This window comes from Streptomyces sp. NPDC101160 (assembly GCF_044768205.1).
In the GTDB taxonomy this organism is placed as follows: Bacteria; Actinomycetota; Actinomycetes; order Streptomycetales; family Streptomycetaceae; genus Streptomyces.
Genome location: NZ_JBIWPJ010000008.1, coordinates 200,594 through 313,213 on the forward strand (window position 1 = coordinate 200,594; position 112,620 = coordinate 313,213).

Here is a 112,620-nt window from a genome sequence, read left to right on the forward strand (position 1 = left end):
CGGCCGATCCCGGCGGCCCGGGCGACCTCGTCCATGGTGGCGGTCGCCTTGCGGGAGAGCAGGGCTGCGGCGGCGCGGAGCACCTGGGTGCGGTCGACGGGTGGCATGAGACAACCATACACCGCGTGAGACATGAATGTCTCACGAGATAACCGACGCCTCACCGAGCGGTCTGGGCGACGACGACCTGAAAGGGCAAGTACGTCGACCGGCCCCGGATGCACGAGAAGGCCCCTCGCGGGACCTTCCGGAAGACGCGGTACATCCTGGAGGACGAGTTCGTGGCGCAGAACCACCTCGCCGCCGCCCTGTTGCGGCATGTCGATCCCCGGCTCGGGCTGCTCCGGACGGACTTCGACAGGCTCGCGGACTGGGCGGCGGCGCTGTGACGGGAGGGGCGGTCAGTTCTTGGCGGTGGCCCAGGCGTGCTGGATGACCAGGTCCGCCTTGACCTCGACCAGCTGGGCGGCGACCGCAGACGGGGCCGTGCCGCCGCGGCCGTTGCGGGAGGCGAGGGCGCCGGGGACGTTGAGGACGGTGCGGACCTCGGGGGTGAGGTGCTCGGAGATCTTGGCGAACTGCTCGTCCGTCAGCTCGTCCAGCTCCTTGCCCTCCGCCTCGGCGACCTTCACGCACTCGCCGGCCACCTCGTGCGCCACCCGGAACGGGACGCCCTGCTTGACCAGCCACTCGGCGATGTCGGTGGCGAGGGAGAAGCCGGCCGGGGCGAGCTCCTCCATCCGCTCCCGGTTGACGGTGAGCGTGGCCATCATGCCGGTGAAGGCCGGCAGCAGGACCTCCAGCTGGTCGCAGGAGTCGAAGACCGGCTCCTTGTCCTCCTGGAGGTCCCGGTTGTAGGCCAGCGGCAGCGCCTTCAGCGTCGCCATCAGGCCGGACAGGTTGCCGATGAGCCGGCCGGACTTGCCCCGGGCGAGCTCGGCGATGTCCGGGTTCTTCTTCTGCGGCATGATCGACGAGCCGGTGGAGAAGGCGTCGTGCAGGGTCACGAAGGAGAACTCCTTCGTGTTCCAGATGATGATCTCCTCGGCGATCCGGGAGAGGTTCACGCCGATCATCGCGGTGATGAAGGCGAACTCGGCGACGAAGTCACGGGAGGCCGTGCCGTCGATCGAGTTCCCGGCCGATCCCCGCTCGAAGCCGAGGTCCTTGGCCACGGCCTCCGGGTCGAGCCCCAGCGAGGAGCCGGCGAGCGCGCCGGAGCCGTACGGGGAGACCGCGGTCCGGGTGTCCCACTGCCGCAGCCGCTCGGCGTCCCGGGAGAGCGACTGGACGTGCGCGAGGACGTGGTGGGCGAAGAGCACCGGCTGGGCGTGCTGGAGGTGCGTCCGGCCGGGCATGGCGACGTCCGGGTGCGCCTCGGCGAGGCCGACGAGCGCGTCCTGGAGCTCGGCGATCAGGCCGCCGATGATCCGGGCGTGGTCCCGCAGGTACATCCGGAAGAGCGTGGCGACCTGGTCGTTGCGGGACCGGCCGGCCCGCAGCTTGCCGCCGAGCTCGGCGCCGAGCCGCTCCAGGAGGCCGCGCTCCAGGGCGGTGTGGACGTCCTCGTCGGCGATGGTGCCGGTGAAGGAGCCGTCGGCGACGTCCGCCTCCAGCTGGTCGAGGCCGGCCAGCATGCGGGTCAGCTCGTCCTCGGTGAGGAGCCCGGCCTTGTGCAGCACGCGGGCGTGCGCACGGGAACCGGCGATGTCGTACGGCGCGAGCCGCCAGTCGAAGTGGACGGACGCGGACAGCTTCGCCAGGGCCTCGGCGGGCCCGTCGGCGAACCGGCCGCCCCAGAGCCGGACGTCACCGTTGTTGCTGCTCACAGCTGATGCTCCTCAGGACAGGGTCTGGATGTGCCACCGCCCCCCTGCCGTACCGAACGGCGTACGAGACAGGGAGGCGGCTTGTTCAACGTGCGGGGGTCAGCCCAGGTCGCGCTTCGCGGCGATCTTCGCCGAGAGGGCGAAGATGTCGATGAAGCCCTGCGCCTTCGACTGGTCGAACGTGTCGCCGGTGTCGTACGTGGCCAGGTTGAAGTCGTAGAGCGACTCCTCGGACTTCCGGCCGGTGACGACCGCGCGGCCGCCGTGCAGGGTCATCCGGATGTCGCCGGTGACGTGCTGGTTGGCCTCGTTGATGAAGCCGTCCAGGGCACGCTTGAGCGGCGAGAACCACATGCCGTCGTAGACGAGCTCGCCCCAGCGCTGCTCGACCTGCCGCTTGTAGCGGGCCAGCTCGCGCTCGACGGTGACGCTCTCCAGCTCCTGGTGGGCGGTGATCAGGGCGATCGCGCCGGGAGCCTCGTACACCTCGCGGGACTTGATGCCGACGAGACGGTCCTCGACCATGTCGATCCGGCCGATGCCCTGGGCGCCGGCGCGCTCGTTGAGCTGCTGGATGGCCTGGAGGACGGTGACGGGCTTGCCGTCGACGGCGACCGGGACGCCCTCCTTGAAGGAGATGACGACCTCGTCGGGCTCGCGGGCGAGCGCCGGGTTCTGGGTGTACTCGTAGATGTCCTCGATCGGGGCGTTCCAGATGTCCTCGAGGAAGCCGGTCTCGATGGCGCGGCCGAAGACGTTCTGGTCGATGGAGTACGGGGACTTCTTGGTCGTCGCGATCGGCAGGTTCGCCTTCTCGGCGAAGGCGATGGCCTTGTCGCGGGTCATCGCGTAGTCACGGACCGGGGCGATGCACTTCAGGTCGGGGCCGAGGGCCTGGATGCCGGCCTCGAAGCGGACCTGGTCGTTGCCCTTGCCGGTGCAGCCGTGGGCGACGATCGAGGCGTCGTGCTTCTTGGCGGCGGCGACGAGGTGCTTGACGATGGCCGGCCGCGAGAGGGCGGAGACCAGCGGGTACCGGTCCATGTAGAGGGCGTTGGCCTTGATCGCCGGGAGGCAGTACTCGTCGGCGAACTCGTCCTTGGCGTCCGCGACCTCGGCCTCGACCGCGCCACAGGCGAGCGCGCGCTTGCGGATGACGTCCAGGTCCTCGCCGCCCTGGCCGACGTCCACGGCGACGGCGATGACCTCGGCACCCGTCTCCTCGGCGATCCAGCCGATGGCGACGGAGGTGTCCAGGCCGCCCGAGTAGGCGAGTACGACGCGCTCGGTCACGGGGTTCTCCTTACCTTGCAACCACTGATGGGTATAACTATGCAGTCCTCCGTATGGTTTGTCAAAGCACTCTCACCACAGAGGGAAAGTCGCAGGCCAGAGAGGGTGCGCGACCTCTAGGCTCCGTGCATGAGCAGCGAGGAGCAGCCGCTGGGCGCGGCGATACGGGGGCTGGCGCGCGGGCGCAAGCTCGCTCGGGTCATCGACACCACGCACCCCGGCGCGTGGACCGCCCTCGACGAGGGCATCCGCGTCGCGATCGGCTACGGCGAGATCGAGCGGCCCGCCCACCCCTGGATGAGCACGAGCCGCCTCCCCGCGGCCCTGCGGGCGGCCCTGCGCGCCCCGGCACCCACGGAGTCGCAGCTCGCCCTCGCCCTCTGCGACCCCAGCGGCCTCGTCCGCGAGGCCGCCCTCCCCCACGCGGCCCGCCACCCCGCCGTTCTGCCCCTGGTCGCCGTACGCGCCACCGACTGGGCCGCTCCGGTACGGGACCGGGCCCGCGAGCTCCTGGCCGCGGCCCTGCCCGGCGCGGACGCCGCCACCCTCGGCACGACCGCCCCGGTGATCATCCGCCTGAAGAGCCGACTGCGCGGCGGCGAGGGCGTGGCCCTCCTCCAGGACGTCCTGCGCACCGTCCCGGGCGAAACCGTCTCGGCGCTCTTCCTCAACCGGGACCGCCCCACCCGGCGGCTCGCCTTCACCGCGGCCGTCGAGCGCGGCCTGCTCGACGCCCGCGAGCTGGCCCGGATCGCCGCGTACGACGACGACGCGGCCGTACGGAACCGGGCCGCCGACGCCGCGCTCGCCGTCGGCGTGCCCGACGAGACGCTGCCGCTGCTGCTCGGCGCGCGTTCCGGCGCGGTGCGCTCGGCCGGGGTGATCGCGCTGCGGAAGGCCGGCCGGACGGCCGAGGCGGCGCCGTTCCTGTACGACCGGTCGGGTCTTGTACGGGCCTGCGCCCGCTGGGTGCTCCGCCAGGACGGCCGTGATCCTCTGCCGCTCTACCGGGCGGCCTGCGCCGATGCGGCGACCGTGCCCGACCGGGCGCCGCTCGGGCTCGCCGAGTGCGGCGACCGGAAGGAGGACACGGCAGTGCTGTGGGAGCTGGCCGGGCACGAGCGGGAGCACGTGCGCGCCTCCGCCGTCGCGGGCCTGCGTCTCTTCGAGGCGGACTTCACCCGGCTGCTGCCGCTGCTCGACGACCCGGCGCCCGGTGTCGTACGGGAGGCGGCCCGGGCCCTGCTGCCGTGGGCGGACCGGCTGCCGGAGGCGGAGTTGCTGCGCCGCACGGGGCCGGGCCGGCCGGTGCACGTCCGCGTCCGGGCGTTGCGGCTGTTGCGCGAGCACGGCTCCGTCGCGTACCAGGAGACGGCCCGGCGGCTGGTCGAGGACCCGGATCCGGTGGTGCGGATGCGGGCACGGCGGGCACTCGGCGTCATGGCGTGTGCCGTGCCCAACAGGTGAAACGGGCCGCCGCACACGGCGACGGAAACCGATAATCCGTCACATGGGAAAAACGTATGAACGCATCGACGGACGTCTCCGCGCCTTCATCGAGGCCCAGCCGGTCTTCTTCACCGCCACCGCGCCGCTCGCGGGCGACGGTCATGTGAACCTCTCCCCCAAGGGCCGCCAGGGCACGCTCGTCGTGCTCGACGAACTGACCCTGGCCTATGTGGACTTCGGCGGCAGCGGCGCCGAGACGCTGGCGCATCTGCGGGAGCCGGGCAACGGCCGGATCACGCTCATGTGGACGGCGTTCTCCGGGCCGCCCACCGTGGTGCGGGTGCACGGCACGGGCGAGGCCGTGCTCCGTGACGACCCGCGCTTCGCCGGGCTGTTCGCCCGCTTCCCGGCCGAGGCGGTCGAGGGGCAGGGCGGCGTGCGGGCGATCGTCGTGGTGCGTGCCCGGCGGGTCAGCGACGCCTGCGGCTACGCCGTACCGTTGATGGAGTACCAGGAGGACCGGCAGCTGCACGCGGACTACTTCAACCGCAAGACGGAGGACGAGTTCGACGCGTACTGCGCCCGCAAGGACCATGTGGCGACCAGCCTGGACGGGCTGCCCGCGCTGCCGCTCCCGCTGCCGCCGCTCCCCCGCCCGGCTCAGTAGCGTGGCGGAGCGCAGGCCGGGCGCCTAGCGTCGCCGCCATGCGTACCCTTCTGGCGCTCGGCGTGCTGCTGTTCCCCCTCGTCCAGCCGCCCGCTCCCCTCCCCGCGCGGATGGCGGACACCGGCGGCGGCTCGCAGCTGATCACGGCCGAGGCCGCGGACGCCGGCGCCACGACCGGGACGGTCACCTGGTGGGACCGGCGCGGCGGCCGGTGGGTCAGGGCCGGATCCGCGCCCGCGCGCTTCGGGGCGAACGGGCTCGCCGAGGGGACGGCCCGGCGGCAGGGCACGAACACCACGCCGACCGGGGTCTACGGACTTCCGTACGCCTTCGGGACGGCGCCCGCGCCCACCGGGACGACGTACGGGTACGCGCGGGTCACCGAGCGGTCCTGGTGGTGCCAGGACAACGCGTCGGCCTCGTACAACCGCTGGGTGGAGGGGCTGCCCCGGGACTGCCGGGCCACCGAGGCGGAGCACCTGTCGGCGTACCGCCCGCAGTACGCGCACGCGCTGGTCATCGGCTTCAACTACGCCCGTCCGGTGCGCGGGCGCGGCGCCGGGATCTTCCTGCATGTGAACGGGCGCGGGGCGACGGCCGGTTGTGTGTCCGTGCCGGCGGAGGCGATGCGCCGGATCCTCGCCTGGGCCGATCCGGCCCGCCATCCGCACATCGCCGTCGGCACGCGGGGCGGGCCGACGGCGATCACGCGGTACTGAACGGCCGAGCGGCCGGGCGGCGTCAGCGCTCCTTCTGCGCGAGGCGCAGCAGGTGGTCGGCGAGCGCCTGCCCGCCGGTCGGGTCGCGGGAGATGAGCAGCAGCGTGTCGTCGCCCGCGATCGTGCCGAGGATCGCGTTCAGCTCGGCCTGGTCGATGGCCGACGCGAGGAACTGGGCGGCGCCCGGCGGGGTGCGCAGCACCACCAGGTTGGCGGACGCCTCGGCGGAGATCAGCAGTTCGCCGGAGAGGCGGCGCATCCGCTCCTCCTTGGCGGACTCGCCGAGCGGGGCCTGAGGGGTGCGGAAGCCGCCCTCGCTGGGCACCGCGTAGATCAGTTCGCCGCCCGTGTTGCGGATCTTCACCGCGCCCAGCTCGTCGAGGTCGCGGGAGAGCGTCGCCTGGGTGACGCTCAGTCCGTCGTCCGCGAGGAGCTTGGCCAGCTGGCTCTGCGAGCGCACCGGCTGCCGGTTGAGGATGTCGACGATCCTGCGGTGGCGGGCGGTGCGGGTCTGCGGAACGGACGGCCCGGCGTGTTCGTGTTCCTGCGCGTCGGTCATCGTCGTCTCATTCTCCGGTTCGTCCTTCCCCGTTCACCACGTCGAGGACGCCGGGCAGGGCCCGCAGGAAGGCGTCCACCACCTCGTCTCCGACGGTCAGCGGCGGCATGAGCCGCACGACATCGGGGGCGGGCGCGTTCACCAGGAGACCGGCGTCCTGAGCCGCCTGCTGCACCTGCGGCGCGAGGGACTCGGTGAGCACGATACCCAGGAGCAGGCCCGAGCCACGGACATGGGAGACCAACGGGTGGCCGAGACCCTCGATTCCGTCGCGCAGTTTCTCGCCGAGCCGCTTCACCTCGTCGAGGACGGCGTCGCCGCCGAGGGTGTCCAGGACGGCGAGTCCGGCGGCGCAGGCGACCGGGTTGCCGCCGAAGGTGGTGCCGTGGTGGCCGGGCGTGAAGAGCTCCGCGGCCGGGCCGAAGGCGACGGTCGCGCCGAGCGGGAGGCCGCCGCCGAGGCCCTTGGCGAGGGTGACGATGTCGGGGTCGACGCCCTCGTGGGCCTGGTGCTCGAACCATGTGCCGCAGCGGCCGATGCCGGTCTGCACCTCGTCGAGGACGAGCAGGGTGCCGGTGGCGCGGGTGATCTCGCGGGCGGCCTTGAGGTAGCCGGCGGGCGGGACGACGACGCCGTTCTCGCCCTGCACGGGCTCGATGATGACGAAGGCGGTCTCCTCGGTGACGGCGGCGCGCAGGGCGTCGACGTCCCCGTACGGCACGTGCGTGACGTCGCCGGGCAGCGGCAGGAACGGACCCTGCTTGCCGGGCTGGCCGGTGAGCGCGAGGGAGCCCATGGTCCGGCCGTGGAAGCCGCCGGTGGTGGCGACCATGTGCCCGCGGCCGGTGAGCCGGCCGAGCTTGAAGGCGGCCTCGTTGGCCTCGGCTCCGGAGTTGCAGAAGAACACCTTGCCGGGCCGGCCGAAGAGCTGGAGCAGTTTCTCGGCGAGGGCGACCGGGGGTTCGGCGACGAAGAGGTTGGAGACGTGGCCGAGGGAGGCGATCTGCCGCGACACGGCGTCGACGACGGCCGGGTGGGCGTGGCCGAGGGCGTTGACGGCGATGCCGCCGACGAAGTCGAGGTACTCGTTGCCGTCGGCGTCCCAGACCCTGGCGCCCTCGCCGCGGACGAGCGGCAGCCGGGGCGTGCCGTAGTTGTCCATCAGCGAGCCCTGCCACCGCTGGGTCAGGTCCTGGTTGCTCATTTCGCGTCCCCCTTGGTCCCGTCCGTGGTTCCGTCCGGCACGACCATCGTGCCGATGCCCTCGTCGGTGAAGATCTCCAGCAGGATCGAGTGCTGCACCCGGCCGTCGATGACGCGGGCGGTGGTGACGCCGTTGCGGACGGCGTGCAGGCAGCCCTCCATCTTGGGGACCATGCCGCTGGAGAGCTCGGGCAGCAGCTTCTCCAGCTGGCTCGCGGTGAGCCGGCTGATGACCTCGTCGCTGTTGGGCCAGTCCTCGTAGAGGCCCTCGACGTCGGTCAGCACCATCAGTGTCTCGGCGCCCAGCGCAGCAGCGAGTGCCGCAGCCGCCGTATCAGCATTGACGTTGTAGACATGGTCGTCGTCCTGGGAGCGGGCGATCGAGGAGACGACGGGGATGCGCCCGTCGGCGAGCAGGGCCTCGATCGCGCCGGTGTCGATGTGGGTGATCTCGCCGACCCGGCCGATGTCGACGGTCTCGCCGTCGATCTCCGGCAGGTGCTTGACGGCGGTGATGGTGTGGGCGTCCTCGCCGGTGAGGCCGACGGCGAGCGGACCGTGCTGGTTCAGCAGGTTGACCAGCTCGCGCTGGACCTGCCCGGCGAGCACCATCCGTACGACGTCCATGGCCTCCTCGGTGGTGACGCGCAGGCCGGCCTTGAACTCGCTGACGATGCCGTGCCGGTCGAGCGCGGCGCTGATCTGCGGGCCGCCGCCGTGCACGACGACCGGCTTGAGGCCGGCGTGGCGCAGGAAGACGACGTCCTGGGCGAAGGCGGCCTTGAGGTCCTCGTCGATCATGGCGTTGCCGCCGAACTTGATGACGACGGTCTTGCCGTGGTGGCGGGTGAGCCAGGGCAGCGCCTCGATGAGGGTCTGCGCCTTGGGGAGGGCGGTGTGCTTGCGCGCGGGCGGGTTCGCGCCCGGGTTCTTGGGATCGCTCATGACGAGTACGCGCTGTTCTCGTGGACGTAGTCGGCGGTGAGGTCGTTGGCCCAGATGACGGCGGTCTCGGAGCCGGCGGCGAGGTCGGCGGTGATGACGACCTCCCGGAAGCGCATGTCGACGAGCTCGCGGTCCTCGCCGACGGAGCCGTTCCGGCAGACCCAGACGCCGTTGATGGCGACGTTGAGGCTGTCGGGCTCGAAGGCGGCGGAGGTGGTGCCGATGGCGGAGAGCACCCGGCCCCAGTTGGGGTCCTCGCCGTGGATGGCGCACTTGAGCAGGTTGTTGCGGGCGATGGACCGGCCGACCTCGACGGCGTCGTCCTCGGTGGCCGCGTTGATCACCTCGATCCGGATGTCCTTGCTGGCGCCCTCGGCGTCGCCGATGAGCTGGCGGGCGAGGTCGGCGCAGACCTCCTGGACGGCCTGGGCGAACTCGTCCTGCGCCGGGGTGACGCCGGCGGCACCGGAGGCGAGGAGCAGCACGGTGTCGTTGGTGGACATGCAGCCGTCGGAGTCGACCCGGTCGAAGGTGAGGCGGGTGGCGTGGCGCAGGGCCGCGTCGAGGCCGGGGGCGTCGACGTCGGCGTCGGTGGTGAGGACGACGAGCATGGTGGCGAGGCCGGGGGCGAGCATGCCCGCGCCCTTGGCCATGCCGCCGACGGTCCAGCCGTCCTTGGCGACCACCGACGTCTTGTGGACGGTGTCGGTGGTCTTGATGGCGATGGCGGCCTTCTCGCCGCCGTGCTCGGAGAGCTCGGCCGCGGCCTGCTCGACGCCCGGCAGCAGCTTGTCCATGGGGAGCAGGACGCCGATGAGTCCGGTGGAGGCGACGGCGACCTCACCGGCGCCGGTGTCGTGGCCGGCCTTGGTGAGGACCTCGGCGACCTTCTCGGCGGTGGCGTGGGTGTCCTGGAAGCCCTGCGGGCCGGTGCAGGCGTTGGCGCCGCCGGAGTTGAGGACGACGGCGGTCAGCTCGCCGTCGGCGAGGACCTGCTGGGACCAGAGGACCGGGGCGGCCTTGACGCGGTTGGAGGTGAAGACTCCCGCGGCGGCGCGGCGCGGCCCGGTGTTGACCACGAGGGCCAGGTCCGGGTTGCCGTTCTGCTTGATCCCGGCCGCGATGCCCGCGGCCGTGAATCCCTTCGCTGCGGTGACGCTCATGGAGCGACTCCAATCGTGGAGAGTCCCGTGTCCTCGGGGAGTCCGAGGGCGATGTTCATGCTCTGCACCGCGCCGCCGGCGGTGCCCTTGGTGAGGTTGTCGATGGCGCTGATCACGATGATCCGGTTGGCCACCTCGTCGTACGCGACCTGCACGTGAACGGCGTTGGAACCGTAGACGGAGGCCGTGGCCGGCCACTGGTCCTCGGGGAGGAGGTGGACGAACGGCTCGTCGGCGTACGCCTTCTGGTAGGCGGCGCGCAGGCTCTCGGCGGTGACGCCGGGCCTGGCGGTGGCCGAGCAGGTGGCGAGGATGCCGCGGGGCATGGGCGCGAGGGTGGGCGTGAAGGAGACGGTGACCCGCTCGCCCGCCGCCGCGCTGAGGTTCTGGATCATCTCGGGGGTGTGCCGGTGGCCGCCGCCGACGCCGTACGGGGACATGTTGCCCATGACCTCGCTGCCAAGCAGATGGGGCTTGGCGGCCTTGCCGGCGCCGGAGGTGCCGGAGGCGGCGACGATGACGGCCTCGGGCTCGGCGAGCCCGCCCGCGTACGCCGGGAAGAGCGCGAGCGACACGGCGGTGGGGTAGCAACCGGGCACCGCGATGCGCTTGGACCCCTCCAGCGCGGCGCGGGCACCCGGCAGTTCGGGGAGGCCGTAGGGCCAGGTGCCGGCGTGCGGGGAGCCGTAGAAGGCCTCCCAGTCGGCAGCGTCCTTGAGCCGGAAGTCGGCGCCCATGTCGACGACGAGGACGTCCGGGCCGAGCTGCTCGGCGACGGCGGCGGACTGTCCGTGCGGCAGGGCGAGGAAGACGACGTCGTGGCCGGCGAGGGCCTCGGGGGTGGTCTCGGTGAGCACCCGGTCGGCGAGCGGCAGCAGGTGCGGCTGGAGGCCGCCGAGCCGCTGACCGGCGTTGGAGTGGCCGGTCAGGGTGCCGATCTCGACCTCGGGGTGGGCGAGGAGGAGGCGCAGGAGCTCTCCGCCCGCGTATCCGCTCGCGCCCGCGACTGCTGCTCGTACCGTCATCGAAACCCTCCTCATAGATGGCATGACTATACGAGCTCTCGCAGTTTTATGCAAAGCCCCGTTGTCACATCCCGGCGGGCGGCGGCGTCAACGGATCGACGACCCACCGAAGAGGAGTGATGCCCCATGGGCGAGGACGCGTTCCTGACCGCCCTCACCGCACGGTTCGACGCCGAGGAGGAGCGGCTGCGGGCCGTGGCCCGGCGGATGCTCGGAGGGTACGGGGACGTCGCGGGCGTCCTCGCGGAGGCGCGCGCGGGGGTGGGCGACGGGGTGCGGGAATGGCTGGCCGCGGTGGTGGGGCGGGCGTGCGTACGGCGGCTCCAGGGCCGGCGGGACTCCGAGCCGCCGAGCCCGCCCCGGGCGACGACCGACGAGGCCGACGCCCTGCGCCCGACGGACTCCCAGCCGACGGGCGCGCCCCGGGCGATCGAAGGAGTCGAACCCGTGTGGCCGGCGGACTCCCAGCCGCCAGGCCGGCCCCGGACAACGACCGACGGAGCCGAGGCCCTGCGCCCGACGGACTCCCAGCCGCCCGGCCCGCCCCGGACAACCACCGGCAGGGCCGACGCCCCGCGCCCGACGGACTCCCAGCCACCAGACCCGCCCCGGACAACCACCGGCAGGGCCGACGCCCCGCGCCCGACGGACTCCCAGCCGCCCGACCCGCCCCGGACAACCACCGGCAGGGCCGACGCCCCGCGCCCGACGGACTCCCAGCCGCCCGACCCGCCCCGGACAACCACCGGCAGGGCCGACGCCCCGCGCCCGACGGACTCCCAGCCGCCCGACCCGCCCCGGTCGTCCGAAGGGGTCGACGCCGTGTGGCTGGCGCTGCTCGTGGTCCTCGACGCCCTCGGGCCGGACGAGCGACTCGCGTACGTCCTGCACGAGCTGTTCGGCCTGCCCCTCGACGCCACCGCGCGGATCACCGGCGGCACCCCCGAGGAGGCCGGCCGGCTCGCCCGCGCGGCCCGGCGACGGGTGCGGGGCGGCGGCCCGGACGGCCGGCGCGGACCGGACCCGGAGGGTCAGCGAGGGCGGGGCGGCGGGCCCGGCCGGGACCCGGCGCGGCAGCGCGCAGTCGTCGAGTCGGGGTCCGGCTGGGACCCGGCGCGGCAGCGCATGGCCGTCGGGTCGGGGTCCGGCCGGGAGCCCGCTCAGCAGCGCGCGGTCGTCGAGTCCTTCCTGGCCGCCGCCCGCGCCCGCGACCCCCGCGCCCTCGCCGCCCTCCTCCACCCGGACGTCGTCGCCCACTCGGCCCACGGCACCGCCCACGGCCCCGCCGCCGTCGCCGAGGGCGCGGCGGCGGCCTTCGCCCGTACCGCGGCCGACGCGACCCGGCGCGCGCTGATCGACGGCGCGATCGGCGTGGTGGCCTTCGCCTCGGGCCGGCCGGTGAGGGCGGTGGCGTTCACCCTGCACGAGGGCCGGATCGTGGCGCTGGACATCACGACGGGTGAGGAGCGGGTGCGGGGGCTGACGCTGGCGTTCCCGGACGCGTGAGGCGGGACGACCCCGCCCTGCGGGCCAGGGGCGCCGCGGGGGGGGCTGGCGTTCCCGGACGCGCGAGGGGCGGCGGCCCGCAGTGCGGGCCCGGGGCGCCGCGGGGGCTGGGGTTCCCGGACGCGCGAGGGGGCGGCGCGGCCCACCGGGCAGGCCGGCGCCCGCGGGAGCTGGGGAGACCCGCCGTGCGGGCCAGACTGCCGCGGGGGGGCGGGGCGGAAACCCGCCGTGCAGGGAGGGCGCCGCAGGGGCGGGGCGGAAACCCGCCGTGCAGGCCAGACCGCCGCGGGGGGAAACCCGCCGTGCAGGCCAGACCGCCGCGGGGGGCGGGGCGGAAACCCGCCGTGCAGGCCAGGCGCCGCGGGGCGGGGCGCCCCGGGCCGGCCTTGGCGGAGGCTCAGGCCGGGGGCGCCGCCGGGGGCGGGGCGCCGCGGGGCGGGCCTCCGCCCCGCCCGGGCCTGGTGGCACCCGGGCCGGGCGTCGACGGAAAACCGCATGCGCGCGCCCGCCACTCCCCCGTACGCTCGGTGCCATGTCTACGCCCCGAATCTCCTAGCTACAGGACCCGCTTCCACGCCACCCGTGTGTCCTCAAGCTTGTTCGGAGCGTCATCCCATGATCACCATCCGTGGTGTCGACGTGCGCGTCGGCGCCCGTCTCCTGCTGTCCGAGATCTCCTTCACCGTCGCGCCCGGCGACCGGATCGGCCTCGTCGGCCGCAACGGAGCCGGCAAGACCACCCTGCTGCACACCCTGGCCGGGCTGCGCGCGCCGGCCGCCGGGCGCGTGACGCGCACCGGTCCCGTCGCGCATCTGGCGCAGGACTCGCGCGCCGCCGATCCCGCCCTCTCCGTCACCGACCGGATCCTGTCCGCGCGGGGGATGGACGTGGCCGTGCGGCGGCTGCACGAGGCGGCCGACCGGCTCGCGGCGGCAGCCGACGACAGGGCCATGGAGGCGTACGCGCGGGCCGAGGCCGCGTTCGAGGCGTGCGGCGGGTACGCGGCGGAGGCCGAGGCGGCGCGGGTGGCCGCGGGCCTCGGGCTGCCGGCCGACGTGATGGGCCGGCCCGTCGGCACACTGTCCGGCGGGCAGAAGCGCCGGGTCGAGCTGGCCCGGATCCTGTTCGCGGGCCACGGCCGGGAGGGCACGCTGCTGCTCGACGAGCCGACGAACCACCTGGACGCGGACTCGGTGGCCTGGCTGCGCGGTCATCTCGCCTCCCACCAGGGCGGTCTGGTGCTCATCAGCCATGACCTGGACCTGATCGGGGACACCGTCAACCGGGTCTTCCATCTCGATCCGCAGCGCGCGACGGTCGACGTCCACAACACCGGCTGGGCCGCGTACCTCACCCAGCGGGACGCGGACGAGCGGCGCCGTACCCGCGAGCGCGCCAACGCCGAACGCAAGGCGGCGGCGCTGCACGCGCAGGCGGACAAGATGAAGGCCCGTGCGGGGGCCGCGGTCACCGCGCGCAGCATGGCGCGCCGCGCCGACCGGCTGCTGGACGGCGTGGAGGCGGTCCGGCGCACCGAGCAGGTGGCCCGCATCCGCCTCCCGGAGCCGGCGCCGTGCGGCCGGACGCCGCTGGGCGCGGTGTCGCTGACCAAGGGGTACGGGGGCGGGCGGCCGGTCCTGGACGGGGTGGACCTGGCGGTGGACCGGGGCAGCCGGCTCGTCGTGCTCGGGCTCAACGGCGCGGGCAAGACGACGCTGCTCCGCCTGCTGGCCGGGCAGGAGACGCCGGACGCGGGCCGCGTGGTCCACGGGCACGGGCTGCGGCTCGGCTACTTCGCGCAGGAGCACGAGACCATCGACCCGTCCCGCACGGTCCGGGAGAACCTGGCTGTCGCCGCCCCGCACCTGACCGACGGCGAGGTCCGCCGCGTCCTCGGCGCGTTCCTGTTCCGGGGCGACGACGCCGACAAGCCGGCCGGGGTCCTGTCGGGCGGCGAGAAGACCCGGCTCGCGCTCGCGGGCCTGGTCCACTCGGGCGCGAACGTCCTGCTCCTCGACGAGCCGACGAACAACCTGGACCCGGCCTCGCGTGACGAGGTCCTGGCGGCCGTCGGCACGTACCCCGGCGCGATCGTCATGGTCACGCACGACGAGGGCGCGATCGACGCGCTGCGTCCGGAGCGGGTGCTGGTGCTGCCGGAGGCGGAGGAGGACCTGTGGAACGAGGGCTACCGGGACCTGGTCACCCTCGCCTGACGGCCCGCCGCCGTACCGCCCTCTCCCTCGCGCCCGGCCGCCTGGCCGTCCCTCTTCACGGCCTTCAGGATCACGAACTTCGGGTCGCTCGCGACGAGTTCGCTGTTCCCGAAGATCCGCCGCAGGGTGACGTGGTAGCCGAGGTGCCGGTTGCCGACCACCCACAGCTCCCCGCCGGGCCGCAGGGCCCGGCGGGCGTCGGCGAACATCCGGCGGGCGGTGCGGTCGGTGGTGGCCTGGTGGCTGTGGAACGGCGGGTTGTTGAGCACCAGGTCCACGGAGCCGGGCGCCGCGTCGGCGAGCCCGTCGCCCACCTGGAACTCGGCCTTGCGCCCCTCCCCCGCGTGGTGGCGGAAGTTCTCCTCGGCCGAGGCGACGGCCTGGTACGACTCGTCGGTGAAGAGCAGCTCCGCCTCGGGCTCGGCGAGCGCGACGGCGAGGCCGACGACGCCGTTGCCGCAGCCGAGGTCGACGACCCGGGCGGCGCCGAGACCGGCCGGCAGGTGCTGCAGGAAGAACCGCGTGCCGATGTCGAGGCGGTCGGCGCAGAAGACGCCGGCCTGGTTGACGACGGTCCGCCCGGCGAGCCGGCCCGGGGCGTCGGCGGGCAGCTCGTACGTGTGGGGCCACGGATTGGCGTCCCGTACGCGAGCCGGGTCCGGCGTCGTGTGGATCAGCCGGGCCTTCTTCACGGCAAGGGAGGTCCGGGTCGGGCCGAGGATCGTCTCGAACAGGCTCAGGGTGGAGGTGTGGATCTCCTTCACCATCCCGGTGCCGACGATCACGGTTCCCTCGTGCACGGCCGGGGCGAGCCGGTGCAGCTGGTCCTCCAGGAGCGCGAGGCTCTTCGGGACGCGGACGAGTAGCACGTCGACGCGCTCGGGCGGCGGGTCCTGCGTCGTCAGCAGGCGCACGGCGTCGGGGGCGGCCCCGGAGCGGGCCAGGTTCTCGGCGGTGGCGGTGCGGCCGAGGTACGAGTCGGAGATCTGCACCGGCTCACCGGCGCCGGCCGCCGCGAGCGCGGTGACGAGCGCGCCCCAGCGGTCGCCGACGACCACGACGGTGCCGGAGAGGTCGGTACCGGTCTCGGCGAGGTGGCCGAGGAGGTACTCGTCGGCCGCGTCCCAGGCGCGCAGCGGGTCGCGCGGGTCGGCCGGGTGGCGGGTGAGCGGGAAGGTGCCCCATGACGTGGTCAGACGGTTCATCGTGCGCACCAGGCTAGCCGGTGCGGTGGGGACGGCGGGTGCGGCGCCTTCGTGGTGCGGGCGGGCAGCAGGGCGGAGGCGCCCGCCTCACCCCACCGCCGCCGCGAGCTGCAGGTGCCACACGCCCGGGCGCCCCGTCAGCGTGACCGTCGACAGGGGGCGGACGTCCACGTTCCAGTACGTCGCGGGCGGGGCCTTGAGGGCGTAGACGAGGGCGGCGCGGACCACCGCCGGCTCGGCGACGGCCACGATGGCGACGCCGTCGTCGGCGGGACGGGTGTCGAGCCAGCCGCCGACGCGCGTGATGAAGGAGAGCAGCGTCTCGCCGCCGTGCGGGGCCGTGCGCGGGTCGCTGAGCCAGGTGTCGACGGCGGCCGGTTCGAGGGCGGCGACGTCGGCGAGGGTGAGGCCGCGCCAGCGGCCCATGTCGCAGTCGCGGAGGGCCGGCTGGGCGAGCGGCGCGTAGCCGAGGGCGGTGCCGGTGGCGCGGCTGCGGGGCGTCGGGGAGCAGTAGCGGAGCTCGGCCGCGCCGAGCGGGATCAGCCGTGGCGCGGCGAGCTGCACCTCGTACCAGCCGGCCTCGTCGAGCGGCCGGTCGTCGTCGAAGCGTTCGGCGAGCAGGGAGGAGCTGCGTGCCGCCGCGACCAGCGTGAGCCGAAGACCCATGGCGGGATCGTGAGGCCGGTGGCGCCGCTGGTCAAGGGGTGTCGGCGGGGACGTCCGGGTCGGGCGCCCACGGCCGCCCGAGTGCCGTCGACTTGTCCGGATTCCGCAGTGGCGTGAATCCGGCCTTTTGGCGGCCGCAGTGGACGTCGGTGTCTCTCACCCCACCAGCTCGTCGATGGCGGTCCGCAGCCTCCGTACGCCCTCGATGATCTCCGCCGGGCCCGCGACACCCGCGAAACTCAGCCGGATGTGGCCGGCGGGCGGCTCGGCGGCGAAGTAGGGGCGGCCGGGTGCGACGGCGACGCCGGTGTGCAGGGCGGTGGGGAGGAGGGCGGCTTCGGGGAGGGTGTCGGGGAGGCGGAGCCAGAGGTGGTAGCCGCCGGAGGGCACGTGGGGCAGGGCGAGTTCGGGGAGGTGGCGGGCGACGGCGGCGGTCATGGTGTCGCGGCGGCTCTTCAGCTCCTGGGAGACGGCTCGCAGATGGCGGTTCCAGGCCGGCGACCCGACGAGTTCGAGGGCGGTCTCCTGGAGCGGCCGTGGCACGAAGAAGCTGTCGACGACCTGGATGGCGCGGAGCCGTTCGAGGACGGGGCCGCGGGCGGCGAGCGCGCCGACGCGGAGGCTCGCAGAGGTGATCTTGGTGAGCGAGCAGACGTGGACGACGACGCCGTCGGGGTCGTCGGCGGCGAGGGTCGGCGGCAGCGGGCCGGAGTCCTCGTGGACGAGGCGGCGGGCGAAGTCGTCCTCGATGACGAAGGCGCCCGCGGCGCGGGCGATGCGGACGACGGCGGCCCGGCGTTCGACGGAGAGCGCGGCGCCGGTGGGGTTCTGGAAGAGCGGCTGGCAGACGACGACGCGCGCACCGGTGGCGCGGAAGGCGGCTTCGAGGAGGTCGGGCCGGATGCCGTCGGCGTCGGTGGGGACGGGCACGGGCCGCAGGCCGGCGGCGCGGGCGACGGCCAGCATGCCGGGGTAGGTGGGCGATTCGACGAGGACGGGGGTGCCGGGCGCGCCGAGCGCGCGCAGGGCGGTGGTGAGGGCGGACTGGCCGCCGGCGGTGATGAGGACCTCGGCGGCGGTCACCCCGCCGCCGATCTCGCGGGCGAACCAGGCGCGCAGTTCGGGCAGTCCGTCGGCGGGCGGGCGGCTCCAGGCGCCGGGGCGGCGGCCGGCCCGGGCGAGGGCGGCGGCGAGGGCGCGTTCGGGCTGGAGGATGGGGTGGAGGTAGCCGCCGTTGAACTCGATGACGCCGGTCGGGGGCGTGGCGAGGGTGACGAGGAGGCCGGAGGCGTCGACGGCGCGCGGGACGGCGTCGCCGCCCGCCCCGGTGTCGGCGCTGAGGGCGAGTTGCTGCCAGGAGGTGTCGCCGGTGGGGGGCGTGGCGGTGCGGGTCTCGGCGCGGTAGGCGCCGGCGCCGGGGCGGGTGACGACGAGGCCCTCGGCGGCGAGCTGGGCGAGGGCGCGGGTGACGGTGACCGGGGAGACGTGGTGGCGCTCGACGAGGGTGCGACTTGACGGCAGCTTCTCACCAGGTGAGTAGCGGTTGAGTTCCGCTTTCAGCAATTCCGTCAGTTCATCGACACTGCTACGCTGTTGCATGACAGCACAGAATAGCGCTACCAGCCCGAGCACGATAGCGGTCACCGCTACCGGCACCCGCCCCGCCGTGAACTCGGGCACCCTGCTCGCCGCGCTCGGCGTGATCTGCTTCTCCCTCACCTTCCCGTCGACGGTGTGGGGCCTGGAGAGCTTCGGCCCCTGGTCCCTGGTCGCCGTCCGCTCGGTGCTCGCCGCGCTCATCGCGGGCGCCTTCCTGCTGGCGGGCCGGGTGCCGCTGCCGGAGCGCCGCCACTGGGCCGGGCTGGCCGTCGTCGGCGGCGGGGTCGTGGTGGGCTTCCCGCTGCTCACGACGCTGGCACTGCAGACCTCGACGACCTCGCACGCCGCCGTGGTCGTCGGCCTGCTGCCGCTCACCACGGCGACGTTCGCCGCGATCCGTACCGGCCGGCGCCCGTCCCGTACGTTCTGGATCGCGGCCGTCTCGGGCGCGGTCGTCGTGCTCGCGTTCACCCTCCAGCAGAGCGGCGGTGCGCTGTCGACCGGCGATCTGTACCTCTTCGGCGCGCTGCTGGTGTGCGCCGCCGGGTACACCGAGGGCGGGCGGCTCGCGAAGCTGATGCCGGGCTGGCACGTGATCGGCTGGGCGCTGGTGCTGTGCCTGCCGCTGATGGCGGCGGCCGCGGTCGTGGCCCTCGCGCACGAGCCGGTGCACTTCACCGCGCACGGCGTCATCGGGCTGGTGTGGGTGGCGGCCGGCTCGACCTTCTTCGGCCTGTACGTCTGGTACCGGGGCATGGCCGCGATCGGCATCCCGCGCGCCAGCCAGCTGCAGCTCGCCCAGCCGCTGATGACCCTCGTCTGGTCGGTGACCGTGCTCGGCGAGGACCTCGCGCCCGCCGCCCCGCTCGCGGCTGTCGGCGTCCTGGTCTGCATCGCGGTGACCCAGCGGGCGAAGAGCTGAGACGGAGGTCACAATGGCAGACGTAGACTCCGAGTAGGGCAGGCCCAGGCGCGAGGAGGTCACCCATGCGTGCGTCCAAGGGCGACAGGCTGGTGGTGCACGGCCGTACGGTCGGCCAGCACGAACGTACCGCCGAGGTCGTTCAGGTCATGGGCGAGAACGGCAACCCCCCGTTCCGCGTGAAGTTCGACGACGACGGCCACGAGGCCGTGGTGCTGCCGGGCCCCGACACCACCGTCCGCCACCGTCCGCAGGCCGGAGGCCAGTGAGCCCCCGGCTCTCCCGCCGCCGAGGCGGCGCCAGGGCACGGCCGCATCCGCCGGGCAGGCTCTAGGCGTCCACGGCGGACGTCAGCGCGCCCAGCGGGTCCTTCGCCACCTCGCGGGCCGCGAAGTAGCAGTGTCCGCCGACGGTGGCGTACGTCCGGGCGAGCCGCACGTGCCGGGCCAGCTCCGCCGGGTCCTGCCAGGCGGCCGGCTGCGCCGGGTCGCCCACCTTGTAGAGCGCCTCGCCGAGATAGAGCCGTACGCCGGTGCCCCGGACCGCCGCGTCCCACCAGGGCACGAGCTTGGCGTAGTCACAGGCGTCGTAGCCGATGTTCCAGTAGAGCTGCGGCATCACGTAGTCGAGCCAGCCCTCGCGGACCCAGTGACGGGTGTCGGCGTAGAGGTCGTCGTAGCTCTGCCCGCCGCGGGTGTCCGAGCCCTCCGGATCGGTGCCGGCGTTGCGCCAGACCCCGAACGGGCTGATCCCGAAGGCGACCGAGGGCTTCACCTCCTTGATCCGGGTCGCTGTCTCCCGCACCAGCAGATCGACGTTGTTCCGCCGCCAGGCCGCCCGGTCCGCGAACCCGGCCCCGTAGCGGGCGTACGCGTCGTCGTCGGCGATGGACTGCCCGGCGACCGGATACGGGTAGAAGTAGTCGTCCCAGTGCAGCGCGTCGATGTCGTAGCGGCGTACGGCGTCGAGCATGGCGTCCTGGACATGGCGCCGGACCTCGGGCAGGCCCGGGTTGTAGAGCAGCCCGCCGGCGTAGACCAGGGCCCACTCGGGGTGGCGCCGCACGGGGTGGCCCGGGGCCAGCCGTGACGGGTCGGAGTGGGAGGCCACGCGGTACGGGTTGCACCAGGCGTGCAGTTCCAGGCCGCGCGCGTGCGCCTCGGTGACGGCGGTGCCGAGCGGGTCCCAGCCCGGGTCGGTGCCCTGAGTGCCGGTGAGGCACTCGGCCCAGGGCTCGTACGGGGAGGGCCACAGGGCGTCGGCGGAGGGCCGGATCTGGAGGACGACCGCGGTCATCCGGCGCCGTACCGCGAGGTCGAGCAGGCCGGTCAGCTCGGCGCGCTGCTCGGCGGCCGTGAGGCCCGGCCGGGACGGGAAGTCGCGGTTGGTGATCGTCGCGACCCACATGCCCCGGAACTCCTTCGCCCGGCGGCGGCCGTCCGGTCTCCCGCCCGCGGGTCCGGACGCGGGCCCGAGCACGCCCCCCGCCGCCCCCGCTCCCGCCCGCTCGCCCGCGCGCCCGAGCGCGTCCCCCGCCGCCCCCGCGTCGCCGGCCCCGATCCCCCACGCGGCCAGCGCCGCCCCCGCCACAAACCCTCTTCTCCCGATCCGCGGCATTTGTCACCCTCGCTATCGGATACGTCACAGCCCATCGGACAGCATGCCCACCCCAGAACGATCGATCATCGGGCGTGTCGGGAGTAACGTCGTGGGGTCGAGGCGGACGCACCGGAATCACACGGGCCCGCCGCCAGCACAGAGCGAAAGGCACGAGGTGACGGACTCCATGGCCGACATTGAGCGCGTCGGAGTGGTGGGCTGCGGCCAGATGGGCGCGGGCATCGCGGAGGTGTGTGCCCGCAGCGGGCTCGAGGTGAAGGTCGCCGAGACCACCGGCGAGGCGCTGGAGCTCGGCCGCACGCGGCTGACCAACTCGCTCACCAAGGCCGCCGAACGCGGCAAGATCAGCGAGGAGGAGCGCGACCAGGCGCTCGCCCGGCTCAGCTTCACCACCGACCTGGGCGAGTTCGCCGACCGCGACCTCGTGATCGAGGCCGTCGTGGAGAACGAGCAGGTCAAGACCGAGATCTTCCAGGTGCTCGACCAGGTGGTGACCCGGCCGGACGCCATCCTGGCCTCGAACACCTCCTCCATCCCGCTGGTGAAGCTGGCCGTGGCGACCTCTCGCCCCGACAACGTCATCGGCATCCACTTCTTCAACCCGGCGCCGGTGCAGAAGCTCGTCGAGCTGATCCCCGCCCTCACCACCTCCGAGGGCACGATCAGCCGGGCGCAGCTGTTCGCCGAGAAGGTGCTCGGCAAGCACGCGATCCGCGCCCAGGACCGCTCGGGCTTCGTGGTGAACGCGCTGCTCGTGCCGTACCTGCTCTCCGCGATCCGGATGTTCGAGTCGGGCATCGCGAGCCGCGAGGACATCGACAACGGCATGGAGTTCGGCTGCGCCCACCCGATGGGCCCGCTGAAGCTCTCGGACCTGATCGGTCTGGACACGATCGCGTCGATCGCCGACTCGATGTACGCCGAGTACAAGGAGCCGCTGTACGCCGCTCCTCCGCTGCTCCAGCGCATGGTGGACGCGGGCCGTCTGGGCCGCAAGACCGGCTCGGGCTTCTACCCGTACTCCTGAGCGTCGCACTGATGAGACCGCACTCCTGAGACCCCGGGAGTGCCGATCGGACGGCCCGTACACCGCACAGGTACGGGCCGTCCGGCTTTTCCGCGCGCGGCGCGCCCCGGCTCAGCCGAGCCGCAGGTGGTGCAGCATCAGCAGCCCGGCCGCCGTGCCGGCGGCGGGGACCCGCCCCCGGGCGACCAGGTCGGGGACGGATTTGAGCGGCACCCACTCCAGGCGGGAGGACTCGAAGGCGTCGCGCGGCGGCCCGGTCCAGTGGGCCTCCTCGCTCCAGTAGAGGTGGTGGCGGGCGTCGCTGAGGCCGCCCTCCGGCTCGACGGTGAGCAGCGGGCGCAGCGGGCCTGGGCGCCAGCCGGTCTCCTCCTCCATCTCGCGTGCGGCGGCGGCCTCGATCTCCTCGCCGTCCTCGACGACGCCGGCGGCGAGTTCCCAGCCCCAGCTGTCGGTGATGAAGCGATGACGCCAGAGCAGCAGGACCTCGTCGGAGGCGTTGACGGCGGTCGCGGCGGCGACCGGGCGGAGCCGGATCAGATAGTGGTCGAGGCGGCGGCCGTCGGGGAGTTCGACGTCCGCGAGGTTGACCCGGAACCAGCGGTTCTCATAGACGGATTGTTCGCTTAACTTCGTCCACTGCACGTTCTTGCCACCTTCCGACTGGTCGGTGATTACCTGGTGGCAATATCGCAGCAGTTACCGGGTCGCAAGGACACGCTCACAGAGGCACGCGCAGCGCACCGCCGACGATGTCGGCCGCTTCGCGCGCCTGGGCCTCCCCGCTCGCCAGCAGCTCCTCCCGGACCAGCCGCAGCCGGTCCCGCAGCCGCCGCGACTCCATCCCGCGCGCCCGCTCCGTCATCTCCACGGCCGTGCCCGCCGCCCGGTCCGGCTCGCCCTGCCGCAGCTCGATCCGGCACAGCATGGCGAGCCGGTGCACCCGCCCCCGGTCGTGCGCCGGGGTCCCGACAGCCGCCGCCGCGTGCTCGTGGGCCGCGCCGAGTTCACCCAGACTGAGGAGGGCCTCGGCGACCTGCACATTGACGAGCCCGGGCTGGACGTAGCCGGTCTCGGCCGGTTCACTGCCCGGCCGGATCCGCTCCGCCTCGGCCTCGGCCCGCATGACGCAGCCCAGCGCCGCGGCGCCGTCGCCCAGATGCGCGTACGCCTTCGCCTGCATCGCCGTCAGATCGGCGGCGAGCGCGGGCGTGATCTCCCGCCCCGCCGAACGCAGCGCCGCCTCCGCGAACGCCACCGCCTGCCGGTACTCCCCCATGAACAGCGACTGGTTGACGAGCAGCGCCACCACATACGCGCCGAGGCCCCGGTCGCCACTCGCCTTCGCGAGCCGCAGCGCCTGGTGGAAGTAGCGCTGGGCCAGACCCTGGACGTCGGAGTCGTACGCGCAGATCCCGGCCACCGCCACGAGGCCGCCGGCCGCCCGGTGCAGCCGCCGGCCGAGCGCGTCCCCGTAACCGCCGCGCAGCAGCGGCGCGGTCTCGGCATTGAGGAAGCCGACGATCCGGGCGCCGGTCGCCATGCCGCCGGCCTTGCGGTACATCTGCTCGTAGTGCGCCCGGGCCGCGCTCAGCAGGGACACGTCGGCGGCGGAGACCCGGGTCAGACCCTCCCGCGAGACATCGGTGTCCTCCGGCGGGTTCTCCCACTCCCACACCGGCAGCACGGCCGGGGTGCCGGTCACCGCGGGCGCGCCGCGGACGTGCGGGCGCCGCTGCTCGTCGGAGCGCCACAGGGCGGTGGCCCGCTCGACGAAGCCGGAGAGCGGCGTGCCGGGCGCCGGGAGGCCCGCGCCCCGAGCGCCGCTCGCATCGCCCACTCCGAGGCCGATGTCGTCGAGGGTGACCGTGCGGTGCAGCCGGCCGGCGAGCACCTCGCAGATCAGGTCGGGCACCTGGCCGCGCGGCCGCTGGCCCTTCAACCAGCGGGCGACGGCGGTGTGTTCGTAGCGCAGGGCGAGGCCCCTGGCGCGGCCCGCCTGGTTCACCCGGGCGGCGAGACCGGCGTGGGAGATGCCCGCTTCGACGAGCAGGGCGTCCAGCAGGGCGTTGGGGAGGGAGTTGGGCTGCATGGGACCGCTCCGGTGGCTCCTGGCTGCGGTGATTCGGTGCGCTCAGACTAGTGAATGCCGGTTTCGCACGGGGTGTGAACGAAGTGCTCGTTTCTCCGCTCCGCGCGCGGTGCCGAAGTCGCCCCGTTACCGGTTGACTTGGCTCCCTCGCCGCAAGGGCGAGAACGACCGGGCCGCCGGCTCCCCCTCATACAGTGCGGTCGCCCGGTCCGCGCGCCGTCCGCGCTGTCGATCTGCCCGACACTCCGTGGCAGCGCGGACGGCGCCGGCCACCGCCCGCTCCCGTCAGTGCGGGGAGGGCGTGGGCCGGGTACGGCGCAGCCCGGGTTCGGCGGGCTGCGCCGGTACCCGGACGCGGTCGTTGCGCACGACGAGCAGCGCGACGTCGTCGGCGAGCCGGCCGCCGGTGTGGCGGAGCAGCGCGGCGTGCACCCGGCGGACGACGGCGGCCGGCGGCTCGCACGCCGCACCGGCGAGGACGGCGGCCAGCGGGAAGAACCGGCCCCGGCCGTCCCGGGCCTCCTCGGCGCCGTCGGTGTGCAGGACCAGCGTCTGGCCGGGCAGCAGCCGCGGCGCGCGGTACGGCACGAGCTCGGCGGGGAGCGGGAAGGCGCCGAGCGGCGGCAGCGGGTCGCCGACGGGCACGGGCTCGACCCGGCGGCCGCCGATCCGGTACGGGCCGGGGTGGCCGCAGCAGAGGACGTCGAGGGCCCCGTCGGAGCGGATCTCCAGGAGCATCAGGGTCACGAACTCCTCGGCCGCCGGATGCTCGGGCGCCCGCCCGGCCCGCGCCGGGTGCTCCTCCCGGGCCCGCTCGCACAGGTGCCGGCCGAGCGCCCGGTCGAGCCGGCGCAGCACGCCCGCGAGTTCGGGCTCGTCGTGGACGGCCTCGCGGAAGCTGCCGAGCACGGCCACCACCGCCCCGAGCGCGGCGAGCCCGTGCCCCCGCACGTCCCCGATGACGATCCGCACCCCGTACGGCGTGGCCACCGCCTCGTACAGATCCCCGCCGACCGCCGCCCCGCGCGACGCCGACAGCTGTCCCGCCGCCACCGTGAGACCGTCGAGCCGCGCGGGCGGCGGGCGCAGCAGCACCTGCTGGGTGGCGTCGGCGACGGCCCGCAGCCGCGCCAGTTCCCGCGCGAGCCCCCGCCGCACCCCGTACACGAGCCCGACGCCGACGCCGAAGAACACCGCGCCGGTCGCGCCGCGCACCGCGGGCCCGGGCTCCCGCGCCAGCGGGCACCACACCTGCCACGCGACGGCCACGACTCCCCAGCCGACCGGCAGCGCCCACGGAGCCGACCGCCGCATCCAGGAGCCTTCGGCAACCAATGACCTGTCACGGAACATCCACGGCCCTTCCCGAGGCCCGCCAGCGCCCGAAGACCCTGCGGCGCACAGGCTCGCCCCTGTGGCCGCGTCGATTCTCCCGACGGGGCGGGGGATGCGGGAGCCTCCCCTTCGGATCTCACCCGAAGGAGTGAGTAACCCTCGGAAAAGAGAAGGGGCCCTGCCCCGGGCTTGTTCGCCCGGGGCAGGGCCCCTTCCTGTCACACGTGCCGTCAGGCGCCGCGCAGCACCGCGCCCGTGTGCTCCGCGGCCATGGCGACCGCGGCGTCGCGGGCGGCCGTGGCCTCCTCGACCGTCAGGGTGCGGTCGGCGGCGCGGAAGCGCAGGGCGTAGGCCAGCGACTTCTTGCCGGCGTCGATCTGGTCGCCGGTGTAGACGTCGAACAGGCGGATGGACTCCAGGAGTTCACCCGCGCCGCCGGCCAGGTAGTACTCGACCATGGCGGCCGGGACGGCCTGGTCGACGACCAGGGCGACGTCCTGGGTGGCGACCGGGAAGGCGGAGATGCGCGGGGCCTTGACCGGGCCCTCGCTCGCGCGCTCCAGGACGTCGAGGTCCAGCTCCATGGCGCAGGTGCGGGCCGGGAGGCCGAGCGCCTTCACCACGCGGGGGTGGAGCTCGCCACCGTGGCCGGCCAGGACCTTCTCGCCGTCGATGACGACGTGGAAGGCGGCGCACCGGCCCGGGTGCCAGGGGGCGTGCTGGTCGGCGTCGATCAGCAGCTCGACACCCGACTCGGCGGCCACCAGGCGCGCCGCCTGGATGGCGTCGGCCCAGTCCGTCGGGCGGCCCTTGCCCCACCAGCCGGCCTGCTCGCGGGCGCCGGCGAGGACGACGGCGGCGCGGCGCGGCTGCGCGGGCAGCGCGGCGTTGACGCGGGCGATGTCCTCGTCGCTCGGGCGGCGGTCGACGGGCAGGCGGACGGCGACGCCCGGCCGGCCCTCGGTCGGGCGGAAGACCAGGCCGGTCTCGAAGAGCGCCAGGTCGTGGCTGCCGCGCCCGTCGTTGCGGCGCAGCGCGCCGAGCAGGCCCGGCAGCAGCGTCGTACGGAGCGCGGGCTCCTCGTCGGAGAGCGGGTTGACCAGCTTGACGACCCGGCGGCGGGCGTCGTCCGCGTCCAGGCCGAGCTGGTCGAAGACCTGCTCGCCGATGAAGGGGTAGTTCAGCGCCTCGACGTAGCCGGCGCCGGCCAGCGCGCGGCCCACCCGGCGGTGGGTGCGCTGGCGCTCGGTGAGGCCGCGGCCCGCCGGGGGCTTGGGCAGCGTGGAGGGCAGGTTCTCGTAGCCCTCCAGCCGGATGACCTCTTCGGCGAGGTCGTTCGGCTCGTTCAGGTCGGGGCGCCACGAGGGCACGGTGACGACGAGCTCGTCCTGGCCGTAGACGTCGCAGCCGACCTCCTGGAGGCGGCGGACGACGGTCTCGCGGCCGTAGTCGACACCGGCGACGCGGTCCGGGTGGTTCGCCGGGATGACGATCGTCCGGGGCGCGGACGGGGCGACGATCTCGGTGACACCGGCCTCGGCCGTGCCGCCCGCGAGCAGCACGAGCAGGTCGACGGTGCGCTGCGCGGCGGCGGCCGCGGCCAGCGGGTCGACGCCGCGCTCGAAGCGCTTGGACGCCTCGGAGGACAGCTTGTGGCGGCGCGCGGTGCGGGCGATCGAGATCGCGTCGAAGTGCGCGGCCTCGATGACGACCTCGGTGGTGCCGGTGACGGCGCCGGTCTCGGGGTCGGTGACCGGGTCGGCGATCTCGGTGTTGGCGCCGCCCATGACTCCGGCGAGGCCGATCGGCCCGCTGTTGTCGACGATGAGCAGGTCGGCCGGGTCCAGGACGCGCACGGTGCCGTCGAGCGTGGTGATCTTCTCACCGGGCTCGGCGCGGCGGACGCCGATCGGGCCGTCGACGCGGTTGCGGTCGTAGGCGTGCAGCGGCTGGCCGAGCTCGAGCATCACGTAGTTGGTGATGTCGACGGCGAGCGAGATCGGGCGCATGCCGGCCTTCTGCAGGCGGCGCTTGAGCCAGATCGGGCTGTGGGCCTCGGGGTCGAGACCGGTGACCGTGCGGGCGGTGAAGCGGTCGCAGCCCATCGGGTCGGCGATCTGCACCGGGTAGCCGTACGCGTTGGGCGCGGGCACGTCGAGCAGCGCCGGGTCGCGCAGCGGCAGCCCGTACGCGATGGCGGCCTCACGGGCGATGCCGCGCATCGAGAGGCAGTAGCCGCGGTCCGGGGTGACGGCGATGTCGAGGACCTCGTCGTACAGCTCGAGGAGGACCGTGGCGTCGATGCCGACCTCGTGCTCCGGCGGCAGCACGATGATGCCGTGCGTGCCGTCGTCGCCCATGCCGAGCTCGTCGCCGGAGCAGATCATGCCCTTGGAGACGCGGCCGTAGGTCTTGCGCTCGGCGATGCGGAAGTCGCCGGGCAGCACGGCGCCGGGCAGCGCCACGACGACCTTGTCGCCCTCGGCGAAGTTCCGGGCGCCGCAGATGATCTCCTGCGGCTCGCCGGTGCCGTTGGCCTGACCGACGTCCACGGTGCAGAAGCGGATCGGCTTCTTGAACTCGGTCAGTTCCTCGATCGTGAGGACCTTGCCGACGACGAGCGGGCCGGTGAGGCCCGCGCCGAGCTGCTCGACGGTCTCGACCTCGAGGCCGGCCGACACGAGCTTGGCCTGCACGTCACGGCCGGACTCGGACGCCGGCAGGTCGACGTACTCCCGCAGCCAGGAAAGCGGGACCCGCATCAGATCTCCATCCCGAAAGGCCGGGTGAACCGGACGTCACCCTCGACCATGTCTCGCATGTCTTCGACGTTGTGGCGGAACATCAGCATCCGCTCGATGCCGAACCCGAAGGCGAATCCGCTGTACTTCTCGGGGTCCACACCGCAGGCGACGAGCACCTTGGGGTTGACCATGCCGCAGCCGCCGAGCTCGATCCAGCCCTCGCTGCCGCAGGTGCGGCAGGGCCGGTCCGGGTTGCCGACGGACTCGCCACGGCACACGTAGCAGAGCATGTCCATCTCGGCGGACGGCTCGGTGAACGGGAAGAAGTTCGGGCGGAGCCGGGTCTTCATGTCGGGTCCGAAGAGCGCCTGGACCATGTGGTCCAGGGTGCCCTTGAGGTCGGCCATAGTGAGGCCCTCGTCGACGGCCAGCAGCTCGATCTGGTGGAAGACCGGGGTGTGCGTGGCGTCGAGCTCGTCGGTGCGGTAGACGCGGCCGGGGCACACCACGTAGACCGGGGGCTCCCGGTCGATGAGGGTGCGGGCCTGCACCGGCGAGGTGTGCGTACGGAGCACGACACCGGACTCGTCGCCGGTCGTCCCCTCGGGGCCCTGGACGAAGAAGGTGTCCTGCATCTGCCGGGCCGGGTGGTCCGGCACGAAGTTGAGCGCGTCGAAGTTGAACCACTCGGCCTCGACCTCGGGGCCCTCGGCGACCTCGTAGCCCATGGAGACGAACACGTCGGCGACGCGCTCCATGAGGGTGGTCAGCGGGTGGCGGGCGCCGGCCGGGATCCGGTCGTACGGCAGGGTGACGTCGACGGCCTCCTCGACGAGGACGCGGGCGTCGCGCTCGGCCTCCAGCTCGGCCTGGCGGGCGGCGAGGCCCTTGGAGACGGCGCCGCGGGCCTGGCCCACGAGCTTGCCGGCCGCGGCCTTGGCCTGCGGGGGCAGGGCGCCGATCTCGCGGTTGGCGAGCGCCAGCGGCGAGGTGCCGCCGGTGTGCGCGGTCTTCGCGTGGGTGAGCGCGTCGAGGTCGCCTGCGGCGGCGAAGGCGGCGAGCGCCTCGTCCCGCATGCGCTCGATCTCTTCCGGTTTCAAGGCTTCGACCTCGACCGGGTCGTACGACTTATTGGGTGCCGACATCTCTTCCCGTGCTTCCGTTGGCTGGCTGGGCGGCCCCGCTCGACGTCAAGGGCGCAAACGTGCCAAAGGACGAGTCTAACGGGGCGCAGGGACGCGAATGAGCCCGTGGGCGGCCCCGGGCGGCTCCTGACCTCGCACGGTCTCGTCAGATGAGACGGGAGGCGACGTCGCGGAGGACGTCAGAGGAGGTGGGCCGGGGTGCCGACGGGCAGGATAAATCGGAACTCGGCCCCGCCGCGGGGGCCGCGTCCGACGGTGATGGTGCCGCCGTGGGCCTCGACGACGCCCTTGACGATGTAGAGGCCGAGCCCGGTGCCGCCGCGCTTGCTGCCCCGCCAGAAGCGGGTGAAGACGCGGCCCATCGACTCCTCGGGGATGCCGGGTCCTTCGTCGCTCACGCTGACCTCCGTCCCCTTCTCTCCGTCGGTGGTGGCCGTGGTGGGTGCCACTTCGATGGTGACGGTTCCCTCGCCGTGGCGCACCGCATTTTCGAGCAGGTTGCCGAGGATCTGGTCGATCTTGTCGGGGTCGGCCCAGAGGTCCGGCAGGTCGGGCCGGACCCGCACGAAGAAACGGTCCGGGGACTGGCCGCGGGTGGTGTGGGCGTGGACGTGACGGCCGACGGCGGCGGCGATGTCCACGCGCTGGCGGCGCACCTCCAGACGGCCGGAATCGATCCGCGAGATGTCGAGCAGTTCGGCGATGAGCCGCTTGATGCGGCCCGCGTCGGCGTCGACGGTCTCCAGCATCAGCCGCTTCTGGTCGTCGGTGAACCGCTCCCACTTGCTGAGCAGGGTCGCGGTGAAGCCCTTCACGGACGTCAGCGGCGAGCGCAGCTCGTGCGCGACCGTGGCGATCAGCTCGGCGTGGCTGCGCTCGGTGCGACGGCGCGCCTCGGTGCCGCGCAGACAGACCACGACCCGCTGCACGGGCCCGGTCGGGCGGCTGCGCACGTAACGGGCGGAGACGAGCACCTCGCGCCCGCCGGGCAGCAGCAGGTTGCGCTCGGGCTGGCCGCGGCGGGTGGCGAGCCCGCCGTAGGGGTCGGTCAGCGCCCACCAGCGGTGGCCCTTGAGGTCCTCCAGGGGCAGCGCCTCGTCGAGCGGACGGCCGAGCGCCCGGTCGCCGGGCACGGCGGTGATACGGCTGGCCGCGGCGTTGAAGCAGATGATCCGGCCGGTCTCGTCGGCGACGACGAGACCGTCGGGCAGGTCGTCCGGGTCGATCCCGAGGCCGGGACCGGGGGCGCCGTCGGGTGCGTACGAGAGGGAGGCGCGACGCGGCTCCGGTACGGCTCCGGGCTCGGGTGGCGGCTGCGGCGCGTGCGGCGCGGCGCTCCGTGCCTGTGCGGGACTGCCCGTACCGACCGTCATCCCCGTATCCCACCCCTCCGTGTAGCGCAGTGGGCCCCGAGCTCGTCACCCTACTAGGCGCGGCGGCCCCGTGGTGTGCTCAGGAGGTGGTTCGGGAGCGTTGGGCGCGCGCGGAGGCGTACAGGCACACGGCGGCGGCGGTCGCGAGGTTGAGGCTCTCGGCCTTGCCGTGGATCGGGACGCGGACGACGGCGTCGGCGAGGGCCCGGGTCTCCTCGGGCAGTCCCCATGCCTCGTTGCCGAAGACCCAGGCGGTCGGGCCGCTCATGGTGCCGGCGTCCAGCTCGTCGTCGAGGTCGTCCTCGCCGGCCCCGTCGGCGGCGAGGATCCGCACGCCGGCGGCCTTGAGGCCGGCGACGGCCTGCTCGACCGGGACGCCGACGGCGACCGGGAGGTGGAAGAGGGAGCCGACGGAGGCGCGCACGGACTTCGGGTTGTAGAGGTCCACGGAGGCGTCGGTGAGGATCACGGCGTCGGCGCCGGCCGCGTCGGCGCAGCGCAGCACGGTGCCGGCGTTCCCGGGGTCGCGGACGTGGGCGAGAACGGCGACCAGCTTGGGGCGGGCGGCGAGGATGTCCTCGAACGGCGAGTCGAGGAAGCGGCAGACGCCGGTGAGGCCCTGCGGGGTGACGGTCTGGGAGACCTCGGCGAGGACGGCGTCGGAGGCGAAGTGGACGCGGGCGCCGGCGGCGCGGGCGGCCTCGACGATGGGGGCGTAGCGCTCGGCGGCCTCGACGGTGGTGAAGAGCTCCACGAGGGTGGCCTCACCGCTGCTGCCGCGGTGCTCGACGGCCTCGCGGACGGCCTGCGGGCCCTCGGCGAGGAAGAGACGGTCCTTGCCCCGGAAGTTGCGCTTGGCGAGCCGCCGGGCGGCGACGACGCGCGGCGAACGCGGGGAGATCAGCTCGGGGGTGGACATGTGCCTGGGGCTCTCTGTCTCTGTCTCGGTCTCGTCGGGTACGGCGGCGAACGGCGGCCGGAAAAGGAGCGGTCAACGCGCCGGACCCGCAGGCGCTGGGCCTGCGGGTCCGGGCAGAAGTACTGCGGCCTGGAAGATCAGGCGGCGGCCTTCGGAGCGTTGACGTCGGCCGGGAGGGCCTTCTGCGCGACCTCGACCAGCGCGGCGAACGCGTTGGAGTCGTTGACGGCCAGCTCGGCGAGGATCTTGCGGTCCACCTCGATGTTGGCGGCCTTCAGACCCTGGATGAGGCGGTTGTACGTCATGCCGTTCAGGCGGGCAGCGGCGTTGATGCGCTGGATCCACAGCTGACGGAAGTCGCCCTTGCGCTTCTTGCGGTCGTTGTAGTTGTAGACCAGCGAGTGGGTGACCTGCTCCTTGGCCTTGCGGTAGAGGCGCGAACGCTGACCGCGGTAGCCGGAAGCCTGCTCGAGGATCGCCCGGCGCTTCTTGTGGGCGTTGACTGCCCGCTTGACGCGTGCCACTTCTTACTCCTTGTAGCGGGGCCGTGGTGGTCCTCACACGACCCGAAAAACGGATGGGTCCCGGTCTCGACCGGATGCCCTCCAGGCGGAGGGCGGGAGATCAACTCAGATGCCCAGCATCTTCTTGATCTTGGCGGAGTCACCCGGGGCCATCTCGGCGTTGCCCGTGAGGCGACGCGTCAGCTTGGACGACTTGTGCTCGAGCAGGTGGCGCTTGCCGGCGCGCTCCCGCAGGATCTTGCCGGAGCCGGTGACCTTGAAGCGCTTCTTGGCACCGGAGTGCGTCTTGTTCTTCGGCATGGCGCCGTTATCTCCTCGTCAGTGGCGCTCCCCCCGGTGCGGGCACCGGGCAACCGGGAGCGTCAATTCTTCGTTGGTGGTTCCGGGGCGAAACCCGGGGCCGCCGGTCCGGCGGCCCCTCGGGATCACGCCTCGGAGTTCTCGGCCGACGCGTCGGCCGAAGCCTGCTCCTCGACCGAAGCCTGCTCGTCGACCGGAGCCTGCTCGTCGGCCGGAGCGGCCGCGTGCGCAACGCCCTGACGCTCGGCCTTGCGCGCGGCCTGGGCCTCGCGGGCCTCGGCCATGGCCTCGGTCTTCTTCTTGTGCGGACCCAGAACCATGATCATGTTCCGGCCGTCCTGCTTGGGGTTGGACTCGATGAAGCCCAGCTCCTGAACGTCCTCGGCGAGGCGCTGCAGCAGTCGGTAGCCGAGCTCGGGCCGGGACTGCTCACGACCACGGAACATGATCGTGATCTTGACCTTGTCACCCTGCTTGAGGAACCGGACGACGTGACCCTTCTTGGTGTCATAGTCGTGCGGGTCGATCTTCGGCCGGAGCTTCATCTCCTTGATGACCGTGTGCGCCTGGTTCTTGCGCGCCTCACGGGCCTTCATGGCCGACTCGTACTTGAACTTGCCGTAGTCCATGAGCTTGCACACGGGCGGGCGTGCGGTTGCAGCGACCTCGACCAGATCGAGGTCGTACTCCTGCGCGAGCTCCAGGGCCTTGGCAAGCGGCACAATGCCGACCTGCTCGCCACTGGGGCCGACAAGACGCACCTCGGGAACGCGAATCCGCTCGTTGATGCGGGGCTCGGCGCTGATGGATCCTCCTCGGTAGCACCACGCGACCGCCGGGCGGACGGACACGTCTCGGTAGAACTGTCGGGACCAACCGAGCCGGTGCACGAAAAATGCCCCGGGACGGGACACAGGCGGGGCTCCATGAAACCGGAGCACCGCCGCGGCCAGCCGCGGGGCGCACATTCGGACGGCTCCATCGTCCGTACGGAACGATGGGGACCGCCTGACCGGTGACCCGCCGCCCGTGAGAGCGGCCAGGTGGGAAGTCGGAGCCTCCACTTGTGGGCCGGGCACGGAGGTGCTCGGCCGGTCGTCACACAAGGTTAGCAGGACCCGGGCGCGTACGCGAACGGGGACGGGGCGAGCGGTTCCGGGCGCCGGTCCGCTTATCGTGTGGGCATGAGCGAGACGCCCCAGCACGAGTCCACCGACTCCCCCGACAGCCCTGACTTCGCGGCCATGACCCGCGACATCGCCGAGGTCCCGGCGGTCGAGGTGATCGTCACGGTCGCCGTCAACCTGATGAGCGCCGCCGCGGTGAAGCTCGGGCTCACCGAGGAGGGCGACGACCACAAGGACCTCGACGAGGCCCGCAAGCTGATCCACGCCCTCGCCGGTCTGCTCGACGCCGGCGCGACGGAGATCTCGTCCTTCCACGCGGCCCCGCTGCGCGACGGCCTGAAGTCCCTCCAGCTCGCCTTCCGCGAGGCGTCCTTCGTCCCGGACGAGCCGGGCCAGGGCCCGGGCGAGAAGTACACGGGCCCGGTTTACGGCTAGGAGACCGGCCCCGCTGGGCCCGTCAGGGCCACGGGGGTACGGGGGTCGCCCCCGGAAGACCGCAGCCACGGGCCCGGTTTACGGCTAGGAGACCGGCCCCGCTGGGCCCGTCAGGGCCGCGGGGGTACGGGGGTCGCCCCCGGAAGACCGCAGCCACGGGCCCGGTTTACGGCTGATCCGGGGCGGAAGTTTCGGAGGTCAGTTCTTTACGTAGAAGGGCTCGCCCGGAGGCGTGGCCGAGGCCGGCAGCAGTGCCAGGTCGAGGCCGCGCACCAGGCGGGCCCTCAGTGTTTCGTCGGCGGCGAGCGCGCGGGCCACGCGCTGGGCGGCCTCGGCGGCGGGCGCGTCCTCGGCGAGGACCAGGGCGAGGGTGCCGTCGGCGGTGCCCGGGCCCAGGTGGGCGCGGAGCACGGCGGGCTCGGCGGCGAGAGCGGCGCGGACCGCGTCCCGTACCGCCGGGTCGTCCAGCGGGTCCGTGCTCGTGCGGCCCTCGGCGAGGGCGAGCAGGGCGGAACCGGTCACCTGGTACGGCACCGGACCCGCCAGGTCCAGGAGCAGCGTGTCGGCCTTCTCGTGGACGAGTGCGGCGAGCGCCTGGTGCAGCGGGACGGCGACGGGCCGGGCGGCCGGGTCCCACAGGGCGAGCGAGGCGATCGAGGTGAAGGCCGGCAGCGCCCGCCGGTCACCCGCGGTGAGCGTGGGCACCGCCATGTCGCTGGTCTTCTCCTGCTTGAGCCCCGTCACGGCGTCGACCTCGACCTCGCCGAGCATGGCGACGACGGGCACCAGCAGCCGCGCGTCCTTGAGGGCGGCGAGGACCGGCCCGTGGGCGGTCCGGTCCTCCGCCCAGGCCGCCAGGGCCGCGGCGAGCCGCGGGTCGGCGGTGCCGTCGTCGTCGGAGAAACCGGGGTCGGGGATGTTCTTGAGCGCCACGCCCCGAGCCTAACGGTCCGCGGTCCGGCCCTCGGCCCCGGGCCGATCGGCCCTGGTCAGCGAGGAGTGCGTCCGCCCCGCCACAGCGCGACGGCGGCGGCCAGGAAGAGCACGCCGACGCCGCCCGCGAGCGGCGCGAGCAGGCCGATGGGGCGGGAGTCCTCGGCGTCGGGCTGGGGTCCCGGCCCGAAGTAGCGGCCCTGGTATCCCGCGACGGCCGCCTTGGTGTCGGCGCCCTTCAGCGAGCCGGCCGCCTCGATCGCGGCGGCCGGGTCGACCGTGCCGTACCCCTTCTCGTCGCTCCGGCCGTCCTTGGGGCGGTTCCGCGCGGTGTCGACGAGGAGGTTCTTGACCTGCGCCGGGGTCAGGTCCGGGTGTGCGGAGCGGACCAGGGCGACGGCGCCGGAGACGAACGCGGCGGCGGCGCTGGTGCCCCAGCCCTCGTAGTAGCGGCGGTCGGGGTCGGCGATGACGATGTCGACGCCGGGCGCGGACACCGTGGCGTACCAGCGGCTGGTGGAGAAGGTGGCATGGGTGCCGTAGCGGTCGACGGCGGCGACGGCGATGACGCCGGGGTAGGCGGCCGGGAAGGAGATGTGGTCGCCCTTCTCGCCGCCGTTGCCGGCGGAGGCGACGACGGAGACGCCCTTGGCGAGCGCGTACTGGACGGCCGCGTCCTCGCCCGCGTCCGGGTGCGCGGACTCGGAGTCGTCGCCGAGGGACATGTTGATGACGTCGGCGCCGTGGTCGGCGGCCCAGCGGATGCCCTCGGCGAGGGCGGTGCCGCGGGTCTTGCGGGCCTTGTCGCGCTGCTTGTCGGTGCCTTCGAGGATCACCCGCACGGGAAGGATCCGCACCTTCGGCGCGACGCCGAGCACGCCGTCCTGACCGCCGGGCCCGTGGCCGTGGCCCGCGATGATCCCGGCCATCGCGGTGCCGTGCCGGGCCCAGGCGCGGTCGCCGCGGGAGGCGCCGAAGCCGACGAGGTCGGTGCCGGTCAGGACGGAGCCCGCGAGGTCGGGGTGGGTGCCGTCCACGCCGGTGTCGAGGACGGCGACGGTGATGCCCGCGCCGCGGGTCGTCTGCCAGGCCCGGCTCGTGTGCAGGGCGTCCAGGCCCCACTGGCGGGCGCGGATGGTGTCGGCGAAGGCGGGCGTGGTCGTCGCCGGGAGGACCGCGAAGGCGGCGGCGAGCACGGCCGCGGCGGCAGTGGTGACGGTACGGCGCGGGGTCACCGCTCGTCCTCCTCGACGGTCTTCACGACGGTACGGCGCAGGGCCCGCTCCACGGCGTCGGCGACGCCCTTCGCCTCGTGGCCGAGGCCCGCCTGGGCGACGGCCGTGGTGCGCCTGGGCGTCATCGCCTTGTCGGCCGGCTCGGGTTCGCCGACCGCGCGGCCGTCCGCGAAGCCGGACACCGCGGTCACGACGACCGGCAGGTCCGGCAGGATGTGCCGCCACCAGCTGGCCCGCTGGGCGGCGCCGAACCCGTCGGCGACCGTGCCGGGTCCGGCGAGCGCGGGCGGCAGCTCGTCGTCGGCGCGGGAGCCGAGGGTGCGCATGGTGGCCGGGTCGGCCTGGGTGAAGACGAGGGCGACGGTGGTGACGTGGGAGGCCGTCGCGTCGGTGTAGGTGGCGCGCAGCACGCGGTCGCAGCCGACGGTGGTGAGCGCGGTGTTCAGGGCCTTGGGCAGCGTGGTCGGCGTGCAGGGCGCGTCGGGCGCGACGACGATCCGCGTCCAGGTGCGGGTGGCACCGCCGGGGCCGGCCGAGGGGCCGGGGAGCGTGCGCGGGAAGAGCGTGTCCACGGGTGCGTCGTGCCACAGCGCCCGCGTGGCCCCGTAACCGACCGGCTCGTCGCCCTCGCCGACCCCGCTCCCGGCGAGCAGCGCACCGGCGACGGCCCCGCCGACCAGCCCGAGCGCGAGCACGGCACAGACGGCCGCGGCCACGACCCGCCCGGTGCCGCGCACGGGCCGGGGTGCGGCAGCGGCCTCGTCGTGGGCGCCGAGGGCCCAGGCGTCGTAGACGGGTGCGGGGGTGGGCGCGAGCGCCGGGGCGGCAGCGGACGCGGGGCCGGGTCCACCAGCGGGCGCGGACGCGGAACCGGGTCCACCGGCGGGCGCGGACGCGGAACCGGGTGCGGACGCCGGGGCGGGAGCGGGGCCCGACGCAGGCGCGGGCGCCGGGGCCGATGGCCGGGTCTGCTCAGGGCGTCGTACGGCCCTGAGTTGTGTCGTCGTCTCCGTGGGGTGGGCGTCCGGGACGGGGCGGAGCCGCGTCGTGGTCTCCGTCGGGCGCGCGGCGGGCCGGGGCGGCTGCTCGGGTGGCAGCGGCTGCGCGAGGACGCGCTCGCGGCGGGCGGGCAGCAGGCGCGCGTCGGCGGGCGCCGGCTCCGGCGGAAGCAGGGCCTCCGTGATGCGGGAGGTGGGCGCGGGGCGCTGTGGCTCGGTGCTCATCCCCGTCCCCCTGGTCGTTCCGCGAAAGCAATCGGCGTCACTCTACGGGCTGCTCCCGGCAGGGCGGGAACCGGGCGGTGACGGGGCCGGATGCCAGGGGCTACCCCCGCTCGAACCCGTCTGGCAGGCTCGGGCCATGACTCCTCGTGCCACCGACCGGGCCCGGTACGACCGGGCCACCGCGCATCTCGACGCGCCCGTCGCGATCGTCGACCTGGCGGCGTTCGACGCGAACGCCGAGGATCTGGTGCGCCGGGCGGCCGGGAAGCCGGTCCGGGTCGCGAGCAAGTCGGTGCGGTGCCGGGCGCTCCTGGAGCGGGTGCTGGCGAAGGACGGCTTCGCGGGGGTGATGTCGTTCACGCTGGCGGAGTCGTTGTGGCTGGCGCGGTCCGGGTTCGAGGACGTGCTGCTCGCGTATCCGTCGGCGGACCGGTCCGGGTTCGCGGAGCTCGCGGGCGACCCGAAGCTCGCCGCGGCGGTGACGCTGATGGTCGACGACGTGGCGCAGCTGGATCTGGTCGAGGCGTCGCGCGCCGGGGGCACGGAGGAGATCCGGGTCTGTCTGGAGATGGACACCTCGCTGCGCCTGCTCGGCGGCCGGGTACGGATCGGGGCGCGGCGTTCGCCGCTGCGGGAGCCGGCGGAGCTCGCGGAGCTGGCGCGGTCGGTGGTGCGGCGGCCGGGGTTCCGGCTGGTCGGGCTGATGGCGTACGAGGGGCATGTGGCGGGCGTCGGGGACGCTGTCGCGGGGCGGCCGGTGCGGTCGCGGGCGGTCCGGCTGATGCAGGCGGCGGCCCGCCGGGAGCTGGCGGTGCGCCGGGCGGCCGTGGTGCGCGCGGTCCGGGCGGTGGCGCCCGACCTGGAGTTCGTCAACGGCGGCGGGACGGGCAGCGTGCAGCACACGGCGGCCGAGGACGCGGTGACGGAGATCGCGGCGGGCTCGGGCCTCTTCGCGCCGCGCCTGTTCGACGACTTCAGCTCCTTCTCGGCCCGCCCGGCGGCCCTCTTCGCCCAGCCGGTGGTGCGCCGCCCGGGCGTCGGCGTGGTCACGGTCCTCGGCGGCGGCTACCCCGCCTCGGGCGTCGCGGGCCGGGACCGGCTCCCGGTCCCGTACCTCCCGGAGGGGCTGCGCTACGACCCGCGGGAGGGTCCGGGCGAGGTGCAGACGCCGCTGCTCGGCTCCCCCGCCGACGACCTCCGCATCGGCGACAAGGTGTGGTTCCGCCATGCGAAGGCCGGCGAGCTGTGCGAGCGCTTCGACACGCTGCACCTGGTGGAGGACCACCACGTGACGGCCGCCGTACCGACGTACCGGGGCGAGGGGAAGACCTTCCTCTGAAGTCGGGTCAGTACACCGAGTCCTGCTGGTCGGGTACGACGCTGCCGTCCGCGCGGCGGACCGGCCCGGCCGTTCCGTCGGTCGCCGTGTAGCCCGTCGTGGCGCACGGATACGGGCTCGTCTTCTGCTTCTTCGGCTCGATGAACATCGGGTTGACGAGCCAGCGGCCGTCACCGTTCTCGTACGCCCGGCACATCAGCTCGTTCTTGTTGCGGTTGAGGACGAGGCGGAGACCGGTGGCGTCGCGGAGGAAGGTGACGTCGGTGTCGGAGTCGCCGGCGGCGAAGACCTGGCGGCGGGCGGCGGGCTGTACGCGTTCGGCGGCGGGGCCGTGGACGCCGAGGATCTCCTGGTTGATCCAGCAGCGCTTGCCGTCGATGTAGGTGATCATCGCGTCCTCGCCGTCGCGGACGGTGCCGCAGCCCTTGAGGTGGGAGGTGAGGCGGCCGTCCTCGGTGGTGTTGCGGATGCCGACGGCGTGCGAGGGCCCGACGCCGACGCCTGCGGCCCAGACGTCGACGACGGGTTCGGGCGAGGCGGAGACGATCCAGACGTCGAAGCCGCCGTCCCGCAGGGCGCGGATGAGGTCGCGCTGCTGGTCGTAGTAGCGGACCCAGCCGGTGACCTGCGCGGAGCCGACCTGCTGGGTGGCGCCCTGCGGGGCGGCGAGGTTCTCGGCTCGGGCGGCCGCGGCGAAGGAGCGCACCTGACGGGCGGTCCAGCCGTGCAGGAGCTGGGCGAGCCAGGCGTACGCGGGCTCGATGCGGCGGTGGTCGTAGCCGGCGAACGCGGCCTCGCCGCCGGTGGTGGCGCCCTTGCCGTACACGGAGAGGATCTCGTCGGCGCATCCGGTGTCGGTGGCGGTGGGGAGGGTGCGGACGCCGGTGGGACAGGCGGCGGCGAGGGCGCCGGCGGCCTCGGGGGTGAGCCAGCGGCTGGTGGTGGTCCAGTCGCCGTGGCGCGGGGGCTTGATGCGGTCGTTGCGGAGCAGCCAGTAGAGGGTGGCGTCGCCGACGTCGTTCTTGATGACGGTGTTGTCCCAGTCGAAGACGGCGACGGGCTTGCGCCCCTTGTCACCCTTGTCGCCCCGGTGTCCGCAGTGGTCGGCGATCAGGCGCTCGATGCGGGCCTTGTTGTCGCCGTACCAGCCGGCGGAGATCTTGAGCGTGGGGCAGGCGGCCGTGGGCGCGGTGGTGTGGGCGCTCGCCGTGGTGGTCAGGCCGGTCAGGCCGGTCGTGGCGAGGGCCAGGGCCGCCGTCGCGGCGGACGTGCGCAGCTTGCTGTTCATGATCACGCTCCTGCTTGTACGCAGAACAGCCGGGCGCCTTGCGACGCCCGGCTGTCGGGAGGATGGAAGCGAGGTGAACGCTCGGGACTCCGGGACTAGAGCGGGGTCACGTACGCGCCGGAGATGCCGCCGTCGACGAGGAAGTCGGTGGCGTTGATGAAGGAGGAGTCGTCGCTGGCGAGGAAGGCGACCGCGGCGGCGATCTCCTCGGCCTCGGCGAACCGGCCGACCGGGATGTGCACCAGGCGGCGCGCGGCGCGCTCCGGGTCCTTGGCGAACAGCTCCTGGAGCAGCGGGGTGTTGACCGGTCCCGGGCACAGGGCGTTGACGCGGATGCCCTCGCGGGCGAACTGGACGCCGAGCTCGCGGGACATGGCGAGGACGCCGCCCTTGGAGGCGGTGTAGGAGATCTGGCTGGTGGCCGCGCCCATGATGGCGACGAAGGAGGCGGTGTTGATGATGGAGCCCCTGCCCTGGCGCCGCATGTACGGCAGGGCGGCCTTGCAGCACAGGTAGACCGAGGTGAGGTTGACGTCCTGGACGCGCTTCCAGGCTTCGAGGCCGGTCTCCAGGATGGAGTCGTCGTCGGGCGGCGAGATGCCGGCGTTGTTGAAGGCGATGTCGACGGAGCCGTAGGTGTCGAAGGCGACCTTGAAGAGGTTCTCGACCTCCTCGGGGTCGGTGACGTCGACCTTCACGAAGGTGCCGCCGACCTCCTCGGCGGCGGCCTTGCCGGCCCGCTCGTCGATGTCGCCGCAGACCACGTTCGCGCCCTCGGAGGCGAGTCGGCGGGCGGTGGCGAGGCCGATGCCGCTGCCGGCGCCGGTGATGACGGCGGTGCGGCCGACGAGCCGGCGGCAGACGATGTCGGTGGTCTCGTTGCTCATGGGTGCTCAGGCCTCCGTGCTGATGAAGACGTTCTTGGTTTCGGTGAAGGCGGTCAGGGCGTCCGGGCCGAGTTCGCGGCCGAGTCCGGACTGGCCGAAGCCGCCGAACGGGGTCCAGTAGCGGACGCTGGAGTGGGAGTTGACGGAGAGGTTGCCGGCCCGGACGGCGCGGGAGGTGCGCAGGGCGCGGCCGATGTCGCGGGTCCAGATGGAGCCGGACAGGCCGTACGGGGTGGCGTTGGCGAGCCGTACGGCGTCGGCCTCGTCGTCGAAGGGGAGCACGACGGCCACCGGGCCGAAGACCTCCTCGACGGCGCAGGGCGCGTCCTCGGCGATGTCGGTGAGGAGAGTGGGCGGGAACCAGAAGCCGGGACCCTCGGGCGCCTTGCCGCGGATGGCGGTTGCCTTCTCGGTGGCGTCCGTGACGTAGGAGCGGACGCGGTCGAGCTGGGCGCGGGAGATGAGCGGGCCCATCTGGGTGCGCTCGTCGAGGGGGTCGCCGACGACGATCTCCTCGACGGCCGGGGTGAGCAGCGCCAGGAAGCGGTCGTAGACGGAGCGCTGCACCAGGATGCGGGTGCGGGCGCAGCAGTCCTGGCCGCTGTTGTCGAGGAAGGACATCGGGGCGGCGGCGGCCGCGGCGTCCAGGTCCGCGTCGGCGTAGACGATGTTGGGGCTCTTGCCGCCGAGTTCGAGGGTGACGCGCTTCACCTGTCCGGCGGCCCTGGCCATGATCTCCTTGCCGACCCGGGTGGAGCCGGTGAAGACGACCTTGGCGACGCCGGGGTGTTCGACGAGGGCGGTGCCGGCGACCGGGCCCTCGCCGGGGAGGACCTGGAAGAGGTGCTCGGGCAGTCCGGCCTCCAGGGCGAGCTCGGCGAGCCGGAGGGCGGTGAGCGGGGTGGTCTCGGCGGGCTTGAGGACGACGGCGTTGCCTGCGGCGAGCGCCGGGGCGGTGGCCCAGGCGGCGATCGGCATGGGGAAGTTCCAGGGCGCGATGACGCCGACGACGCCGAGCGGTTCGAGGATGGTGATGTCGAGGCCGCCGGAGACCGGGATCTGCCGCCCGTTGAGGCGTTCGACTCCGCCGGCCGCGTAGTCGAGCAGGTCGCGGACGTTGCCGGCCTCCCAGCGGGCGTTGCCGATGGTGTGGCCGGCCTCGCGGACCTCCAGGAGGGCGAGTTCCTCGATGTGAGCGTCGACGACGGCGGCGAAGCGGCGCAGTGCGCGGGCCCGGTCGGCGGGCGCGACGGCGGCCCAGGAGCGCTGGGCGGCGCCGGCCCGTGCGACGGCGGCGTCGACGTCCGCCGGGGTGGCGGCGGGGACGGTGGCGACGACCTCCTCGGTCGCCGGGTTCAGGACGTGCAGTTCGTGCGGCAAGTCGTTCCTCACATGCGTTCGAAGGAGCGGCGCAGTTCCCAGTCGGTGACGGCGGCGTCGTACGCGTCGAGTTCGACGCGCGCCATGTTGCGGTAGTGGGCGACGACCTCGGGGCCGAAGGCGGCCTTGGCGATCTCGCTGTTCTCCCAGAGCTCGGCGGCCTCGCGGAGCGTGGTGGGGACGTGCTCGTAGTCGGCCGTGTAGGCGTTGCCGGTGCAGGCGGGCGGGAGTTCGAGGCGCTGCTCGATGCCGTACAGGCCGGCGGCGATCAGTCCTGCGACGGCGAGGTACGGGTTGACGTCGCCGCCCGGGACGCGGTTCTCGAAGCGGGTGGAGCGCCCGTGGCCGACGATCCGCAGCGCGCAGGTCCGGTTGTCGGGGCCCCAGGCGACGGCCGTGGGGGCGAAGGAGCCGGGCTGGAACCGCTTGTACGAGTTGATGTTGGGCGCGTAGAGCAGCGAGAAGTCCCTGAGCGCGGCGAGCTGCCCGGCGAGGAAGTGCCGCATGGTCTCGGACATCCCCCCTGGCCCGTCGCCCGCCATCACGTTCACGCCGTCGGCGTTCTGCAGCGAGAGGTGGATGTGACAGGAGTTGCCCTCGCGCTCGTTGTACTTCGCCATGAAGGTGAGCGAGCAGCCCTCCTGGGCGGCGATCTCCTTGGCGCCGGTCTTGTAGACGGCGTGCTGGTCGCAGGTGACGAGGGCCTCGGCGTACTTGAAGGCGATCTCGTGCTGGCCGGGGTTGCACTCGCCCTTGGCGGACTCGACGGTGAGTCCGGCGCCGGCCATCTCGTTGCGGATGCGGCGCAGCAGCGGCTCGATGCGCCCGGTGCCGAGCACCGAGTAGTCGATGTTGTACTGGTTGGCCGGGGTGAGGTCCCGGTAGTGGGCGTCCCAGGCCTGCTCGTAGGTGTCCTTGAAGACGATGAACTCGAGCTCGGTGCCGACGTGGGCGGTGAGGCCGAGGGCGGCGAGCCGGTCGAGCTGGCGGCGCAGGATCTGGCGCGGGGCGGCGACGACGGGGCTGCCGTCGGCCCAGGCGAGGTCGGCCATCAGCATGGCGGTGCCCTCGTTCCAGGGGACGCGGCGCAGGGTGCTGAGGTCGGGGTGCATGGCGAAGTCGCCGTAGCCGCGGTCCCAGGAGGACATCTCGTAGCCGTCGACGGTGTTCATCTCGGTGTCGACGGCCAGAAGATAGTTGCAGCCCTCCGTGCCGTGGTCGAGGACGTCGTCCAGGAAGAACGGGGCGGCGAACCGCTTGCCCTGGAGTCGTCCCTGCATGTCGGGGAAGGCCAGGACGACGGTGTCGATCTCGCCGCTCGCGACGAGCGAGCGGAGCTCGTCAACGGTGAGCGGGGGTGTGCGGTCTGCCACGGGATTACTCCTCCTTCGGCGTGCCGGGAGCCATAAGGTATTGCTCAGGACCATTGCTTGGGAAGGGGAAACGACAAGGTGGCCAGTACGAGTGAATCGGCGGACCGGCTGACGCCCGTGCTGCGGCCGGTGCGGGCGGGCAACGGCTTCGAGGAAGCCCTTGAACAGATCCTCCAGGTCGTGCGGCTCGGACTGGTGCCGGGCGGCGAGCGGCTGCCGGCCGAGCGCGAGCTCGCGGACCGGATGGGGATCAGCCGGGTCACCCTGCGGGAGGTCCTGAAGGTCCTCCAGGAGCAGGGCCTGGTGGAGAGCCGGCGCGGGCGGTACGGCGGCACCTTCGTCCTCCGGCGCCCGCAGACCGCGGACGAGGCGGAGCTGCGGCGCCGGATAGCGGCGGTCGACATGGAGGACACGCTGCGTTTCCGCGAGGTCCTGGAGGTGGGCGCGGCCGGGCTCTGCGCCGCGCACGGTCTGGGCGAGGAGGGCGCCGAGCGGCTGCGGGCGGCGCTCGCGGCGACGCACGACGCGCAGCTCGCGGACTACCGGCGGCAGGACACGCTGCTGCACCTGACCCTCGCCGAGCTGTCCGGGTCGCCGACGCTGACCGCGCAGTACGCGGCCGTCCGGGCGACGGTGAACGACCTGCTCGACTGCATCCCGCTGCTCGTGCGCAATCTGGAGCACTCCCAGCACCAGCACGAGGCGCTGGTGGAGGCGGTCCTGGAGGGCGACGCGGACGCGGCGCGCGAGGTGATGCGGGAGCACTGCGCGGGCACGGCGGCACTGCTGCGCGGCTTCCTCACCTGACCCGGCACGTAACCGGAACGTAACGCGCGGGTCTTGCGCCGCCCACCCCGACGACGCAAAGGTATGGCACCAATCCATTGGGCTCGTTCCGGGGAGCTGACCGCTGCCATGACGCTGGAAGACACCTCAAGCACCGCAGGCACCACCAGCACCACAGGAAACACCAGTGACGACTATCTGGAGCGCCGGACCCTGCGCCGCGGCAGCGCGGGCTGGCTGCTCCTGACCGGACTCGGCGTCGCGTACGTCGTCTCCGGCGACTACTCCGGCTGGAACATCGGCCTCTCCAAGGGCGGTTTCGGCGGCCTCGCCATCGCGACGGTCCTGATGGGCGCCATGTACGCCTGCCTGGTCTTCTCGCTCGCCGAGCTGTCCGCCATCCTGCCCACGGCGGGCGGCGGCTACGGCTTCGCCCGGCGCGCGCTCGGCACCTGGGGCGGCTTCCTCACCGGCACGGCCATCCTCATCGAGTACGTGCTCGCGCCCGCCGCCATCTCCATCTTCATCGGCGACTACGTCGAGTCCCTCGGCCTCTTCGGCCTGGAGTCGGGCTGGCCGGTCTATCTGGTCTGCTTCGCGCTCTTCATCGGCATCCATCTGTGGGGCGTGGGCGAGGCGCTGCGCTTCAGCCTGATCGTCACCGCCGTCGCCGTCGCGGCGCTCCTGGTCTTCGCGCTGGGCGCGCTCAGCGACTTCCACGTCAGTGCCCTGAACGACATCCCGGTCGACAAGGCGGCCACCGGCGCCAACTCCTGGCTGCCGTACGGAGTCCTCGGCATCTGGGCCGCGTTCCCCTTCGGCATGTGGTTCTTCCTGGGCGTCGAGGGCGTGCCGCTGGCCGCCGAGGAGGCCAAGGACCCGGTGCGCTCGATGCCGCGGGCCCTCTCCCTCTCCATGGGCATCCTGGTGCTGCTCGCCGTGGTGACCTTCTTCGCGGCGACCGGGGCGCGCGGCGCGGCGGCCGTGCAGGAGGCGGGCAATCCGCTGGTGGTGGCGCTCCAGGGCGACGGCGCGCCGACGGCGCTCAGCCGCTTCGTCAACTACGCGGGCCTCGCGGGCCTGGTCGCCTCCTTCTTCTCGCTCATCTACGCGGGCTCGCGCCAGCTCTTCGCGCTGTCCCGGGCGGGCTATCTGCCGCGCTTCCTGTCCCTGACCAGCCGCCGCAAGTCGCCGTACCTGGGGCTGCTGATCCCGGGCGCGATCGGCTTCGCGCTCGCCGCGGCCACCGGGAACGGGGCCCGGATGCTGAACATCGCGGTGTTCGGCGCGACCATCTCGTACGCCCTGATGGCGCTCTCCCACATCGTGCTGCGCCGCCGCGAGCCGGGCCTGGCCCGCCCGTACCGCACGCCCGGCGGTGTGGCGACCTCCTCGGTCGCCTTCGTCCTCGCCCTCTCGGCCCTGGTGGCGACCTTCCTGGTGGACAAGGACGCGGCGTTCATCGCACTCGCCGTCTATGTGATCGCCCTGGCCTACTTCGCGTTCTACAGTCGCCACCGCCTGGTGGCGAAGGCGCCCGAGGAGGAGTTCGCGGCGCTCGCCGCGGCCGAGGCCGAACTCGAACGCTGACCTTCCCGCACCGCACTCCGGAGGAATCCGTGTCCAAGCCGCTCATCGGCGTGACGACCTATCTGAACCAGGCCCAGTGGGGGGTGTGGGACCTGCCGGCGGCGCTGCTGCCGGCCGCGTACCCGCGCCTGGTCCAGGCGAGCGGCGGGCTCGCCGTGATGCTGCCGCCGGACGACCCGGCCGCGGCGGCGGAGGCGGTGGCCCGGCTCGACGGCCTGGTGATCGCGGGGGGCGCGGACGTGGAGCCGGTACGGTACGGGGCCGAGCCCGACCCCCGTACCGGCCCGCCGGCCCGGGAGCGGGACGGCTGGGAACTCGCCCTGATCGACGCGGCCCTCGACGCCGGCACGCCGCTGCTCGGCATCTGCCGCGGCCTGCAGCTCCTCAACGTGGCCCTCGGCGGCACCCTCGTGCAGCACGTCGAGGGCCACACGGAGGCGGTCGGAGTGATCGGCCGCCACCCGGTCACCCCGGTCCCCGGCACCCGCTACGCCTCCCTCGTTCCCGAGCGGACCGAGGTCCCGACCTACCACCACCAGAGCGTCGAGATCCTCGGCAAGAACCTCCTCGCCTCGGCCCACGCGGACGACGGCACGATCGAGGCGATCGAACTCCCCTCCCCCGCGTGGGTCGTCGGCGTCCAGTGGCACCCGGAGATGGGTGAGGACACGCGGGTGATGCGGAGCCTGGTGGAGGCGGCGGTCAGCTTCCGGTCCTGACCCGGCCGCGCATCAGCAGCGCGTACAGCACCCCGGCGAGCACCATGCCGACCGGCAGGGACAGATCGATCCCGAGGAGCCCGGCCACCGGGCCGGTGTAGGCGGTGTCGACGCACAGCGCCGCCGCACCGGCCCCCGCCAGGACGGCGACGGCACCCGCCGGATTGACCCCGGCCGCGTACCAGAACGGTCCGGCCGGGGTCTCGTCCATCAGCGCCCGGCCGTCATAACGGTTACGGCGCAGCCGGATGTCGACCGCGTACACGGTGATCGCCGGGCCGAGCAGCACGACGGTGAGTTCGACGATGTTGCTGACGGTGTCCAGGAAGTCGGAGACGAAGAGCGCGTACAGGGTGAGCGCGACGGAGGCCGTGCCGTCGACGAGGACGCTGCGCGAGCGGCGGATCCGCAGGCCGACGGCCTGGAGGGCGAGGCCCGCGCTGTAGGCGGTCATCGCGTTGATCGCGACGGTGCCGAGGACGAGCGCGAGCAGGAAGAACGGCCTGAACCAGCCGGGCAGCAGGGTCCGCAGCCCGGCCTGCGGATCCGACATGTCGACGACGGTCGCGGCCAGCGCCCCGAGCGAGCAGACGAGCACGCTCGACACGAAGCCGCCGGCGGTCGTCCAGCCGAGGACCGCCTTCGGGGAGCTCGTCGCGGGCAGATAGCGGGAGAAGTCGGCGCTGGTGGTGTACGAGAGCGGGCCGGCGGCGATCAGGGTGACGCCCGCGAGGAGCACGGCCCACAGGCCGGTGCCGGTCAGCGGCGCGGCCGGCGCGTGGTGGAAGTCCGCGTGCCGCAGCACCTCGTAGGCGACGATGCCGAAGACCGCGGTCAGGGCGATGGTGATCGGCAGATAGAGGCGGACGATCAGGGCGTGCCCGTACACGCTGATGGCGAGCGTGACCGCGGCGACGACGAGCACGACGACGATCCTCACGCCCGTCGACGCGCGGATGCCCACCTCCTCGACCAGGGTGAACGCGGCTCCGGCGCCGGTCGCCAGATACAGCGCGAAGTAGCAGACGGAGATCATCCAGCCGGTCACCGCGTTGTTCACGCGGTTGCCGCGCACCCCGAACATGGCCCGGGTGATCACCTCGCTGGGCGTGCCGGCCGCCGGGCCGGAGATCGCGAGGACGCCCGCGAGCAGCCAGAAGAGATTGCCGACGACGATCACGGCGAGCGCCTGGCCGAGGCTGAGCCCCATCAGGACCAGGGCGCCGCCCACCACGAGGCTCAGGTAGTTGACATTGGCAGCGGCCCAGACGGCGAACAGCTCGCGCGGGTGGCCGTGGCGCTCGGTGTCGGGGATGTGGTCGATGCCGTGGGACTCGATCCGGGTGGGCACGTCGACGCCCGGGACCTCGTACGGCCGGGATTCCGGCGCGGGATTACTGGACGCCATACGGCCCTCCGACGCGTCTCGTGCACACCCGGTTGCTTATTGGTCGCACACTCAATAGCATCGCCCCCATGTCGTCGAGCGTCCAGCGCAAACGAGTGCGCAAGTCCCCCGAGGCCCGCCGCGCGGAGATCGTCGAGGCGGCCGCGGCCGTGGCCCTCACCGAGGGCCTGGAGTGCGTGACCCTGCGGCGGATCGCCGACGAGCTGGCCGTGCGACCCGGTCTGATCAGCCACTACTTCCCCTCCGTCGAGAACCTGGTGGCCGAGGCCTTCGGCACCGCCGCCACCGGCGAGCTCGACGCCCTGCTGCCGGCGGACCGCCCCGACGGGACGCCCACGCAGTACCTGGCGCGCTACTTCGCGCTCTCCTCGGGCGAGTCGTACGACGACATCAGCCGCCTCTGGATCAACGCCCGCCACCTCAGCCGCTACCGGCCCGTGCTGCGCGACCGGGTCGCCGAGCAGGAACGCACCTCCGACGAACGCCTCGAAGGGCTCATCCGCGACGGCGTGGCGCGCGGCGAGTTCCGCACGCCGGACCCGCATGTCACCGCGATCCAGATCCTGGTCGTCCTCGACGGCCTGGGCGCCCACGCGAACACCGAGCACCACGACCGCGACGAACTGCCGGAGGCGGTACGGCGGATGGCGGTGACGACGGCGGAACGCGAGCTGGGCCTGCCGGCGGGGACCCTGGACCGCGAGGCGACCGCGCTGCCGGAGGCGCTGCGGACGCCGGAGGAGCCAGCGGCGGCCGACGTCCCACCTGCCCCCACCGCCCACTGACCGGCGGCATCCCGCCCCACCCGTCCGTAACGGCCCTGGAGTCCCCGTGCGCACCCGTCTCGTCCTGTCCTCAGCCCGGCTGCTCGACCCCGGCACCGGCGCGTTCCTGCCGGAGACGGCGCTCGCCGTGTCCGAGAGCGGACGGATCACCGCGCTCGGCAACGACCGCGAGATCCGCGCCCTGGCGGGCGCCGGGACCGAGGTGGTCGACCTCAAGGGCGCCGTGGTGACCGCCGGACTCGTCGACGGCCACCTCCACCCGGTCACCGGCGCCGAGCTGACGCACGGCCTCGACCTCTCGACCTGTACGGACCTGGCGGACGTGCGCGAGGCGCTGGCCGACGCCGTACGGGAACTCGGCCGCGGGGACTGGCTCTTCGGCTGGGGCCTCGACCCGAACGTCTTCGCCGACGAACCCGTGGGCGTCGCCCCGTTCGACACGGTCCTCGACGGGATCCCCGCCTTCCTCCTCCTCTTCGACGCCCACTCGGCGCTCGCCAGCCGCCGCGCCCTGGAACTGGCCGGGATCGACGGCCCCCGCACCTTCGACCAGGCGTCCGCGGAGATCGTGTGCGACGAGCGGGGCCGCCCGACGGGCCTGCTCCAGGAGGACGCGGCCTGCGAGCTGGTCGAGCGGGTCGCCCCTCGACCGACCCGCGCGGAGAAGCGTGAGCGGCTGGCCACCGCCCTCCGCTCCATGGCGGCCGCGGGCCTCACCGGCGGGCACGTCATGGACGCCAACGGCGACAGCCTCGACCTGCTCGCCGAACTGGACGCGGCCGGCGAGCTTCCGCTCCGTCTCCGCGTGGCGCCCTGGTGCCAGCCCGGCATCGACGCCGACGGCATCCGCGCCCTCATCGAGCAGCAGGGCCGGGGCGGGGCGCTGTGGCGCGTCGACGGCGTCAAGCTCTTCATGGACGGGACGATCGACAACGGCACCGCGTGGCTGGAGCGGCCCGACTGCCACGGCGAGTCCACGCACGCGTTCTGGCCGGACCCGGAGGCGTACACGCGCGTCATCGGCGAACTGCACCGGGCGGGCGTCCCGACCGCCACCCATGCGATCGGCGACGCGGCGGTACGCCACGCGCTCGACGCGGTCGAGAAGGCGACGGGCTCCGCGGGACACCGCGCGCGGCACCGCATCGAGCACATCGAAACCGTCCCGGATGACACCCTGCACCGCTTCGCCGAGCTGGGCGTCCTCGCCTCCATGCAACCCACCCACTGCTGCGACTTCACCCGCGCCGACCACACCGACAACTGGTCGCGCCGCCTCGGCGAGGATCGGGCGTCGCGGGCGTGGCGCTGCCGTGACCTGTGGGACTCCGGCGCCACGGTCGTCCTCGGCTCGGACTGGCCGATCGCCCCCTTCCCGCCCCTCGGCGTGATGGCCGGCGCCCGCCACCGCCGCCCCACCCGCGACCTCACCCAGCCCCCACACGGCCCCGACCAGGCCCTCACGGCCCTGGAGGCGCTGCGCGGCATGACGGTCAACGCGGCGTTCGCGGCGGGCGAGGAGCACGAGGAGGGCCGGGTGGCCGTCGGATACCGGGCCGACCTGACGGTCCTCGCGGCGGACCCGCTGAGGACGGCGGCGACGGAGCTGCCGGGGGTGCCGGTGGTCCTGACGACGGTGGACGGCCGAGTGACGCACCGAAGCGAAACGGTCTGACGCCCGCGCCCGCCCCCGTTGGGGCAACGCCCCGCAGGGCGCCACGGGTGGGCAGGACGCTTCGCCCCCCCGTTGTGGGCAATCGCCCCGCAGGGCAGCACGGGTGGGCAGGACGCTTCGTCCCCCCGTTGTGGGCAATCGTCGCCCTGGGGGTCCCCCCAGGGCGAAGCCCTAGGGGGAGGGACGGGTGGGCACAACGGGACGTCGCCCCTTGCCGGGCCTAGGCTCCCTGCGCTTTGACGCCCGGTACGACAGCGCCGCAGCCTTGGTGCGGGTCCAGGCACAAGGGGCGGAGGCGCCCGCGTGGGCGCCGTCCCGTGTGCCCGCCCGTCCCGCCTGGGGGCACCCCCGGACGAAGTCTGGGGGAGGGACGAATGCCCACACGGGGTGAGGGGCGGGGCTGCACGGGCCGGCCGACCGGGGCGGGCGCGGCTCCACAGGAGGCGCGAACGGGCCCGCCCGCGCGCGTCACCCCACCGGTCGTGCCCTCGTCAGCGACAGCAGGTCCCGCGCCGGGCCCGTCGGCCGGTGGCCGACCGGCCACACCGCGCGGAGGTCGCGGCGCAGGACGACGCCCGCCACCGGCACCGCGGCCAGCCGGTGGGAGGCCAGTTCCTCCGCGATGGCGAGCTCGCTGAGGACGGCGGGCCCGGCGCCGCTCACCGCCGCCGCCTTGACGGCCGTGGTGGAGGCGAGTTCGAGGAGCGGCTCCGCCAGCCCCCCGTGCGCCGCCAGCGCCGCGTCGAGGACCTGGCGCGTCCCGGAGCCCCGTTCGCGCAGGACCAGCGGCGTCGCGGCCAGCTCGGCCGGGTCGATGGGCTTGCGCCGCCGCGCCCAGGGGTGGGAGGGGGCGGCGACGACGAGGAGCCGGTCGTGGGCGACGACGGCGCCGTCGAGCCCGTCGGGCACGGCGAGGCCTTCGACGAAGCCCAGGTCGGCGTCGCCGGCGAACAGTCGTTCGGCGACGGCGGCGGAGTTCCCGGCCTGGAGGGAGACGGCGGTGCCGGGCCGCTCGGCGCGCAGCGCGATGAGCCAGCCGGGCAGCAGGTACTCGGCGATGGTCATGGACGCGGCGACCCGCAGCCGCGAGTCGCGCCGTCCCCGCAGCGCCTGGACGCCCGCGTCGAACGCCTCGGCCGCCTCGACGATGCGCCGCGCCCAGTCCGTCACCAGCGCGCCGGCGTCGGTGAGCCGCGAGCCCCGGGGCGAGCGGTCGACGAGGGCGACGCCCAGCTGGCGTTCCATGGAGCGGATGCGGCTGCTCGCCGCGGGCTGGGTGATGCCGACTTCGCGGGCGGCGCGGCCGAGGCTGCCGTGCCGGGCGACCGCGAGGAGCAGTTCGAGCGCGCCGAGGTCGGGGACCCGGTGGGACAGGAGGCCTGGGGGGACGTCACTCGGCGTCGGCGCACTGCTCATAACGTCAGCTTATGACCTCATAGCGGCAATGTCCCTGGTGGGGGCCATGATCCGGCGAAAAGGTGGCGGCATGGCAACAGTCGCTCCCTCTCAGTCGGTCCCCCGCGCCACCACCCCCGGCGTGCGATGGACCGGGGTCCGCCACCTCGGCCCCAACTGGTACGCCTCGATCATGGGCACCGCCGTCATCGCCAACGCGGGAGCGGCTCTCCCTCTGGACCTGCCGGGGCTGCGCACGGCTTGCGTGGCCGTCTGGGCGCTGTCCCTTCTCGCCCTCCTGACGCTGCTCGGCGCCCGTGCCCTGCACTGGACGCACTACCGTGACCAGGCCCGCGCCCATCTCCTGGACCCGGCCGTCGCCCCGTTCTACGGATGTCTGTCGATGGCGCTGCTCGCGGTCGGCGGCGGCACGATGATCGTGGGCCGGGACTGGATCGGGCTGCCGGCGGCGGTGGCGCTGGACACGGTGCTGTTCACGGCGGGCACGGTGATCGGCCTGGCGGCGGCCGTGGCCGTCCCGTATCTGATGGTGGCGCGCCACCGGATCACCGAGGCGTCGCCCGTGTGGCTGCTCCCGGTCGTGGCACCCATGGTGTCCGCGGCCCTCGGCCCGCTCCTGCTCCCCCACCTTCCCCGGGGCCAGGCGCAGCAGACGCTGCTGGTCCTCTGTCACGGGCTGTTCGGCGTCAGCCTCCTCGCGGTCCTGGTCATGCTGCCTCTCGTCTTCGGCCGGCTGGTCATGGGCGGTCCGCTCCCCCTGGCCCTCACTCCCACCCTGTTCCTGGTCCTCGGGCCGCTCGGCCAGTCGACGACGGCCGTGAACAAGTTCGCCGACGCCGCGAACGGCGTGCTGCCGGCCCCGTACGACCAGGGCTTCGCGGTGTTCGCGGTGCTGTACGGGGTCCCGGTGCTGGGGTTCGCGCTGCTGTGGCTGGCGCTCTCCACGGCGCTCGTGCTGCGGGCCCGCCGCCGGGGCATGGGCTTCGCGATGACGTTCTGGGCGTTCACGTTCCCCGTCGGGACGTGCGTGACGGGCGCCGAGGGCCTGGCCCAGCACACGGGCCTCGCCGTCTTCCGCTGGCTGGCGATCGGTCTGTACGGGCTCCTCGTGACGGCCTGGCTGGTGGCCGGCACGCACACCCTGCGCGGCCTGTTCAGCGGTGCGCTGCTCGCAGGGCCCGGGCCAGTGACGCGGGGGCCTCGGCCAGTGACGGCCCGTACCAGGTGAGGTGGCGGCCGTCGACGAGCGCCGCGGCGGCCCCGGGGAACGCCTCGGGGCCGTCGTCGCGGGTGAAGCGGTAGGGCTCGTCGGGCAGTACGACGAGGTCGGGCGCGGCGGCGTTGAGCTCGTCGAGGGCGATCCGCGGATAGCGCTCGGCGTGGTCGGCGTACACGTTCCGTACCCCGAGCCGGGCCAGCAGGTCACCGGCGAAGGTGTCGCGGCCGAGGACCATCCAGGGGCGGCGCCAGATCGGTACGACGGCGGTGCGCGGCGGGTCGTGCGGCCGGACGTCCGCCCAGGCGGCCTCGGCGGCGTCGAGCCAGCCGGGCCGGCCGCGTACGCCACAGGCCGCGAGCACCCGCTCCAGCTCGGCGAACGCCTGGTCGAGCCCGCGGATCTCGGTGACGAGCACCGGGATCCCGGCGGCCCGCAGCGCGTCGAGGTCGGCGGCCCGGTTCTCCTCCTCGTTGGCGATGACGAGATCGGGCCGGAGGGCGGTGACGGCGGCCACGTCGGGGTTCTTGGTGCCGCCGATGCGTACGGCGCCCGCGAGGTCGGTGGGACGGGTGCACCAGTCGGTGACGCCGACGAGGACCCCGGGCGCAGAGACGGCGACCGCCTCCGTCAACGAGGGCACCAGCGAGACAACCCGCAAGCCTGCGTCGCCCACCCCTCCTCTCACCCGTCCGCTCACCCTTCCGCGGCCTCGATGTGGTCCGCGACGGAGACGAAGACGAGCCGGGTGCCGGGGGCGGTGGCCCGCCACCGGTGCCGTACGCCACCGGACAGATAGAGGCTGTCGCCGCGGTCGAGCCGGTAGGCGCGCCCCTCCGCCTCGACCTCGACGGCGCCGTCGGCGACGTACAGCAACTCGTCGTTGCGGTGCAGGAATTCGCGGCCGGCGTCCTGTTCGCCGGTGAACTCCAGGGCCTGCAGCTGGTGCCGGCCGCGCACCAGCGGCCGTACGCCCGGGGGCATCTCCCACAGTTCCTCGTCCGCCCGGACGACGTCGACGGTGCGGGCGGCCTCGGCGGCGGCGAGCAGTTCGGCGGCGGTGGTCTCCAGGGCCACGGCGACGAGCTGGAGTGAGCGGTCGCTGGGGCGGGCACGCTCGTTCTCGACCTGGCTCAGGAAGGGCACGGACAGGCCGCTGCGCTGGGCGACGACGGCCAGGGTGAGCTGGAGCGACCGGCGGCGCCTCTTGACGGCCGCGCCCACGCGCAGCGACTCCTTGTCGTCCATGTCGGCCCCCTCCCTCGTGTGCCTCAGGTGTACTGGTCGGTTACCTGAACCTTACGCAGCTTTGGGCCGGGGTTTCGCGTCGTGGCGAAAAGGGGTGGCCGCCGAACACCCTCGGCGACCACCCCGTTCCGCAACGGAACCGGATCTACTGCGGGGCGAGCCGCTCCGCGATGCCCGGGTTCCTGTCGAGCCAGGTCCGGACGGCCTGCTGCTCCTTGCCCTTGCCGGTCTGCTGGATGACGGCCTCGAGGCCGGTGAGCTCCTGCTCGCTGAGCTTGAACTTCTTCAGCCAGGCGCCGACCTCGGGGTTCTCGGCGGCGAAGCCCTTGCGGGCGAGGGTGTGGACGCCGTCGCCCTTGCCCCAGCTGCCCCGGGGGTCCTTGAGCTTCTTCAGGTCGTAGGTCGAATAGGCCCAGTGCGGCGACCAGAGGGTGACCGCGATCGGCTGCTTCTTGTCGTAGGCGCGCTTCAGCTCGGCGAGCATGCCGGGCGTGGAGCCGTCGACGACCTTGTACTCGCCCTCCAGGCCGTAGTCCTTCATGACCTTGTCCTTGAGGATGCCCATCATGCCGGCGCTGGGCTCGATGCCGACGATGCGGCCGCCGAACTGCCCGGCCTTGCCCTTGAGGTCGGCGAGGGTGTTCACGTCCTTCATATAGGACGGGACGCTGAGTTCCAGGGAGGTCGGGCCGTACCAGGAGCCGAGGTCTTCGAGCTTGTTGCGGTACTTCGCCCAGTACTGGGCGTGGGTGACGGGCAGCCAGGCGTCGGTCTGGAAGTCGATCTGGCCGCCGGCGAGCCCGGTGTAGAGGGCGCCGGCCTCCAGCTGCTTGGTGTCGACCTGGTAGCCGTGGCGCTCCAGGAGCTCCTTCCAGAGGTAGGTGGAGGCGATGCCCTCGTCCCAGGGGATGTAGCCGAGGGTGACCTTCTTGCCGTTGCCGGCAGCGGTGGTGGAAGAGGCACCGCCGCCGAGGAAGCCCATGCCGCCGGCGACGAGCGCGAGGACGACGACGCCGACGAGCGCGGTGACGGGCTGCGGGCGGTGGCCCCAGATCTTCGCTCCGGCGCGGGCGGCGCGGGCGGCGCGCGCCTTGGCGGCGGCGCGGCGGCCGAGCGGGGAGACCTGGCGGCCGAGGGCTCCGGTCATCCGGTCCAGGTACATGGCGAGGATGACGATGGAGATGCCGGCCTCGAAGCCGAGGCCGATGTCGACGTTGCCGATGGCGCGGTAGACGGCGCCGCCGAGCCCGCCGCCGCCGACCATGCCGGCGATGACGACCATGGACAGGCCGAGCATGATGACCTGGTTGACGCCGGCCATGATGGTCGGCAGGGCGAGCGGCAGCTGGACGCGCAGCAGGGTGCTGCGCGGGGTGGTGCCGAACGCCTCTGCGGCCTCGACGAGTTCGCCGTCGACCTGGCGGATGCCGAGTTCGGTCATGCGCACGCCGGGCGGCAGGGCGAAGACGATGGTGGCGATGATGCCGGGGACGACGCCGACGCCGAAGAAGATGATGCCGGGGATGAGGTAGACCATCGCCGGCATGGTCTGCATGAAGTCCAGGACGGGACGCAGCACGGCACTGACGGTCTTGGAGCGGGCCGCCCAGATGCCGAGCGGTACGGCGATCACGAGCGTGACGAGGGTGGCGACGAGCACGAGGGAGAGCGTCGACATGGCGTCGTCCCACAGCTCGATGGAGTCGACGAGCGCGAAGGCCGCGAAGGCGAGGACGCCGGCGCCGATGCCACGCAGCCACCAGGCGACGACGGCGAGGATGCCGGCGAAGAGCAGCGGCTGGGGCGCGGACAGGACGGCGTCGATGCCGTCGTAGAGACCGGTGACGCCGGCGCTGATCGCGTCGAAGAGCCAGGAGAGCTGGGCCTGGAGCCAGTCGACGGTGCTGTCGACCCACTGGCCGAGGGGAAGCCTAGGCATGGCTGATCACCTCCTGGTCGGCGCGGCTCCTGGCTGTGGGGACCCTGCCGTCGGGGCGGCTGTCGACGCCGGAGCTCATGGAGCCGGAGCTCCCGGAGCCGGTGCTCTCGGCGCCGGTGCTCTCGGCGCCGGTGCTCTTGGAGCCGGGGTGTACGTCGGCGTCGAGGCCGCCCATGACGCCGAGGAGGCGGTCCTGGGCGACGACGCCGAGGATCTCGCCGTCGGTGCCGGCGACGGCCACGGGGTGCAGGCAGCGCGCGGAGACGGCGCACAGTTCGGCGAGCGGCGTCCCGGGGGCGACCGGGGCGCAGCCGCAGCCGGGCGGACAGTCCTCGGGGGCTACGGTGCCGTCGGTCATGACGGACTCGGCGGTGAGCACGCGGGTGCGGTCGACGTCCTGGATGAAGGAGGCGACGTAGTCGTTGGCGGGGCGGACCAGGATGTCCTCGGCGGTGCCGAGCTGGACGATCCGGCCGTCGCGCATGACGGCGATGCGGTCGCCGAGGCGCATGGCCTCGTTGAGGTCGTGGGTGATGAAGACGATCGTCTTCTTCAGCTTCTGCTGGAGCACGAGCAGCTGGTCCTGCATGTCGCGGCGGATCAGCGGGTCGAGCGCGCTGAAGGACTCGTCCATGAGGAGCACGTCGGCGTCGGTGGCGAGGGCGCGGGCGAGGCCCACGCGCTGCTGCATGCCGCCGGACAGCTCGTCGGGCCAGGACTTCTCCCAGCCGGCAAGCCCGCACAGCTCCAGGGCCTCGGCGGCGCGCTTCTCACGCTCGGCGCGCGGGACGCCCTGGACCTCCAGGCCGTAGGCGGCGTTCTCCAGGACGCTGCGGTGCGGGAAGAGCGCGAAGTGCTGGAAGACCATGCTGATCTTCGTGGAGCGGACCTCGCGCAGCTCGCGCGGGGCGAGCGCGGTGAGGTCGCGGCCGTCGAAGAGGACGCGGCCGGCGGTGGGCGGAAGCAGGCCGTTCAGCATGCGCAGAAGGGTGGACTTGCCGGACCCCGACAGACCCATGACGACGAAGATCTGGCCTGCTTCGACCGTGAAGGACGCGTCGATGACGGCCGCCGTGGTGCCGTCGGAGCGCAGGGCGTCCCGGTCGGCGCCGGCTTCGGCGAGTTTGCGGACTGCTTCGTCGGGTCGTCTGCCGAACACCTTGTACAGATGGTCGGCCTGGAGCCTGGACACATACACCTCACGGGTAGCAACGAAAACGGCCTCGCCACCCCCGCAGCGGCCGGGCCGTGGAGCGTGGCGGGATCTGCCCGCGCGACCCGTGGCGCACCGGATTCGTTCGTTGAATCCCGTGCCGGGTTCGCTCCGGGCGCACGCCTGCCCGGGCCGGAACTGTGCAAACGCGAAGGTGAGCGGCGTCACGATCGGGGCGGGCGGCTGTCGGTGGGGTGGGGTGTCGGTGGGGTGCGGCATGATCGGGGTGTGACGCGACGCCTGATGCTCCTCGACACCGCCAGCCTCTACTTCCGCGCGTACTTCGGCGTGCCGGACTCGGTCCGGGCGCCGGACGGGACGCCGGTGAACGCCGTGCGCGGGCTGCTCGACTTCATCGGCCGGCTGGTGCAGGACCACCGCCCGGACGACCTCGTGGCCTGCTGGGACGACGACTGGCGCCCGCAGTGGCGGGTGGACCTGATCCCCTCGTACAAGGCGCACCGGGTGGCCGAGGTGACGGAGTCGGGGCCGGACGTGGAGGAGATCCCGGACACGCTGTCGCCGCAGGTGCCGGTGATCGTCGACGTGCTCGACGCGCTCGGCATCGCCCGGGTCGGCTCGGCCGGCTTCGAGGCGGACGACGTGATCGGCACGCTGACCGAGCGGGCGCCTGGCCCGGTGGACATCGTCACCGGCGACCGTGACCTGTTCCAGCTGGTGGACGACGCGCGCGGGGTGCGGGTGCTGTATCCGCGCAAGGGCGTGGGCGACTGCGATCTGGTGGACGAGAAGCTGATCCTCGCGAAGTACGGGGTGCGCGCTGACCGGTACGCGGACTTCGCGGCGCTGCGCGGGGACACCAGCGACGGCCTGCCGGGCGTGAAGGGCATCGGCGAGAAGACGGCGGCGCAGTTGATCACGGAGTACGGGGACCTGGCGGGGGTCCGGGCGGCGGCTGCCGACCGGACGTCGAAGCTGACCCCGGCGAAGCGCCGCGGCATCGTGGAGGCCGCGGAGTACCTGGACGTGGCCCCGACGGTGGTCCGTGTCGCGCGGGACGTACCGCTGCCGGAGTTCTCGGCCGCGCTGCCGTCGGCGCCCCGGGACCCGGAGGCGCTGGCGGCCCTGGTGGAGCGGTGGGGGCTCGGCGGTGCGGTGGGGCGGCTGCTGCCGGTCCTCGCGCGCTGAGGGAGGTCCGGAGCGGCCTGCCGCCGGTCCGGAGCGGCCTGCCGCCGGTTCGCCCCAGGTGCTAGCTTAGGCAAACCTAAGCATGCAATCGAATACGGGGGAGACCGCCGTGGCAGAACAGCCCGCCGCACAGCCCGCCCGCAAGGCCCCGCGGGCCTACGAGGCCCAGGTGATCCGTACCGAGCGGATCACCCCGCACATGGTGCGCCTGGTGCTCGGCGGCCCGGGACTCGACACCTTCGAGACCGGCGACTACACCGACCACTACGTGAAGCTGCTGTTCGCGCCGGAGGGCGTGGAGTATCCGGCGCCGTTCGACATGGAGCGGATCCGCGCCGAGTTCCCGCGCGAGCAGTGGCCGACGACCCGGACGTACACGGTACGGGCCTGGGACGCGGCGCAGCGCGAGCTGACCGTGGACTTCGTGGTCCACGGCGACGAGGGCCTGGCCGGTCCGTGGGCGGCGCGGGCGCAGGCGGGCGACACGATCCGCTTCCTCGGCCCCGGCGGCGGCTACGCCCCGGACACGGCCGCCGACTGGCATCTGCTGGCCGGTGACGAGAGCGCCCTGCCGGCGATCGCGACCGCCCTGGAGCGGCTGCCGGAGGGTGCGGTGGTGCACGCCTTCCTGGAGGTCGCGGACGCGTCGGAGGAGCAGAAGTTCACGACCGCGGCGGGCGTGGAGGTCACCTGGCTGCACCGGGGTGCGCGTCCGGTGGGCGAGGCGCTCATCGACGCGGTGCGCGGGCTCGATTTCCCTGCCGGGGACGTGCACGTCTTCGTGCACGGTGAGGCCGGTTTCGTGAAGGAGCTGCGCCGGCATCTGCGGATCGACCGTGAGGTGCCGCGCGAGCGGCTGTCGATCTCGGGCTACTGGCGGCTCGGCAAGACGGACGAGGCCTGGCGCGCGATCAAGCGCGAGTGGAACGAGCAGGTGGAGCGCGAGCAGGAGAGCTGACACGCGGAGTGCGAGCCCCAGGGGGCGGAGGCCGGCGGCCTCCGCCCCCTGGGGTTTTCCGTGCGCCTTCCCCGGTCAGCGCTCGGTGCCGAACAGCCGGTCCGAGGCGTCGACATGGGCCATCCGCCGGATCGCGGAGAACACCGCGTCGCCCATGACCGTACCGATGACCACGCTCTCGACGAGCTCCTCCCGGACGACGTTGTGGGCGACCCAGTCGAGGTCCGCGTGCGCCACGCGCTCGGCGGCGTCGGCGTAGTCGTCGACGAGTTCGGCGAAGCCGCCGTGCCCGGCGTCCTCCAGGGCGGCGAGGGCGAACGCGAGGGCCTCGGACTGCGGGGCCTCGGGTTCGGTGTGCCAGCCGCGTCGGGCGATCAGCTCGGCGACCTTCGCCCGGGCGGCGACCAGGGACGGCGGCGGCTCCTCGGCGGGCTCGTCGCCCGCCGCGTCCTTCTCCCGCGTGCTGTCGTAGCGCGGCGCGAGCCGTTCCGCCGCCTCGCCCATGATGTTGTGCAGGGGTCGCTCCTCGTCGTCGACGGCGGCGACGACCGCGCGGACGCCCGCCACGGTGAGCCCGCCGACATCGAGCAGGGCGCGGATCAGCCGGAGCCGCCGGACGTGCGTCTCCTCGTACGAGGCCTGGTTGGGGCTGGTCAACTGCCCGGCGGGCAACAGCCCTTCCCGTACGTAGTACTTGATCGTGGGCACGGACACCCCGGTCCTACGACTCAACTCTCCGATGCGCACCGCGTGTTCACCTTTCCGGCCGGACTCCGGTCTTGCCGACCGACCTCTCCATCATAGATAGTGACGCTATCGGATAGCAGAAAGTGCCACTATCCATTCCGCAGACGCATTCGCATCCCACGGGGGGATCCATGTCCTCGGCACCGCAGCTCTCGGCACCACAACTCCGCACGCTCCACCGGCCCCTGGTCTGGTTCGTCGCCTCCATGGCCGGCCTCGCCCTCGTCTCCGCGGCCGGACTCGTCCTCGACGACCGCGTCCTGGTCGGCGCCCCGATCTGGGCCAAGCCGCTGAAGTTCTCGCTCTCGTTCATCGCGTACGGGCTCTCGCTCGCCTGGATGCTCTCCCTGCTGCCCGGCGCCCGGGCCAGGCGGGTCGGCTGGTGGGCCGGGACCGTGCTCGCCGTCGCCAGCGTCGTCGAGATGGTGCTGATCACCGGCCAGGTGATCCGCGGCACGCGCAGCCACTTCAACAACGCGACGCCCTTCGACACGGCCGTCTTCCAGGTCATGGGCCTCACCGTCGTCGTGCTGTGGCTGGCCGCACTCCTCATCGCCGTCCTGCTGCTGCGCGCCCGCTTCCTGGACCGCGCCACCGCCTGGGCCGTGCGGCTCTCCTCGCTCATCGCCCTGGCGGGCGCGGCCGTCGGCTTCCTGATGGTGCGGCCCACGCCCGAACAGCTCGCCCAGCCCCACCCGCCGGTCCTCGGCGCGCACAGCGTCGGCGTGCCCGACGGCGGCCCCGGCCTGCCGCTGACCGGCTGGTCCACCACCGGCGGCGACCTGCGCATCGCCCACTTCTTCGGCATGCACGCGCTGCAACTCGTCCCGCTGGTCCTGCTCGTGCTCGCCGCACTCGCCCCGCGCTACGCCCGCCTCGCCGACGACCGCGTCCGGCTGCGCCTCGTCCTGGTCGCCGCCGGCTCGTACGCCGCGACCTTCGCCCTCGTCACCTGGCAGGCCCTGCGCGGCCAGCCGCTCCTCTCCCCCGACGCACCCACCCTCACCGCGGCCGCCGTCGTCGCCGCCCTCACCCTCACGAGCGCGGCCCTGGCGCTGCGCACCCCGCGCAGCCTGGAGCTCGTCGCATGACCGACCCCGCTCTCCTCTTCGACCTGACCTTCCTCCTCGCGGCGCCGTTCTGGCTCCTGATGATCCTGGCCCCCGGCCGGCGCGTCACCGACCGCGTCGCCGCCTCCCCGCTCACCGTCCTGCCGGTCCTCGCCGTCTACCTCCTCCTCGCCGCCCCGGTCCTCCCCGAGCTCTGGACCGCGGTCACCCGCCCCGACCTGCCCACCTTCCAGACCCTCACCGCCCTCCCGAACGGCGCGGCCGCCCTGTGGGCCCAGGTCATCGCCTGGGACCTGCTCCTCGGCCAGTGGATCTACCGCGAGTCCCGCCGCCTCGCCCTCTCCCCCTTCCTCACCGGCCCCCTCCTCGTCCTGACCATCCTCCTGTCCCCTTTCGCCCTCCTCCTCTTCCTCCCCCTCCGCGCCCTGCGCCGAGCCCGCACCGCCCAGCCGGCCCGGCTGTAGCCTCCCCTCATGCGATACGAGGACCGGGCCGTCGGAGCGGTGCTGGGCTCCGCCGTCGGCGACGCGCTCGGGGCACCCTTCGAGTTCGGGCTCCCGGGGGTGTTCCGGGAGCGGTTCCCGGACGGCGTCGGCGAGATGTGCGGGGGCGGCGGCTGGGATCCCGGTGAGGCCACGGACGACACACAGATGGCCGTGCTCGTCGCGGACTCCCTCCTCGAACGGGGCGGGCTCGACCTGCCGGACCTCTTCGGCCGCTTCCGCCGCTGGGCGCAGGCCGAGCCCAAGGACATCGGGCTGCAGACCGAGGCGGTGCTCCTCGGCTGCGACCCCTGGGACAGCGCCGCCGCCCTGCACTTCCAGGTCAACGGGCGCGGCGCGGGCAACGGTTCGCTGATGCGGGCCGCCACCCCCGCCGTGCACTTCGCCGCCGCCGGCCGCGCCGCCACGATGGAGGCGGGCCGGCGGATCGCCGCCCTCACCCATGGGGACCGCGCCGCCTGGGAGGGCACCGCGGTGCTCCACGAGCTGATCCGCGTCGCCCTCCTCGGCGAGGACCCGCTCGCGGCCGTGCCCGACGCCCTCGCCGAGGTCGCGGACGCCCACCGGGACCGCTGGGCCGCCGTCCTGGCCCCCGACTGGCGCCCCGAGGACGCCACCGAGTTCAACGGCGCCGTCTGGCCCTGCCTCGGCTCCGCCCTCTGGGCGCTGCGCACCACCGACTCGTACGAGACCGCTGTCGCCGCCGCGATCGACCTGGGCGGTGACACCGACACCGTCGCCGCCGTCACCGGCATGCTCGCCGGCGCGGTCCACGGCCCGGATGCCGTGCCCGCCCGCTGGACCGAACCCCTGCACGTGCCGCTGCCGGGCTTCACCGACCGGGTGCTCCGCGCCGCGGACCTGGCCGAGGTCGCGCGGCGCCTGGTCTGAGCGGCCCGTCTACCGCGCCCGCACGGTCGCGAGGACCTCCCGGTCCGGCTGGAGCGTCAGTCCCGGCACCGGACGGATCTCGTCCGCGTCGAGGTCCAGACGGAAGCGGCGGGCGACGACGGCCAGGATCAGGACCGCCTCCACCATGGCGAAGCGGGTGCCGAGGCAGACGCGGGGGCCACCGCCGAAGGGGTACCAGGCGTACTCCGGTATCTCCTCGGTCTCGCCCTCCGTCCCGCCGTCCTTCGGCGACAGCCACCGCTCGGGGCGGAACTCCAGCGGGTCGCGGTACCAGCGCGGGTCGCGGTGGGTGGCCCACTGGCTGGACCAGACGCGGGTGCCGGGGCGGACGGGGGCACCGCCGAGGGTGGCGCCCTCCTTGGCTGTGCCGGTGAGGAGCCAGATCGCGGGGTAGAGGCGCAGGGTCTCCTTCACCACGGCCTGGGTGTAGGCGAGTTCGGCGTAGTCGTCGAAGCCGGGGTCGCGGTCGCCGAGCACCCGGTCGAGCTCGCTGCCGAGCGCCTCGGCGACGCGCGGGTTGCGCGAGAGCAGGTACCAGGCCCAGACGAGGGTGGAGCTGGTGGTCTCGTGGCCGCCGATGTAGAGCGTGACGGTCTCGTCGCGGATCTCGCGGTCGGAGAGGTGCGCGCCGGTCTCGTCCCGCGCGTCGAGGAGCCGGCTGAGCAGGTCGGGGCGGTCGGTGTCGCCGTCCCGGTGGCGGGTTACGACCCGGGCCACCTCGGCGTCGATGACGGCGACGGCCCGCCTGATGCGGGCCCGCCCGGGCGTGGGCACCCAGTCCGGCAGGATCGCGCCGATGCCGCTGAACTCGGCGCCTATCTCCTGCTGCGCCACGTCCATGGCGCGGCCGATGGACTCGGCGTCGGCCGCCGTGTCGACGCCGAAGATGGTGCGGACGGCGATGAGCTGGGTGAGCGCGGTCATCTCCCGCTTGACGTCGATGCGCTGCCCGTCGGCCCACCGCCCGGCCGCGTCGACCGCGCATTCGGCCATGGTCGCCGCGTACGCCTTCACCTGCCGGGGCCGCACCGAGGGCTGCACCAGGGAGCGCTTGCGCCGCCAGTCCGCGCCCTTGGCGACCACGACCCCGTCGCCGAGGAGCGTACGGACGGCGATGCCGAGGTCGGGCTGGTCGAAGGTCCGCTCGACCTCGGTGAGGAGTTCCCCGATGGTCTCGGGATGGGCGATGAACAGCGCGGGGCCGGGTCCGAACCGCCAGCGGACGAAGTCCCCCCGCTCACGCAGCCGTTCGAAGAAGGCGAGCGGGTCCTTGCCGAACTCCGGCAGGTTCCCGAGCACCGGGACACCGCGCGGCCCCGGCACGGTCTTCCGTCCGTCCGCCGTCGGCTGTGCCGCACCGACAGCGGACGGACCGGCTTGCGTGGTCACGTTCTCTTCCTTCCGCAGGAGTCGCCTGGCCTGTCTCACGACCATGGAACCGGAAGGAACTGACACTCCGCCAGACCTGTGGAAAACCCCCTGTGGAAAAGCCCCTTCTGGCGACGCTCCGTCAGCCCACCGAGCTGTACGCCACCACACCCCTCAGCAGCGCGTCCACCGCCTTGCGCGCGTTCTTCGCGACGGTGCTGTTCGCCCTCGGCGCGGCCGCCGCGATCTGCCCGAGCACGTCGATGACCTGCTTGCACCAGCGGACGAAGTCGCCGGCCGGCATCTCGGCCTCGCGCAGCACCTCGTCGAGGCCCTTGTCGGAGGCCCACTGGTAGGCGGCCCAGGCGAAGCCCAGGTCGGGCTCGCGCTGTCCGACTCCCTCGGCCTGGTGGAGCCTGAACTCCTCCTCCAGCGCGTCGAGCCGGCCCCAGATCCGCACCATCTCGCCGAGCGCCGCCTTGGACCTGCCGGTCGGCAGCTTCGGCGCCACGGCGTCGTCGGACTGCCGGGCCTCGTAGACGAGCGCGGAGACACAGGCGGCCAGCTCGGCCGGGTTGAGCCCCTCCCAGACACCCTCGCGAAGGCACTCGCTCGCCAGCAGGTCGAGCTCGCCGTAGAGCCGGGCGAGCCGCTTGCCGTTGTCGGTGACGTCGTCGTCGCGCAGGTAGTCGAGCTCGGTGAGGAGCGCGACGATCCGGTCGAAGGTGCGGGCGATGGTGTTCGTCCGGCCCTCGATGCGCCGCTCCAGCTGCTTGGTGTCCCGCTGCAGCCGGTGGTAGCGCTCGGCCCAGCGGGCGTGGTCCTCGCGCTCGTCGCAGCCGTGGCAGGGATGGGCGCGGATCTCGGTGCGCAGCCGGGCGATCTCGCGGTCGTCGGCGGCGGCCGAACGCTGCTTGCGGTGCCGCTCCGGGTTGATGTGCCCGGCCTTGCTGCGCAGCGCGGAGGCGAGGTCGCGGCGGGACTGCGGGGACTTCGGGTTGAAGGACCGCGGGATCCGCATCCGCTCGAGCGGCTCCACCGGCACCGGGAAGTCGATCGAGGCGAGCCGCTTGACCTGCCGCTCGGCGGTGAGCACGAGCGGGCGCGGCCCGTCGTAGTGGTCGAAGCCGCGGTGTCCGTTGGTCCGCCCGGCCGGGACGCCCGGGTCGAGGACGAGGGCGAGACCGGCGAACTTGCCGGTCGGCACGTGGATGACGTCGCCGGGCTTGAGCCGCTCCAGGGAGGCCGCGGCCTGCGCGCGCCGCTGGGCGGCGCCCTGCCGGGCGATCTCCGTCTCGCGGTCCTTGAGCTCGCGGCGGAGCCGCGCGTACTCCTCGAAGTCGCCGAGGTGGCAGGTCATGCCCTCCCGGTAGCCCGTCAGGCCCTCCTCGTTGCGCTGCACCTGCCGGGAGATCCCGACGACCGAGCGGTCGGCCTGGAACTGGGCGAAGGAGGTCTCCAGGAGCTCGCGCGAGCGGTGCCGGCCGAACTGGTCGACCAGGTTGACCGCCATGTTGTACGAGGGCTTGAAGCTGGAGCGCAGCGGGTAGGTGCGGGTGCCGGCGAGTCCGGCAAGGTGCGCGGGGTCCATGGCGCGCTGCCACAGCACCACGGCGTGGCCCTCGACGTCGATGCCCCGGCGGCCCGCACGGCCGGTGAGCTGGGTGTACTCGCCGGGAGTGATGTCGGCGTGCTGCTCGCCGTTCCACTTGACGAGCTTCTCCAGGACCACGGACCGGGCCGGCATGTTGATGCCGAGCGCCAGGGTCTCGGTGGCGAAGACCGCCTTGACGAGACCGCGGACGAAGAGCTCCTCGACGACCTCCTTGAAGGTGGGGAGCATGCCCGCGTGGTGGGCGGCGATGCCGCGCTCCAGGCCCTCCAGCCACTCGTAGTAGCCGAGGACGTGCAGGTCCTCGTCGGGGATGGCGGCGGTGCGCTCCTCGACGATCTCGCGGACCCGGCGGCGCGCGTCGTCGTCGTTGAGCCGCAGGCCCGCGTAGAGGCACTGCTGGACGGCGGACTCGCAGCCGGCCCGGCTGAAGATGAAGGTGATCGCGGGGAGGAGTCCCTCGGCGTCGAGCCGCTCGATGACCTCGGGCCGCCCCGGCGTCCAGATCCGGGACCGCTGGCGCCGCTCGCGCTCGCGGTCGGCCTCGCGGATCATCTTGCCGCGGCGCCGGTCGCGCGGGTTGTACGTGCGCGAGTTCTCGGTGCGGGCGAGGCGCAGCAGGTCGGGGTTGACCTCGCGGCGGGAGGCGCCGCGGCCGCCGTGGTCGGTCTCCTCCTCGAAGAGGTCGTACATCCGGCGGCCGGCCAGGACGTGCTGCCACAGCGGCACGGGGCGGCTCTCGGAGACGATGACCTCGGTGTCGCCGCGCACGGTGTCCAGCCAGTCGCCGAACTCCTCGGCGTTGGACACGGTCGCGGAGAGCGACACCAGGGTCACGGACTCGGGGAGGTGGATGATCACTTCCTCCCAGACGGCGCCGCGGAAGCGGTCCGAGAGGTAGTGGACCTCGTCCATGACCACGTAACCGAGGCCGGAGAGCGCCTGGGACCCCGCGTACAGCATGTTGCGGAGGACCTCGGTGGTCATGACGATGACCGGGGCGTCGCCGTTGACGCTGTTGTCTCCGGTGAGCAGACCGACCTTGTCGTGGCCGTACCGCTTGACGAGGTCGGCGTACTTCTGGTTGGAGAGCGCCTTGATGGGCGTGGTGTAGAAGCACTTGCGGCCCTGGAGCAGGGCGAGGTGCACGGCGAACTCGCCGACGATGGTCTTGCCCGAGCCCGTGGGAGCGGCGACGAGCACGCCCTTGCCCGCTTCGAGGGCCTGGCACGCCTCGATCTGGAAGGGGTCCAGGCCGAAGTCGTACATCTCGCGGAAGGGGGCCAGCGCGGTGGCCTGCTCGCGGTTGCGGGCGCGGGCGGCTGCGTACGCTTCGGCTGGTGTGAGGTCCTCTGTCATCTTGTTGTCGAGCCTACCCGCCACCTCTGACAGTGACGCGATCTTTATCGAGCGGCTTGGATTGCGGGCATACGGCAGTCCCCCCGGACGGAAATCCGGGGGGACTGCGCGCGGTCACGCGATGACGGTCAGGTGATGACGATCAAGGACGCCGGCCAGGTGACGGTCAGGTGATGTCGTCGTAGCCGTTCAGCCGCTGCGACCCCGCGGCGTCCTGCTCACCGGTCGCCTGCCCGGGCAGTGCCCGGGCGGCGGGCACGGTCTCGGTCGGGCCGACGGGCTCCGGCGTGAGGTCCAGCTCCGAGGCCTCGTCGTCGTCGAGCTCGGCGTCGGGGTTCCTGCGCGCGCGCCGCTTGTCGTTGAGCAGCGCGATGCCGACGGCACCGAAGTAGAGGATGCTGATCGGGCCGGCCAGGGCGAGCATGCCGACCGGGTCCGTGGTCGGGGTGATCACGGCGCCGAAGATGAAGACGCCCATGATCACGCCGCGCCACCAGCGGGCCATGCGGCGGCCGCTGAGCACGCCGGTGAGGTTCAGCATGACGAGCACGAGCGGCAGCTCGAAGGCGAGGCCGAAGACCAGCACCATCCGCAGGGTGAAGTCGAGGACGTCACCGAGCGACAGGATGTTGGCGGAGCCGCCGGGCGTGAGGCTGATCAGCACCTTCACGCTGACGGGGAGGATGAGGTACGCGATGTAGGCGCCGGCCGCGAAGAGCGGGACCGCGGCGCCGGTGAAGAGGTACGTGTACTTCTTCTCGTGCTTGTGCAGTCCGGGCGCGACGAAGGCCCAGAGCTGGTAGAGCCAGACGGGGCTCGCCACGACGAGGCCCGTCGTGAGGGAGAGCTGGATCGTCGTGCTGAACGGCGCCATCAGCGTGTTGAAGGACACGATCGCGCAGTTGCCGCCGTCGCTGTTGACACCCGGCGGGCACTTGGGCACCGACCGGGTCAGGAACTGCATGATGTCCTCGCTGTACACGAGGGCCACGATGGTGACCGCGGCGATGGCCAGGAGGCCCTTCGCGAGGCGGTTGCGAAGTTCACGCAGGTGTTCCACGAGGGGCATGCGGCCCTCGGGGTCCTTCTCCTGCTTGCGGGCAGACTTGAGCAACCCACGTCCTCATCTCGTGCGGCAGCCGCCGCGCTGTGCGGCGGCTGCGGCGGGCCGGCTCAGCGCTGGGTGGTGTCGGTGGGCTCGGTCACGGGACGCGAGCTGGTCACGTCGCCGGGAGCGGCCTTGATGGTGCGGGGCGCGGCCTGGTCGTGGGCAGCGGTCTGCGCGTCGGCGGGGGCGCTCTGCTGGTCCTCCGACTTCATCGCCTTGGCCTCGCTCTTGAGGATGCGGGCGGACTTGCCCAGCGAACGGGCCATCTCCGGCAGCTTCTTCGCGCCGAACAGCAGGATGACGACGACGAGGATCAGAATGATCTCGGTGGGGCCGAGCCTACCCATAGCTGTTTACCTTCTTCACCGAGGCGACATGGAACGTACGTGCCCGGACGGCCGGACAGGCGTCCGTCCACCGCGCTGCAAGCGATCGTAACCCGCAGGAGTAAACGGGCGGCAATGGACGTGCATACGAGCGATTTCGTCCCGCCGCTCCGCTCGCCCGCCACAGGAGGAGCGAAGTCAGCGCAGCGTCTGGCCCGTTCGCGCCAGGTCACCGGCGGCGCGCTCCAGGTCCTCGGCGGCCTGGTGGATGCGTTCTGTGGTGCGGGCCACTTGACGGCCGAGGCGCTGGGCCTCCAGGAAGACCTTGATGCCGAGGACGCCGAGGACGGCGATGCCGAGGAAGCCGAGGGCGATGGCGAGCATGGGCCAGAACATGGGTCGAGCCTAAGGGTTGCGCGGGTGGGCGGCCGCCGGGCGGTCCGTCAGCCGGTGGTGTGCAGGCGCAGGGTGTTCACGCCGCCGCCGGTGAGGAGTTCGACGATCCGCTCACCGGCGGGCTTGCGGACGGCGCTGCCGCACTCGGGGCAGGTGAAGGAGTAGAAGGTGGTGCGGCGGCTCGCGCCGATGGCGAGCCGCAGGGCACCCGCGGAGAGTTCGAAGCGGGCGCGGCAGTCGGGGCAGGCGGCCTTGAAGAGAACCGGGGCGATCGGCGCCACAAGACCGGACATCACGGACATATCCCTCAACTCTCCCCACTGCCACCGGTGCGTCTCACTGGGAACAGCGTCCGGAGCCTCCGGAACGTCACGTTCCCCTCCCTCCTGCCGTTCCTCCTGCTGTCGGCAGCCGGTCAGCCCCCGTACGCGGCGAGCGCCGCCGTCGCCGCCTCCCGCGCGCTGTCCGCGAGCTCGGCCGGGCCCACGATCCGCCCGTCGCTGCCGAGCCGCAGCGCGAGCCGCCGCAGCGAAGCCGGCGCCGGGGTGCGCAGGGTGATCCGCAGACCGCCGTCGGGCAGCTCCTCGGCCACGTCGTGCGGGTAGTACTCGGCGACCCAGCGGCCGCCGGGCCCGACCTCCACCACGACCTCCGGGTCCTCGGCGGACGGCTGCACCAGCCCCTCCGACAGGTCCCGCAGCTCGATCTCCGGCGGCGCGGCCGGCGCGTCGAGGATCCGGATCTCCGCGACCCGGTCGAGCCGGAAGGTGCGCCGCGCCTCGGAGAGCCGGCACCACGCCTCCATATAGGTGTGGCCGACGGCGAACAGCCGGATCGGATCCACCTCGCGCTCGGTGAGCTCGTCGCGCGCGGGCGAGTAGTAGCGCAGCCACAGCCGGCGGCGCTCCGAGATCGCCCGGTCGACCTCGGCGAAGACCCCGCCCTCGGACTCGAAGGTCACCGAGAGCCGCGAGCTGGCGCCGGCCGCCTCGCCGGCCGCCGCCTCCAGCTTGGCGGTGGCGCGCAGCAGCGCCTCGCGGTCGCCCTCGCGCAGCCCGGGCAGGGTCGCCACCGCGCGCGCCGCGACGAGCAGCGCGGTCGCCTCGTCGGCGGCGAGCCGCAGCGGCTCGGCGACGTCGTCCGGGTTGTGCCACCAGATGCGGTCGCCGTCGGTGTCGATGTCGAGCAGGTCGCCGCCGCGGAAGCTGGTGCCGCACATCGGCAGCACGTCCAGGTCCGAGATCAGCTCGTCCTCGGTGATCCCGAAGGCACGCGCGACGTCGGCGACGTGCGCGCCGGGACGCTCGCGGAGATAGGTGACGAGGGAGAGCATGCGCCTCGTCTGGTCGATGGCGTTGACGGCCACGGTCGTTCCTCTTCCCTCAGCCCTTGGCCACGGCGCGCAGCCGGTCCACCACGTCGGCCCGCAGGTCGGCAGGGTCCAGGACGACCACGTCCGGGCCGAACTCCACCAGCCAGGCGTCCAGCCCGTGCCCGTACGGGATCTCCAGCTCGTCCCAGCCGTCGGCGCCCTCGGTCACGGACTGGGCGCGGGCGCGCAGCGGATAGCCGCAGCCGGCCCGCAGCCGGATCCGGGCGGAGCGGGTGGCGGTCTCGCCGGCCCAGCTCTCGACGGTCTCGCGGACGGTGACGACGTCGGGCACGGGCGCGGTGAAGGCGCCGGCCCGGGAACGCACCTTGCCGGTGATACGGGACAGCCGGAAGACCCGCTCGGCGCCCCGGTCCCGGTCCCAGCCCGCCAGGTACCAGTGGCCGCGCCAGCACTCCAGGACCCACGGCTCCACCTGCCGGGTCTCGGGGCGGGCGGCGTTGGCCTTGCGGTAGTCGAAGACGACCGGGCGGCGGTCGCGGCAGGCCAGCATCAGCGGCTCGAAGGCGGCCTCGTGGACCGGGATGCGCGGTTCGAGGGCGCTGTGCCGGTCGTCGTACGAGTCCTCCGCCTCCGGCATCCCGGCCGCGCGCAGCTTCTGCAGGGCGCCGCTGGCGGCCCCGGCCAGGCGGGCCTGCTGCCAGACCTTGGCGGCCAGGCCCAGGGCCGCGGCCTCCTCTGCGTCGAGGGTGATGGGCGGCAGCCGGTTGGAGTCGCGGCGGGCCAGGTAGCCGGTCTCGCCGTCCAGGTTCTCTACGGTCTCGATGACCAGACCGAGCTCGCGCAGATCGTCCTTGTCGCGCTCGAACATCCGGTTGAAGGCGTCCTCGCCCGTCGCCTCCATGTACGCCTCGATGGAGCCGCGGAGCTCTCTCTTGCTCAGTGGCCGGCGGGTCCCGAGCAGGCACAGCGCAAGATTCATCAGCCGCTCGGCCTTGGCAATCGCCATCGACGCCCCGCACCCTCTTCTGCCGTCTCGGCTACTCGGATCGACTTCTCGGCTTCTCGAAACTTCTTGAGACGTCCGACCGTACCGCTCCGCGCGGCCCCGACAAAAGCCGGGACAAACGCCCGAGGACCCCCACCACAGGGGCGGGGGTCCTCGGGACCTGGACGAATCCGTCAGGTCAGTGCTTGGTGACGCCCACGAGGTCGCAGACGAAGATCAGCGTCTCGCCCGGCTTGATCTTGCCACCGGCGCCACGGTCGCCGTAGGCGAGGTGCGCGGGGATGACCAGCTTGCGGCGGCCACCGACCTTCATGCCCTGCACGCCCAGGTCCCAGCCCTGGATGACCTGGCCGGCACCCAGGCGGAACGGCAGCGCGGAGCCACGGTTCCAGGACGCGTCGAACTCCTCGCCGGAGTCGAAGGACACACCCACGTAGTGGACCAGGACGTCGTCCCCGGCCTCGGCGACGGCGCCGTCGCCTTCCCAGATGTCCTTGATCTCCAGGTCGGTGGGCGCGGGGCCCTCCGGGAAGTCGATCTCGGGCTTCTCGATGCTCACTGCAGTGCGCTCCTCATACGATGAACCGCGCGGACTGTGGCCCGCGCGACCGGGACAGTCTTACATCTTCGCCAGGATGTCGACGGAGAACACCAGCGTGGAGTTCTTCGGGATGCCCTGCTTCTCCTGGTCGCCGAACGCCTCCGACGGCGGCGCCACGATCAGGATGCGGCTGCCGACCTTCTTGCCGGCGATGCCGTCCTTCAGACCCTTCAGGGTCAGCTGCCCCAGCGGGAAGTTGGCCGGCTTGCCCATGGTGTAGGTCGAGTCGAAGACCTTGCCGTCCTTCCACAGGGCGGCGACGTAGTTCACGACGACCGTGTCGGTGTCCTTCACGACCTCGCCCTTGGACTCCAGGACGTAGTTGGAGACCAGCTTCGTGGGCGGGTTCACCTTGGGGACCGTCAGCGAGGGCTGCTTGCCGTCGGTGTTGGTGCCGACCTTCGGCAGGTCCTTGTTGTCCTGGGCGACGACCGTGCCCTCGGCCGACTTCGGGATCGTGACGGCCTTCAGGATGTCGACCACGAACACCAGGGTGGCGTTGGGCTTGATGTCGCCCTGGCCCTGCGCCCCGTAACCGAGCTCCGGCGGAATGCCGATCTCGACGCGGCTGCCGACCTTCTGGCCCTCCAGGCCCTGGTCCCAGCCCTTGATGACCTGGCCGGCGCCGAGCGTCAGCTCGAAGGGCTGCTTCCGGTCGAAGCTGTTGTCGAAGGGGGTGGTCTCGTCCCACTCCTGCCCCAGGTAGTTCACCTGGAGCGCGTCGCCCTTCTTCGTCACCGCGCCCGTGCCCTCGCTGAGGACGTTGACCTTGAGGGCCTTGGGCGGGTCGCCCACACCCTTCGCGAGGGTCGGCTTCTCCCCGAACTTCTCCCCCGCGGTGATGGCGGGAAGCCCGTTCTTCATCGAACCGGATTCGGAGCCCTTGTCGTCGCCACCGCAGGCCGCTGTGGTCAACAGCAGCAGCGGGACGACGAGCAGGCCGGCAAGTCGGCGCACTGGTTCCTCAGATCTCAGACGGCACAGTAGTTGTCCGGACACTCTAGGGGACCGCTCCGTGATGCCGTCGGCCCCGCACGCGGAACGTGCGGGGCCGAGGAGTGCAGCCGTACGAACGACGGTACGGATCGCCGTACGCGTCCTACATTCCGGCGATCAGCTTTTCCACCCGGTCGTCGACCGACCGGAAGGGGTCCTTGCACAGCACCGTGCGCTGCGCCTGGTCGTTGAGCTTGAGGTGGACCCAGTCGACGGTGAAGTCCCGGCGCTGCTCCTGCGCGCGGCGGATGAAGTCGCCACGGAGCCGGGCCCGGGTGGTCTGCGGGGGCACGGACTTGCCCTCGAAGATCTTCACGTCGTTGCACACCCGCGCCGCCTGCCCGTTCTTCTGGAGCAGGTAGTACAGCCCCCGGCGGCGGTGGATGTCGTGGTACGCGAGGTCTATCTGCGCGACCCGCGGGTGCGACATGGTCATGTTGTGCTTGGCCCGGTACCGCTCGATGAGCCTGTACTTCATGACCCAGTCGATCTCGGTCTCGATGCGGTCGAGCTGCTCCTCCTCGATGGCGTCGAGGGTGCGGCCCCACAGTTCCAGGACCTGGGCGACGGTGCCGCTGCGGATGCCGCGGCGGTCGACGAAGTCGGACGCCTTCTCGAAGTACTCCCTCTGGACCTCGAGGGCGGAGGCCTCGCGGCCGCTGGCCAGCCGGACCTTGCGCTGGCCGGTGATGTCGTGGCTGACCTCGCGGATGGCCCGGATCGGGTTCTCCAGGGTCAGGTCGCGCATCACCGTGCCCGCCTCGATCATGCGCAGCACCAGGTCGGTGGCGCCGACCTTCAGCAGCATGGTCGTCTCGGACATGTTGGAGTCGCCGACGATGACGTGGAGCCGGCGGTAGCGCTCGGCGTCCGCGTGCGGCTCGTCGCGGGTGTTGATGATGGGGCGCGACCGGGTGGTGGCGGAGCTGACGCCCTCCCAGATGTGCTCGGCGCGCTGGGAGACGCAGTAGACGGCACCGCGCGGGGTCTGCAGCACCTTTCCGGCGCCGCAGATGAGCTGACGGGTGACGAGGAACGGAATGAGGATGTCCGCGAGCCGGGAGAACTCGCCGTGGCGGGCGACGAGATAGTTCTCGTGGCAGCCGTAGGAGTTTCCGGCGGAGTCGGTGTTGTTCTTGAAGAGATAGACGTCGCCCGCGATTCCCTCCTCGTGCAGGCGGCGTTCCGCGTCGACGAGGAGTCCTTCGAGAATGCGCTCGCCGGCCTTGTCGTGCGTGACCAGTTCGACCACGTTGTCGCATTCGGGAGTTGCGTATTCCGGATGCGAACCCACGTCAAGGTACAGGCGGGCGCCGTTCCGCAGGAAGACATTGCTGCTGCGGCCCCATGACACGACACGGCGGAAGAGGTACCGCGCCACTTCGTCAGGAGACAGTCGGCGCTGTCCCCTGAACGTGCACGTGACGCCGTACTCGTTCTCCAGCCCGAAAATGCGGCGGTCCATGTCAGAACATTACGCCTGACGGCCTCTTCTGAAACCGGGTTCGACGACCCCGTTCCGATCGATTTACTGCGCGTGCGCGTTCTTTTCGGCCTGCCCGGCCCGCGCGCCCTCGCTCCCGGCACCCCCGCTGACGGCGTGTCGCGGCCCCGGGACGGCCGTGAGGACCCGGCCGGTGGCGAGGAGGACGAGGAAGGCGACGAAGCCGCCGATCCCGGCCACGGCGAAACCGGCGGGGGTCCCGGCGAGTTCGACGGCCGGACCGGAGACGGCCGAGCCGAGGGCGGCGCCGACGCCGAAGGTGGTCACGAGCCACGAGAACGCCTCGGTGACCGTGCCGCTCGGGGCGTGCCGGTCGACCACGATGAAGGCACACGCCAGCGCGGGCGCCAGGAAGACACCGGCCAGGGCGGTGAGGGCGGTCATGGCCGCCGGGCCGGGCACGAGGAGCAGCGGCAGATAGCCGAGCGCGAGCAGCAGGACGAGCACCCGCAGCCGCCGTTCGGGCGCACCGGCCCACTGCCGGGCCCCGTAGACCGTGCCGCCGATCAGGGCACCGAGCCCGAGCGCGGCCATCAGCCAGCCGTAGACGGCCTGGTTGCCCCGGTCGTCCGCGTAGGCCACGGCGGCGACGGTGATGGAGCCCAGGGCGAGCCCGACGAAGAAGAACGAGCCCAGCAGGGCGAGCAGCCCGGGCGAGCGCAGCGCGCCCAGCCAGTGGGCCTCGCGGGGCGCGGAGCGCCAGGCGCGGGACGGCTTGGACAGCACCACGGACAGCGCGCCGACGACGCCGAGCAGGTTGATGACGACGAGCGCGGCGGCGGGCGACCAGAGCGCCACGAGCAGGGTCAGCAGCAGCGGCCCGACGGTGAACATGACCTCCTGGGCCACGGCGTCCATGGCGTACGCGCGGTGGACCCGGTCCTCGCGGCCGAGGACGCTCGGCCACAGCGCCCGCAGGCCGCCCTCCAGGGGCGGCGTGAAGAGCCCGGCCACCAGCATGGCCGCATAGGCCAGGAACAGGTTGCCGATGCCGGTGACGGCGAGCGCGGCCATGCCGAGGGCGGATATGACCGCGGCGGGCAGCTGGACCCGGGGCTGCCCCTTGAGGTCGACGGCGCGGCCGAGCAGCGGCTGGCCGACGGCGGTCGCCAGGCCGTACACGGCGATGAGGCCGCCCGCGAGGCTGTAGCTGCCTCCCTCGGCGCGCGTGAAGACGGTGATGGCGATGGGACCGGTGCCGTTCGGGAGCCGGCCGACGAGGGTGCCGACGAGCAGGCGCGCCGCATGCGGCGCGCGCAGGATGTCCAGATAGCCGCCGCTCGCCTTGGCCTCGGTGGCCATGTCGTCTCCCTCCCCGGGCATCCGCCTCAGGTTCCGCGTCTCGGATTCACGCTACGTTTTACGTATAACGTACGGCGTCATACGTACCATGTCGACACCACGCCGGTCCACCCGCGCGTGACCACCGACCAGCAGCCAGCCGCCGCGGAGGTACGCGTGCACAGCCCGGAACCCCCCGGCGGGAACCGCCCCACCAGCCGGGACGTCGCCGCAGCGGCCGGGGTCTCCCAGGCGACCGTCTCCCTCGTCCTCGGCGACAAATGGCGCGGCCGGGTCTCCGAGCGCACCGCCGGCGCCGTCCGCGAAGCCGCCGCACAGCTCGGCTACCGCCCCAACCTCGCCGCCCGCAACCTGCGCCTCGGCCGCACCCGCACCGCACTCCTGGTCGTCCCGGCGCTCACCAACGAGTTCTTCGCCCGCGTCTACCACGGCGCCGCCACCGTCGCCGCCCGGCACGGCTTCGGCGTGGTCCTCTACCCCTCCCCCGCCGGCATCGGCCCCGCCAAGGACCCCTTCGCCTCCGCCCGGGCCGCCCTGGACGGCGTCATCGCCTCCTCCATGGCCACCGACGCCCTCCAGGCCTTCGGCGGCACCGACCTGCCCCTCGTCATGCTGGACAGCGACCCCGCCGGCAGCGGCGCCGCCGCCCACGTCAACCTCGACATCGCCGACGGCATGCGCCAGGTCACCAGGCACCTGCTCGCCCTCGGCCACCGGCGCTTCCTGCACCTCGCCTCGGCCGTCCCGTCCTGGACCTTCGACGTCCGCGCCGCAGCCCTCGCCGAAACCCTGCACGGAGCCACCGTGACGACCGTACGAGCCCCCCTCGACGTCCAGGGCGCCCGCGAGGCCACCGAGCGCGCCCTCACCGCCCCCGGGCCCCGGCCCACCGCCGTCGTCTGCGACGACGACATCCTCGCCGCCGGCGCCTGCAAGGCCGCCCGCCGACTCGGCCTGCGCGTACCCGAGGACCTCTCCGTCACCGGCTTCGACGACCTGGCCCTCGCCACCGCCCTCGAACCCGAACTCACCACCGTCGGCCTGCCCGCCGAACGCATCGGCGAACGCGGCATGGCAGCCCTCCTCGCCGTCCTCGACGGCCGCGAGCCGGAGGCCGGAGACCTGCCCGTCAACCTGGTCGTACGGGACTCCTCGGGCCCTGCACCGACCGCCTGACGGCACTACGACGCGCGAGGGCCCCGGAACCGTACACAGATGTACGGCCCCGGGGCCCTCGTCCTCCGCCTGCGGCGTGGCCCCTAGTCCTCCGGGACCTCGTCCGACGGATCGTCCGTCTTCACGATGGACACGTCCTCCGCCTCAAGGAGACGCTTCAGCTGCCGGCCGACGATCCGCTTGAACTTGCGCTGCTGCGGACGCGTCCGGTCCAGAACCGCCACCTCCAGCCGCTCCGCGGGGATCTCCCGCTCCGTGCCGTTGGTGTCCCGGGACAGCGCCTGCACGGCAAGCTTCAGCGCCTCGGCGAGCGACATCCCGTCACGGTGCCGCTGGTCCAGGAAAGAGCTGATCTGCTCCGCGTTGCCACCGACCGCCACCGAGCCGTGCTCGTCGACGATCGACCCGTCGTGCGGCAGCCGGTAGATCTGGTCACCGTCGGGCTCCGTGCCGACCTCCGCGACGACCAGCTCCACCTCGTACGGCTTCTCCCCCGCGCTGGAGAAGATCGTGCCCAGCGTCTGGGCGTACACATTGGCCAGACCGCGGGCCGTGACGTCGTCACGGTCATAGGTGTAACCCCGCAGGTCGGCGTAGCGCACGCCACCGATGCGCAGGTTCTCGTACTCGTTGTACTTGCCGGCGGCGGCGAAGCCGATCCGGTCGTAGATCTCGCTGAACTTGTGCAGCGCGCGGGACGGGTTCTCGCCCACGAAGACGATGCCGTCGGCGTACTGGAGGACGACCAGGCTGCGACCGCGGGCGATGCCCTTGCGGGCGTACTCCGCCCGGTCGGCCATGGCCTGCTGAGGTGAGACATAGAACGGCGTGGACACCGGCTACCGTCCCTTTCTACTGGGCTTCTACAGAGTCGACGAGTGACGGTCAGAGCAGAGCGGCGCGCGGCCCGTCGGGCTGCTCCAGACGCCGCTCCGTGACCGACCGGGCCAGCTCGGAGGACTCCGCCTCCGTGAGCCTGCGGAAGCCCTCGTCGGTGATGACGGTGACGATCGGGAAGATCCTGCGGGCCAGGTCGGGCCCACCGGTCGCCGAGTCGTCGTCCGCCGCGTCGTACAGCGCCTGGACGACCAGCGTGGTGGCCTGCTGCTCGGTCAGGTCCTCCCGGTAGAGCTTCTTCATCGACCCGCGCGCGAAGATCGAGCCCGAGCCGGTGGCGGCGTACCCGTGCTCCTCGGAGCGGCCGCCCGTGACGTCGTAGGAGAAGATCCGGCCCTTCTCCCGGCTCTCGTCCCAGCCCGCGAAGAGCGGGACGACGGCGAGGCCCTGCATGGCCATGCCCAGGTTGCCGCGGATCATGGTGGACAGGCGGTTCGCCTTGCCCTCCAGGGAGAGCGTGGCGCCCTCCACCTTCTCGAAGTGCTCCAGCTCCAGCTGGAACAGCTTCACCATCTCCACGGCGAGGCCGGCGGTGCCGGCGATGCCGACCGCGGAGTACTCGTCGGCCGGGAACACCTTCTCGATGTCCCGCTGCGCGATCATGTTCCCCATCGTCGCCCGCCGGTCACCGGCGAGCACGACCCCGCCGGGGAAGGTCGCGGCGACGATGGTCGTCCCGTGCGGCGCCTCGACGATCCCCTCGGGGAGCTTCCGGTTGCCCGGGAGCAGGTCCGGCGAGTGGCTCGCCAGGAAGTCCATGAAGGACGAGGAGCCCGGCGTCAGGAAGGCAGCTGGTAGACGCCCGGTGCGATCAAAATTGGCTTCCACGCCTGTCCCTCCAGATATGAGATGGCCCGACGAAGAGTGTCGGGATCGTCTCCCAACTTGCCGATGCCCGAATTGCAGTTGAAGCACAGTACGCCACGGACCCTACCCGTCTCGTGACAATGATCCACATGCACGGGCCCGGGCCTCAGACAGATCGGACAGATGCCGAACTGCTCCTTGATCATCTCATCGCGCTCGGCCTCGGTGATGCCGTACTGGCGCTTGAGGTGGCCCGCCCGTCCCTGAACCTTGCGGCACGCCTTGCACCGGGTGGAGAGGCCGTCCGAAGCTGTGGAGTTGCGATGCCACTCGCTGTGCGGCTTGACCTCACCACACTGCCGGCAGAGCTTGTGCCCTTCCGGCACGTCCACCTTGCTTCGGACGGCCTTGCCTTTGGCCGCTTGCCGGATCCTGTAGCGCTCCGCGCTATAAGCAGCGACGCATTCCCGACACCTCGGCTGCAACCCGTCTCCGCGATTGCGATCCCTCGCGAATTCGGTCAGCGGGAGATCCCGCCCACAACCTCGACAATGCTTGGCCGCCTGCGACATCTCCCCACCCTCGCGACGTTCGCCTTCGATTCAAAGGCTACTGGCCACCTTTTTGCACGAAGCTTCGAACGAAGTCCTCGGCATTCTCCTCGAGTACGTCGTCGATCTCGTCCAGCACGGAGTCCACGTCGTCGCTCAGCTTCTCCTGGCGCTCCTTGAGGTCGGAGCTCGCCTCCGCTGTGGTCTCCTCGACCTCCTCGGTGGAACGCGTCGCCTTCTGCTGTCCGCCGCCGGTGTCCTTGGTCGCCATTTCCTCACCCCGCTCGAATCGGCCCGCTCGGTTAGGTCTGGTCTTACAAGATCAGACCCTACAAGCCGGGACTGACATCGGCCCCGCAGTTTCTGCAACGTCCGGGCACTGGTCTCATGATTCCCAGTGCCCGGGCATTTCAGCCGCGTTCGACCTACTCAGAAGTACTCAGCCGCCGGAGCCGCCGGAAAGGACGCGGACCAGTTCCTCCGCGGTCCGGCAGCGGTCCAGGAGTTCCTTGACGTGGTTCCGGGTACCCCGGAGGGGTTCCAGGGTGGGGACTCGCTGGAGCGAGTCCCGGCCGGGGAGGTCGAAGATGACCGAGTCCCAGGAGGCCGCGGCCACGTCGTCCGCGTACTGCTCCAGGCAGCGGCCGCGGAAGTAGGCCCTGGTGTCCTCCGGAGGGTTCGTCTCGGCCCGTTCGACCGTCGGCTCGTCCAGGAGTCGCTTCATGCGCCCGCGGGCCACCAGACGGTTGTACAGGCCCTTGTCGGGGCGTACGTCCGCGTACTGGAGGTCGACCAGGTGCAGCCGGGCCGCGTCCCAGTCGACACCGTCGCGGCGGCGGTAGCCCTCCATGAGCTCGCGCTTGGCGATCCAGTCCAGCTCGCCGGCGAGGCTCATGGGGTCGTTCTCGAGGCGGTTGAGCGTGTCCTCCCAGCGGACCAGGATGTCCTTGGTCTGCTCGTCGGCGTCCGACCCGTAGCGCTCGTCCACGTACTTCCTGGCCAGCTCGAAGTACTCCATCTGGAGCTGCACCGCGGTGAGTGTGCGTCCGCTGCGCAGCGTGATCAGGTACTGGAGCGTCGGGTCGTGGGAGACCTGGTGGAGGGTGCGTACCGGCTGGTCGACGGCGAGGTCGACGGTGATGAAGGCGTCCTCGATCATGGAGAGGACGAGCGCCGTGGTGCCCAGCTTGAGGTACGTGGAGATCTCGGAGAGGTTGGCGTCGCCGATGATCACGTGCAGGCGCCGGTACTTCTCGGCGTCGGCGTGGGGTTCGTCGCGGGTGTTGATGATGGGGCGCTTGAGCGTGGTCTCCAGGCCGACCTCGACCTCGAAGTAGTCGGCGCGCTGGCTGATCTGGAAGCCGTGCTCGCGGCCGTCCTGGCCGATGCCGACGCGGCCGGCGCCGGTGACGACCTGGCGGGAGACGAAGAAGGGCGTCAGGTGGCGCACGATGTCCGAGAAGGGGGTCTCCCGCTTCATCAGGTAGTTCTCGTGCGTGCCGTAGGAGGCGCCCTTGTTGTCGGTGTTGTTCTTGTAGAGGTGGATCGGCTGGGCGCCGGGGAGCTGGGCGGCCCGTTCGGCGGCCTCGGCCATGATCCGCTCGCCGGCCTTGTCCCAGAGGACGGCGTCGCGGGGGTTGGTGACCTCGGGGGCGCTGTATTCGGGGTGGGCGTGGTCGACGTAGAGCCGTGCCCCGTTGGTCAGGATGACGTTGGCGAGGCCGATGTCCTCGTCGGTGAGCTGGCTGGAGTCGGCGACCTCGCGGGCCAGGTCGAAGCCGCGGGCGTCCCGCAGCGGGTTCTCCTCCTCGAAGTCCCAGCGGGCGCGGCGCGCCCGGTGCATCGCCGCCGCGTAGGCGTTGACGATCTGGGACGAGGTGAGCATGGCATTGGCGTTGGGATGCCCGGGGACGGAGATCCCGTACTCCGTCTCGATGCCCATTACTCGCCGTACGGTCATGCGGCCCTCCTTGCCCGGCGCCGCTCCCCGCAGTCTGCGTGATTCGGCGGTACCCACGAGCCTAGAGCGGCCGCGCGCGTACGGGGAGATCAGAAGCGAATCATTGAGTGGAAAGCGACGGCTGCGGATGCCCGTTTCCGGACCTCCGCAGCCGGTGCGCGTCACTACAGGTACTGACCGGTATTGGCCACCGTGTCGATGGATCGACCGGTGTCCGCGCCCTGCTTTCCGGTGACGAGGGTGCGGATGAAGACGATCCGCTCGCCCTTCTTTCCGGAGATCCGGGCCCAGTCGTCGGGGTTGGTGGTGTTGGGAAGGTCCTCGTTCTCCTTGAACTCGTCCACGCATGCCTGGAGGAGGTGGGAGACGCGAATGCCCTTCTGGTCGTGGTCGAGGAATGCCTTGATGGCCATCTTCTTGGCCCGGTCGACGATGTTCTGGATCATCGCGCCGGAGTTGAAGTCCTTGAAGTAGAGGACTTCCTTGTCGCCGTTGGCGTACGTGACCTCGAGGAAGCGGTTCTCCTCGGATTCCGCGTACATCTGCTCGACCACGGACTGGATCATCGCGTGGGCGGCGGCTTCCTTCGATCCGCTGTGCTCGGCGAGGTCGTCGGCGTGCAGCGGGAGGGAGGAGGTGAGGTACTTGGCGAAGATGTCCTTGGCGGCCTCGGCGTCCGGACGCTCGATCTTGATCTTGACGTCGAGCCGGCCGGGGCGGAGGATCGCCGGGTCGATCATGTCCTCGCGGTTGGAGGCGCCGATGACGATGACGTTCTCCAGGCCTTCCACGCCGTCGATCTCGGCGAGCAGCTGGGGGACGATGGTGTTCTCCACGTCCGAGCTGACTCCGGATCCGCGGGTGCGGAAGAGGGATTCCATCTCGTCGAAGAAGACGATGACGGGGGTGCCCTCGCTCGCCTTCTCCCGGGCACGCTGGAAGACGAGGCGGATGTGCCGCTCGGTCTCGCCGACGTACTTGTTGAGGAGCTCGGGGCCCTTGATGTTCAGGAAGTAGGACTTCCCGGCGGGCTGGCCGGTCACCTCGGCGACCTTCTTGGCAAGGGAGTTGGCGACGGCCTTCGCGATGAGCGTCTTGCCGCAGCCGGGCGGGCCGTAGAGCAGGATGCCCTTCGGGGGCCGCAGTTCGTGCTCCTTGAAGAGGTCCGGGTAGAGGTACGGGAGCTCGACGGCGTCGCGGATCAGCTCGATCTGGTTGCCCAGACCGCCGATCTTGTCGTAGTCGACGTCCGGGACCTCTTCCAGGACGAGTTCTTCGACCTCGCTCTTGGGGACCACCTCGTAGACGTAGCCCGACCTGGGTTCCAGGAGCAGGGCGTCGCCGGGGCGGATGGTGATGTCGAGGAGCGGTTCGGCGAGTCGCACGACCCGTTCCTCGTCGGTGTGCCCGATGACCAGGGCGCGCTCGCCGTCCTCGAGGATCTCCTTGAGGGTGACGATGTCCCCGGCGCGCTCGAATTCCATGGCCTGGACCACGTTGAGCGCTTCGTTGAGCATGACTTCCTGGCCCCGCCTGAGCTCGTCGAGCTCGACGCTGGGGCTGACGTTCACCCGGAGCTTGCGGCCCCCGGTGAAGATGTCGCATGTGTCGTCCTCGTTGGCCTGCAGGAAGACACCGAAGCCGGCCGGTGGCTGTGCGAGCCGGTCGACCTCCTCCTTGAGGGCCACGATCTGGTCGCGGGCCTCACGGAGTGTATTGGCGAGCCGCTCGTTCTGCGCGGACACGCCGGCCAGGTTCGTCTGCAGCTCGACGATCCGCTCCTCGAGAATCCTCGTGTGACGCGGAGAGTCGGCGAGCTTGCGGCGCAGGACGGCGATTTCCTGCTCGAGATAGGCAACCTGACCGGCGGGGTCCTCAGACCCCCGCCCCGGCCGGATGCCGCGGTTGATGTCGTCGTCGTGGGCTGCCACGGTCCTCACCTCCTCCAAGGGGAGCTGGACGCTTCCTGACCCTACCTGGGCGGGTGGTGATTGAAACCCCTAGATCAAAAAGACTCCGGGGTGTGTCCGATCTTCACCCTTGCGCTTCCCCTCACGCCAGGGGAATACCCACCGCCGGGGCCCGCAAAAGCGGCCGGAGGTATCGTCATGGGTGGTCAACACCCGTCAGGCTTGGCCCGACTTGTCCGCGTGAAGCAGAAACGGCAGCAGATATGAGCGTGCAGAACGAGGCCCCGGCCGTGGGCGCCGACGAGGCGCTGGAGGTCTGGATCGACCAGGACCTGTGCACCGGGGACGGGATCTGTGCGCAGTACGCTCCGGAGGTCTTCGAGCTCGACATCGACGGGCTCGCGTATGTGAAGAGTGCGGACGACGAGCTGCTGCAGGAGGCGGGGGCGACGACGCCGGTGCCGCTGCCGCTGCTGCGGGACGTGGTGGACTCGGCGAAGGAGTGCCCGGGCGACTGCATCCATGTGCGGCGGGTGCGGGACGGTGTCGAGGTGTACGGTCCCGACGCCGAGTGACGGCCCGGTGACGGCGCTGTGGCGGGTCCGGCGGCTCAGACCGCGCGGGCCTGGTCCTGGGCGGTGCGGACGAAGGTTCCCGCACGCCAGCGCCAGGTGACCTGTTCGCTCTGGTCGGGGCAGCAGGTGGGCACGTCGGGGGACGAGTAGCCGAGCAGGGTGGCCCGGACGGCTCCGTCGCGGATGGCGAAGCCGGTCACGTTCTTCTGCTGTGCCGGTTCGACGAGGGTGGCGACGACGCGGGCCGCGGGCGTGCCGGTGCCCTTGCCGTGGGTGAGGACGTAGATGCCGCTGGGCGGTGTGCCGGAGCCGGCTTCGCAGTGTACGACTGCGACGGTCTCGGGGTTTCCGTCGCCGTCGAGGTCTCCGGTGGCCTTCTGGGCGATCTTGCTGGGGGCTCCCCCGCACTGCAGCGGGTAGTGGGCCGTGGTGGCGTCGGGGGCGGGCCGGGGTGCCGGCGGTGCGGCGGTGGCTCCGGCGGGTCCGGGCTGGATCAGGCCCGCGAGGGCGACGACTCCGGCCATCGCGGTGGCGGTGGCCAGCCAGTGCACCGGCCGGGCGTGGGTGTGCGCCAGGTCCGTGACGGCGGAGGTCTGCACGCGAGGAGTCTCCTGTGAGGTGGTGCGGAACGAGGAGTTGCGGGCATCGTGCCACACGTCACAGGCGGGCGGAACAGTCGGGGTGGTTTCCGGTGGGCCGGCCGTCGCGGGGCTGCGGGGCCTGGTCCGGACGCGCGTGTGCCGCCGTCGGTTTCCCGGCCCGTGGGCGGGAACTCGGCGGCGGCACGCGTACGTTGTCGGGGCGTCAGCCCCGGTGGTGTCAGCCCTTGTTGGGGCCTTCGTAGTCCTCGCCGTAGGCGCCCTTGGCGGGGCGGCGGCGGCGCATCGGGGGCTCGACGCCGTCCGCGAGGCGGCGGGCGGTGACGAGGAAGCCGGTGTGGCCGATCATCCGGTGGTCCGGGCGGACGGCCAGGCCCTCGACGTGCCAGTTGCGGATCATGGATTCCCAGGGCTGCGGTTCGGCGTAGCAGCCGAATTCGCGGATGGACTCCACGGTGCGGGCGAGCTGCGTGGTGGTGGCCACGTAGCAGCAGAGGATGCCGCCGGGGACGAGCGCCTTGGAGACGGCCTCCAGGCATTCCCAGGGGGCGAGCATGTCGAGGATGACGCGGTCGACGTCGGTGTCGGACAGGTTGTCCTGGAGGTCGCCGACGGTCAGCTGCCACGCGGGGTGCGGGCCGCCGAAGTAGCGCTCGACGTTGCCCTTGGCGATCTCGGCGAAGTCCTCGCGGCGCTCGTAGGAGTGCAGCATGCCGCTGTCGCCGATGGCTCGCAGCAGGAACGAGCTGAGCGAGCCGGAGCCGACGCCGGCCTCGACGACGCGGGCGCCGGGGAAGATGTCGGCGAATGCCAGGATCTGCCCCGCGTCCTTGGGGTAGACCACGGCGGCACCGCGGGGCATGGACAGGACGTAGTCGGGGAGCAGGGGGCGCAGCGCGAGGTAGGCGACGTTTCCCGTGGTACGGACAACACTGCCCTCGGGAGCACCGATCAGCTCGTCGTGCGGGAAGGAACCCTTGTGGGTGTGGAAGTTCTTCCCGGCTTCGAGCGTGAAGGTGTAGTGGCGTCCCTTGGGATCGGTGAGCTGGACCTGGTCCCCGACCTTGAAGGGCCCGCGACGGCGGGCGGCACCGGTCGGTTCGGACATGTGAACAGGGTACCGGTGTTACGAGGAGGGTCGTGCCATGGCCTTCACGAAGGCCTTCTCGACGTCGGTGGTGGACAGGACGCCGTAGATCTCGCCGCCGTCCTCCACCACCAGGTATTCGGTGGCGGGGCTGGCGCGGAGGTGGTCGAGGAGGGGCTGGCCGGTGAGGTCGGCGGGGACCTTCATGCCGTCGGTGAGGTCCTGGGAGAGGGCGCTGACGGCGACCCAGGGGCGGCGGTGCTGGGGGATGCCGGCGATGGCGGTCTCGCGGACGATGCCGGTGGGGGCGCCGTGGCCGTCGACGACGACGAGGGCGCGGGCGCCGGCCTCGTTGGCGCGGCGGAGGGCTTCGGAGAGGGGGGTGGCGGACTCGACGGGGATGGCGCGGCGGGTGAGGGTGCGGGCGCGCAGTTCGGGGAGGTGTTCGCGCAGGCGGGCCATGCGGAGGCTGTTTCCGGCGCCGGTCCAGATGATCGCGGCGAGGATCGCGGCGAGCAGGGCGTCGGTGACGGTGGTGAAGCCGGAGACGTTTTCGGTGGTGTTGCCGAGCAGGCCGGTGCGGGTGAGCAGGGGCAGGCCGATGAGGACGGTGACGGCGAGGGCGCGGCCGACCCAGGCGGCGGCGACGGTGCCGCTCATGGCGTTGCCGGTGATCTTCCAGACGACGGCGCGGAGCATCCGGCCGCCGTCGAGGGGGAGGCCGGGGAGCAGGTTGAAGACGGCGACGATCAGGTTGGAGATCATCAGGCCGCCGAGCAGCACGGAGGGGACGGTGCCGGGTTCGACGGCGTAGAGGCCGGCGTAGAAGACGCCGGCGAGGACGAGGGAGAGGAGTGGGCCGACGAAGGCGAGGAGGAATTCGCGGCCGGGGGTCTCGGTCTCCTTCTCGATCTCGGAGACGCCGCCGAAGAACTGGAGCTGGATGCGGCGCACGGGGAGTCTGAAGCGGAGCGCGGCGAGGGTGTGGGCCAGTTCGTGGACGAGTACGGAGGCGTAGAAGGCGATCGCGAAGAAGAGCGAGACGAGGTAGCGCAGGGCGCCGAGTTCGGGCAGGACGCGGTCGATCTGGTCGCCGAAGACCCAGGTGATGAGGGCGGCGACCAGGAACCAGCTGGGGGCGACGTAGACGGGCACGCCGAAGGGGCGGCCCATGAGGATGCCGCCGCCGGGCTCCTCGGTCCGCTGCGGCTTGGACTCGTCCTGGTTCACGGGTTCCTTTCGTCGCCGAGCTGCTCGGCCCGCGTCACGCGGTCACGGTTCGATCATGTCGATGATGCAGTGCGACGGGTCCTGAGTCGATGGTATTCCGCGCGCGCCCGGTGAGCGGATCAGGGTCGGACGGGTACGCGCTGTCAGTGGTGGGCCGTACTGTCTTTGTCATGAGTACGAGCGAGCAGCCGCCGGTGGTTTCCTCGGCGGCCCGGACGCCCACGTCGTTGTCGCCGTCGCGGGCGAGTGACTTCATGCAGTGTCCCCTGCTGTACCGGTTCCGGGTGATCGACCGGCTGCCGGAGAAGCCGAGTGCGGCGGCGACGCGGGGCACGCTGGTGCACGCGGTGCTGGAGCGGCTGTTCGACGCGCCGGCGGTGGAGCGGACGGCGCCGCGGGCGAAGGCGCTGATTCCGGGGCAGTGGGACCGGCTGCTCGAGTCGCGGCCGGAGCTGGGCGAGCTGTTCGCGGAGGATCCGGCGGGCGAGCGTCTCGCGCAGTGGCTGACGGAGGCGGAGTCGCTGGTCGAGCGGTGGTTCACGCTGGAGGATCCGACGCGTCTGGAGCCGGCCGAGCGCGAGCTGTTCGTGGAGACGGAGCTGGCTTCGGGGCTGCGGCTGCGCGGGGTGATCGACCGGGTCGACGTGGCGCCGACGGGTGAGGTGCGGATCGTCGACTACAAGACGGGCAAGGCGCCGCGTCCGGAGTACAGCGAGGGCGCGCTGTTCCAGATGAAGTTCTACGCGCTGGTGGTGTGGCGGCTGAAGAGCGTGGTGCCGCGCCGGCTGCAGCTGGTGTATCTGGGCAGCGGGGACGTGCTGACGTACGACCCGGTGGAGGCGGATCTGCTGCGGGTGGAGCGCAAGCTGCTGGCGCTGTGGGAGGCGATCCGGCTGGCGACGGAGACGGGTGACTGGCGGCCGCGGCCGACGAAGCTGTGCGGCTGGTGCGATCACCAGGCGGTGTGTCCGGAGTTCGGGGGCACTCCCCCGGTGTATCCGCTGCCGGTGGTGCCCGCGCGCCCGGTGTGATCCGGGGGCCGCGCCCCGGCAGGGCAGAATGGGTGCCGTTCCGCCCTCCGTCTGAGCTCCTGAGGAGTTGTCCGTGGCTATCCGCGTCCTACTGGTCGACGACCAGCCGCTGCTGCGTACCGGTTTCCGGATGATTCTGGAGGCGGAGCAGGACATCGCGGTGGTGGGTGAGGCCGGTGACGGTCTGCAGGCCCTGGACCAGGTGCGGGCGCTGCAGCCCGATGTGGTGCTGATGGACATCCGGATGCCGCGGATGGACGGGGTGGAGGCGACCCGGCAGATCACGGGTCCGGGCCGGGACGGTCCGGCGAAGGTGCTGGTGCTGACGACGTTCGATCTGGACGAGTACGTGGTGGAGGCGCTGCGGGCGGGGGCGAGCGGCTTTCTGCTGAAGGACGCTCCGGCGACCGAGCTGGTGCAGGCGATCCGGGTGGTGGCGGCGGGCGAGGCGATGCTGGCGCCGTCGATCACGCGTCGGCTGCTCGACAAGTACTCGGCGCATCTGCCGTCGGGTGAGGAGCAGGTTCCGGACACGCTGAACACGCTGACGGACCGTGAGGTCGAGGTGCTGAAGCTGGTGGCGCGGGGTCTGTCGAACGCGGAGATCGCGGCGGATCTGTTCGTCAGCGAGACGACGGTGAAGACGCATGTGGGGCATGTGCTGACGAAGCTGGGTCTGCGTGACCGGGTGCAGGCGGCGGTGTACGCGTACGAGAGCGGTCTGGTGCGTCCCGGCGCGCAGTGATCGCCTGACGGTGTACGAGGAGGGCCCGGCGCGCACACAGCGCGCCGGGCCCTCTTCGTACGGCGGGCCGGGTCAGCCCTTCTTGATCTCCCAGAAGCGGAAGACGGTGGAGGCGTCGAGGGTCCATTCGAGGCCGGTGACGGTGTCGCGGGCGACGGCGTACTGCTTGCCCTGCCACAGCGGCAGGAAGGGCAGCTGGTCGGCGACGATGTCCTGGACCTTGCCGAAGTCGGCGGCGGTGGCGCCGCGGTCGGCGGAGGCGGCGGTCTTCGGGATGAGGTCGCCGGTGATCTTGTCGTTCTCGTAGTGGTTGCCGAGGACGTTGCCGTCGCCGAAGAAGGGCGCGGTGAAGTTGTCGGCGTCGGGGTAGTCGGGGACCCAGCCCTTGACGTAGACGCCGTACTTGCCGGCCTTGATGTCCTTCTCGTACTGGTCGTACTCCACCGACTTGACGTCGGCCTGGAACAGGCCGCTGTCGTTGAGCTGCTGGGCTATCGCCTTGAGTTCCTGGTCGGTGGCGGGGCCGTAGCGGCTGGGGGTGGACCAGAGGGTGAGCTTGACCGGGGTGGTGATACCGGCCGAGCGCAGGGCCTTCTTGGCGGCTTCCTTGTCGGGGCTGCCGTAGGTGTCGAAGAAGGCGGTGTTGTGGCCCGCGATGCCGGCGGGGACGATCGAGTAGAGCGGGGTGGCGGTCGACTTGTAGACGCCCTGGACGAGCGCATCGCGGTCGACGAGGTGGGCGATGGCCTTGCGTACGCCGAGCTTGCCGGCGACCGGGTCCTTCATGTTGAAGACCAGGTGCTGGACCTCGGCGCTGCTGCCCTGGACGACTTCCAGGCCCTTGTCGTCGGCGCTGGTGGAGCCTTCGATCGCGGCGATGTCGTCGGCGGACAGGCCACGGTAGGCGACGTCGATCTCGCCTGCGGACAGGGCCTTGGCGAGGCGTTCGCGGTCGCCGCGGTAGAGCTTGAGGGTGACGCCGCCGTTCCGCGGCTTGGCGGTGCCGTGGTAGTCGGCGTTGGCGGAGAAGTCGGCCTCGGTGTCGCTGAACGAGTCGAGCTTGTACGGGCCGGAGCCGACGGCCTTGCCGTCGGTGCGCAGCTCGGTGGCGGAGTACTCGCGGTGGTCGACGATGGAGCCGGCGCCGGAGGCGATCTTGCTGGGGAAGGTGGCGTCGGGGACCTTGAGCTTGAAGACGACGGTCTTCTCGTCGGGGGTCTCGATGCTCTGGATGGTGGAGAGCAGCGGGGCCGGGCCGGACGGGTCGTTGATCTTCAGCGCGCGCTCGAAGGAGAACTTGACGTCCTCCGAGGTGAGCGGGTTGCCGTTGGAGAACTTGAGGCCTTCGCGCAGGGTGCAGGTGTAGATCCTGCTGCCGGCGTCGAAGCCGCACTTGTCGGCGGCCTCGGGTTCGGGCAGGGAGCCGCCCTTGGGGAAGGCGAGCAGGGACTGGAAGACGTTGTTGAACAGCAGCCAGGAACCGGGGTCGTATCCGGCGGCGGGGTCGGTCGCCAGGATCTCGTCCGACATGCCGACGCGGACGGTGGGGCCGGCCTCGCCGGCGTCACCGCCCTGCTCGGTGCCGCAGCCGCTGAGCAGGGTGGCTGCCAGGCCGGCCGCGAGGGGGGCGGTCAGCCACTTGTTGTGTGCCTTCACAGAACTTGCCTCTTGATCTCTTGCCAGGCCGGCCGCGGGGGTGTCGCGCGGCCGGTACGAACGAAGGGGTCAGGCGGTGCCGCGGCCGAGCTCCCACAGGAGCAGGTCGGAGGAGGTGTTCAGCGACCATTCGACGCCGGTGATGTCGTCGCGGGCGGCCACGTACTGCTTGCCCTGCCACAGCGGGAGGATGGGCACGTCCTTGGCGACGATCTTCTGGATCTGCTCGAAGACGGGGGTCGCGGCGGTGCGGTCGGCCTCGCGGCGCGACTGCGGGATCAGCCGGTCACGGACGGACTGGTTGACGTAGGGGGTGTTGAGGAAGTTGTCGCTGTCGAGGAACGGGGCGACGTAGTTGTCCGGGTCCGGGTAGTCGGGGAACCAGCCGAGGCCGTAGACGGCGTAGTCGCCGCGCTTCTGGGCCGGGCGGAACTTGGCCCATTCGGTGCCCTGGATCTGGACGTCGAAGAGCTTGCTGGCGTTGAGCTGGCCGCGCAGCGCCTCGAACTCCTGGGCGGTCTCGGAGCCGTAGTGGTCGGTGGTGTAGTGCAGGGTGACCTTGACCGGGGTCTGCACGCCGGCGTCGCGCAGGATCTTGGCGGCCTTGGCGGTGTCGGGCTCGCCGTAGGTGTCGATGAACGAGGTGGCGTGGCCGGTGACGCTGGACGGGATCAGCGAGTAGAGCGGCTCGGCGGTGGGGCCGTACACCTTGCTGACCAGGGCGCCGCGGTCGACGACGGAGGCCATGGCCTGCCGGACGGCCTTGTCCTTGACGGCGGGGGCCTTGGTGTTGAAGCCGAGGTAGCGGATCTCGAGGCCGGGGACCTCGGTGAGGTTGATGCCGTCCTCGGGCTTCTCGGTGTGGTCCTTGATCTGCGCCTGCGACATGGCGCGGCCGGCCACGTCGATGCTGTCGTCGCGCAGCGCCTTGTCCATGCTCGCGGCGTCGTCGAAGGGACGCAGCTCGACCTTGTCGTTGCGCATGGTGATGTCGCCCTTGTAGTGGGCGTTCTTGGTGAAGACGAACTTCGTCACCTTGTCGCCGGCGACCTCGGCCTTGAGGGTGTACGGGCCGGAGCCGTCGACCTCGAAGCCCTTGCGCAGGGCCTTGCCGTCGTACTTGTCCTTGCTGAGGATGCCGGCGACGGGGGTGGAGATCTTGTACGGGAAGGTCGCGTCGGGCGTCTTGAGGTGGAAGATCACCTCGCGGTCGCCCTTGGTCTCGACGGTGTCGATGCCGGCGAGGAGGGCGGCCGTGCCGTTGTCGGACTTGATGGCGAGGACGCGCTCGACGGAGAACTTGACGTCGTCGGCGGTGACGGGGGTGCCGTCGGCGAAGGTGAGCCCGGAGCGGAGCTCGCAGCGGTAGCTCTCGCTCTCCTTGTCGGTGAAGGCGCAGCTCTGGGCGGCTTCGGGGACGGGCCGGCCGCCGCCGCGCGGGACGTGCATGAGCGTCTGGACGGTCTGGCGCAGGATGTTCCAGGCGCCGGTGTCGTACGCGTAGGCGGGGTCGAGCGGGGCGGGTGCGTCCGTGGTGGCGACGAACTGGTCCGTGGTGCCGACGACGATGGCCTTGCTCGCGCTGTCGTCGCCGCAGCCGGCGAGGACGGGCGTGAGCAGGGCTGCCGTGAGGGGCAGCACCAGGGTCTTGCGGTTCATCGGGACGATCTCCTTCACCGGCACGGGGTGACGGCCGGCAGTGGTACAGCGGCTTCGGTCACTCCGCCGGCCGCCCGGTCGGGGCGGGGCGATCGGGCCGTGAAGGGGTGCGATCGGTCCTGTGTACGCGGCGACTTCTGGGTGTTCGCCGGGGCACTCGGAGGGTGCGGCGGAGTACTCGCGAAAGACTAGTGGGCGGCGCCGCTGCCGCCGGACGGGGCGAGTCCGCGTGATGATCACGGGACGCCCATGAATACGGTCCGTTCGATACTCATGCACGGGAACGATTCGTACGTGGATGATCGAATCGGGACACTTGGGCAGGGTGTAACCGCCGGTTTCCGGACACTGCACGCAGACAGGCCACCCGCCGGTCGGCACTCTGCGTGACCAAGGTCACGCAGGGTCTTTCCGGTGGACGGCCTGAGGGCGGGTCTGGGGTCGGGCCCGGGACGGGGCCTGAGGGCGGCTCAGATGGTGTGCGGGCCGGCGATGAGCGTGCGCAGGAAGGGCACGTCGACCTCTTCGAGGGAGCGCACCACGACCCGGCCGGCGGAGGCCGCGATGGGAGCGACGGAGGGCACCGCAACCACCCGGCAGCCCGCCGCCTCGGCCGCGGCGACCCCGGTCGCGGTGTCCTCGACGACCGCGCACAGCGCCGGGTCGGCGTTCACCCCGCGGGCGGCGGTGAGGTACGGCTCGGGGTGCGGCTTCGTACGGGACACCTCGTCGCCCGCGACGGTCAGGGCGAAGCGGTCGCGGCCGAGCGAGGCGAGCACCCGGTCGATGATCCTGCGGTGCGAGGCGGAGACCAGGGCGGTCGGGATGTTGTGCTGGGCCAGCTCGGCGAGGAGACGCTCGGCGCCCGGCATCAGCGGCACGCCGCGGTCGATGCGCTGCTCGAACTTCTCGTTGAGCAGCACGGTGAGCTCGTCGAGGGTGATGTCCGCGCCGGTGGACTCGATGAGATAGCCGGCGCTGCGCGTCATCGGGCCGCCGACCACGACGTCCCGCCATGCCTCGTCGAGGCGATGCCCGAGGTCGGCGAAGACCTCCACTTCCGCGTCCCACCAGAAGCCCTCGGTGTCGACGAGGGTGCCGTCCATGTCGAGGAAGACCGCCTGCAGGGCGGAGCTGCCGTTGGCACGGAACAAGGACGCGGGGACCGTACTGGTCATCCGGCACACCTCCATGGAGGGACGAAGAGGCCGGCCTCCCAACCCGCAAGGGGGTGGGCGACCGGCCTGCACTGGACCAACCAGTGTACGTCGCGTCGACTTACAACGCAGGGATTTACCCCTGCATCGTGAGCGGACGATTACCGGGCGTTGAAGTACTTCGCCTCGGGGTGATGGATCACGATGGCGTCCGTGGACTGCTCGGGGTGGAGCTGGAACTCCTCGGAGAGGTGGACGCCGATGCGCTCGGGCTGGAGCAGCTCGGCGATCTTCGCCCGGTCCTCCAGGTCGGGGCAGGCGCCGTAGCCGAGGGAGAAGCGCGCGCCGCGGTACTTGAGCGCGAACATGTCCTCGACGTCGGCGGGGTCCTCGCCGGCGAAGCCGAGCTCGGCGCGGACCCGGGCGTGCCAGTACTCGGCGAGGGCCTCGGCCAGCTGTACGGACAGGCCGTGCAGCTCCAGGTAGTCGCGGTAGGAGTCGGACTCGAACAGCTTGGCCGTGGCCTCGCCGATCCGGGAGCCGACGGTGACGACCTGGAGGCCGACGACGTCGGTCTCGCCGGACTCCTCCGGGCGGAAGAAGTCGGCGAGGCACAGGCGGCGGCCGCGGCGCTGGCGCGGGAAGGTGAAGCGGGTGCGCTCGTTGCCGGAGTCGTCGAGGATGATCAGGTCGTCGCCCTTGGAGACGCAGGGGAAGTAGCCGTGCACGACGGCCGCTTCGAGCAGGTTCTCCGTGTGCAGGCGCTCCAGCCAGCCGCGCAGCCGCGGCCGGCCCTCGGTCTCGACGAGCTCCTCGTACGACGGTCCGTCGCCGGCCCGGTTCTGCTTGAGGCCCCACTGGCCCTTGAAGAGCGCGCCCTCGTCGAGCCAGCTCGCGTACTCCTTGAGCTGGATGCCCTTGACGACCCGGGTGCCCCAGAACGGCGGGGTGGGCACCGGGTTGTCCGTGGCGACGTCCGAGCGGCCGCCCGGCTCCGGCTCGTCGACCTGGAGCGTGGCCGCGCCCTTGGCGACGCGGCGCTGCTTCAGCTCGGGCAGGGCCGCGCCGGGCACGCCGCGCTTGACGGCGATGAGGGCGTCCATCAGGCGCAGGCCCTCGAAGGCGTCGCGGGCGTAGCGGACCTCGCCCCGGTAGATCTCGTACAGGTCCTGCTCGACGTACGCCCTGGTGAGGGCCGCGCCGCCGAGGATCACGGGGTACTTGGCGGCCAGCTCGCGCTGGTTCAGCTCCTCCAGGTTCTCCTTCATGATCACGGTGGACTTCACGAGCAGACCGGACATGCCGATGACATCGGCCCGGTGCTCCTCGGCGGCCTCCAGGATCGCGGAGACGGGCTGCTTGATGCCCAGGTTGACGACGTTGTAGCCGTTGTTGGAGAGGATGATGTCGACGAGGTTCTTGCCGATGTCGTGGACGTCGCCGCGAACGGTGGCGAGGACGATGGTGCCCTTGCCCTCGGCGTCCGACTTCTCCATGTGCGGCTCCAGATAGGCCACCGCGGTCTTCATGACCTCGGCGGACTGGAGCACGAACGGCAGCTGCATCTGGCCGGAGCCGAACAGCTCGCCGACCACCTTCATGCCGTCGAGCAGCGTGTTGTTGACGATGTCGAGGGCGGGCGTGGTGGTCAGGGCCTCGTCGAGGTCGGCCTCCAGTCCGTTTTTCTCGCCGTCGATGATGCGCCGCTTCAGGCGCTCCTCCAGCGGGAGCGCGGCCAGCTCCTCGGCCTTGCCGGCCTTGAGGGACTTGGCGGTGGCGCCCTCGAAGAGCGCCATCAGCTTCTGGAGCGGGTCGTAGCCTTCGGCGCGCCGGTCGTAGATGAGGTCCAGGGCCGTCTGCACCTGCTCCTCGTCGAAGCGGGCGATCGGCAGGATCTTCGAGGCGTGCACGATCGCCGAGTCCAGGCCCGCCTTGACGCACTCGTCGAGGAAGACGGAGTTGAGCAGGATGCGGGCGGCCGGGTTGAGGCCGAAGGAGATGTTGGACAGGCCGAGCGTGGTCTGCACGTCGGGGTGACGGCGCTTCAGCTCGCGGATCGCCTCGATGGTGGCGATGCCGTCCTTGCGGGACTCCTCCTGGCCGGTGCAGATGGTGAAGGTGAGGGCGTCGATGAGGATGTCCGACTCGCGGATCCCCCAGTTCCCCGTCAGGTCGGCGATGAGCCGCTCGGCGATGGCGACCTTGTCCTCGACCGTGCGGGCCTGGCCGTTCTCGTCGATCGTCAGGGCGATCAGGGCGGCGCCGTGCTGCTGCGCCAGACGGGTGACCCTGGCGAAGCGGGACTCCGGTCCGTCGCCGTCCTCGTAGTTGACCGAGTTGATGACCGCGCGGCCGCCGAGCTTCTCCAGACCGGCCTCGATGACGTCGACCTCGGTGGAGTCGAGGACGATCGGGAGGGTGGAGGCGGTGGCGAAGCGGCCGGCGAGCTCCTTCATGTCGGCGACGCCGTCGCGGCCCACGTAGTCCACGCACAGGTCGAGCATGTGCGCGCCCTCGCGGATCTGGTCGCGCGCCATCTCGACACAGTCGTCCCAGCGGCCCTCCAGCATCGCCTCGCGGAACTTCTTCGAACCGTTGGCGTTCGTCCGCTCACCGATCGCCAGGTACGAGGTGTCCTGGCGGAACGGGACGGTCTGGTAGAGCGAGGCGGCGCCCGGCTCGGGCTGCGGCTCGCGGACCGGCGGGACGGCGCCGCGGACCCGCTCGACGACCTGGCGCAGGTGCTCGGGGGTCGTGCCGCAGCAGCCGCCGACCAGGTTGAGGCCGTACTCGGCCACGAACGTCTCGTGGGCGTCGGCCAGCTCGGCCGGGGAGAGCGGGTAGTGCGCGCCGTCCTTGGTCAGGACCGGCAGGCCGGCGTTGGGCATGCAGGACAGCGCGATGCCGGCGTGCCGGGCGAGGTAGCGCAGGTGCTCGCTCATCTCGGCCGGGCCGGTGGCGCAGTTCATGCCGATCATGTCGATGCCGAGCGGCTCCAGAGCCGTCAGGGCTGCGCCGATCTCGGAGCCGAGGAGCATGGTGCCGGTGGTCTCGACGGTGACCGAGGTGATCAGCGGGACCGTGTAGCCGGCGACCGCCATGGCGCGGTGGGCCGCGATGATCGCGGCCTTCGTCTGGAGGAGGTCCTGGGTGGTCTCGACGAGGAGGGCGTCGGCGCCGCCGGCGAGGAGACCCTCGGCGTTCTGCTGGTAGGCGTCGCGGATCGTGCCGTACTCGACGTGGCCGAGGGTGGGCAGCTTGGTGCCGGGGCCCATGGAGCCGAGCACCCAGCGCTGCTGTCCGGTCTTCTCGGTGTACGCGTCGGCCGCCTCGCGGGCGATCCGGGCGCCCGCCTCGGACAGCTCCTGGATGCGGTGGGCGATGTCGTACTCGCCGAGCGCGGAGAAGTTGCAGTTGAAGGTGTTGGTGCCGACGCAGTCGGTGCCGACCTCGAGGTAGGCGTCGTGGACCGAGCGGACGATGTCCGGGCGGGAGACGTTGAGGATCTCGTTACAGCCCTCGAGCTGCTGGAAGTCCTCCAGAGAGGGGTCCTGGGCCTGGAGCATGGTGCCCATCGCTCCGTCGGAGACGACGACCCGGGAGGCGAAGGCCTCGCGCAGGGCGTCGGCACGCTGGGCGGCGGTCGCGGGGACGGCGGAAGGGGTCGGCGACGAGGCCATGGAATGAGCTCCCTGGGATGCGACGGCTGTCGGCTTTGCACTCTCGGCGGAGGGTGCACGGGCCCAGACTAACCGCGCGGACGCCGGGGTGGACATGGGGTTCCAGCTGGTGGACGGCATCCTGTGTGCGGGGACTCCCGGTACGGCCCGTTCTTGGACGACACTGTCAGGTGTGACGCAAGGTCGGCATCGACCGATAGTGTTCAGCATTGTCGAACAGCATGTGGTGAGAAAGGGCCGGGCGATGGCGAAGAACATCCAGTCGCTTGAACGGGCGGCGGCGATGCTGCGACTGCTCGCGGGCGGCGAGCGCCGGCTCGGCCTGTCCGACGTCGCCTCCTCGCTCGGCCTCGCCAAGGGCACCGCGCACGGCATCCTGCGCACCCTGCAGGCCGAGGGCTTCGTGGAGCAGGACCCGGCCTCCGGCCGCTACCAGCTGGGCGCGGAGCTGCTGCGGCTCGGCAACAGCTATCTGGACGTGCACGAGCTGCGGGCCCGGGCCCTGGTGTGGACGGACGACCTGGCCCGCTCCAGCGGCGAGAGCGTCCACCTGGGCGTGCTGCACCAGCAGGGCGTGCTGATCGTCCACCACGTCTTCCGGCCCGACGACAGCCGCCAGGTCCTGGAGGTGGGGGCCATGCAGCCGCTGCACTCCACGGCGCTCGGCAAGGTGCTCTCGGCGTACGACCCGGTGGCGCACAGCGAGGTGGTGGAGGCCGAGCGGGACGCCTTCACGCCCCGTACGGTCACCGACCTCACCGACTTCGAGACGCTGCTCGACACGACCCGTGCGCGGGGCTGGGCCGCCGACGTGGAGGAGACCTGGGAGGGCGTGGCCTCGGTGGCCGCGCCCATCCACGACCGGCGCCGGATGCCGGTGGGCGCGGTGGCCATCACCGGCGCGGTGGAGCGGGTCTGTGCCGGGGGCGAGCTGCGCTCGGAGCTGGTGGCCGCGGTACGGGACTGCGCCCGCGCCGTCTCCCGGGATCTGGGGGCCGGCCGCTTCTGAGGCCGCGGGCACGCCGTACGGCCCGGAGGCATGCGTTCCGCCCCGTAGACCCCGCACGACCGAACACATCCGAACCCGCCGGTAACGATCGCGTTATCGGCGGGTTTTTCGTGCTCAGCACCCTTGACGTGCTGTTAACCGTGGCGCAAAACTTCCGTTCATCGGTCGGCATTGTCGAACAGCTACCGGCAATACGCGCTAAGGTGTGACAGTGCCAAGGGCCGTCAACGCCCTCACACGAGGGCGCGAACCACCGGAGGGAACTCGTTGGTTCGCCTTCCCCTGGACGAAGGACAAAGGAGTCGCGGGTGTCCAGCTCCGACATCTTCATCGGCGAGACCATCGGTACCGCCGTACTCATCCTGCTCGGCGGCGGTGTCTGTGCCGCCGTGACGCTCAAGAGCTCGAAGGCCCGCGGCGCGGGCTGGCTCGCGATCGCTTTCGGGTGGGGCTTCGCCGTCATGACGGCGGTCTACATGACCGCTTCCCTCTCCGGCGCCCATCTGAACCCCGCCGTCACCATCGCGATAGCGATCAAGGACGGCGACTGGAGCCACGTTCCGGTCTACCTCGCCGGCCAGCTGCTCGGCGCCATGCTCGGCGCGGTGCTGGTCTGGGTCACGTACTACGGCCAGTTCCGGGCCCACCTCACCGACGAGTCGATCATCTCGACGCCGCACGAGGAGGGCATGGTCGACCAGAAGGCCGCCCCGAACGCCGGTCCGGTGCTCGGCATCTTCTCGACCGGCCCGGAGATCCGTAACCCCTGGCAGAACCTGGCCACCGAGATCATCGGCACCGTCGTGCTGGTCCTCGCCGTGCTCACCCAGGGCCTCAACGACAGCGGCAAGGGCCTCGGTGTCCTCGGCGCCCTGATCACCGCGTTCGTCGTGGTCTCCATCGGCCTCTCGCTCGGCGGCCCGACCGGTTACGCCATCAACCCGGCCCGTGACCTCGGTCCGCGCATCGTGCACGCCCTGCTCCCGCTGCCGAACAAGGGCGGCTCCGACTGGAGCTACGCCTGGGTCCCGGTCGTCGGCCCGCTGGTCGGCGGCGCCATCGCCGCGGGTATCTACAACATCGCGTTCGCCTGAGCCGTCCTTCTTCCAGACCTCCCTTGGAGCACACCGTGACCGACGCCCACACCACCGGCCCGTTCATCGCCGCCATCGACCAGGGCACCACCTCCTCCCGCTGCATCGTCTTCGACAAGGACGGCCGGATCGTCTCCGTCGACCAGAAGGAGCACGAGCAGATCTTCCCGAAGCCGGGCTGGGTCGAGCACGACCCGATCGAGATCTGGACCAACGTCCAGGAGGTCGTCGCCGGCGCCCTCACCAAGGGCGGGATCACCGCGGCCGACGTCAAGGCCATCGGCATCACCAACCAGCGCGAGACCACGCTGCTGTGGGACAAGAACACCGGCGAGCCGGTCCACAACGCGCTCGTCTGGCAGGACACCCGCACCGACGCCCTGTGCAAGGAGCTCGGCCGCAACGTCGGCCAGGACCGCTTCCGCCGCGAGACCGGCCTGCCGCTCGCCTCGTACTTCTCCGGTCCGAAGGTCCGCTGGCTGCTCGACAACGTCGAGGGCCTGCGCGAGCGCGCCGAGCGCGGCGACATCCTCTTCGGCACCATGGACTCCTGGGTCATCTGGAACCTCACGGGCGGCGTCGACGGCGGCCACCACGTCACCGACGTCACCAACGCCTCCCGCACCATGCTGATGAACCTCCACACCATGGCCTGGGACGAGAAGATCCTGCAGTCCATGGACATCCCGGCCGCTGTGCTGCCGGAGATCCGCTCCTCCGCCGAGGTGTACGGCACGGTCAAGGGCGGCCTCCTGGACGGCGTCCCGGTCGCCTCCGCGCTCGGCGACCAGCAGGCCGCCCTGTTCGGCCAGACCTGCTTCGCCGAGGGCGAGGCCAAGTCCACGTACGGCACCGGAACGTTCATGCTGATGAACACCGGCGACAAGATCATCAACTCCTACAGCGGCCTGCTGACCACCGTCGGCTACCAGATCGGCGACCAGAAGCCGGTCTACGCCCTGGAGGGCTCGATCGCCGTCACCGGCTCGCTCGTCCAGTGGATGCGCGACCAGATGGGCCTCATCAAGTCCGCCGCCGAGATCGAGACCCTGGCCTCCTCGGTCGAGGACAACGGCGGCACCTACTTCGTGCCGGCCTTCTCCGGTCTCTTCGCCCCGTACTGGCGCTCCGACGCCCGCGGTGTGATCGCCGGCCTCACCCGGTACGTCACCAAGGCGCACATCGCCCGCGCCGTCCTCGAGGCCACCGCCTGGCAGACCCGCGAGATCACCGACGCCATGACGAAGGACTCCGGCGTCGAGCTGACCGCGCTCAAGGTCGACGGCGGCATGACCTCCAACAACCTGCTGATGCAGACCCTCTCCGACTTCCTGGACGCCCCCGTGGTGCGCCCGATGGTCGCCGAGACCACCTGCCTCGGCGCGGCCTACGCCGCCGGCCTCGCCGTCGGCTTCTGGCCCGACACCGACGCGCTGCGCGCCAACTGGCGCCGGGCCGCCGAGTGGACCCCTCGCATGGACGCCGACAAGCGCGACAGCGAGTACAAGAACTGGCTCAAGGCCGTGGAGCGCTCCATGGGCTGGCTCGACGAAGAAGAGAACTGACGAGGAGTAACGCGCGATGACCACCCTGCAGAGCCTCCCCTCCCTGGGGATGCACCCGGCCGCCGGTTCCCTTCCGACCCGCGCCGAGACCAGAGAGCAGCTTTCCAAGGCGACGTACGACCTCCTGGTGATCGGCGGCGGCATCCTGGGCATCTCCACCGCCTGGCACGCCGCGCAGTCCGGGCTGCGGGTGGCCCTGGTGGACGCCGGCGACTTCGCCGGCGCCACCTCCTCCGCCTCCTCCAAGCTGCTCCACGGCGGTCTGCGCTACCTGCAGACCGGCGCGGTCAAGCTCGTCGCCGAGAACCACTTCGAGCGGCGCGCGGTCTCCCGCCAGGTGGCCCCCCACCTGTCCAACCCGCTCACCTTCTACCTGCCCGTCTACAAGGGCGGCCCGCACGGCGCGGCCAAGCTCGGCGCCGGCGTCTTCGCCTACAGCGCCCTGTCCGCCTTCGGTGACGGCGTCGGCCACCTGCTGAGCCCCGCCAAGGCCGCCCAGGACGTGCCGGAGCTGCGCACGGACAACCTGAAGGCCGTCGCCGTCTACGGCGACGACCAGATGAACGACTCCCGCATGGCCCTGATGACGGTCCGCGCCGCGGTCGACGCCGGCGCGGTCGTCCTCAACCACGCCGAGGTCACCGGCCTGCGCTTCACCCGGGGCCGGGTCACCGGCGCCGAGCTGCGCGACCGCATGTCCGGCGAGGAGTTCGGCGTCGACGCACGCCTGGTGCTCAACGCCACCGGCCCGTGGGTCGACCACCTGCGCAAGATGGAGGACCCCAACGCGGCCCCCTCCATCCGCCTCTCCAAGGGCGCGCACCTGGTCCTCAAGCGCACCTCCCCGTGGAAGGCGGCGCTCGCCACCCCGATCGACAAGTACCGGATCACCTTCGCCCTCCCCTGGGAGGACATGCTCCTGCTCGGCACCACCGACGAGGAGTACGAGGGCGACCCGGGCGAGGTCGCGGTCAACGACAAGGACATCGCCCAGATCCTGGACGAGGCCGCGTTCTCCATCCGCGACCAGCAGCTCGACCGCTCCCTGATCACCTACGCCTTCGCCGGCCTGCGGGTGCTGCCGGGCGGTCCCGGCGACACCTCGAAGGCCAAGCGCGAGACGGTCGTCACCGAGGGCCGCGGCGGCATGCTGTCGGTGGCCGGCGGCAAGTGGACCACCTTCCGCCACATCGGCCGCACGATCATGAAGAAGCTGGAGTCGCTGCCGGGCCACCCGCTCGGCGACGACTACGAGCCGGTCGCCACGCTGCCGAAGCGGCTGCCGCTGCCGGGCATCGCCAACCCCAACGCAGTCGCCCACCGGCTCCTCGTCGACGGCCCGGCGCCCGGCCCGCGCATGGCCGCCGACACCGCCAAGCACCTGGCCACCCACTACGGCTCGCTCTCCTTCGACATCGCCCGGATGGCGAACGAGAACCCCGAGCTCGCCGAGCGCGTCCACCCGGACGCGCCGGAGATCTGGGCCCAGGTCGCCTACGCCCGCGACCGCGAGTGGGCCGAGACCGCGGACGACGTGCTGCGCCGCCGCACCACGCTGACCATCCGCGGCCTGGCCACGGACGAGATCCGTGGCAAGGTCGAGGACATGCTGCGCGGCAACTAGTCACCCCCCACAGGTGGTAAGGGGCGGTCTCCCATGGAGGCCGCCCCTTACGCATGCCGGTGCGCGCGCCATGCGCCCGCCACATCAACGCAACACTCCGCGCGCAGAGTTGAAGCATGAAGTTTCAGGTGCTCTCCCTCATCGGCCATGCCCCGCACCCGCTCACCGGCGAACTGCCCGCCGCCGCCGACCGGCTCGAGGAGGTCCTGGCGGTCGGCGAGGCCGCCGAGCGGCTCGGCTACGACGCGTACTCCGTCGGCGAGCGGCACGCCGGCCCCTTCCTCTCCTCCAGCCCCTCGGTGGTGCTCGGCGCGCTGGCCGCCCGCACCTCCCGCATCCGGCTCCTCACCGGCGTCACCGTCGTCGCGATCCTCGACCCGGTGCGGGTCGCCGAGGACTACGCCACGCTCGGCCTGCTCTCCCGCGGCCGGCTCGAACTCGTCATCGGCAAGGGCGCGGAGGCCGGCCACTTCGACCTGTTCGGCCTGGACGAGGCGCGCCAGTGGGACCTGCAGAAGGAGAAGTACGAGCTCCTGCGCCGGCTGTGGACGGAGGAAGGCGTCGACTGGGAGGGCGAGTTCCGGCCCGCCCTGAAGAACGTGACCACGGTCCCCCGCCCGTACGCCGGCCGCCCGCCGCGCGTCTGGCACGGCTCGGCGACCAGCCTCAACTCCCCCGAACTCGCCGCCCGCCACGGCGACCCGCTGTTCACCGCCAACGCCATCCAGCCCCGCGAGGCGTACGCGCGGCTGATCGCCCACTACCGCGAGAAGTTCGAGGAGTACGGGCACGATCCGCGCGAGGCGCGCGTGGCGGCGGGCTCCGGCGGGCTGCTCATCGCCGACACCGCCGAGCAGGCCGTCAGCCGCTACAAGGACCTCTACGAGGCGAAGGTGCGCCAGACCTTCCGCCCGCACCTGGAGGGGAAGGCCGGCTACAACACCCCGTTCCGCACCATCGAGGACGCCATCGCGGGCGGACCGCAGCTCATCGGCTCCCCGCAGCAGATCATCGACAAGATCCTCGGCTACCACGAGGTGTACGGCCACGACCTGCAGTCCATCACCGTCGACGCCTTCGGGCAGTCCACCGCCGAGCAGATCGAGACCCTGGAGCGGTTCGCCGAGGAGATCGCCCCGGTCGTGCGGAAGGAGGCGCCCAGCACGCTCTGGGAGGAGTGAACGAGGAGGGACGCGCGTACGCGTGCCGACGGGAGTTCCTGGGTAGTCGATCACAACCGAACCGGCCTTCGGGCGCGTCCGAGGGCTGCGGGCGGGCCGCCCGAAAGGCATAAGGTTGGTCCGTACGACAGGAACTTCGACGAAGGAGGCGCTGGGTGATCGAGCTCGAGGGGGTGCCCGAGCTGATCGACCCGGTCATGGTGGCCGCGTTCGAGGGCTGGAACGACGCCGGCGACGCCGCCTCCGCCGCGGTCGCCCACCTGGACCGGGAGTGGAAGGGCGAGGTGTTCGCGGCGCTCGACGCCGAGGACTACTACGACTTCCAGGTCAACCGGCCCACGGTGTGGATGGACGGCGGCGTCCGGAAGATCACCTGGCCGACGACCCGGCTCTCCGTGGTGCGGATCGGCGGCGACAAGCCCCGGGACCTGGTCCTGGTGCGCGGGATCGAGCCGTCGATGCGCTGGCGCTCGTTCTGCAACGAGCTCCTGGGCTTCGCGCACGAGCTGGGCGTGGAGATGGTGGTGATCCTGGGTGCGCTGCTCGGCGACACCCCGCACACCCGTCCGGTGCCGGTCAGCGGCGTCACCTCCGACCCCGACCTGGCCCGCACGATGGACCTGGAGGAGACCCGCTACGAGGGTCCTACGGGCATCGTCGGCATCCTCCAGGAGGCCTGCACGCACGCCGGGGTGCCGGCGGTGAGCCTGTGGGCGGCGGTCCCGCACTACGTGTCGCAGCCGCCCAACCCGAAGGCGACGCTGGCCCTCCTCAACCGCCTGGAGGACCTGATCGACCTGCGCATCCCGCTGGGCGAGCTGCCCGAGGACGCGCGGGCCTGGCAGGTGGGCGTCGACCAGCTGGCCGCCGAGGACAGCGAGGTCGCCGAGTACGTGCAGACACTGGAGGAGGCGCGGGACACGGCGGAGCTGCCGGAGGCGTCCGGCGAGGCCATCGCCCGTGAGTTCGAGCGCTATCTGCGGCGCCGCGAGCCGGGCCAGGGCGGCCCGGGGCACGCGACGGAGAGCGGTGACGCCTCGTACCTCCGGGACAGCGCCGGCGAGCGGACCCGGCCGCCGAAGCCGCAGCAGCCGGGCCCGGAGGCGGTGCCGGGCGCGGAGCCGGAGCGGCCGGAGCAGGAGCGGCCCGAGCAGGAGCGGCCGGAGCAGGAGCGGCCCGAGGCCGGGGACGGCTCGGGGGACGGCGACGAGGGCGGTTCCGCGGACGGCGCCGAGGAGTGACCGGTACGGGAGGGGCGGCGCGGCCGCCCCTCCCGTTCGCGTCTGCCGGTCGTGTCCGTCAGACCTGGTCGATCGCGACCACGTCGTAGTCGGTGGTCGGCGTGGGCTCCGTGTCGAAGCGGGCGTTCGGGAGATAGATCCGGTCGCCCCAGGCCGCGGCCGTGGTGGGGATGCGGAAGCGCGGGTCGGTGATCCGGGCGACGGCCGTGCCGCGGGTGCCGGCGGCGTTCAGCCGGACCACGTCGACCTGGTTGTTCACCTGCTGGACGACGTACAGGGTGCGGCCGAGGAGCAGCAGCCCGTCCCCGTTGGGGATCTTCAGTCCGCCGAGGTCGACGGCGGTCGCGGTGCCCGTGGCCGGGTCGACGCGCATCAACGTGCCGCCGTCGGCGACGGTGTTGACGACGAGCAGGGCCCGGCCGTCGGAGGTGCGGGCGATGCCGTTGGCGGTGAAGTCGGGGCCCTGGGTCCAGTCGCCGCCGAGCGGCACGGTCTCGGGAGCACCGACCGGCTCGCCGGCGCGGTCGAGGGCGAGGCGGTAGAGCTGCGGCTGGTAGGAGTCCGTGAACCAGGCGGCACCGGGGGTCAGGACGACGTCGTTGACCATGGTGGTGTCCGCGCCGAGCCCGGTGAAGTGGCGCAGCAGCGCGCCGGTGCGGACGTCGACGACCCGGATCTCCCGGCTGTAGCCGCCGGAGAGGAAGAGTCGCCGTTCGGCGGTGTCGATCTTGAGGCCGACGGTCATGTGCCCGTCGCCCAGCCCCTCGTGGATGATCCGGCCCTCCCCGGTGGCCAGCGAGGCCCGGTAGACGGCGCCGTTGGCGAGCGAGCCGAAGTAGGCGTACGGGCTGTGGCCGATGGCGATGCCCTCGGGTGCGAAGCCGTCCGGCAGCCGGAAGGAACCGGGCCAGCGGCCCCCGGCGCCGGCCGCGTGGGCGGTGGCGCCGAGGGGGCCGAGGAGAGCCGCCGCGCCGGTGGCCGCGGCGGCTCCCAGGAGACTTCTTCGTGCGAAGGAACGTTGCGTGAAGCGTTGCATGGAGCGCCCTTTCGAACTGGTGGTCGTCGAACACTCCATCACAACGGGACCGTCAGGCGCAGTCGAACCGTGCGGCCGCCCAGTCACCGTGGTCACCGGACTTCGAGCCGTTGGTGTCGGTGACCTTCAGATGGACATGGCGTGCGCCGGTCACGTCGACGTTCACCGGGACGGTGGCGGAGGCGCCGGTGACCCGGGGCGAGGTCCACAGCACCTTGCCGTCCGCCTCGACGGAGAAGGCCACCTCGCCGTAGCCGTTGATCTCGTCGTCGATGCCGACGTCGGCGGTGAGGGCGGTGCAGCGGCCGCCGAGGTAGACCTCGATGTCGGAGTCGGCGTGGGCGCCGATGCCCTTGGCGTAGGTCTGCCCGGCGAGGGTGAGGGTGTGGCCGTCGGCGGCGCCCGACTCGCCGTTGGAGCGGTCGCGTTCGGGCGGCCCCCAGCCGTTCGTGGACTTCAGCCAGACCAGGTCGCTCGCCCACGCCGGGGCGGTCGGCGGCTCCGGCATCACGCCGACGGCGAACCGCTGGAGGGCGGTGCGGTCGACTCCGGCGGCCCGGTGCCGGACGCTCGCGGTGAGCACGGTCTCGCCGGGGACGGCGCCCTTGGCCGGCGTCACGGAGAGCGCGACGCGGCGGGTGGCACCGGCCGGGATGCGGTCGATCGGGGCGGCCGGGGCGACCTGCCAGCCGGCCGGGGCGGTCAGCGCGACCTGGACGCCGGTGGCGTCCCGGGTGCCGGCGGTGACGTCGACGGCGACGGTGCCGGGCACGCCCGCGCCCAGCTCCTGACCGGTCGGCGCGGTGACGGTGGCGGCGGCCCCGGGGACGGCGCCGCCGACGGCGCTGGTGTCGTCGAGTTCGAGGGTGAAGCCGCGGTCGGTGCGCTGCGCGCCCGTCTTCACCTGGACGACTCCGCCGCGGTCGTCGCGGTCGTACCACCAGCCCTGCCCGGCGGCGTCGAAGGCGGCCTTCGAGTCGAGCCGGGGCAGCGTCCGGTCGCCGAGCCAGACCGTGCTCGGGCTGTCGCCGGTGTGCACGGTGAAGCGGTACGGGCGGGCGGCCGACTTGCCGGTGTAGGTGCCGGTGCTCGGGCCGATCCGCACGCTGACGTCACCGGCGCCGCGCTGCGGGGCGCGCACCTCGGCGAGCTGGGTGGCGTAGCCGCCGGTGCGGTGGGCGCGGGTGACGCCGTCGTCCTCGTACAGCTCGAAGGAGGACCGGCCCTGCGGGTAGACGTCCCAGGCGATCGGGTCACCGGCCTTGCGCTCGGTGTAGGAGCGGATGCCGCCGGGCCACATCGGGACGGCGGCCCCGGCCCGTACGAACAGGGGCAGGGTGTCGAGCGGGGCGCTGTAGTGGTCGAGGGTGACGGGGCCTTCGTACGTGCGCCCGTTCGCGTAGTCGATCCAGGTGCCCTTGGGCAGGTAGATGCCGTCGCGCTCGACCGCGTCCTTGTAGACGGGCGCGACCAGGAAGTCCTCGCCGCTGAGGAACTCGTACTTGGCGGCGTCCGAGGCGGCGACCGGGTCGTCCGGGTATTCGAGGGCGAGCGGCCGGGCGAGGCCGACGCCGGTCTCGGTGGCCTGGTGGGCGTAGGAGTAGATGTACGGGAGCAGGGCCTCGTGCAGCTTGAGCGAGGCGCGGTTGATCGAGGTGTAGGGCTCGCCGTGGCGGAAGGGCTGCTTGTCCATGGCGGCCCAGCCGTCCATGGTCATGGTGACCGGCAGGAACATCTTCCACTGCAGGTCACGGGTGTACGTCTTGGGGCTGCCGCCGAAGATGCCGTCGACGTCGCCGGTGGTGTAGGCGAGGCCGGACATGGCGGCGCCGGCGTAGGTGGGGATCTGCCAGCGAATGTACTCCCAGCTGCCGGACTGGTCGCCGGACCACTGGACGCCGCAGCGCTGGGCGCCGGACCAGCTCTCGGGGGCCCAGGTGAAGCCGCGGGCGTCGGAGTTGGCCTCGATGCCGGCGTAGGAGTCCTTGCAGCCGTCGAGGGCGAACTTGTAGCCGGAGCCGACCCAGGCGACGTCGAGCTTGGCGACCCGCTGGCCGGCCTTCACCTGGTCGGCGAGCTTGTCGATGCCGTCCTCGGTCCACAGCCCGAGCTGGGCGCCGTTGGCCTTCAGGCCCTGGGCGGTCTGGGCGAGGTTCTCGTAGCCGCAGCCGTAGCCGTCGTTGACGAGCATCCAGCCGTTGGGCATGTCGTTCCGGACGTAGCCGTCGGAGACCTCGAGGGCGTCGAGGGTGTGGCGTTCGCCGCGGTTGGCGTTGTGCAGGTAGCAGTCGGAGTCGCCGATCTCCAGGCCGTAGACGGGCGGCATGAAGGGCTTGCCGGTGAGCTTGGTGTACTGGCCGATGACGTCCTTGACGGCGTCCTGGCCGCTGCCGGCGAAGTAGTAGGCGTCGAAGCGCTGTTCGCGGGCGGTGGTGGTGACGGGCTCGCCGAAGACGTAGGTGTTGGGGGCGTAGGTGTTGCGGTAGACGCCGTAGCCGGCGGAGGAGAGGTAGAACGGGACGGAGTTGGGGTGGCCGCCGTCGTTCCAGTTGTAGTCGACGCCGACCTCGACGGTCTTGCCGCGGTGGGAGGTGTTGCCGCGGCCGTTCTGCATGCCGGCGCCGTAGAACTGTTCGTCGGCGCCGCGGGCCAGGGTCTGGGTGGTGCGGTCCTGGTTCCAGGTGAGGCCCTGGGTCTCGGTCCACAGGGGCGTGCCGTCGGCGCGGAGGGCGGCGAAGCGCAGTGGCGACTTGTAGGCGCGCAGGGTGACCCGGTCGGTGCTCAGCTCGTAGCGGTCGCCGAGGTCGGCCCAGTGGGTGGCGGGCGGCGGGCCCTGAGGCAGGACGATGTCCTGGCCGGTGGGGTCGGTGAACCTGCCGTCGGGGGCGAGTTCGATGCGGAAGGTCTCGTCGGAGACGAAGCTGACCCGGGCCTCTGAGTGACCGGCGGTCAGCCGGTAGACGCCTCGGGCGGCTCCGTCGGCGGCGAAGCCGGTGACCTCGCCCACGGTGGTGTCGGCGGGTGCGGCGGAGGCGGTGCTTCCGGGTCCCGCGAAGACCGCGAGGAGTCCGAGCACGGCTCCGCCGAGGGCAGCTCTCATGCGCATTGATGATTGCATGGAGCGTTCTTAGCGCAGATTCGAGCATCGAGCCAGGGGCAAAACGGAACCGCCCCCGGACTTCGTGAGAAGTCCAAGGGCGGTTGCGTGAACGGGAGTTGCGCGGCGGCGGACTGCTACAGGGCGACACCCAGGAGGGCGTCGACCGCGCGCGAGACGAGGCCGGGGGCGGACTCGTCGGTGCCGCCCTCGGCGGCCTGGAGCGCGGCCCAGCGGTCGACCGCGGCGAGCGCGGCCGGCGCGTCCAGGTCGTCGGCGAGCGCCTCGCGGAGCTCCTCGACGAGCGCGTCGGCGGACGGGCCGTCGGGGCGCGAGACGGCGGCGCGCCAGGCGCCCAGGCGCTCGACGGCGTCCTGGAGGACCTGGTCGGTCCACTCCCAGTCGGCCCGGTAGTGGTGCGAGAGCAGGGCGAGCCGGATGGCGGCCGGGTCGACGCCTTCCCGGCGCAGCGCGGAGACGAAGACCAGGTTGCCCTTGGACTTGGACATCTTCTCGCCGTGCAGCGCGACCATGCCGGCGTGCACGTACGCCTTGGCCATGGGGAACTCGCCGGTGAGGGCCTGGGCGTGCGAGGCACCCATCTCGTGGTGCGGGAAGATCAGGTCGGAGCCGCCGCCCTGCACGTCGAAGCCCATGCCGAGGTGGTCGAGGGCGATGGCGACGCACTCGATGTGCCAGCCGGGGCGGCCGGCGCCGAGGCTGCCGCCGTCCCAGCTGGGCTCGCCCTCGCGGGCGGCCATCCACAGCATCGGGTCGAGCGGGTTCTTCTTGCCCGGGCGGTCCGGGTCGCCGCCGCGCTCGGCGGACAGGTGGCGCATCAGCTCGGTGTCGTAGTTCGAGACCTCACCGAAGTGCGGGTCGGACTCGACGGAGAAGTAGATGTCGCCGTCGAGCTCGTAGGCGGCGCCGGAGTCCCGCAACTTCTCGACCAGCGGCACGATGCCCGGTATCGCCTCGACCGCGCCGATGTAGTGCTGCGGCGGCAGCATGCGCAGGGCGGTCATGTCCTCGCGGAAGAGGGCGGTCTCGCGCTCGGCGAGGCCGACCCAGTCGATGCCGTCGCGCTGCGCCCGCTCCAGGAGCGGGTCGTCCACGTCGGTGACGTTCTGGACGTACTGGACCTGCCGCTTGGTGTCGAGCCACACGCGCTGAACGAGGTCGAACGCGTTGTAGGTCGCCGCGTGACCCATGTGGGTCGCGTCGTACGGCGTGATGCCGCAGACGTAGATGCGGGCGACGGGGCCGGGGGCGAGGGTCACTCGTCCGCCGGTCGACGTGTCGTGAATCCGGAGGTCGCGGCCCTTGCCGGGCAGGGCGGGGACCTCAGAAGCGGGCCAGGCATGCATGTCCTGAGCCTAACCGGACAGGTGTTCCGGATACGAACCGCATACGGGATCTTGACCGATTAGGCGGTCTTGCGGGGACGGCCGGATCATGCATACCCCCGGGGGGTCTCACCGGCCGGGAAGGATTGGCCGAAAACATTCGCCGGGCGGCGCGTGCTCACACGGGCGGCCAGGGAATGGCGGGCCACTGCCCGGACGGTACGGGGTGCCGCCCGGTCCTGCGCAGACCGGCGACGCGGTCCCGCAGGGCGGCCACCTCGGCGGCGGTCAGCAAGCCCGCGAGACGTTGGGCCAGTGGAGTGCCGGGCGCGAGGCGCTCGTCCAGCACGGCGAGGACGGCGGTGGCCTCCTCGGTCAGCTCCTCCCCCGCCCAGCCCCACAGCAGGGTGCGCAGCTTGTCGTCCACGTGGAACGAGACGCCGTGGTCGATCCCGTACAGGTGCCCGTCCGCCATCGGCAGCAGATGCCCGCCCTTGCGGTCGCCGTTGTTGATGACGGCGTCCAGGACGGCCATCCGGCGCAGCTGCGGGGTGTCGGCGTGGACGAGCAGCGCGGTGCGGTCCTCGGCGACCTGGGCGTGCCCCACGGCCTTCCAGCCCGCCCCGGCCTCCTCGTCCTCCACGAGGGCGAGCAGCTCGGCCGCCGGGTCGGCCTCGACCCAGAGCTGCACCATGCCCTGGCCGTACGGGCCCTCGCGCAGCACCGTCGGCGGGACCAGGCCCCAGCCGGTGGCCTCGGACAGCTCGTAGGCGGCGACCTCGCGCTGGGCGAGGGTGCCGTCGGGGAAGTCCCACAGCGGGCGCTCCCCGGCGACCGGCTTGTAGACGCAGGCCGCCTCCTCGCCCTCGTACGCGACGGAGCAGTAGAGCACCGCGTTGGACGCCTCGCGGACCTGGCCACGCACGGTCAGCTCGCCCTCGGCGAGCAGCTCTGTCGTGCCGGGGGTCCCCTTGCCGGTCGTTCGACTGCCGGTCATGCGCCGCGACGGTATCCGTTCTGGCGCGGGCAGACATGGCCCTCGGGGTCGAGCGGCAGGCTGCACAGCGGGCACGGCGGCCGGCCGGCGTTGACCACGTCGAGGGCACGCTTGGCGAAGGCCCGGGCCTGGATGCCGGTGAGCCGGACGCGCAGCATCGGCGGGCCGTTCTCCTCGTCCTGGAGCAGCCGCTCCTCGGCCTCGGCGAGGTCCTCCTCGGAGTCCGCGTCGAGCTCGACGAGCGCCTGCGCCTCGACGATCATGCGCTGCTCCTCGCCGTCCCAGGCGAGGGCCATGGTGCCGACCCGGAACTCCTCCTCGACGGGGGCGTCGAGAGGCGCGGTGTCGGTGGTGTCCGGCGGTGCGACGGCGGGCACGGGCGCGTTGCCGCCGGTGCGGCGCAGGACCTCGTCGAGGAGTTCGTCGATCCGCTCGGCGAGGGCCGCGACCTGGGTCTTCTCCAGGGCGACACTGGTGACCCGGCCGGCGGCGGACGCCTGCAGGAAGAACGTACGGCGGCCAGGCAGCCCGACCGTGCCGGCCACGAAACGCTCCGGTGGGTCGTAGAGGAACACCTGACGGGACACGTTCCCGACTCCCTTGGGTCTCGGTGGTGTGGCCGCCGGACCGGCCGGCGGGACCGGCGTGGCCGTGCGGCTACAGCGGCGCGTCCACCCTACTGCGCGTGGGGATCACGGTGCGCCCGCACCGCCCCCGACCTCCGCCGCCCCGTCGTCGGCGGGGGTCTCGCGCGGCGCGAGCGAGCCGAGGTCGCCGGTGTCGCCGAGGCGCAGCAGGAAGGGCCGCAGCCGGGTGTAGCGGATGGCGGTGACGGAGCAGGGGTCGGCCTGGATGCGCTGGAAGAGGTCGAGGTGGAGGCCGAGGGCGTCGGCGACGAGGGCCTTGATGATGTCGCCGTGCGAGCACATCGCGTAGACGGCGTCCTCGCCGTGCTCGGCCTCGATCCGGGCGTTCCAGTCGCGTACCGCGTCCACGGCCCTGGCCTGCATGGCGCGCATGGACTCGCCGCCGGGGAAGGCGGCGGCGGAGGCGTGCGCCTGGACGACCTGCATCAGCGGCTCGTCCATCAGCTCGGCGAGCTTGCGGCCCGACCAGTCGCCGTAGTCGCACTCGCTGATCCGGTCCTCGACGTGCAGCGGCAGCCCGGGGCGGGCGTCGAGCAGCGGCCGTACGGTCTCCCGGCAGCGCTGCAGCGGGCTGGTGACGACGGCGGCGAGCGGCACGCCGGCGAGCCGCCCGGGCAGCTCGGCGGCCTGGGCGGCGCCGCGCTCGTCGAGCGCCACCCCGGGCGTGCGCCCGGCGAGCACCCCGGAGGTGTTGGCGGTGGAGCGTCCGTGCCGGACGAGGATCAGGGTGGCCATGTCGGCCAGCCTAAGCGAGGGGCGGAGGGGTGCGCCGGTGCGTCCGGCAGGGGAGAATGCGGCCCGTGATCGTGGATTCGGCCATCTATCGGAGCGGGCGCAGGACGAAGGGCCCCGCCGACCTCTCGGACGCGCTGGCGGAGGCGCGGGCGACGGGTGACGCCTTCCTGTGGGTGGGGCTGCACGAGCCGACGGAGGCAGAGTTCGAACATGTCTCCGACGAGTTCGCGCTGCATCCGCTCGCCGTCGAGGACGCCCTGAAGGCCCATCAGCGGCCCAAGCTGGAGGTCTACGACGACTCGCTCTTCGCGGTCCTCAAGCCGGTCGTGTACGAGCCGGAGAGCGACAAGGTCTCCTCGGGAGAGCTGATGGTCTTCATCGGGGACTCGTTCGTCGTGACCGTGCGGCACGGCGTGGGTGCGCCGCTGAAGGCGGTGCGGCAGCGCCTGGAGGCCGATCCCGACGTGCTGAGGCACGGGCCGACCTCGGTGCTCTACGCGATCAGCGACGCGGTGGTGGACCACTACATCGACGTGGCCGGCGAGCTCCAGGTCGACCTGGAGGAGCTGGAGGCGGACGTCTTCGCGCCGTCCGGCGGCAATCCGGCGCGGACGGCGGAGCGGATCTACACGGCGAAGCGGCAGGTCCTGGAGTTCCGGCGGGCGAGCGGCCCACTGGCCGGCCCGATCGAGCGGCTCGTGACCAGCTCGGTGCCCTTCGTGCACGAGCACGCCGTGCCGTTCTTCCGGGACGTCCAGGACCATCTGCTGCGCGCGAACGAGCAGGTCGAGGGGCTCGACCGGCTGCTCTCGGACGTCCT

The 112,620-nt window shown here is 72.3% G+C and carries 100 protein-coding genes (2 of these 100 only partly in view); 33 read left to right on the forward strand and 67 right to left on the reverse strand.

All coding sequences use genetic code 11. From position 1 onward, the window contains the following. Window positions 1–107, reverse strand: partial view of a TetR/AcrR family transcriptional regulator gene (locus ACIRSU_RS26660; protein ID WP_403796928.1) — the 5' portion only. Its footprint begins 448 nt before the window's first position; the window shows 107 of its 555 coding nt (coding positions 1–107); its start codon is at window positions 105–107; its stop codon lies beyond the left edge, outside the window. Between the two features lie 111 nt (window positions 108–218). On the opposite strand from ACIRSU_RS26660, the gene ACIRSU_RS26665 reads away from it, so the two are divergent. Beyond that, window positions 219–389 carry a hypothetical protein gene (locus tag ACIRSU_RS26665; RefSeq protein WP_403796931.1) on the forward strand — a complete coding sequence of 57 codons (171 nt, stop codon included), beginning with the start codon at window positions 219–221 and terminating at the stop codon, window positions 387–389. Between the two features lie 12 nt (window positions 390–401). On the opposite strand, the gene argH is transcribed toward ACIRSU_RS26665, so the two are convergent. Next, on the reverse strand, window positions 402–1,829 hold the full coding sequence (gene argH / locus ACIRSU_RS26670) for an argininosuccinate lyase (protein ID WP_403796933.1): 1,428 nt from the start codon (window positions 1,827–1,829) through the stop codon (window positions 402–404). Window positions 1,830–1,928: 99 nt separating this feature from the next. Continuing rightward, on the reverse strand, window positions 1,929–3,122 hold the full coding sequence (locus tag ACIRSU_RS26675; RefSeq protein ID WP_403796936.1) for an argininosuccinate synthase: 1,194 nt from the start codon (window positions 3,120–3,122) through the stop codon (window positions 1,929–1,931). Window positions 3,123–3,251: 129 nt separating this feature from the next. Between ACIRSU_RS26675 and ACIRSU_RS26680 the strand changes: the two genes are divergently transcribed. Genes ACIRSU_RS26680 through ACIRSU_RS26690 form a run of 3 tightly spaced genes read left to right on the forward strand, consistent with a single transcriptional unit; the run spans window position 3,252 to window position 5,957 of the window. Then, window positions 3,252–4,589, forward strand: a complete 1,338-nt coding sequence (locus ACIRSU_RS26680; protein WP_403796939.1) for a hypothetical protein — start codon at window positions 3,252–3,254, stop codon at window positions 4,587–4,589. A gap of 43 nt (window positions 4,590–4,632) precedes the next feature. After that, entirely contained in the window at window positions 4,633–5,238 is a 606-nt protein-coding gene (locus ACIRSU_RS26685) for a pyridoxamine 5'-phosphate oxidase family protein (RefSeq protein ID WP_403796942.1), read from the forward strand. A gap of 38 nt (window positions 5,239–5,276) precedes the next feature. Continuing rightward, a complete protein-coding gene (locus ACIRSU_RS26690; protein ID WP_403796944.1) occupies window positions 5,277–5,957 on the forward strand; it encodes a L,D-transpeptidase in 681 nt (226 codons plus the stop codon). 22 nt (window positions 5,958–5,979) lie between these two features. Here ACIRSU_RS26690 and ACIRSU_RS26695 read toward each other — a convergent pair whose 3' ends face one another. Genes ACIRSU_RS26695 through argC form a run of 5 tightly spaced genes read right to left on the reverse strand, consistent with a single transcriptional unit; the run spans window position 5,980 to window position 10,852 of the window. Continuing rightward, on the reverse strand, window positions 5,980–6,516 hold the full coding sequence (locus ACIRSU_RS26695) for an arginine repressor (protein WP_403796947.1): 537 nt from the start codon (window positions 6,514–6,516) through the stop codon (window positions 5,980–5,982). A 7-nt stretch (window positions 6,517–6,523) separates the two neighbouring features. Next, on the reverse strand, window positions 6,524–7,720 hold the full coding sequence (locus ACIRSU_RS26700) for an acetylornithine transaminase (protein WP_403796950.1): 1,197 nt from the start codon (window positions 7,718–7,720) through the stop codon (window positions 6,524–6,526). Next, complete coding sequence (gene argB, locus ACIRSU_RS26705) at window positions 7,717–8,664, reverse strand: acetylglutamate kinase (protein WP_403796952.1); 948 nt, start codon at window positions 8,662–8,664, stop codon at window positions 7,717–7,719. Before argB ends, ACIRSU_RS26700 begins: the two co-directional genes overlap by 4 nt. Continuing rightward, window positions 8,661–9,827 carry a bifunctional glutamate N-acetyltransferase/amino-acid acetyltransferase ArgJ gene (gene argJ / locus ACIRSU_RS26710; RefSeq protein WP_403796953.1) on the reverse strand — a complete coding sequence of 389 codons (1,167 nt, stop codon included), beginning with the start codon at window positions 9,825–9,827 and terminating at the stop codon, window positions 8,661–8,663. Before argJ ends, argB begins: the two co-directional genes overlap by 4 nt. Next, window positions 9,824–10,852, reverse strand: a complete 1,029-nt coding sequence (gene argC / locus ACIRSU_RS26715; protein ID WP_403796955.1) for an N-acetyl-gamma-glutamyl-phosphate reductase — start codon at window positions 10,850–10,852, stop codon at window positions 9,824–9,826. The genes argJ and argC overlap by 4 nt, the downstream gene beginning before the upstream one ends. 126 nt (window positions 10,853–10,978) lie before the next feature. On the opposite strand from argC, the gene ACIRSU_RS26720 reads away from it, so the two are divergent. Together ACIRSU_RS26720 and ACIRSU_RS26725 are read left to right on the forward strand one after the other, a co-directional pair. Then, entirely contained in the window at window positions 10,979–12,358 is a 1,380-nt protein-coding gene (locus tag ACIRSU_RS26720; protein WP_403796958.1) for a nuclear transport factor 2 family protein, read from the forward strand. Between the two features lie 615 nt (window positions 12,359–12,973). Beyond that, entirely contained in the window at window positions 12,974–14,575 is a 1,602-nt protein-coding gene (locus ACIRSU_RS26725; RefSeq protein WP_403796960.1) for an ABC-F family ATP-binding cassette domain-containing protein, read from the forward strand. Here the strand turns inward: ACIRSU_RS26725 and ACIRSU_RS26730 are convergent. The 3 genes from ACIRSU_RS26730 to ACIRSU_RS26740 all read right to left on the reverse strand — a co-directional run bounded on the left by ACIRSU_RS26730 (window position 14,548) and on the right by ACIRSU_RS26740 (window position 18,045). Further along, on the reverse strand, window positions 14,548–15,771 hold the full coding sequence (locus ACIRSU_RS26730; protein WP_403797504.1) for a methyltransferase: 1,224 nt from the start codon (window positions 15,769–15,771) through the stop codon (window positions 14,548–14,550). The two genes, ACIRSU_RS26725 and ACIRSU_RS26730, sit on opposite strands and share 28 nt — an antisense overlap. 96 nt (window positions 15,772–15,867) lie before the next feature. Beyond that, window positions 15,868–16,446, reverse strand: coding sequence for a histidine phosphatase family protein (locus ACIRSU_RS26735; protein ID WP_403796963.1), 579 nt, complete (start codon window positions 16,444–16,446; stop codon window positions 15,868–15,870). A gap of 156 nt (window positions 16,447–16,602) precedes the next feature. Then, complete coding sequence (locus ACIRSU_RS26740) at window positions 16,603–18,045, reverse strand: PLP-dependent aminotransferase family protein (RefSeq protein ID WP_403796965.1); 1,443 nt, start codon at window positions 18,043–18,045, stop codon at window positions 16,603–16,605. Between ACIRSU_RS26740 and ACIRSU_RS26745 the strand changes: the two genes are divergently transcribed. Together ACIRSU_RS26745 and ACIRSU_RS26750 are read left to right on the forward strand one after the other, a co-directional pair. After that, on the forward strand, window positions 18,044–18,967 hold the full coding sequence (locus ACIRSU_RS26745; RefSeq protein WP_403796968.1) for a DMT family transporter: 924 nt from the start codon (window positions 18,044–18,046) through the stop codon (window positions 18,965–18,967). The genes ACIRSU_RS26740 and ACIRSU_RS26745 overlap by 2 nt on opposite strands. A 65-nt stretch (window positions 18,968–19,032) precedes the next feature. Further along, window positions 19,033–19,236 (forward strand): DUF1918 domain-containing protein, encoded by a 204-nt coding sequence (locus ACIRSU_RS26750; RefSeq protein ID WP_403796970.1) that lies wholly within the window; start codon window positions 19,033–19,035, stop codon window positions 19,234–19,236. Window positions 19,237–19,297: 61 nt separating this feature from the next. Here the strand turns inward: ACIRSU_RS26750 and ACIRSU_RS26755 are convergent, their stop codons facing one another. Then, window positions 19,298–20,584, reverse strand: a complete 1,287-nt coding sequence (locus tag ACIRSU_RS26755) for a glycoside hydrolase family 10 protein (RefSeq protein WP_403796972.1) — start codon at window positions 20,582–20,584, stop codon at window positions 19,298–19,300. 169 nt (window positions 20,585–20,753) lie between these two features. Here ACIRSU_RS26755 and ACIRSU_RS26760 point away from each other — a divergent pair, with 169 nt between their 5' ends. Next, the gene (locus ACIRSU_RS26760; protein ID WP_403796974.1) at window positions 20,754–21,614 is read left to right on the forward strand and encodes a 3-hydroxybutyryl-CoA dehydrogenase; all 861 of its coding nucleotides are present in this window, start codon (window positions 20,754–20,756) and stop codon (window positions 21,612–21,614) included. 111 nt (window positions 21,615–21,725) lie between these two features. Here ACIRSU_RS26760 and ACIRSU_RS26765 read toward each other — a convergent pair whose 3' ends face one another. The 10 genes from ACIRSU_RS26765 to infC all read right to left on the reverse strand — a co-directional run bounded on the left by ACIRSU_RS26765 (window position 21,726) and on the right by infC (window position 32,894). After that, on the reverse strand, window positions 21,726–22,256 hold the full coding sequence (locus tag ACIRSU_RS26765) for an NUDIX domain-containing protein (RefSeq protein WP_403796977.1): 531 nt from the start codon (window positions 22,254–22,256) through the stop codon (window positions 21,726–21,728). Between the two features lie 76 nt (window positions 22,257–22,332). Next, entirely contained in the window at window positions 22,333–23,703 is a 1,371-nt protein-coding gene (locus tag ACIRSU_RS26770) for a transcriptional regulator (protein ID WP_403796980.1), read from the reverse strand. Window positions 23,704–23,988: 285 nt separating this feature from the next. Next, complete coding sequence (locus tag ACIRSU_RS26775) at window positions 23,989–25,017, reverse strand: PP2C family protein-serine/threonine phosphatase (RefSeq protein WP_403796982.1); 1,029 nt, start codon at window positions 25,015–25,017, stop codon at window positions 23,989–23,991. Between the two features lie 251 nt (window positions 25,018–25,268). Further along, window positions 25,269–27,800 (reverse strand): phenylalanine--tRNA ligase subunit beta, encoded by a 2,532-nt coding sequence (gene pheT, locus ACIRSU_RS26780; RefSeq protein WP_403796985.1) that lies wholly within the window; start codon window positions 27,798–27,800, stop codon window positions 25,269–25,271. After that, window positions 27,800–28,927, reverse strand: a complete 1,128-nt coding sequence (pheS, locus tag ACIRSU_RS26785) for a phenylalanine--tRNA ligase subunit alpha (RefSeq protein WP_403796988.1) — start codon at window positions 28,925–28,927, stop codon at window positions 27,800–27,802. The genes pheT and pheS overlap by 1 nt, the downstream gene beginning before the upstream one ends. 179 nt (window positions 28,928–29,106) lie before the next feature. Then, complete coding sequence (locus ACIRSU_RS26790; protein WP_403796990.1) at window positions 29,107–30,300, reverse strand: ATP-binding protein; 1,194 nt, start codon at window positions 30,298–30,300, stop codon at window positions 29,107–29,109. A gap of 79 nt (window positions 30,301–30,379) precedes the next feature. Further along, on the reverse strand, window positions 30,380–31,219 hold the full coding sequence (locus ACIRSU_RS26795; RefSeq protein ID WP_403796993.1) for a TrmH family RNA methyltransferase: 840 nt from the start codon (window positions 31,217–31,219) through the stop codon (window positions 30,380–30,382). A 137-nt stretch (window positions 31,220–31,356) separates the two neighbouring features. Then, complete coding sequence (gene rplT / locus ACIRSU_RS26800) at window positions 31,357–31,743, reverse strand: 50S ribosomal protein L20 (RefSeq protein ID WP_225799578.1); 387 nt, start codon at window positions 31,741–31,743, stop codon at window positions 31,357–31,359. A gap of 105 nt (window positions 31,744–31,848) precedes the next feature. Beyond that, the gene (gene rpmI, locus ACIRSU_RS26805) at window positions 31,849–32,043 is read right to left on the reverse strand and encodes a 50S ribosomal protein L35 (RefSeq protein WP_041128339.1); all 195 of its coding nucleotides are present in this window, start codon (window positions 32,041–32,043) and stop codon (window positions 31,849–31,851) included. A 125-nt stretch (window positions 32,044–32,168) separates the two neighbouring features. Next, window positions 32,169–32,894 carry a translation initiation factor IF-3 gene (infC, locus tag ACIRSU_RS26810; RefSeq protein WP_403796995.1) on the reverse strand — a complete coding sequence of 242 codons (726 nt, stop codon included), beginning with the start codon at window positions 32,892–32,894 and terminating at the stop codon, window positions 32,169–32,171. Window positions 32,895–33,227: 333 nt separating this feature from the next. On the opposite strand from infC, the gene ACIRSU_RS26815 reads away from it, so the two are divergent. Beyond that, window positions 33,228–33,605 carry a DUF1844 domain-containing protein gene (locus tag ACIRSU_RS26815; protein WP_389212729.1) on the forward strand — a complete coding sequence of 126 codons (378 nt, stop codon included), beginning with the start codon at window positions 33,228–33,230 and terminating at the stop codon, window positions 33,603–33,605. A 198-nt stretch (window positions 33,606–33,803) separates the two neighbouring features. Here ACIRSU_RS26815 and ACIRSU_RS26820 read toward each other — a convergent pair whose 3' ends face one another. Genes ACIRSU_RS26820 through ACIRSU_RS26830 form a run of 3 tightly spaced genes read right to left on the reverse strand, consistent with a single transcriptional unit; the run spans window position 33,804 to window position 36,996 of the window. Beyond that, entirely contained in the window at window positions 33,804–34,538 is a 735-nt protein-coding gene (locus tag ACIRSU_RS26820; protein WP_403796999.1) for an SseB family protein, read from the reverse strand. Between the two features lie 56 nt (window positions 34,539–34,594). Further along, complete coding sequence (gene mycP, locus ACIRSU_RS26825) at window positions 34,595–35,773, reverse strand: type VII secretion-associated serine protease mycosin (protein WP_403797002.1); 1,179 nt, start codon at window positions 35,771–35,773, stop codon at window positions 34,595–34,597. Beyond that, window positions 35,770–36,996 (reverse strand): hypothetical protein, encoded by a 1,227-nt coding sequence (locus ACIRSU_RS26830; protein ID WP_403797005.1) that lies wholly within the window; start codon window positions 36,994–36,996, stop codon window positions 35,770–35,772. The genes mycP and ACIRSU_RS26830 overlap by 4 nt, the downstream gene beginning before the upstream one ends. Window positions 36,997–37,132: 136 nt before the next feature. Between ACIRSU_RS26830 and ACIRSU_RS26835 the strand changes: the two genes are divergently transcribed. After that, on the forward strand, window positions 37,133–38,335 hold the full coding sequence (locus ACIRSU_RS26835; protein WP_403797008.1) for an amino acid deaminase/aldolase: 1,203 nt from the start codon (window positions 37,133–37,135) through the stop codon (window positions 38,333–38,335). 7 nt (window positions 38,336–38,342) lie between these two features. Here ACIRSU_RS26835 and ACIRSU_RS26840 read toward each other — a convergent pair whose 3' ends face one another. The 4 genes from ACIRSU_RS26840 to ACIRSU_RS26855 all read right to left on the reverse strand — a co-directional run bounded on the left by ACIRSU_RS26840 (window position 38,343) and on the right by ACIRSU_RS26855 (window position 43,263). Then, window positions 38,343–39,623, reverse strand: coding sequence for a haloacid dehalogenase-like hydrolase (locus tag ACIRSU_RS26840; RefSeq protein WP_403797011.1), 1,281 nt, complete (start codon window positions 39,621–39,623; stop codon window positions 38,343–38,345). Between the two features lie 95 nt (window positions 39,624–39,718). Beyond that, entirely contained in the window at window positions 39,719–40,510 is a 792-nt protein-coding gene (locus tag ACIRSU_RS26845) for a 3-oxoacyl-ACP reductase (RefSeq protein ID WP_403797013.1), read from the reverse strand. A gap of 6 nt (window positions 40,511–40,516) precedes the next feature. Further along, window positions 40,517–41,890, reverse strand: a complete 1,374-nt coding sequence (locus ACIRSU_RS26850; protein ID WP_403797016.1) for an aldehyde dehydrogenase family protein — start codon at window positions 41,888–41,890, stop codon at window positions 40,517–40,519. A gap of 8 nt (window positions 41,891–41,898) precedes the next feature. Continuing rightward, complete coding sequence (locus ACIRSU_RS26855) at window positions 41,899–43,263, reverse strand: glutamine synthetase family protein (RefSeq protein WP_403797019.1); 1,365 nt, start codon at window positions 43,261–43,263, stop codon at window positions 41,899–41,901. 78 nt (window positions 43,264–43,341) lie between these two features. Between ACIRSU_RS26855 and ACIRSU_RS26860 the strand changes: the two genes are divergently transcribed. The 3 genes from ACIRSU_RS26860 to ACIRSU_RS26870 all read left to right on the forward strand — a co-directional run bounded on the left by ACIRSU_RS26860 (window position 43,342) and on the right by ACIRSU_RS26870 (window position 46,358). Beyond that, a complete protein-coding gene (locus ACIRSU_RS26860; RefSeq protein WP_403797021.1) occupies window positions 43,342–44,070 on the forward strand; it encodes a FadR/GntR family transcriptional regulator in 729 nt (242 codons plus the stop codon). 108 nt (window positions 44,071–44,178) lie between these two features. Further along, window positions 44,179–45,639: an ethanolamine permease gene (gene eat / locus ACIRSU_RS26865; protein ID WP_403797024.1), complete on the forward strand. Its 1,461-nt coding sequence runs from the start codon at window positions 44,179–44,181 to the stop codon at window positions 45,637–45,639. Between the two features lie 29 nt (window positions 45,640–45,668). After that, window positions 45,669–46,358: a gamma-glutamyl-gamma-aminobutyrate hydrolase family protein gene (locus tag ACIRSU_RS26870; protein WP_403797027.1), complete on the forward strand. Its 690-nt coding sequence runs from the start codon at window positions 45,669–45,671 to the stop codon at window positions 46,356–46,358. Here ACIRSU_RS26870 and ACIRSU_RS26875 read toward each other — a convergent pair. Next, the gene (locus ACIRSU_RS26875; RefSeq protein WP_403797029.1) at window positions 46,342–47,766 is read right to left on the reverse strand and encodes a purine-cytosine permease family protein; all 1,425 of its coding nucleotides are present in this window, start codon (window positions 47,764–47,766) and stop codon (window positions 46,342–46,344) included. The genes ACIRSU_RS26870 and ACIRSU_RS26875 overlap by 17 nt on opposite strands. Window positions 47,767–47,834: 68 nt before the next feature. Between ACIRSU_RS26875 and ACIRSU_RS26880 the strand changes: the two genes are divergently transcribed. Further along, complete coding sequence (locus ACIRSU_RS26880; RefSeq protein WP_403797031.1) at window positions 47,835–48,551, forward strand: TetR/AcrR family transcriptional regulator; 717 nt, start codon at window positions 47,835–47,837, stop codon at window positions 48,549–48,551. Window positions 48,552–48,597: 46 nt separating this feature from the next. Then, on the forward strand, window positions 48,598–50,226 hold the full coding sequence (locus ACIRSU_RS26885) for an amidohydrolase (protein WP_403797033.1): 1,629 nt from the start codon (window positions 48,598–48,600) through the stop codon (window positions 50,224–50,226). Window positions 50,227–50,694: 468 nt separating this feature from the next. On the opposite strand, the gene ACIRSU_RS26890 is transcribed toward ACIRSU_RS26885, so the two are convergent. Next, complete coding sequence (locus ACIRSU_RS26890) at window positions 50,695–51,642, reverse strand: LysR family transcriptional regulator (RefSeq protein ID WP_403797036.1); 948 nt, start codon at window positions 51,640–51,642, stop codon at window positions 50,695–50,697. Between the two features lie 70 nt (window positions 51,643–51,712). On the opposite strand from ACIRSU_RS26890, the gene ACIRSU_RS26895 reads away from it, so the two are divergent. Beyond that, entirely contained in the window at window positions 51,713–52,870 is a 1,158-nt protein-coding gene (locus tag ACIRSU_RS26895; protein WP_403797039.1) for a TDT family transporter, read from the forward strand. On the opposite strand, the gene ACIRSU_RS26900 is transcribed toward ACIRSU_RS26895, so the two are convergent. The 4 genes from ACIRSU_RS26900 to ACIRSU_RS26915 all read right to left on the reverse strand — a co-directional run bounded on the left by ACIRSU_RS26900 (window position 52,797) and on the right by ACIRSU_RS26915 (window position 57,237). Continuing rightward, on the reverse strand, window positions 52,797–53,519 hold the full coding sequence (locus ACIRSU_RS26900; protein WP_403797507.1) for a helical backbone metal receptor: 723 nt from the start codon (window positions 53,517–53,519) through the stop codon (window positions 52,797–52,799). The genes ACIRSU_RS26895 and ACIRSU_RS26900 overlap by 74 nt on opposite strands. Window positions 53,520–53,554: 35 nt before the next feature. Next, window positions 53,555–54,106, reverse strand: coding sequence for a helix-turn-helix domain-containing protein (locus tag ACIRSU_RS26905; RefSeq protein ID WP_403797042.1), 552 nt, complete (start codon window positions 54,104–54,106; stop codon window positions 53,555–53,557). 145 nt (window positions 54,107–54,251) lie between these two features. Continuing rightward, window positions 54,252–56,045 (reverse strand): ABC transporter permease/substrate binding protein, encoded by a 1,794-nt coding sequence (locus ACIRSU_RS26910; RefSeq protein WP_403797045.1) that lies wholly within the window; start codon window positions 56,043–56,045, stop codon window positions 54,252–54,254. Beyond that, a complete protein-coding gene (locus ACIRSU_RS26915; RefSeq protein WP_403797048.1) occupies window positions 56,038–57,237 on the reverse strand; it encodes a glycine betaine/L-proline ABC transporter ATP-binding protein in 1,200 nt (399 codons plus the stop codon). Before ACIRSU_RS26915 ends, ACIRSU_RS26910 begins: the two co-directional genes overlap by 8 nt. 264 nt (window positions 57,238–57,501) lie before the next feature. On the opposite strand from ACIRSU_RS26915, the gene ACIRSU_RS26920 reads away from it, so the two are divergent. Together ACIRSU_RS26920 and ACIRSU_RS26925 are read left to right on the forward strand one after the other, a co-directional pair. Further along, window positions 57,502–58,407, forward strand: coding sequence for a 5'-3' exonuclease H3TH domain-containing protein (locus ACIRSU_RS26920; protein WP_403797509.1), 906 nt, complete (start codon window positions 57,502–57,504; stop codon window positions 58,405–58,407). Between the two features lie 82 nt (window positions 58,408–58,489). Next, on the forward strand, window positions 58,490–59,365 hold the full coding sequence (locus ACIRSU_RS26925; RefSeq protein ID WP_403797051.1) for a siderophore-interacting protein: 876 nt from the start codon (window positions 58,490–58,492) through the stop codon (window positions 59,363–59,365). Between the two features lie 75 nt (window positions 59,366–59,440). On the opposite strand, the gene ACIRSU_RS26930 is transcribed toward ACIRSU_RS26925, so the two are convergent. Next, on the reverse strand, window positions 59,441–60,112 hold the full coding sequence (locus tag ACIRSU_RS26930; protein WP_403797054.1) for a MerR family transcriptional regulator: 672 nt from the start codon (window positions 60,110–60,112) through the stop codon (window positions 59,441–59,443). Between the two features lie 206 nt (window positions 60,113–60,318). Between ACIRSU_RS26930 and ACIRSU_RS26935 the strand changes: the two genes are divergently transcribed. The 3 genes from ACIRSU_RS26935 to ACIRSU_RS26945 are packed head-to-tail and all read left to right on the forward strand — an operon-like array spanning window position 60,319 to window position 62,576. Then, window positions 60,319–61,203, forward strand: coding sequence for a hypothetical protein (locus ACIRSU_RS26935; protein ID WP_403797512.1), 885 nt, complete (start codon window positions 60,319–60,321; stop codon window positions 61,201–61,203). After that, a complete protein-coding gene (locus tag ACIRSU_RS26940) occupies window positions 61,200–61,646 on the forward strand; it encodes an ABA4-like family protein (RefSeq protein WP_403797056.1) in 447 nt (148 codons plus the stop codon). The genes ACIRSU_RS26935 and ACIRSU_RS26940 overlap by 4 nt, the downstream gene beginning before the upstream one ends. A gap of 9 nt (window positions 61,647–61,655) precedes the next feature. Continuing rightward, entirely contained in the window at window positions 61,656–62,576 is a 921-nt protein-coding gene (locus ACIRSU_RS26945) for an ADP-ribosylglycohydrolase family protein (protein ID WP_403797058.1), read from the forward strand. Between the two features lie 9 nt (window positions 62,577–62,585). On the opposite strand, the gene ACIRSU_RS26950 is transcribed toward ACIRSU_RS26945, so the two are convergent. From ACIRSU_RS26950 to ACIRSU_RS27005, 12 genes are all read right to left on the reverse strand, one after another. Continuing rightward, window positions 62,586–63,986 carry a cytochrome P450 gene (locus ACIRSU_RS26950; RefSeq protein WP_403797061.1) on the reverse strand — a complete coding sequence of 467 codons (1,401 nt, stop codon included), beginning with the start codon at window positions 63,984–63,986 and terminating at the stop codon, window positions 62,586–62,588. Window positions 63,987–64,107: 121 nt separating this feature from the next. Next, a complete protein-coding gene (locus ACIRSU_RS26955; RefSeq protein ID WP_403797064.1) occupies window positions 64,108–66,936 on the reverse strand; it encodes a DEAD/DEAH box helicase in 2,829 nt (942 codons plus the stop codon). A 166-nt stretch (window positions 66,937–67,102) separates the two neighbouring features. Then, window positions 67,103–68,005, reverse strand: coding sequence for a twin-arginine translocase subunit TatC (tatC, locus tag ACIRSU_RS26960; RefSeq protein ID WP_403797515.1), 903 nt, complete (start codon window positions 68,003–68,005; stop codon window positions 67,103–67,105). Window positions 68,006–68,109: 104 nt separating this feature from the next. Continuing rightward, window positions 68,110–68,391 (reverse strand): Sec-independent protein translocase subunit TatA, encoded by a 282-nt coding sequence (tatA, locus tag ACIRSU_RS26965; RefSeq protein WP_403797066.1) that lies wholly within the window; start codon window positions 68,389–68,391, stop codon window positions 68,110–68,112. Window positions 68,392–68,568: 177 nt separating this feature from the next. Beyond that, the gene (locus ACIRSU_RS26970) at window positions 68,569–68,766 is read right to left on the reverse strand and encodes a hypothetical protein (RefSeq protein WP_403797069.1); all 198 of its coding nucleotides are present in this window, start codon (window positions 68,764–68,766) and stop codon (window positions 68,569–68,571) included. A 47-nt stretch (window positions 68,767–68,813) separates the two neighbouring features. After that, a complete protein-coding gene (locus ACIRSU_RS26975) occupies window positions 68,814–69,059 on the reverse strand; it encodes a hypothetical protein (protein WP_403797072.1) in 246 nt (81 codons plus the stop codon). Window positions 69,060–69,181: 122 nt separating this feature from the next. Continuing rightward, window positions 69,182–70,132: a helix-turn-helix transcriptional regulator gene (locus ACIRSU_RS26980; protein ID WP_403797075.1), complete on the reverse strand. Its 951-nt coding sequence runs from the start codon at window positions 70,130–70,132 to the stop codon at window positions 69,182–69,184. A 16-nt stretch (window positions 70,133–70,148) separates the two neighbouring features. Continuing rightward, entirely contained in the window at window positions 70,149–71,105 is a 957-nt protein-coding gene (locus tag ACIRSU_RS26985) for a helix-turn-helix transcriptional regulator (protein WP_403797078.1), read from the reverse strand. Between the two features lie 178 nt (window positions 71,106–71,283). Further along, window positions 71,284–71,664, reverse strand: coding sequence for an FKBP-type peptidyl-prolyl cis-trans isomerase (locus ACIRSU_RS26990; RefSeq protein WP_403797080.1), 381 nt, complete (start codon window positions 71,662–71,664; stop codon window positions 71,284–71,286). 60 nt (window positions 71,665–71,724) lie between these two features. Next, window positions 71,725–72,663, reverse strand: coding sequence for an FKBP-type peptidyl-prolyl cis-trans isomerase (locus ACIRSU_RS26995; RefSeq protein ID WP_403797082.1), 939 nt, complete (start codon window positions 72,661–72,663; stop codon window positions 71,725–71,727). Window positions 72,664–72,805: 142 nt separating this feature from the next. Continuing rightward, window positions 72,806–74,167: a Pup--protein ligase gene (pafA, locus tag ACIRSU_RS27000; protein WP_403797085.1), complete on the reverse strand. Its 1,362-nt coding sequence runs from the start codon at window positions 74,165–74,167 to the stop codon at window positions 72,806–72,808. A gap of 63 nt (window positions 74,168–74,230) precedes the next feature. Then, entirely contained in the window at window positions 74,231–75,508 is a 1,278-nt protein-coding gene (locus ACIRSU_RS27005; protein WP_403797088.1) for an MFS transporter, read from the reverse strand. 156 nt (window positions 75,509–75,664) lie between these two features. Here ACIRSU_RS27005 and ACIRSU_RS27010 point away from each other — a divergent pair, with 156 nt between their 5' ends. Then, window positions 75,665–76,684, forward strand: coding sequence for a LacI family DNA-binding transcriptional regulator (locus tag ACIRSU_RS27010; protein ID WP_403797091.1), 1,020 nt, complete (start codon window positions 75,665–75,667; stop codon window positions 76,682–76,684). A gap of 83 nt (window positions 76,685–76,767) precedes the next feature. Here the strand turns inward: ACIRSU_RS27010 and prcA are convergent, their stop codons facing one another. From prcA to arc, 6 genes are all read right to left on the reverse strand, one after another. Continuing rightward, a complete protein-coding gene (gene prcA / locus ACIRSU_RS27015) occupies window positions 76,768–77,520 on the reverse strand; it encodes a proteasome subunit alpha (protein WP_403797093.1) in 753 nt (250 codons plus the stop codon). Window positions 77,521–77,569: 49 nt separating this feature from the next. Continuing rightward, window positions 77,570–78,409: a proteasome subunit beta gene (prcB, locus tag ACIRSU_RS27020; protein ID WP_403797095.1), complete on the reverse strand. Its 840-nt coding sequence runs from the start codon at window positions 78,407–78,409 to the stop codon at window positions 77,570–77,572. Next, on the reverse strand, window positions 78,361–78,774 hold the full coding sequence (locus tag ACIRSU_RS27025) for an endonuclease VII domain-containing protein (protein WP_403797096.1): 414 nt from the start codon (window positions 78,772–78,774) through the stop codon (window positions 78,361–78,363). The genes prcB and ACIRSU_RS27025 overlap by 49 nt, the downstream gene beginning before the upstream one ends. Window positions 78,775–78,997: 223 nt before the next feature. Next, window positions 78,998–79,210, reverse strand: coding sequence for a ubiquitin-like protein Pup (locus ACIRSU_RS27030; RefSeq protein ID WP_175439096.1), 213 nt, complete (start codon window positions 79,208–79,210; stop codon window positions 78,998–79,000). 168 nt (window positions 79,211–79,378) lie between these two features. Then, the gene (dop, locus tag ACIRSU_RS27035) at window positions 79,379–80,899 is read right to left on the reverse strand and encodes a depupylase/deamidase Dop (protein WP_403797098.1); all 1,521 of its coding nucleotides are present in this window, start codon (window positions 80,897–80,899) and stop codon (window positions 79,379–79,381) included. Window positions 80,900–81,063: 164 nt separating this feature from the next. Continuing rightward, window positions 81,064–82,830, reverse strand: coding sequence for a proteasome ATPase (arc, locus tag ACIRSU_RS27040; protein WP_403797101.1), 1,767 nt, complete (start codon window positions 82,828–82,830; stop codon window positions 81,064–81,066). Between the two features lie 242 nt (window positions 82,831–83,072). On the opposite strand from arc, the gene ACIRSU_RS27045 reads away from it, so the two are divergent. Then, on the forward strand, window positions 83,073–83,384 hold the full coding sequence (locus ACIRSU_RS27045; protein ID WP_403797104.1) for a ferredoxin: 312 nt from the start codon (window positions 83,073–83,075) through the stop codon (window positions 83,382–83,384). Window positions 83,385–83,419: 35 nt separating this feature from the next. Here ACIRSU_RS27045 and ACIRSU_RS27050 read toward each other — a convergent pair whose 3' ends face one another. The 3 genes from ACIRSU_RS27050 to ACIRSU_RS27060 all read right to left on the reverse strand — a co-directional run bounded on the left by ACIRSU_RS27050 (window position 83,420) and on the right by ACIRSU_RS27060 (window position 86,243). After that, complete coding sequence (locus tag ACIRSU_RS27050) at window positions 83,420–83,983, reverse strand: hypothetical protein (protein WP_403797106.1); 564 nt, start codon at window positions 83,981–83,983, stop codon at window positions 83,420–83,422. 220 nt (window positions 83,984–84,203) lie between these two features. Next, window positions 84,204–85,091 (reverse strand): tRNA (adenine-N1)-methyltransferase, encoded by an 888-nt coding sequence (locus ACIRSU_RS27055; protein ID WP_019884997.1) that lies wholly within the window; start codon window positions 85,089–85,091, stop codon window positions 84,204–84,206. A gap of 18 nt (window positions 85,092–85,109) precedes the next feature. Then, window positions 85,110–86,243 carry a site-2 protease family protein gene (locus ACIRSU_RS27060; RefSeq protein WP_403797518.1) on the reverse strand — a complete coding sequence of 378 codons (1,134 nt, stop codon included), beginning with the start codon at window positions 86,241–86,243 and terminating at the stop codon, window positions 85,110–85,112. A gap of 227 nt (window positions 86,244–86,470) precedes the next feature. Here ACIRSU_RS27060 and ACIRSU_RS27065 point away from each other — a divergent pair, with 227 nt between their 5' ends. Beyond that, a complete protein-coding gene (locus ACIRSU_RS27065) occupies window positions 86,471–87,331 on the forward strand; it encodes a RecB family exonuclease (RefSeq protein WP_403797109.1) in 861 nt (286 codons plus the stop codon). Between the two features lie 73 nt (window positions 87,332–87,404). Further along, the gene (locus ACIRSU_RS27070) at window positions 87,405–88,076 is read left to right on the forward strand and encodes a response regulator transcription factor (protein WP_132914643.1); all 672 of its coding nucleotides are present in this window, start codon (window positions 87,405–87,407) and stop codon (window positions 88,074–88,076) included. 72 nt (window positions 88,077–88,148) lie between these two features. Here ACIRSU_RS27070 and ACIRSU_RS27075 read toward each other — a convergent pair whose 3' ends face one another. From ACIRSU_RS27075 to metH, 4 genes are all read right to left on the reverse strand, one after another. Further along, a complete protein-coding gene (locus ACIRSU_RS27075; RefSeq protein ID WP_403797112.1) occupies window positions 88,149–89,732 on the reverse strand; it encodes an ABC transporter substrate-binding protein in 1,584 nt (527 codons plus the stop codon). A 69-nt stretch (window positions 89,733–89,801) separates the two neighbouring features. Further along, the gene (locus tag ACIRSU_RS27080) at window positions 89,802–91,391 is read right to left on the reverse strand and encodes an ABC transporter substrate-binding protein (RefSeq protein ID WP_403797114.1); all 1,590 of its coding nucleotides are present in this window, start codon (window positions 91,389–91,391) and stop codon (window positions 89,802–89,804) included. A gap of 470 nt (window positions 91,392–91,861) precedes the next feature. Next, window positions 91,862–92,569 (reverse strand): HAD family hydrolase, encoded by a 708-nt coding sequence (locus ACIRSU_RS27085; RefSeq protein WP_403797117.1) that lies wholly within the window; start codon window positions 92,567–92,569, stop codon window positions 91,862–91,864. A 140-nt stretch (window positions 92,570–92,709) separates the two neighbouring features. Further along, window positions 92,710–96,228, reverse strand: a complete 3,519-nt coding sequence (metH, locus tag ACIRSU_RS27090; protein WP_403797120.1) for a methionine synthase — start codon at window positions 96,226–96,228, stop codon at window positions 92,710–92,712. Window positions 96,229–96,472: 244 nt separating this feature from the next. On the opposite strand from metH, the gene ACIRSU_RS27095 reads away from it, so the two are divergent. The 6 genes from ACIRSU_RS27095 to ACIRSU_RS27120 all read left to right on the forward strand — a co-directional run bounded on the left by ACIRSU_RS27095 (window position 96,473) and on the right by ACIRSU_RS27120 (window position 103,942). Further along, window positions 96,473–97,237 carry an IclR family transcriptional regulator gene (locus tag ACIRSU_RS27095; RefSeq protein WP_403797122.1) on the forward strand — a complete coding sequence of 255 codons (765 nt, stop codon included), beginning with the start codon at window positions 96,473–96,475 and terminating at the stop codon, window positions 97,235–97,237. Window positions 97,238–97,545: 308 nt separating this feature from the next. Further along, a complete protein-coding gene (locus ACIRSU_RS27100) occupies window positions 97,546–98,331 on the forward strand; it encodes an MIP/aquaporin family protein (RefSeq protein ID WP_403797124.1) in 786 nt (261 codons plus the stop codon). A 35-nt stretch (window positions 98,332–98,366) separates the two neighbouring features. Then, the gene (glpK, locus tag ACIRSU_RS27105; RefSeq protein ID WP_403797127.1) at window positions 98,367–99,896 is read left to right on the forward strand and encodes a glycerol kinase GlpK; all 1,530 of its coding nucleotides are present in this window, start codon (window positions 98,367–98,369) and stop codon (window positions 99,894–99,896) included. A 16-nt stretch (window positions 99,897–99,912) separates the two neighbouring features. Beyond that, complete coding sequence (locus tag ACIRSU_RS27110) at window positions 99,913–101,520, forward strand: FAD-dependent oxidoreductase (protein ID WP_403797129.1); 1,608 nt, start codon at window positions 99,913–99,915, stop codon at window positions 101,518–101,520. Between the two features lie 116 nt (window positions 101,521–101,636). Continuing rightward, window positions 101,637–102,701 (forward strand): LLM class flavin-dependent oxidoreductase, encoded by a 1,065-nt coding sequence (locus ACIRSU_RS27115; protein ID WP_403797131.1) that lies wholly within the window; start codon window positions 101,637–101,639, stop codon window positions 102,699–102,701. A gap of 155 nt (window positions 102,702–102,856) precedes the next feature. Next, a complete protein-coding gene (locus ACIRSU_RS27120; RefSeq protein WP_403797133.1) occupies window positions 102,857–103,942 on the forward strand; it encodes a PAC2 family protein in 1,086 nt (361 codons plus the stop codon). A 58-nt stretch (window positions 103,943–104,000) separates the two neighbouring features. Here the strand turns inward: ACIRSU_RS27120 and ACIRSU_RS27125 are convergent, their stop codons facing one another. The 6 genes from ACIRSU_RS27125 to ACIRSU_RS27150 form a co-directional block, all read right to left on the reverse strand. Beyond that, window positions 104,001–104,978 carry an SMP-30/gluconolactonase/LRE family protein gene (locus tag ACIRSU_RS27125; protein WP_403797136.1) on the reverse strand — a complete coding sequence of 326 codons (978 nt, stop codon included), beginning with the start codon at window positions 104,976–104,978 and terminating at the stop codon, window positions 104,001–104,003. Between the two features lie 52 nt (window positions 104,979–105,030). Beyond that, entirely contained in the window at window positions 105,031–108,096 is a 3,066-nt protein-coding gene (locus ACIRSU_RS27130) for an NPCBM/NEW2 domain-containing protein (RefSeq protein ID WP_403797138.1), read from the reverse strand. Between the two features lie 116 nt (window positions 108,097–108,212). After that, complete coding sequence (gene mshC / locus ACIRSU_RS27135) at window positions 108,213–109,442, reverse strand: cysteine--1-D-myo-inosityl 2-amino-2-deoxy-alpha-D-glucopyranoside ligase (protein ID WP_403797140.1); 1,230 nt, start codon at window positions 109,440–109,442, stop codon at window positions 108,213–108,215. Window positions 109,443–109,599: 157 nt separating this feature from the next. Beyond that, window positions 109,600–110,451: an SCO1664 family protein gene (locus ACIRSU_RS27140; RefSeq protein ID WP_403797522.1), complete on the reverse strand. Its 852-nt coding sequence runs from the start codon at window positions 110,449–110,451 to the stop codon at window positions 109,600–109,602. Next, entirely contained in the window at window positions 110,415–111,005 is a 591-nt protein-coding gene (locus tag ACIRSU_RS27145) for a DUF3090 domain-containing protein (protein WP_403797143.1), read from the reverse strand. The genes ACIRSU_RS27140 and ACIRSU_RS27145 overlap by 37 nt, the downstream gene beginning before the upstream one ends. Before the next feature lie 105 nt (window positions 111,006–111,110). Continuing rightward, window positions 111,111–111,800, reverse strand: a complete 690-nt coding sequence (locus tag ACIRSU_RS27150) for a histidine phosphatase family protein (RefSeq protein WP_403797146.1) — start codon at window positions 111,798–111,800, stop codon at window positions 111,111–111,113. Between the two features lie 56 nt (window positions 111,801–111,856). Between ACIRSU_RS27150 and ACIRSU_RS27155 the strand changes: the two genes are divergently transcribed. Next, window positions 111,857–112,620: the 5' portion of a magnesium and cobalt transport protein CorA gene (locus tag ACIRSU_RS27155; protein WP_403797150.1), read on the forward strand. 229 nt of this gene lie beyond the right edge of the window; only the first 764 of its 993 coding nucleotides appear in the window; its start codon is at window positions 111,857–111,859; its stop codon lies off the right edge, out of view.

Excerpts from the sequence above, each read along its gene's own strand:
- ACIRSU_RS26665 (WP_403796931.1), top strand. The coding sequence starts at position 219 with ATGCACGAGAAGGCCCCTCGCGGGACCTTCCGGAAGACGCGGTACATC.
- ACIRSU_RS26680 (WP_403796939.1), top strand. The coding sequence starts at position 3,252 with ATGAGCAGCGAGGAGCAGCCGCTGGGCGCGGCGATACGGGGGCTGGCG.
- ACIRSU_RS26685 (WP_403796942.1), top strand. The coding sequence starts at position 4,633 with ATGGGAAAAACGTATGAACGCATCGACGGACGTCTCCGCGCCTTCATC.
- ACIRSU_RS26690 (WP_403796944.1), top strand. The coding sequence starts at position 5,277 with ATGCGTACCCTTCTGGCGCTCGGCGTGCTGCTGTTCCCCCTCGTCCAG.
- ACIRSU_RS26695 (WP_403796947.1), bottom strand. The coding sequence starts at position 6,516 with ATGACCGACGCGCAGGAACACGAACACGCCGGGCCGTCCGTTCCGCAG.
- ACIRSU_RS26700 (WP_403796950.1), bottom strand. The coding sequence starts at position 7,720 with ATGAGCAACCAGGACCTGACCCAGCGGTGGCAGGGCTCGCTGATGGAC.
- argB (WP_403796952.1), bottom strand. The coding sequence starts at position 8,664 with ATGAGCGATCCCAAGAACCCGGGCGCGAACCCGCCCGCGCGCAAGCAC.
- argJ (WP_403796953.1), bottom strand. The coding sequence starts at position 9,827 with ATGAGCGTCACCGCAGCGAAGGGATTCACGGCCGCGGGCATCGCGGCC.
- argC (WP_403796955.1), bottom strand. The coding sequence starts at position 10,852 with ATGACGGTACGAGCAGCAGTCGCGGGCGCGAGCGGATACGCGGGCGGA.
- ACIRSU_RS26720 (WP_403796958.1), top strand. The coding sequence starts at position 10,979 with ATGGGCGAGGACGCGTTCCTGACCGCCCTCACCGCACGGTTCGACGCC.
- ACIRSU_RS26725 (WP_403796960.1), top strand. The coding sequence starts at position 12,974 with ATGATCACCATCCGTGGTGTCGACGTGCGCGTCGGCGCCCGTCTCCTG.
- ACIRSU_RS26735 (WP_403796963.1), bottom strand. The coding sequence starts at position 16,446 with ATGGGTCTTCGGCTCACGCTGGTCGCGGCGGCACGCAGCTCCTCCCTG.
- ACIRSU_RS26745 (WP_403796968.1), top strand. The coding sequence starts at position 18,044 with ATGACAGCACAGAATAGCGCTACCAGCCCGAGCACGATAGCGGTCACC.
- ACIRSU_RS26740 (WP_403796965.1), bottom strand. The coding sequence starts at position 18,045 with ATGCAACAGCGTAGCAGTGTCGATGAACTGACGGAATTGCTGAAAGCG.
- ACIRSU_RS26750 (WP_403796970.1), top strand. The coding sequence starts at position 19,033 with ATGCGTGCGTCCAAGGGCGACAGGCTGGTGGTGCACGGCCGTACGGTC.
- ACIRSU_RS26755 (WP_403796972.1), bottom strand. The coding sequence starts at position 20,584 with ATGCCGCGGATCGGGAGAAGAGGGTTTGTGGCGGGGGCGGCGCTGGCC.
- ACIRSU_RS26760 (WP_403796974.1), top strand. The coding sequence starts at position 20,754 with ATGGCCGACATTGAGCGCGTCGGAGTGGTGGGCTGCGGCCAGATGGGC.
- ACIRSU_RS26770 (WP_403796980.1), bottom strand. The coding sequence starts at position 23,703 with ATGCAGCCCAACTCCCTCCCCAACGCCCTGCTGGACGCCCTGCTCGTC.
- ACIRSU_RS26775 (WP_403796982.1), bottom strand. The coding sequence starts at position 25,017 with ATGCGGCGGTCGGCTCCGTGGGCGCTGCCGGTCGGCTGGGGAGTCGTG.
- pheT (WP_403796985.1), bottom strand. The coding sequence starts at position 27,800 with ATGCGGGTCCCGCTTTCCTGGCTGCGGGAGTACGTCGACCTGCCGGCG.
- pheS (WP_403796988.1), bottom strand. The coding sequence starts at position 28,927 with ATGTCGGCACCCAATAAGTCGTACGACCCGGTCGAGGTCGAAGCCTTG.
- ACIRSU_RS26790 (WP_403796990.1), bottom strand. The coding sequence starts at position 30,300 with ATGACGGTCGGTACGGGCAGTCCCGCACAGGCACGGAGCGCCGCGCCG.
- ACIRSU_RS26795 (WP_403796993.1), bottom strand. The coding sequence starts at position 31,219 with ATGTCCACCCCCGAGCTGATCTCCCCGCGTTCGCCGCGCGTCGTCGCC.
- rpmI (WP_041128339.1), bottom strand. The coding sequence starts at position 32,043 with ATGCCGAAGAACAAGACGCACTCCGGTGCCAAGAAGCGCTTCAAGGTC.
- ACIRSU_RS26815 (WP_389212729.1), top strand. The coding sequence starts at position 33,228 with ATGAGCGAGACGCCCCAGCACGAGTCCACCGACTCCCCCGACAGCCCT.
- ACIRSU_RS26830 (WP_403797005.1), bottom strand. The coding sequence starts at position 36,996 with ATGAGCACCGAGCCACAGCGCCCCGCGCCCACCTCCCGCATCACGGAG.
- ACIRSU_RS26835 (WP_403797008.1), top strand. The coding sequence starts at position 37,133 with ATGACTCCTCGTGCCACCGACCGGGCCCGGTACGACCGGGCCACCGCG.
- ACIRSU_RS26840 (WP_403797011.1), bottom strand. The coding sequence starts at position 39,623 with ATGAACAGCAAGCTGCGCACGTCCGCCGCGACGGCGGCCCTGGCCCTC.
- ACIRSU_RS26845 (WP_403797013.1), bottom strand. The coding sequence starts at position 40,510 with ATGAGCAACGAGACCACCGACATCGTCTGCCGCCGGCTCGTCGGCCGC.
- eat (WP_403797024.1), top strand. The coding sequence starts at position 44,179 with ATGACGCTGGAAGACACCTCAAGCACCGCAGGCACCACCAGCACCACA.
- ACIRSU_RS26875 (WP_403797029.1), bottom strand. The coding sequence starts at position 47,766 with ATGGCGTCCAGTAATCCCGCGCCGGAATCCCGGCCGTACGAGGTCCCG.
- ACIRSU_RS26880 (WP_403797031.1), top strand. The coding sequence starts at position 47,835 with ATGTCGTCGAGCGTCCAGCGCAAACGAGTGCGCAAGTCCCCCGAGGCC.
- ACIRSU_RS26890 (WP_403797036.1), bottom strand. The coding sequence starts at position 51,642 with ATGAGCAGTGCGCCGACGCCGAGTGACGTCCCCCCAGGCCTCCTGTCC.
- ACIRSU_RS26895 (WP_403797039.1), top strand. The coding sequence starts at position 51,713 with ATGGCAACAGTCGCTCCCTCTCAGTCGGTCCCCCGCGCCACCACCCCC.
- ACIRSU_RS26905 (WP_403797042.1), bottom strand. The coding sequence starts at position 54,106 with ATGGACGACAAGGAGTCGCTGCGCGTGGGCGCGGCCGTCAAGAGGCGC.
- ACIRSU_RS26910 (WP_403797045.1), bottom strand. The coding sequence starts at position 56,045 with ATGCCTAGGCTTCCCCTCGGCCAGTGGGTCGACAGCACCGTCGACTGG.
- ACIRSU_RS26920 (WP_403797509.1), top strand. The coding sequence starts at position 57,502 with ATGCTCCTCGACACCGCCAGCCTCTACTTCCGCGCGTACTTCGGCGTG.
- ACIRSU_RS26925 (WP_403797051.1), top strand. The coding sequence starts at position 58,490 with ATGCAATCGAATACGGGGGAGACCGCCGTGGCAGAACAGCCCGCCGCA.
- ACIRSU_RS26935 (WP_403797512.1), top strand. The coding sequence starts at position 60,319 with ATGGCCGGCCTCGCCCTCGTCTCCGCGGCCGGACTCGTCCTCGACGAC.
- ACIRSU_RS26940 (WP_403797056.1), top strand. The coding sequence starts at position 61,200 with ATGACCGACCCCGCTCTCCTCTTCGACCTGACCTTCCTCCTCGCGGCG.
- ACIRSU_RS26945 (WP_403797058.1), top strand. The coding sequence starts at position 61,656 with ATGCGATACGAGGACCGGGCCGTCGGAGCGGTGCTGGGCTCCGCCGTC.
- ACIRSU_RS26955 (WP_403797064.1), bottom strand. The coding sequence starts at position 66,936 with ATGACAGAGGACCTCACACCAGCCGAAGCGTACGCAGCCGCCCGCGCC.
- tatC (WP_403797515.1), bottom strand. The coding sequence starts at position 68,005 with ATGCCCCTCGTGGAACACCTGCGTGAACTTCGCAACCGCCTCGCGAAG.
- tatA (WP_403797066.1), bottom strand. The coding sequence starts at position 68,391 with ATGGGTAGGCTCGGCCCCACCGAGATCATTCTGATCCTCGTCGTCGTC.
- ACIRSU_RS26970 (WP_403797069.1), bottom strand. The coding sequence starts at position 68,766 with ATGTTCTGGCCCATGCTCGCCATCGCCCTCGGCTTCCTCGGCATCGCC.
- ACIRSU_RS26975 (WP_403797072.1), bottom strand. The coding sequence starts at position 69,059 with ATGTCCGGTCTTGTGGCGCCGATCGCCCCGGTTCTCTTCAAGGCCGCC.
- ACIRSU_RS26985 (WP_403797078.1), bottom strand. The coding sequence starts at position 71,105 with ATGGCGATTGCCAAGGCCGAGCGGCTGATGAATCTTGCGCTGTGCCTG.
- pafA (WP_403797085.1), bottom strand. The coding sequence starts at position 74,167 with ATGGACCGCCGCATTTTCGGGCTGGAGAACGAGTACGGCGTCACGTGC.
- ACIRSU_RS27005 (WP_403797088.1), bottom strand. The coding sequence starts at position 75,508 with ATGGCCACCGAGGCCAAGGCGAGCGGCGGCTATCTGGACATCCTGCGC.
- ACIRSU_RS27030 (WP_175439096.1), bottom strand. The coding sequence starts at position 79,210 with ATGGCGACCAAGGACACCGGCGGCGGACAGCAGAAGGCGACGCGTTCC.
- dop (WP_403797098.1), bottom strand. The coding sequence starts at position 80,899 with ATGACCGTACGGCGAGTAATGGGCATCGAGACGGAGTACGGGATCTCC.
- ACIRSU_RS27045 (WP_403797104.1), top strand. The coding sequence starts at position 83,073 with ATGAGCGTGCAGAACGAGGCCCCGGCCGTGGGCGCCGACGAGGCGCTG.
- ACIRSU_RS27055 (WP_019884997.1), bottom strand. The coding sequence starts at position 85,091 with ATGTCCGAACCGACCGGTGCCGCCCGCCGTCGCGGGCCCTTCAAGGTC.
- ACIRSU_RS27060 (WP_403797518.1), bottom strand. The coding sequence starts at position 86,243 with ATGGGCCGCCCCTTCGGCGTGCCCGTCTACGTCGCCCCCAGCTGGTTC.
- ACIRSU_RS27065 (WP_403797109.1), top strand. The coding sequence starts at position 86,471 with ATGAGTACGAGCGAGCAGCCGCCGGTGGTTTCCTCGGCGGCCCGGACG.
- ACIRSU_RS27080 (WP_403797114.1), bottom strand. The coding sequence starts at position 91,391 with ATGAACCGCAAGACCCTGGTGCTGCCCCTCACGGCAGCCCTGCTCACG.
- ACIRSU_RS27085 (WP_403797117.1), bottom strand. The coding sequence starts at position 92,569 with ATGACCAGTACGGTCCCCGCGTCCTTGTTCCGTGCCAACGGCAGCTCC.
- metH (WP_403797120.1), bottom strand. The coding sequence starts at position 96,228 with ATGGCCTCGTCGCCGACCCCTTCCGCCGTCCCCGCGACCGCCGCCCAG.
- ACIRSU_RS27095 (WP_403797122.1), top strand. The coding sequence starts at position 96,473 with ATGGCGAAGAACATCCAGTCGCTTGAACGGGCGGCGGCGATGCTGCGA.
- ACIRSU_RS27110 (WP_403797129.1), top strand. The coding sequence starts at position 99,913 with ATGACCACCCTGCAGAGCCTCCCCTCCCTGGGGATGCACCCGGCCGCC.
- ACIRSU_RS27115 (WP_403797131.1), top strand. The coding sequence starts at position 101,637 with ATGAAGTTTCAGGTGCTCTCCCTCATCGGCCATGCCCCGCACCCGCTC.
- ACIRSU_RS27125 (WP_403797136.1), bottom strand. The coding sequence starts at position 104,978 with ATGCAACGCTTCACGCAACGTTCCTTCGCACGAAGAAGTCTCCTGGGA.
- ACIRSU_RS27130 (WP_403797138.1), bottom strand. The coding sequence starts at position 108,096 with ATGCAATCATCAATGCGCATGAGAGCTGCCCTCGGCGGAGCCGTGCTC.
- mshC (WP_403797140.1), bottom strand. The coding sequence starts at position 109,442 with ATGCATGCCTGGCCCGCTTCTGAGGTCCCCGCCCTGCCCGGCAAGGGC.
- ACIRSU_RS27150 (WP_403797146.1), bottom strand. The coding sequence starts at position 111,800 with ATGGCCACCCTGATCCTCGTCCGGCACGGACGCTCCACCGCCAACACC.